Genomic DNA, 108,649 nt, shown 5'->3' on the forward strand with positions numbered 1-108,649 from the left:
TTGTACCATAATAATCCCCCTCTTTTACGTTATTGTTTTTTTAACAAACCTGCTTGTTTAATTTGAATGTTTGACAATTGTTGATATACCTTAGAATCTATACGTGCTTTTTAATAGTTCAACCAACTATTAACGACTTCTTCAAAATTGTGATCTTTCCAAGCTATAATGGCGTTCATTTCTCCAACTTTTAAAACTTTTTCTTGAAATAGCAGATCGCCCAAAAAGTATGCTAATCGAGGAAAACCAAAAGTTTTGCCGCCATTAATGGAAAACCACTCACGGAAAATTTCCTGCGGGGTACTTATTGCAAGATCTTTTGAAAACTCAAGTTGAATTTCCTTTTTGTTCGATGATGCAAATTCCAACCATTCTTCGCCATTATCATCGTAAGAAAAATATACGGAAGAGGGCAATCCAGGCGATGTTTTCCTTGAAAAATGTGTAGCTGCCCCTTCTTGAAATAGCCAGGTAAGAGGACTATTCCACTCCACATTCGACCAATCATTTCCGGCTTTATCTGAAATAATATTATGGGTAACGTGTCCTAATTCGTGTGCAATAATGACTTTTAAATGACTACTTTCTGGCGATAATTTTTCTAACGCAAAAGTTACATTAGGTATTATTTGTTTGTGAGAATAGGCATTAGAACCAAAACCACCGACAATTAAGTTTACATCAATAGGAAATTTCACTTGAAATATACCCAAGTAATTTTGCTCTACTTCTTTTATAATGGTGACAATTTCATTGTGGATTAACTGGATGGAAGTCAAGACTTGAGGATACCTTTTTATTGACTGAATATGTCTTTCTTCGGTGTCTTTGCAATGATATAAAAAGTACTCTTTGAAAATCTCTGGATACTTCATATAGTAGCTCCGCAAGAAATCTATAGAAGGTTGATAGTTATCCAAAAAAAACGGTACAGTATCAATTATTTTCAAAAAAACCCTCCATTCTTTAATGGTATTACCATAGCTATTAATAGCAAGGCTATTTAAGTTGTTTTTTACCATTAACTTGTATTTTTTCGTTATGTAGTCCATTAAAAAATCTCTATCCTCTGGAAATGATAATTCTAAAGTCTTTATTTCATCAACGTTTTTCCAGGCAATATCATAAATAAGATTGTCTGGGTCTTGAAAATTTCTTTTTCCACCAACTGTCTTTACTAAAAAATAATGAACTTCAAATGAAATATTAAGGTGTTCATAAATTCCTTTTTTAACCTTAATTTCTTCAACTATTTCGGCAATATAACCTGTTTCTTCCTCAATTTCTCTAATACAACATTCTTGAAATGTTTCGTTGTGTTCCTTTCCTCCAGATGGAATAGACCACGTTTTTTTCTCTTCGGGTTTTCCTTGCAAAACCATTAACAATTGACCATTTTCATTAATACATACGCCTGAAGAACCAAACCATTTTTGCACTTTATAATACCTCTTTATTTAATAAAAACTGTTTAACTAATAATATTCTACCTCTTCAACGAAGTTCCTTCTGCAACTAAACTGTGTCGTTTATTTAATAAGAATTTCAACAAAAAAGGCGTTAATCTCCTTTGATCAACGCACCCGATAATGAAATATTTATTATTGTCCTTCGATTTTATGCCACTTAAAATCTTCGCTCTTAAATACATTTGTATCTTTTGGGTATCCGTAATAATAAAGTTTTTTACCGTCTTTATTAAATGCGGTTGGATAAAGAAAGTCTATTTGTTCACTGAATGGAAATAAGAAAGAAATGCGTTCTCCTTTGCTTATTGCTTTTCTTTCTACATTAGGCTCAACACCAGCCTCTATATATGCTACTTCTTCATCGTAGGATATTACACTCAATAAAGTGGCTGCATCATTTTCAGTGGTAACGCTAATAGCTCCAACTGTTTGAATTTCATCTGAAATATACGGTATGTTGGTTGATACACTACTGCGGAAAAACACATCTGACTTTTCAGAATGTACTGTTTGGTACATCTCTTCTTTATCGCTCTTAAATAAAAATATAACGGATGTACCTGTATCATATTTTTCCATCAACTCTGCATCTTTTGAAAGAAAAGAATTACTCTTGGCAGAACTTAACGCCGTAAACCTATACCCACTTATAATAAATATCAATACAATTACAATTAACAATGATATGAAAAATATCCATTTCTTCATCTATAATCCCCCTGAAAATTCCATCTCCCTTTATTCAACTAAACTGCATCGTTAGTTTAAGAACAATCTTTCACATACTCTCAATTTATTTTAACACAAATTTCCATTATACCTTTAATAATGTTGATAAATATAGGGGAGTCTTTATATATTCTTAAAGAACTAACAACAGAATTATCATCTGTTTTAACACATCTTTATCAAGTGTACAAAAATTATTGTACGGTTGCGATTTCATATGCTAAAAGTGGTGTTAATTATTATGTTAAAAAGATGTAAATAATCAACAATCGTTGATGTATCAATAAAAAAAGAGGTGCGAATTAGTGTGCTAATTCCACCTCCAAATGCCTTGTTATTTCTGTTTTTCTCCCTCTCAACCGAACGGCTTATATTTTAATTGGCGAGGGTTAATTTTAATTTATAAATAAAGGCTCTTTTCGTAAACTTTGTTGCTTTCTCAATCAAAAGTATTACGAGTTTTAAATCTTATTTTTATAAGTGCCAGAAAAAATAGCCCCGAAGCCTGCTGATATGCGGGTAAGGAGCTTTATTTGGAAAGCAACAATCAATGCGAAAAAAGCCTAAGTAAAAAAGCCAGTTAAGTGTTAACTCAACTGACCATTTTTTGACCACATGCTCTTAAAATAGTGCACAAAACAGTGCACAGACTTATTTTATTTAATTGAACTAGATTCACTTAGATTGTTCACTACAGTGCACAAACCCTTATTAATCAAGACTTAATTGATTTTTATTTAACTTAATTAACCCAGTTTAACTAATGGATTTCCTCTGGCAGCGTTGAGGTCAGGGGTTCGAGCCCCCTATTCTCCACTTAAAAAAGCTGCAAAACCAATTGGTTTTGCAGCTTTTTTATTTATTAATTGCCATTTTGGATAATAACTAACGCTTCAAAAGCCCTTAACTTCCTCAGTTCTACTTCTTTATAATCCCCTATTTTCCGTTTCACTTAATCAGGCAATATGCATGTTTCTTCATAAAGTAAGGAAAAATATTCGTTGAATCCTTTAGCCTTTTTATACGGTCTCAACCCTTCCTTACCAGATAACAAAGTTAATAGTAATAAGGAATTGAGGTGACATGTACATGCCCATGTTAGATATGAAAAATGCCAGCCTGTATTATACTGTAAAAGGAAGCGGGACTCCGATCGTATGTATTCACCCGCCTGTATTGACTTCAGTAAACTTCAAATATCAATTGGAAGAACTCTCGAAAAGATTTAAGATCATTACTTTTGATATTAGAGGACACGGAAAAAGCCCATACTCGGAAGAACCAATTACCTATCCATTGATTATTAAGGATATCATTCGGCTTTTGGACCACCTTAAAATTAATAAGGCGTTTTTATGCGGATATTCCACGGGCGGTTCTATCGTTTTAGAATTCATGCTGACGTTTCCTGAGAGAGCTTTGGGAGGAATTTCGATTGGAGCAATGCCGGATGTAAATGACGATTACTTGAGAAAGAAGATTTCTTTAGGGATCAAGCTTTCAAGCAAAGGGGCTATAAACTTATTAGCCTGGTCCATCTCCTGGAGTAATTCAAATAATATAAAGCTGTTTAAAAATATGTTTTTAGAAGCCAAAAAAGGGGATTATCGCAACATTGAGCAATATTACCGCTATAGTCTAAAATACAATTGTGTCGATCAGCTACAAGAGATTAACCTGCCCATCATGCTGGTTTATGGCAAGAAGGATAAGCCCTTTCACTCCTATGCAAGGCAATTGCATGAAAAATTGCCCCAAAACGAACTGCATTTTATCGAGAATGTTGACCATCGTATCCCGACTAAGGCTGGCAAAGAACTTAACCAGCTAATTTTTCAATTTATAAACCAAAATCTATAGCTACCTGTCATCATTCTCTCATTGTCAGCCCATGAAGCCCTGCCTTTGATGAACAGTAGGCCGCATACCCAGGGTTGGCAGCCACTCCCTCAACCAAATCGGTATTGGCGATACTACCTCGCGTCTTGCGGAGTTAAGGGAGTGCCTCTCGGACCAGCAGGAATGGGGCAATTAGGTTCAAATTGAGGTTGCGTTGCCAATCCTCAAGGCTCGTTTCCTCAATACTGGCTTCATGCATCATGCCCGCGTTGTTGTTCAGCAAGTCGAGCAGCTCAGTCCGGGCGATGACCTGCACCGATCCGCTTAAATGAACCTACATTTCCTGCAGCTCATTTACGGTGAGAAATTTATATCCTTCCTGAGACAGGATTTTCAAAACTCCTTCTATTGTCTTCAGCTCTTCTCCAGTTTTATCATACATTGGGTGCAGTAAAACAATCGAACCGGGTTCAACATGATCTTTTACGTATTGTATTTTCTCAGCAGATGAATTATAGAAGGAATCGGGTTCCAAATTCCAGGTGACTGTGTCGATATTTTGCTGATTTAGGTAATAAGGCAGTCCGAATAATTTTTTTCCATTAGGAGGGCGAAAATCAATTTCACCTTCAAATCCTGTTTGCTTTATCAATTCATTCGTTCGATCAATTTCTTTTTCAATGAAAGAAGGAGACTTAAGCACCATACGCTGATGAGAATAGGTATGATTCCCGATCTGATGGCCAGCCTCAGCGATTTTTCGGGCTTGCTCGGGATTCTTTTTAATCTCGTTTCCAATCAGGAAAAACGTTGCTTTGGCGTTGTACTTTTCTAAAATCGGTAAAATTCTCTCAACATTTTGGGTGGGGCCATCATCAAAGGTTATAGCGACCACCTTTTCCGCTGTATCCACATTTGATGTTAGTCCGCCAAAAAATTGAAATGTCCTTGAGTTCATTAGTTTATAAGAACCGAACAGAAGCATGATGACCACTACAATTCCAATTCCAAATCCAAAAACGATGAATTTTTTTCGCATAAATTGTACCTCTTTATTTAGTTTCTAATTCAAAGCTTCTCCTTAAACAGTCCGATCCGCTTTATTTCTTCTAGATGAATCTCAGACAAGCCCTCGAGGATTTCCATTCCTTTATCCGTTACATCTACAAACACGCTTCGCCCGTCTTCAGGGTTTTTCCTGCGCGAGACCAATCCTGACTTTTCGCAGCGGTCAATCAGGCCGACGCATGAATGATGGGTGATTTGCATTCGTTCTGCCAGCTCGCTAGGTGTAGCATAATCCCTTTTCGGGTATCCTTTTATGGCTAGCATCAATTGGTGCTGCTGGGCTGTGATGCCCATATTTTCTGCTGCTGTTTCACTGAACTTCTGGAACTTCCTCAATTGGTACCGAAACTCAGCAAGGTACTCATATACGTCTTTACTAAGCAAAAATTCCACCTTACTTTCTTATTGATAAATATATCTTAACACGATATAATTAAAATACAAAATATCGTAATACGATATTTTTATCTAAATAAAAGGGGTGCTTTTTATGGGTTTTTTTCATTATCTTTCTCCAAACTCTATTTCTGGAGTCATTATTTTTCTAGTTGGCAGTTTATTGACCATATATTTGAACATCAAAGTTTATAAACTTTAATCCGGGATTAAATCTATATATAAGAACCGGTCCTTCTGAGTGAAATAATCCTTTGTCACTTTTTCCTCGCCTAAACTATAGTTGATGGGGAATGAAAAATTAGGACCATCGAACACAAATGAATGGAATTCTCCATTTTCTCCGCAAATATCATGGTCCTTCGGATATTCGCTAATCAACTTCCTATCATATATTTTGCCTGCATAGGATGGGGCTAGCGCGTCTAGATCAACACATGTAAGGACCGTTTTGAATCTTAGATCGACAAACTCCCGGCTTATGTCCTCTACTGGGATACCCCACAGTGGAAAAACAGGGATTAATCCTGCTTCTGTAAATAATTTTTCCCGATACTCCCTAACATCCTGAAGGTGTATATCGCCAAAAGCGATATGGGTCACTCCGCCTTCTGTCATTCCAGCGATAGCTTTTCCCATTATTTCTTGATACTTTTCATTCGGACAGTCCTGTGGAAGCCAGACCTCTCTTAACGGAACTCCCAATGACTCAGATTGGAGTTTCAACAGCTCATAGCGGACTCCATGAATCGATACGCGATCGAATCCTTCTGTCATCGTCACGAGCAATGAATCAACCTCAAAGTCAGGATTGTTTTGTATTTTGTACAATGCTAGCGTAGAGTCCTTACCGCCACTGAATGAGATTGCTATTTTCATTTTGATCCTCCTATACCCCGGTTCACAAAAAAAATCCCTTCAACTTATTATACCTGATCACGCACCTTACTGTGACATAATGGCAACAGGGACACAATGGCCTAATTCCTATTCATATAATGAAGGATCCACTAACGCCGTATACGCTAAGTAAATCACCATACAGATGGCCATTGTGATGAATCCCCATCCGAGGATCATCTGGTCAACTACTAAGTAATTATTACATAGCTGATCGTTTGCTTGAAGATATAGCCAGCCCATACCCAGAAACGCCACTGTGAAAAATGCAATGATATAATTTCTCCGATTCTTGCTGAGTTTCTTCCAGGAATCTCTTAGAGGCACTCCTGCGAGGAATGGCAAACTGATAAACTTGAATATTTCCACACTATTGGCAGTCAGTGCTTCATCCATTGTGCGCGGAAGCATCCAGTAACCCATTATGATGATAAAAAGCAGAATCCCCGGGATGCCCTCTTGATTATATTTTAAAAAGAAATGAGGAAAGCGCTGCTGGAAAAACTGTCCCATGAAAAAGCCGGCGATCACCAGCATCGGCATCTGCATATGCATATGAATGATCATGACGGATTCCATTAAGTCTGCAACAGGAGGAAGCATTAAACCGATTAAAAGGACAAGCCCAAACAGAAATTGATTCATCGTCAGTTCCCCCTGTCTGCTTCTAGAGTCTGTATCAGCCTATCTGCTGCCTCATTCACCTTTGTAAAATCCATTACATCCAATAGTGCGCCTTGCTGATTCACTAAATAGAACGCTGAATTATGAGCGAAATTCCCATTTCCATCTGGAATCACAATGACGCCAAACTTTTTCAGCAAGGTATCCAACTGATGCTGGTCAGGTATCCTGGCCATTCTCCATGTCTCCCCATCACTTCCGAATAAATCCTTATACTTGTTCAAAGTAGCAGGATCATCATTCCCCGGGTCAAAGCTTATGCTTAAAAAGACAATGTCCTTACCCATATATTCACTGGGAAGCTGATTGTACACCTGCGACATATTTTCTTCTAACTTAATGCATATCGTAGTGCAGCCTGTATAAATAAAAGTGATAAATACATACTTACCTTCAAATTCAGATATTGAATAGGTCCGGCCTTCACTATCCTCAAAAGTTACTTCAGGAAACTGGGGCTTTTCCTCAACCAGCTTTGTCACTCTTGCTGTTTCTGCCGTATACGCTGTGAATCCGTCTGTTCCTGTGAAAAATAAAAGGAGTCCAAACACCAATACAACTATACAAGAAACCGTCGTATGCCGATTTTTGATCAAGTTGATCACATCCCATTTTTTCAGTAGTGATTCTTCTATAATTCCTGATTTCGCATAGCGTGCTGATTTGAAAGAGATAGCCCTGAATTCAGGAGCTATCTCTTTGTTTACTTTATCACCAAGTTTTAAATGGCGGAGATCCCGGAGGTGCATTCATGATCATGTCTGCGATTGGCAAGACGTAAGCCATTGAAACGACCAACAGCATGAGTACAACCCAGATTCCCCAGCGCTCTGTCCAGTATGGAGTTTTCGCCGCTCCTGCTTCCTCTTCGGCAATTGGGAACTCTGTTACTCCCTTTGGTGCGAAGAACATGAGGTTGAACACCGCATAAACCTGAAGGATGACAGCAATCAGCAATAAGCTTGCTCCAATGCCTACAGCTGCCATATACGGATTCCATCCAAGCGTTTCCGCAAAATCCCCATAGGTTGTAAATGAAGTTCTTCTTGGAGAACCAAAGAGACCTGCAGCATGCATGGAGATCGACATGATCACCATACCTATGGTCCATATGACGGTTTGAATCACTCCCAATCTATTCATGGCAGGAGTCAACACCCGTTTTGATAGATATGGAACGAGCCAGTAACTGATGCCGAAGAAGGTCATGATGACAGACATACCAAGTGTTAAGTGGAAATGGCCAACCACCCACATCGTATTGTGTACAACCTGGTCCAATTGGTTCGTGCTTTGGGCTATTCCGCCAGCTCCAGCCGGAATGAATGCGACCATGGCGATAAATGGAGAAAGGAATCGGACATCTCCCCAAGGCATCTTTTTATACCAGCCAACTAAACCTTTTCCGCCTTTCGCTCTTGCTGTACGTTCAAATACCCTGAACATCGCGTATGCAGTCATCAAAGAAGGAAAACCGATTGCAAGGCTCATGAATACGTGCATATATTTAATGGATTCTGAAATACCCGGGTCAATGATCTGATGGTGGAATCCACCGGTAATGTTCATGATTACTAATGGGATGACAACCATACGTGTTAAAAGGTCATTCCAACGATTTCCCCCGATTATTTTTGGTACGATTACATACCATGCTGAAACTGCTGTCAGGTACCAAATGTTGACGGCCGTATGGCCAAATGCCCAGAAAAGTGTACGCGCCAGCAAGACGTTGATGCCGTCGGTCCAACCTAGTGTCCATGGAATGATCATGAAAAGGACTTCTACTGCTACAAAAGCTGTTGCGCCCACTAACAGGACAAAGACACCAGTTGCAAAGAAAGCGAGGATCGGGAGGTGTTGTCCCTTGTGATTTCTTCTCCAGTTTGCAACCTGAGTAAACGCTCCCAATGAAAGCATCCAGATGCCTAATACAATGAATACCAACCCAAAATAAAACATTGGTGAAGCAGCCATTGGCGGATAGAAGGTATACATGACGGAAGCTTCATTCTTTAAAACAGGTATGACGACCAAAACAAATCCGAAAATCTTCATCCAAAAACCGATCCATGCCATTTTCCTGACCTTAGGAAGCAATCCCCCCAGAGTGTGAGATAGTCCGGCATAAAAATACCCAATCGTAAAAAATGCGGATAATACAACGACTAACAGAATTCCATGGGCAGTAAGTACCTGGTAATAGTTCAGCCATGGCGGCAATTGCAGCACACCGGCTCGATTTAAGCCTTGTAGCAAGCCCAGAAGACCGCCAAGTAGCAATGCGATGAATGCGATAGATAAGTATGATTTCGAGATTCTTGCATCTTCTTGGCTGATGCCTAATATTTGATTGGTTTTTTGTTTAAATGAAGTTGATTTTAATGCAGACTCCACATTCTTTCCCCCCTTTTATTTTACGATGATTTTTGTGCTCATGGCCTGGTGCCCGGCACCGCAATATTCATTGCATAACACCAAATATTCCCCTGGTTCATTAAACTTCTGTGATATTTTTTGGATATGCCCCGGCATAACCATTGCGTTCAAATTCGTGTTTGCCACCTGGAAACCATGGACAACGTCCTTCGACGTTAAAGTGAAGTGGACAGTTGATCCAGCAGGAACTTCAATTTCCATCGGTGTAAAACTAAATACCTGAAGCGTCATGACGACTTCATACTCATTTTCACCAATTTGTTTGATTCCCGGCTCATCAAATGGAGCTGTTTCATCGACCTTTTGCGGATCAATCGTTTCTTTATGGCTTGGGGGCCCCATTCCCAATGCCACTGCCTGATACCCAGTAAAAATCATGAAACCCATGATCATTCCAAAACTTAAAAACAGCCAGATTTTTTCATCTAAATGCATTTCTTCTCTCCCCCTTCTAAACTCTTGCCATATAAAGTCCAAATAGAATAAAGTACGTCCCAAGAATCACTGCTCCCACTACTCCAACCGATATCCAGGTCCCTACCTTTGTTTTGTTGATAACCTCCACGATTTCACTCTGAACTTCTGCCTGCGCTTTTCTGTCTGTTGCTTTCAACCAAATCCCCTCCTTTGATTTCTTACTTTCATCTTAGTTGCGAATGATTATCAATGTAGTGAGTCAAATCACATATAAAACCCCTGGGAGTACTAGAAATTCAACTTTTTTTGTAGTGGTTAAAAACTTAGGCAAACAAAAACCCTCGCCGTTAGCGGCGAGGGTTTTCATCCTTTTCAGTACTATTGCACATATTTAGTATTAATCAATTAATCCTGCTTTCTTCAGATACTCCCGTGCGGTCTCTTCAGCGGATTTCCCTTCGACATTCACCTGGTAATTCATTTTCCGCATTTCGTCATCGCTGATTTTACCGGCTAACTTGTTGAGGGCTTCGACGATTTCAGGGTATTCCTCTGCTGTCTCAGCTCTCATAAGTGGCGCTCCCTGATATGGAGGGAATAAGTTTTTATCATCTTCCAGCACAACGAGTTTATATCTCTGGAGCTCACTGTCGGTTGAATAGGCATCGACAAGGTTAATTTCTTTGTTTTTGATTGCTCGATACCTGAGTTTTGGCTCCATCGTGATCAAGCTTGGCAGCTTTAAGCCATAAAGCTTTTTGATGCCTTTGTAGCCATCTTCCCGGTCTGAGAACTCAAGTGTGAAACCTGCTTTTAGCGAGGACTCTATTGATTTCAGGTCCGAGATGGTTTTTAGATCATTATCTTCAGCGAACTTTTTAGGAACAGCTAAAGCATAGGTATTGTTATAGTCCATTGGCTGAAGCATGGCCATATCGAATTCTTTTCTCATTCCTTCTTTTGCCTGCTTGTACACTTCTTCCCTGTCTGTACTGCTGGCTGTTTCTTTTAAAAATTCCGAAATAGCCGTGCCGGTGAATTCGGGATAGATGTCAATATTGCCGTTTTCCAATGCTGTAAAAACAAATGAAGTTTTCCCCAATCCAGGTCTTAGCCGGACGGAATGATCAGTTTCCTCTTCAATCAGTAGCTTGTACATATTGATCAAGATTTCTGGCTCCGATCCCAGCTTCCCGGCAATGACAATCTCGTCGTCATCTTTCCCGCCAAGGAAAGGAATGGCCATCATGACAAGCACAGCCAAAGAAATAGCCCCGATTGTAATGAGCGATTTTTTAAAAGAAACCGTTTCGAACCTTCTAAGCACAAAGTCGAACAAAATCGCAAGCAAGGCCGCTGGAATCGCCCCAAGGACAATTAATGCCGTATTATTTCTGTCGATGCCTAGAAGAATCAGGTCGCCTAGCCCTCCTGCTCCAATCAGTGCGGCAATTGTCGCTGTTCCGACGATCAAGACCATCGCCGTCCGGATACCAGCCATGATGACCGGCATCGCCAAAGGAAGTTCAACCTTCATCAAACGGCGCTTGCTGTTCATTCCCATGGCACGGGCAGCTTCAATTAAAGATGGATCCACCTCATTGATTCCTGTATATGTATTCCTTAAGATCGGCAGGAGTGCATATGCTACTAAGGCAATGATTGCAGGGACTTTCCCAATTCCGAATAGTGGAATCAACAGGCCGAGCAATGCAAGTGAAGGAATTGTTTGAAGAACAGCTGTAATCCCAATAATCCCTTCTGATATCGTTTTCCTTCTTGTCAGGAAAATGCCAAGCGGAATGGCGATTAACACTGCGAAGAATAGCGCAATAAAAGAAATCTGAATATGTTCGAGCAAGGCACTTAAAAGCGCATCTTTTCTATCTATAAAAGTGGAAGTCCAACTGTTCATTTCATCCCCTCCATCTGCCTGGATAAAATGCGGATGATTCCCTGTCGGTCAATGGTACCGATTTTTTCATCCATATCTTGCACCGCCAGCTGCTCATGTTCACCAAGCAACGACAGTATTTCATTTAAAGGGACACGTGAAGGAACGATAGGAAGATTGTCCATTTCTTCAGGATTTGTTGCTTTGACTCCTTCCCTGACATCGACCATCCTTTCCTCGGCCTGGTCCACTCCGACAAACTCACGGACAAAGTCATTCACAGGCTGCTGGAGCAGCTCTTCCGGAGTACCTGTCTGGACGATTCCCCCATTTCTCATCAAGCAGATCCTGTCTCCAAGCTTCAATGCTTCGCTCATATCATGAGTGACAAAAACGATGGTTTTTCTTATGTTTTTTTGCAGTTCAATGAGATCATCTTGGAGCTTTTCCCTGCTAAGGGGATCCAAGGCACTGAATGGCTCGTCCATTAAAATGATCGGCGGGTTGGCAGCAAGTGCACGGGCCACGCCAATTCTTTGCTGCTGACCACCGGATAGCTCACTAGGCAGTCTTTTGCGGTACGTTTTTGGTTCAAGTCCGACCATCTGCAGCAATTCATCAATGCGTTGATCGATTTCTTTTTGCTCCCACTTCTTCATTTCCGGAACAACCGCAATGTTTTCTTCGATCGTCATATGCGGAAACAAGGCAATTTGCTGAAGGACATATCCAATATCCCAGCGCAGCTCGTGAATATCATAGTCACTGATCATCATATCCTTGATTTTAATGTAGCCTTCCGTAAGAGGAATCAATCGATTGATCATTTTTAATGTTGTTGTTTTGCCAGAACCGCTTGGACCGATCAGGACAAGCAATTCCCCTTCTTTAATATGTAAGTTAAAATTATTGACTGCGTAAGTTCCATCATCGTATTTCTTCGATACATTTTCAAAGCTGATCACTTTTTCACCCCTAAATCTCATATTTTCTTATTAATATTGTTAGCACTTTGAGGATTTCTTATTTTTCAGTTACGGGCAGTGCCTCATTTACATACTACCAAAGCAGACTATAATGGTAAAAAGCTAACTCTTATAAGCCCAAGTTCCCTTTACCCTAATGACAAGAAAATCATTCCAATATAAAACAAAGCTGTAAAACCATTTGGCTTTACAGCTTTGTTTGGAGATCTTATTTTAAGATGTCCTCGATCATGTTCAGTTCTGTTTCACTAAAATCAAGACGGTTCAATGCAGCGACATTTTCTTCAATCTGACTGACCTTGCTTGCACCGATAAGCGCTGAGGTGATTTTCTGTTCCCTGAGCACCCAGGCTAATGCCATCTGGGCAAGTGACTGGCCTCGTTCTTGAGCTATTTCGTTTAATTGCCTTACCTTAGTAAGAACTTCTTCAGAAACATCACCCTCATTAAGGAAGCTGTTCGGCTTTAACGCTCTTGAATCTTCCGGAATCCCATTTAAGTATCTATTGGTCAACAACCCTTGAGCCAATGGAACAAATGCGATTGATCCGACACCTTCTTCTTGAAGCAAATCAGTCAGCCCGTCTTCTACCCAGCGGTTAAACATTGAATAAGCAGGCTGGTGGATTAACAAAGGAGTTCCTAGTTCTTTTAAAATCGTGATGGCCTGTTTCGTTTCCTCTACACCATAATTGGACAGACCTGCAAGCAACCCTTTTAACCATCGAATTTTGCTTATGGTACCAATTTTTTAGTTTTTGGGTGATAGAGCAAAATATTGATACCATCATATTGGTATCGTTTTCACGGAAGACAAGAAGATTGTTGCTGTAAGCAGTATCCGGATTCAATCCAGACTGACCACAAACCTAAAGAATGGATTTTCAAGCTTAAAAAGGATAATCTAATCGTAGAGTTTTTTAAATCGATGCTATTGGAAAGGAATAAATTATGATTGCGAAAACAGAAGAAGATTTTAACGGATTAAAAGAAATCGGCAGGATTGTCGGCTTGATTCGCGAAGAATTAGTTGGGAAGACTGCACCTGGAATTACCACGAAAGAGCTCGATGAAATGGCAGGCAGGTTGTTTGAAGAGCATGGCGCTATTTCCGCTCCGAAGGGTGAATACAATTTCCCAGGATATACATGCATCAGTGTGAATGAAGAAGTCGCACACGGGATTCCGGGCAGCCGGGTGATCAAAGAGGGCGATATCGTTAATATCGATGTTTCCGGCTCAAAAAATGGATATTTCGCTGATACTGGCATCTCATTCGTCGTTGGCGAAGGTGATCCGATTTTAACCAAGATTTGCGAAACGGCTGTAGAGGCTTTTGAAGCAGGCTTGAAAAAAGCGAAACCAGGCTCGAAGAAAAGCGGACTTGGCAAAGCAGTTATAGCGACTGCGCGAAAGAACGGACTGACAGTGATCAAAAACCTTACTGGCCACGGGATTGGGCGTACTATCCATGAAGCCCCCGATCACGTTTACAACTATCATGAGCCATGGGATGACGAACTGTTAAAAGAAGGAATGGTCATCGCTTTCGAACCATTCATCTCAACACGCGAAGAAGAAGTCTTCCAAAATGAAAACGACGAATGGACCTATGTAACAGAAAACAGCTTTGTCGCTCAATGCGAGCATACCATCATCCTAACGAAAAATGGACCGATTGTGATTACCCGATAGAGCTCTTTTCCCGATGGAACCCCTTGCTGCTGCAGGGGTTCTATTTTTTTTGGCCGATTCCTTTTATTTAATACTATATTCCTATTTTTCGTATTACTAAAAAAAATACAACAAAAATGATTGACACTTTTTCTTTGACACAGTAAAGTAATAAACAAGATTCACAACTCAATATTCGTTACTTCTTATCAAGAGAGGTTGAGGGACTGGCCCTATGACACCTCGGCAGCGGACTCCTTTGGAGGACTGTGCCAAATCCAGCAAGCATGAGCTTGACAGATAAGAAGAGGCTGACTTTTCATTTGATGTCCTCTTCTTTCTGAAGGGGACTTTTTATTTCCCAAAAATACCCACCCAAAAAATTTCATAAGGATACTTTCTTATCAAGAGAGGCGGAGGGACTGGCCCTTTGATGCCTCGGCAGCGGACTCACAATGAGTACTGTGCCAAATCCAGCAAGCATGAGCTTGGGAGATAAGAAGAGATATTGACCAGCATTCGTTGCGGCATGCCTCTTCCTGTTTCCGGGAAGAGGTTTTTTTATATCCACAAAGGAGGAAGACAGATGATCACATTTGAGCAAGTGGAAAAAGTCTATGAAAGCCGCGGAAATAAGGTAGCGGCATTGAATGGAATTGATTTAGAAATCAAAGAAGGAGAGATATTCGGAGTCATTGGTTTTAGCGGTGCGGGAAAAAGCTCGCTGATCCGCTGTGTGAATTTGTTGGAACGGCCGACATCTGGAAGGGTGATTGTGGATGGCTGCGACATGACTTCCCTGTCTGTAAAAGAAGTGAGAGAGGTTAAAAAGAATATTGGGATGGTATTCCAGCATTTCAATCTTTTAAACTCCAAGACAGTATTTGAAAATGTCGCGATGCCCCTCATTCTCGGTAAGCTTCCGAAGGCGAAAATAAAAGAACGGGTTTATCAGTTGCTCGACTTTGTCGGACTGGTTGATAAAGCAGACAATTATCCAGACCAGCTCTCGGGCGGCCAGAAGCAGCGAATCGGAATTGCCCGGGCTCTGGCAACCCAGCCGAAAATCCTGCTTTGCGATGAAGCGACATCTGCCCTGGACCCGCAGACAACCAGCTCGATCCTACAGCTTTTGAAAAAAATCAATAAGGAGTACAACATAACGATTTTAATCATTACCCATGAAATGTCCGTCATCAGGGAAATTTGTGACAGAGTTGCTGTCATCGAGGATGGAAGAATCATCGAGGAAGATACTGTCTTCAGTGTTTTTTCAGCTCCTAAAACAGAAACGGCAAGAAATTTCGTCAGCACCATCATGAATGACAGCATTCCTGATTCCGTGTACAAGATTATTGAAGAAAATTCAGGACTGCATAAGGTATTCCGGATCAACTTTGTAGGCCAGTCAGCCGGTCAGCCGCTTCTGTCCCAGCTTTCAAAGAAATTCGATATCAACGTCAATGTTCTTTTCGGCAATATCACAGAACTTCAAGGAATCCCATTCGGAAACCTGATTGTCGAGTTACAGGGCCGTGATAAAGAAATTCTGAGAGCCCTTAATTTTATCGATCAGCAAAAAGTAAGCATAAAGGAAGTGACAGCACATGCTAGTTAATTCAGAGCAAATTATTCAGGCCTTAATCGAAACACTGCAAATGGTTGCGTTCTCCCTCCTGTTTTCGGCAGTCCTCGGAGTGCCGCTGGGAATCGCGCTTGTGGTCACCAGGAAAGGCCATTTACTTGAAAACGCCCCTGTCTTCAATGTACTAAATAGTCTAATCAACGTCTTTCGCTCAGTGCCATTCATTATCCTGCTGGTCGCAATCATCCCGCTGACCCGGCTGATTGTTGGTACGTCAATTGGTACAGCAGCGGCTGTAGTTCCACTAGTCTTCTATGCCGGTCCGTATATTGCTAGATTGGTAGAGAACTCCCTCCTGGAAGTGGACCCCGGAGTGATTGAGGCAGCTGAATCAATGGGTGCCACACCATGGCAGATTGTTTTCAAATTTATTCTTCCCGAAGCGATGAGCTCGCTGATCCTTGCTTTTACGATTGCGACGGTTGGATTGATCGGTGCATCAGCAATGGCCGGCGCAATCGGCGGCGGCGGCCTGGGCGACTTGGCAATTACATATGGTTATCAGCGCTTTGATACCCAGACAATGTTCATCACAGTTGGCATCTTGATTGTAATGGTTCAGGGACTTCAATCCCTTGGAAATATATCAGCTAAAAAAATCAGAAGAAGATAACCAGGAGGAAAATAAAATGAAAAAACTACTATTACTATTGATTGTACTTAGTCTGGCTTTAATCAGCACCGCATGCTCAAGCTCTTCATCATCAGCTAAAAGCGGCGAAACCGTCAAAGTGAAACTTGGCGTCAGCGGAACCGATCACCGAGTCTGGGATTTTGTTGCCAAAAAAGCAGAAAAAGAAGGAATTGAAGTCGAAATCGTCACTTTTTCTGATTATGTTCAGCCGAACCTGGCACTTGCAGAGGGTGAACTGGATGCAAACTCATTCCAGACGGTTTCCTATTTCGACGCTTTTATCAAGGAACATAATCTTGACCTTGTACCAATCGCTACCACACAGATTGCACCAATGGGTCTCTATTCAGATAAATACAAAGACGTGAAAGACATCCCTGAGGGTGGAAAGATTGCTCTTGCAAACGAAGCTACGAATATGGGAAGAGGACTTCTTTTACTCCAGGAAGCAGGTTTGATCAAGCTTGAGGACGGCTTCGATGGGATTGGTTCACTAGATAAAATCGTTGAGAATCCGAAGAATATTGAACTTGTGACGCTTGTTGCCGGCCAGACTCCAAGAGTGATGCCGGATGTAGCAGCATCCATCATCAACAACGGAATCGCAGTCGATGCAGGACTTACACCAAAGAAGGATGCGATTTTCCTTGAGAGTGCAACTGCCACTCCATACATCAACATCATCGCTGTCCGCGAAGAAGATAAAAGTAATAAAACTTTGAAAAGATTAGCTGAACTTTACCAGCAGGATGACACAAAGGAGTTCATCGAGAAGGAATATAAAGGTAATACGCTTCCTACTTTTGTGCCGCTTAGTGAGATTGGCTGGTAATAAGACATCTGTCCAATCCTATGACCATAGTTTCGAGAACTTCCCTTTTACGGTCACATTTCCAATCGTTTTGCGACCGAATACTCTTAACATCGAGCGATTTACGATGACTATGTGGCCCTTTCAGTCCTTAAGAGGTTGCATAAGTTAGATCAGAAACTTCCATTTAAATAGAACTCAAGGAGGATGCAGGATGACCACACCAGTTAAAGCACTTCAGGAATTAAAGGATATTATTACAGAATACGTCGAGCTTAATAAGGAACTTTACTTATCAGCCAGCCATGAAATCCATGAAAGACCGGAAATCGGCAATGAAGAATATTTCGCATCTGCGCGGCTCATCAAGGTTTTAGAGGATGAAGGTTTTGAAGTTGAAAGAGCGGTAGCGGGACATGAAACATCCTTTGTTGCACGTAAAAAGTCTGAAAAAGCTGGACCATCGATCGCCTTTCTGGCAGAATATGATGCCCTTCCAGGGTTAGGCCATGCTTGCGGCCATAACATCATTGGCACGACAAGTGTTGCCGCTGCTATTGCACTTAGCAAGGTGCTTGAGGAAACTGGCGGTGAAGCTGTCGTTTTTGGAACGCCTGCCGAGGAGGGCGGCCCAAACGGAAGCGCTAAAGGAAGCTTTGTAAAGCATGGCCTTGTTGAAGGAATCGATGCAGCCTTAATGCTGCACCCTTCTGGACAAACAAGATTGACAACGTCTTCCCTTGCTGTTGATCCACTCGACTTTGAATTTATCGGCAAGCCAGCTCATGCGGCCGCATCGCCTCATGAAGGTATTAATGCATTGGATGCGGTGATCCAGCTTTTCAATGGAATTAATGCCCTAAGACAGCAGCTTACCGTTGATGTGAGAATTCATGGAATCATTACCCATGGTGGTGATGCACCGAACATCATTCCTGAATACGCAAAAGCAAGGTTCTTCATCCGGGCTGCAACACGGAGCGGATTAAATGAAGTGACCCGCCGTGTCAAAGCAGTCGCAGAGGGTGCAGCCAAGGCTACAGGTGCAAAGCTGAATGTTATCGCCTTCCAAAATGAAGTTGATAATCTTCTATTGAATGATCGATATAATGAAGTATTTAAAACTGTAATCGAAGAACTGGGGGAAACAGTTGCAACCGATGAAAGGGGCGGAATTGGCTCAACTGATGCCGGCAATATTAGCCAGGTGGTGCCAACCATTCACCCTTATATCAAAATTGGACCTGATAAACTCGTTGCCCATACTGTTCCATTCCGGGAAGCAGCCGCTTCTCAACAGGGGGATGAGGCCTTGCTTAAAGGAGCAAAAGCACTTGCTTTGACAGCTTTGCAATTGATCACAGACCGTGAATTACTAACAGATATCAAGGCTGAGTTTGAGCTAAGAAATGCTGCGGAAAATAAGTAATATTCATTGACTTCAAATGAGCCCCTTGCAAATAGCAAGGGTTCTTTTTTATGATTGAATTCAGCTATCCTGGTTGAGAGCCGGATGGCCATCTTAATATATTCAACTTAAATAAAAGAACAGAAGCAAGCCTACTTCTGTTCTTCTGATCTTGCCACACTGATTAAGAAGTCGATTGCTTCCATTTCTTCTCTGGTCAGATACTGTCCAATCTCTGGATTCTTCAAAATGGCTTCCGCTTGTTCAATGGTCATTAGATTATCTCCTGAACTAAAATTCAACCCTCTATACTATCGGTTGAGAATAGGTGTTTTTAATAGACACTTACAACAAATACCTGTTCGATTGACTCAAACACCGAGTGCCTTTCCTATATTCAAAAAATACTAAAAATTTAATTGACTTGTGGATAGTTAGTATATATAGTAGTGTGTATTATTCTTCTTTTGGGTTGCATGAAAAGAAAGACTGGATGATTTTGTGATGGATTGAACAAGTCTCAACTGTCTTCCCATGAGTTTAATAATTTTTAGAAATATCTCCTGATCCAACTAAAAAAATGCTTGAATCAGAAATCACAACATCAAGAAAAGGAGACAAGTGAATTATGCAGCAAAAAATTTCTTTTTCAACCTATGCTCTGATTGGGACCATGCTATTCGGAATGTACTTCGGAGCGGGGAATCTGATTTTTCCAATTCAACTAGGACAACTGGCAGGCACGAACTTCTGGCCAGCATTAATTGGCTTCCTGGTAACAGCTATTGGTCTCCCTTTTTTAGGCATACTGGCTATAGGCCTTTCGGGAAGTACTGGGCTGCGTGATTTAGCCAGCAGGGTGCACCCTCTTTTCGGCATCGGCTTTGCCACAGTTCTTTACTTGACAATTGGACCCTTTTTCGCGATTCCAAGAACAGCCACTGTTCCGTTCGTTGTTGGTTTTGAACCCTACATTGCTCAAGGACAAACTGGTTTATGGCTGGGGATTTTCAGTTTTGTTTTCTTCGCCATCGTTTACTTTTTCTCATTGCATCCTGCGAAGGTCATGGATTATATCGGAAAATATCTGACACCTGCTTTTCTCGTATTTTTATTTATATTAATAGGCATTTCCGTCATCAAGCCAATGGGCAGCTTTGGGCAACCGAACGGTGCCTATACCAATTTGGCTTTTATTACAGGCTTCAAAGAGGGCTATAATACAATGGATGCCCTTGCATCCCTGGCATTCGGGATTGTTGTCATCAATGCCATTAAAGGGCAAGGAATTACCTCCACGAAGGATATTGCCAAAGCAACATGGAAATCCGGTATCTTCGCAATGGCATTGATGATGCTTCTATATGGACTCATAACATATATGGGCGCCTCGAGCGTATTGGCTATTGGAACATTCGAAAATGGCGGACAAATTTTCACAGCAGTTGCCCAACACTATTTTGGGCCATTCGGGACCATCCTGCTTGCGATCATCATTGTACTGGCATGTTTAAAAACAAGCATTGGGTTAATTACGGCATGCAGCGAGTTTTTTCATGATCTATTGCCAAAGGTTTCTTACCAAAGATTTGTGCTGCTTCTTTGCATCGTTTCTTTCACAATCGCGAACTTTGGTTTGAACAATATCATCCAATTTGCTGTACCGGTTTTGATGTTCCTTTATCCATTAGCAATTATCCTTATCTTATTAACTCTGATGTCCCCGCTTTTCGGGAATAAGCAAAGCGTATATGCCGCTTCAATTGCGATGACATTCTTTGTGAGTTTTTTTGATGGGTATAACGCATTGGTGTCTAATCTGCCAAATATAAATATTTCATTATTTAACTCTGTAACGTCACTATATACAGACCTTCTTCCATTGTACGGTATTGGTCTTGGATGGATCATTCCCGCATTACTCGGTGCTGCAGTGGGTTATTTTTTACCTAAAGCTCCATTACAGATGAAAAAACATCAAAAAGAACTGTAGATTTCTCTGCAGTTCTTTTTGGTTTTCTAATGTATCGTCTTCATAAATTTATCAATGGATGTCCCAAACATTTAATGGGAAATCATTTATTTTGTTTTCTTTGAGCTTTTAATGCTACCTTTTCAAACCCATTTCCTCTTTCCTCTGCAAATTCAATATCCGCTTTTGGAAGAGCTTTATCATGCTTAGGTTTTTTCTTAGCCATTTGCTTCACCACCTTTTTCAACTCTAGTTAAAAAGCTTGTATGGATATACCCTTTTGACATCCACATTTTTAGTTTGTGTTTCTTTTCCGGGGCTATGCTTTTAGTTCCGGGTAACCAAGTACTCAATTAATTGAACTGTTTTATCGTAAATCCTACCTATCAGCCAATAAAAATGCTGCCGATCCATGGAACCGGCAGCATTTTTTATAGAATTCAGCAAAAATCACTTTGAATGGCTATTATATTCTTCCTTTATTTCTTTCACTGTTTGATTGAATTGTTCGCCCCAATGATCATTGACTGTTTGGAAAATGACATTTCCTTTTTCATCCAGCAGTCCATATCCCCTGTAGGCTACATCTCCATTTTTCATGTCAAAGTGCTCTATCATTTTCAGATCAGGATCAGAAATGAAAGATAAACTTTTGCCGTATTTCCCCGCCAAAGCATCGTATAATTCTCGTTGTTGTTCAGGCGTATCTTTACTGATAATATACATATTTACATCCAGATCTTTTAATTGATCAAGATTTTCATGCAACTGAACCAGCTGCTGTTGGCAAAGTGTTCAGGTGTACGTGGTAATGAAAAAGAAGAGTGTTGGTTTTTCCTGCGGGAAAGTAATTTCCTTCTGGTCCTGATTCAACAATGTCATGCTTCCTTCTAATTTTGTTTGTCCGCATCCTGCCAGGACCAGGACCGACAAGAGCATAAATAATATGATTTTTGCTTTCATGGGTATCTCCCTATTCGATTATCTGGTTTTTAAAAATACTATTATTAGTTCATCCATAGGTTTTCAAAACTGCTGTCTTACTGAATCATCCGCAAAAATTGTTTTGTGCGGTCAGCTGTTGGATTGGTGAAAATGCTGTCAGGAGCTCCCCGTTCAACGATCACACCGCCGTCCATAAAGATCACTTCATCTGCCGCTTCCTGGGCAAATCGCATTTCATGAGTGACAACGACCATTGTCATGCCTTCGTTTGCCAGATCCTTCATTACTTTTAACACTTCGCCAACAAGCTCAGGGTCCAGGGCAGATGTCGGCTCGTCAAACAGCATGACTTCCGGCTCCATCGCCAGTGCCCTGGCAATTCCCACACGCTGCTGCTGGCCGCCTGACAGTTGAAATGGATAATAATCCATTTTGTCAGAAAGTCCTACCTTTTCGAGAAAGAATGCTGCTTTCTGGCGAGCCTTATCCTTCGTTTCTTTTTTTACGGTCAAAGGACCTTCCATAACATTCTCCAATGCCGTCATATGCGGGAATAGATTATAACCTTGGAAAACCATACCGGTAAGACGACGGAACGAAGAGATAGATTTTGGTGAAACCTTTGTAGAAAAGTCAATCTTCTGCCCGCCAATAGAAATTCTACCTTCTGTTGGTGTTTCAAGGACATTCAGGCAGCGCAGAAAGGTAGTCTTGCCGGATCCTGATGGACCGATAATGACCACGACTTTCCCTTTATCAATTTCAAGATCAAGACCTTTTAACACTTCCAGCTGGTCAAAAGATTTTTTTAAACCTTTAATAGAGATCATACAAATCCTCCTTACACACTCAATCTAGCGAGAAACATATCGGTCCAGTCGATTTTCAATTCTTCCCTGAACAATGGAAAGGATAAAGCAGATAACCCAATAAATAAGCGCTGCTTCCGTATAGAGAAGAAGAAACTCATAATTTGTAGTCGCGATTTCCTGTGCTCGCCGAAACATTTCGGTCAACAGAATCATCGATGCAAGAGAGGTATCTTTAACCAAACTAATGAAAGTATTGGACAGGGGTGGAATGGATACCCTTGCAGCCTGAGGGATAATAATTCTCCTCAATACCTGCCTGTTGCTCATTCCGATCGAATATCCCGCCTCCCATTGACCTTTAGGTATTGAAAGAATGGCTGCCCTTATGATTTCAGACGCATAGGCACCAACATTCAGGCTAAATCCGATGATTGCAGACGGCCATGGATCCAGTGTAATTCCAATGGTAGGCAAACCATAGAACAAGATGAATAACTGAACCAATAAAGGTGTCCCTCTGATTGCGGATACATAAATCCTGGCAATCATCTGCAGAATTTTCACATCTGAGATCCTGGCTAGTGCAGTTAAGACGGCTAGTCCTAATCCACAAATAAAGGAAATCAGTGTTAAAGGGATTGTATAAAAAATAGCCCCCTGTAATAGGGGGACAACTGAATTTTGGGCAATTTCCATCAGTCTTGCCAACCTTTCAGGGTCAGCCAGTATATTATTCAAGTACATTTTCACCAAACCATTTCGAGGAGATTTTGTCATAGGTACCATCTGCTACCATATCCGCAAGTGCACCATTCACCGCTTCGACTAGAGTGTCACTGCCTTGTCTGAACATCAAACCGCTTTTGGAAGCATCTTCGCTCTCTGCAACTATTCTTACCTTTGCTTCTGGCTTAGCCTTTTTAAAGTCAAGGAAGGAAAGACTTTCATTGATCGTTGCATCAACTCGTTTCGATAAAATGAGTTCAATGGACTGATTAAAGCCATCAACACCAACAATTTCTGCTCCGTTTTCCCTTGCAATGTCAGCATAGTTGCTAGTCATGGACTGGGCAGCCTTTTTCCCTTTCAAATCTTCAAAACCTTTTAATTCAGTATTGTCTTCATGAGCAATCAATACTGCAGTAGAGGTGATATACGGTTTGGAGAATAAATACTTCTCCTCCCTTTCCGGTTTAATTCCCACCTGGTTTGCAACCATATCGAAACGCTTTGCATCAAGACCAGCAAACATGGCATCCCATTGAGTTTCTTTGAACTCCGCTTGAACCCCAAGTCTCTTAGCAACTTCTTTTGCAATTTCAACATCAAAGCCTGTTAGATTCCCGTCCTTGTCATGGAAAGTAAATGGAGGATAGGTACCTTCAGTTCCCACTAGGAGTTTCCCTTCTTTTTCTACCTTAGCAAGAACTGAGTTTTCTTCCTCAGTTGCATCGTTTCCTTGCAGCACTTCATCATCTTGCTCCTGTCCACCGCATCCAGATAGTAATAGAACTGCGGAAAGGATTAGAACAAATAAAAAGGAAAGTCTTTTCATTTTAATTCCTCCTATTCTAGTTGGTTTAATAAGATTTAATCATCATAATTCATTTTTCCTGGACAGTCAAAAAGTTTATCTCGTATTCCCTCAAGAAAAACATCCAGTCCTTATTAGTTACTTTCTCCAGTATGTAAAATAGCATTCCTGGATTAACAGAGATCAGTGTGATTTATTTGATCCAATCAGATGGAGAAAAACCAGATACAAATAATGATATGGATGCTATTTGAATTTTGCTCTCTTTAGTTCCAAAGTTAAGACGTTTACCCTGGTAATGAAGGGGTAATTTCTAGAATAATCATTCTAACCAAGCCAGAGATGCTTGGAAGAAAGGAGACTTGTTGTGAAAAAGAAGCTTTTTTATGGAATTCCACTGGCGCTTGCCATTTTTTTTAGCGGGTGTTCTGCGGAGACGGACCAGGAAAATGAACCACCGGTTGAAGATACTGAAAATGATGTGGAAGATGAGGATTTTAAACTGGATGATGATAAGTCAGACAGTGATGGGGAGTAACCCCTATGTGGCCGAAAAAAATGCTGTTCCTTCAAATCGGAAGGAACAGCATTTTCTTTTCTACTCTTTGTAAGTAATTGCCTGCTTTCCGAACTGCTCCCATCCAGCTACGAAGTCTTTTTTTGAGAGCTTCTCGTTTTTACCTTCCAGCGGATCATTAACATACACATGATCCTCGTCAAATCCAGTGAGCAATACCGAATGCCATTTGTATGTGATCCTTTCTTTGCCTTTTTTGGTGTTCCAAGTTTCCCAGTGCTTTTCAGGCACGACCGCAAAAGTACTTGGTACCAGTACCCATACTGGACGGCCATCTTGAATATGCTTCTCTACTTCTTTAAATCCTTCTCCCGTCAGGTCCAATATTTTTCCCGGAAGGTATTTCTCACCCAATTCTGCAACGGGACCATGATAGACTCCTAGCCCTGGCTCGTCCATTGTCTTCATATTACCTACAAACCCCTCACTCGGATGCCCCTTCTGCCCGTCTTTTTCAAATGGAACACGGTCAATTTCCTTCGATAGCTCCATCTTGCCAACATCCTTGCCCGCATGCTGTAAGAGCATAGCAAGTGATGTAACCTCGCAGCCTCGCTCTAATTCAGGCAATTGGGATATATGTGGAGCGTCAAGTGTCACTTTTGACTCACTGTCTTGCTTTGTATTTTTTTCATTGGAATTCTCCATCTCCGTGTATTGATTCCCATCAGAGGCATGGTCCTTGTCTGGAGGAGGACTATCTGCACCTGTACAGCCAGCGAGCATGATGACTAATGGTAAAATTGCTTTTCTCAACCTTTTTCTCTCCTTTTCAAAGTGAAATTTTAATAAAAAAACCTTAGAACCGAGACGGTTCTAAGGCCTTCCATCTTGCATTATTCTTCAACCGATTCTTCGATTGTTTCCTGTTCATCTTCAGTTAATTCTTCATCATTCTCAGTTGTGCCCTCTTCGGGTTCATCAGGGAATTCCTGGGTTCCATCTGGAGCCGGAGGAGCTTGTTCATCCTTTTCCATCACCGGATCCTCTTCAGGCGGCGGCTCTTCTTGTGCTCCGCAGCCGGCAAGCAATAGGCCAGTCCCAAACGTGACTGAAAGCAGTAAGTTTTTTGTCTTCATGTCGGCACTCCTTCCTATTCTTGTAATACCTTACTTATAGCCCTTCTGAGTGCAGATAAACATTTCTGCGAGAATACAGAAGACTGAGGCCCTGCAATAAAAAGCTGCAAACCAGGTGGCTTGCAGCTTTCCATGTTTATAAAGGTTTTCCTGCATCACTATTTGCATTAACCTTTTTTCGCCCTGTTACCAGCGGAACTAAAATAGTCAGCAAGCTCACAATGATCAGCGTCAGTGCGATTGGCTTATCCATGAAGATGCCCAGGCTTCCGTTTGATATTGTCAGCGTTTGCCTGAAGGCTTGTTCCATCATTCCACCAAGGATAAAGGCCAGAATAAATGGTGCCGCCGGAAACGAGAACATCCTCATCAGGAATCCAATGATTCCAAATGCGACTAGCATATACAGATCAAAGGTATTGAAGCTGATGGCATATACTCCAATCAAGCTGAAGATGATCACAAGTGAAATCAATAGCGGCCGTGGTATCCTGAGTACCCTCGCGATGTAAGGAATCAATGGAAGGTTAAGGATCAATAGAAAAATGTTCCCGACATACATACTCGCAATGATCCCCCAAAATACTTCTGGACGGTCTTGAATCAACAATGGACCTGGCTGTACACCGAGTACTAAAAATGCTCCCAGCAGGACAGCTGTTGTTCCCGAACCTGGGATGCCCAGGCTGAGCAGCGGAACGAATGCTCCTCCTGTAGCAGCATTATTCGCTGTTTCAGGCGCTGCCAAGCCTTTTATAGAACCTTTCCCAAATTCTTCTGGTTTTTTGGCCAGCTTCTTTTCGGTGATATAAGCAATGAACGAAGCGATTGTTGCTCCAGCCCCTGGCAAGACACCGATAAGGAAGCCCAGGAAAGACTGCCTCGCCATCGGCCCGCTCATTTCCTTTACATCTTCCTTCGACAAACGAAGGCTGCCAATCTCTTTATTGTCACTCGTTGAACTGTCTTTTCGATTCAAGACGAGTGTACTGACTTCTGCAAGAGCAAATAATCCAAGCGCGATGACCAGGAAGTCAATACCCTCAAGTAGATTAGGATTCCCGAAAGTGAACCTGCTTGTCCCTGTCTGACTGTCAATCCCGATTGTCACGACCATGAAACCAAGCGTCGCTGAGATGAATGCCTTGATGGTTGACCCATCAGACAAACTTGAAATGGCAGTCAGGCCCAGGAACATGAGGGCAAAGTATTCTGCTGGACCGAACGATACTGCCACAGCTGATAAAATTGGCGTGAATAACATGAGCAGAATGACACTGACTGTTCCCCCTGTAAAAGAGGCAATTGCCGCAATGGCCAGCGCCTTTCCTGCTTTCCCTTGCTGGGCCATCGGATATCCATCAAACGCTGTTGCGACTGTCCCGGCAACACCCGGTGCGTTTAGAAGTATGGAGGAACTTGAACCTCCAAAAATTGCACCATAATAAACACCGGCCATCATGACCAATGCTACCGTCGGATCCATCGTGTAAGTGATCGGGATCATGATCGCGATCGCACTGATTGGACCCAATCCTGGCATCATTCCGATGAATGTACCTACAAAAACACCGATAAATACAAACAGGATTCCCTCCAAGCTAAAAGCTACTTGAAATCCTGACATTAAACCTTGAAATGCATCCATGATCGACCCTCCTTTTACAACGGGATAATTCCTGCTGGCAGATTAATTTTTAAAAGATAGTTGAATAGTCCATATATAACTAGAGAAAATGCAACCGATACAATTGCATTGGCTACATGCTTTTTATATCCGAGGAATATTGAACATCCAAAAATAAATAAGGCAGTCATGAGTAAAAACCCGACGATTTCTAATAGAAAAATATAAATTAAGATGAAAACAAGAACGGACAATAATAATAAAACATTCTCTTTGGTAATGGTTCGCTTAAGCTTTTCCGCTTCAGTCTCTTCTTTTTTATCAAAATATAAAAGAACGGCGAAAAACAGCAATAGCAATCCTAAACCCTTAGGCACGACATCCGCATCGATGATGGCGTTGGGGTATTTCGGCAGATTATAGCTTAATACCAAATAGAAACCTGCTAGAATTGCCAGGATGACGGCGATTTTTTGATTGATCCTGCTTAGCATTGGTGGTCACCTCTTTTAATAGAATGAAAGATAGAACAGGCATGACTGCTCTATCTTTCGAATTGGCTCTTTCGCACTTCAGTCAGAAATCTCTTGAAAAAGAGCCCTGAATTAAGTTCCTTGCCGAGAGTTAGCGAGCCAACCCTAACTCTTCAAGAAGCTTTTGCATGTCTTCTGCTTCTTTTTTCAAGAACTCGCTGTACTCTTCGCTATCCATGTAAAGTTCGCCCCAGCCATACTTTTTGCGGATTTCATCCCATGCTGGAGAGTCGCTTAACTCCTTGAATTTCTCTTCATAATACTTAACGGCAGCAGGATCCATTCCAGATGGTCCGAAGAAGCCTCTCCAGTTTACAAACGTTTCATCAATTCCCTGTTCCTTTGCAGTTTGGAAGTCTGATAGGACTTCTCCTTCCAATCTTTCCTCAGAAGTGATGCCAAGGACCTTGATTTTGCCTGCTCTTACTTGTTCGATTGTTTCAGCAACACCAGTTGTATAAACATCAACACTTCCATTTAATACAGCTGTTAAACCGCCTGCATCAGGGTCAGAAATATACTTGATTTTTGTTACATCAACGCCCGCGGCCTTAGCAATTTTCACGAACTGCATATGGTCCATGCTGCCTGGTGATGACGTTCCAATAACGCTGACGCTTGCTGGATCCTTCTTCATGTCTTCGAAAAGATCGTTCAGGTCATTCCATTTTGCATCCGCTTTAACAACGAAAGCACCATAGTCTGCGATTACGTTCGCTAGCGGAGTGAAGTCTTCATACCCGTATTCCGACTGCCCGTTTAAAGGCACCAAAATTAATGGCGGTGAAGCTACGAACATATTGTGCTCGCTATCTTTCTTACCAGCAATATAAGCCCAGCCAATCGCTCCCCCTCCACCTGCTTTGTTCACTACCGGCAGGCGCTGATCAATGATTTTCTCCTGTTCGAAAACTTGTGAAGCCATACGAGCAGTTGTATCCCAACCACCGCCAGGTCCAGCTGGGGCTGTAATTTCAATCGGCTGAGTCGGTTTCCATTCCCCATTTTCCCCTGTAGCACTGCCCTCGCCAGATGACTGGTTCGAACATCCTGCTGCCAGCAGCATTGTGAACGCTGCAGCCGTCGCTAAAAACTTTTTCATTATGTTTCCCCCTTATAAATCTTCTTCCATCCTTATCCGCTATATTAATTCAGAATAATTAAAATGTAACCGTTTACAATTTTACTTCCATAAAAAACTTTGTGGCTGTTTTGTTCATTTTGTTCACGGGAGCGGAATCGATTACATAAAAAAACATCTCCCGTAAAAGGAGATGTCTTAAACCATATAGTATTTCCGCTCTGGTCTTCCAACGATTCCGTATTCTAATTCAGCTCTAGCTTTCCCTATGGAAATTAAATATTCCAAATACCTTCTGGCTGTCGTTCTTGAAGCGCCTAACTGCTCACCTAAAAGCTCAGCATTTATGCCGCTTGAAAGCATGCTCAAGGTTTCTTCGACTTTTCCAAGAGTTAAAGGGTCGATTCCTTTTGGCAGAAGGTCGGTTACCGGTTCAGCTTGCCCGCCAGTGATCACCTTGTCGATGATTTCCTGATTGAATTCCTCATTGGATTCCATCAATCGCCTGCGCCTGACCACCTTTTCCATAGCTTCCCTGAATCGTTCGAAAGTGGCTGGCTTGACGATATAATCTACTACTCCATTGCGGATTGAGGGCTCCACCACTTTCCGTTCTGTAGAAGCAGTAATCAAGATAATATCCAAATTCTCGAATCGTTTTCTTAAGGCTGGCAGTATGGATACACCGTTTTTGTCGGGAAGATAATTATCCAGCAACAACACATCTACTTCTTTAGTTTCCAGCAGTTCTATCGCTTCCCTGGCATTCAATGCTTTACCTGCGACCGTGACTCCCTCGATTTTTTCTAAAAACTGTTCATGGATTGACGCAACCCTGAAATCATCTTCTGCAATAGCTGCCTTGATCATTCCACCACCCCTTTTCCCTGTTAGATGTCCAATCTTCGATAAGTCTAATTTGCAGTAATGAATCTCTTTTTCGGCAGGTAAACGGTCAATACCGATCCCTTGGCAGGCTTGGACTCTATCTCAATGTTCCCATCCAATTTGACTAGCGCCTGCTTAACGATTGCCAGGCCGTATCCACGATTTTCTTCCCCTTTTGTAGAAAAACCCGTCTCAAATATCTTATCTGTCTCATTGAGTGAAATCCCTGATCCATTGTCGTATACTTCAATGATCAAATCCTCACCCAGGTCAATCGCAAAAAATGTCACTTCACCATCTTTATTTCCTTCCACAGCATCAAAGGCATTGTCAATGAGATTTCCGATGATCGATATAACATCTGTGTAGGGAATATGTGCGGGCAGCGGACCCATACTGCTATTCTCATCTATAAGGAAATGAATTTTTTTCTCTGAAGCTTTCCCTAGTTTACCTAATAAAAGTGCCTGTATTTTCGTATCGAATATTTGGTCAAAAATGATTTTATTTTGACTTTCATGAACTTCTGATTCTGCCTGAATCATTTTTATAGCCTCATCATGCTTACCCAATTGAAGCAAACCTGATATCACATAAAGCTTGTTGGAAAATTCATGTGTTTGTGCCCGTAAATCCTCTGAATACCTTTGTACTTCGCTCAAAGTTTCGAGCATTTTATTGATCTCAGTTTTATCTCGGAATGTAGATACCACACCGATCACTACACCATTTTCAATGATTGGAGTTCGATTGATGATCATATCTCTATTCCTTAACCTGATTTCGTGATCACGATCGGGCTCTCCTGATTTCAGTACACGATACACACCGGTATTGGGGATGATACTTTCAATCTTTTGATTCACAATGTCTTCTTGAATATCCAATAGTTCTTTAGCAGACTGATTAATCATTGTTATGTATCCATTTTTATCAACTGAGATAATGCCTTCTTTTATGGAATAAAGGATGGCATTTCGCTCAAGATACAGGGACGTCATCTCATGCGGCTCCAGGCCTAAGGTTGTCCTCCGAATATTCTTAGCCAAAAGATAGCTTGCAAGTATACCGATCATGACGACGATCAGGGAAATGAAACCTATTTCTTTTCCTCTCTGAAAAGCATCCTCCCTTAAGTCAGCAATCATATAGCCTACTGATACGATGCCGACAATCTCACCTTGCTGATTCCGAATCGGGCCTTTTCCCCTGATTGACTGTCCTAGTGAACCTTTCGCCTTAGAGATATAAAATTCACCTTTTAATGCCGGGCTGTTATCGCCTCCTATCATTGTCAATCCAAGTTTCTTCTCATCTGGATGAGCATATCTCAGTCCATCTTTATTCCCGATAACGATGAATTGGGCCCCAGTTTCCCGTCTAATTTGATTCATGAGTGGCTGAAGAGTCTTCGAGGGATCCTCCTCCTCAAAAGCTCTAATTACGGTAGGCATTGATGATACCGTTCTTGCTAATTGAAGAGCCTGGTTTCCCCTTTGCTTTTCAACCTGCTTGTATTCAATCACCAGTGATATCGCCAGGAAAATGAAGATGATAAACACTGTATTAATAATGTTTGAGCCGATGATTTTTGTTTGCAGGGACATTTGATGCTTTTTCTGTTTCATGACTCCCCCGATGAAATTTATTATAAATCTATTAATATTCTAATAATTTTCGCTATTCTTGTCACCCTAATCTATCAAGTTTGCAGACCATGGCACTTATTTTACATTGATGATGGATAAGAATTAATGCTGTAAAAAGGGCGATAGCCCAAGTGTATAATCCTAGCTGGCGTTAGTTTGTATGTACATGGCCAGGGAATACTGTTAAAGAGCTACATTGGAAAACCTCGATTGACCATTTTGCCTTTGAAAGAGCTCTATCGGACAATTCCATCGGCCTTTTCACAATTTCTGTCCGTTAGAAGGCTCTATCGGACATTTCCATCAACCTTTTCACAATTTTTGTCCGTTAGAAGAGCTCTATCGGACATTTCCATCGCCTTTCCGCAGTTTTTATCCGTTAGAAGAGCTCTATCGGACATTTCCATCGGCCTTTTCGCAATTTCTGTCCGTTAGAATGGCTCTATTGGACATTTCCATCAATCTTTTCACAATTTTTGTCCGTTAGAATGGCTCTATCGGACATTTCCGTTAATCTTTTCACAGTTTTTGTCCGTTAGAAGAGCTCAAGCGTTCTTTAATAGTTAGTGGCCATTAGTATCCACTTTTTCACAAATTGTTTTTATAGTGGAGAAAGCAACCATATAGCGGGGTGTTAATATGAAATTGAGCGTACTTGACCAATCTGTTATCAGCAAGGGGGATACTGCTGGCCAAGCGTTACGAAATACGGTGAAGTTGGCACAAATCACGGAAGACCTTGGATATACCAGGTTCTGGGTGGCTGAACATCATAATACCAATGGCATTGCTGGTTCTTCACCAGAAGTACTGATTTCCCACATTGCGTCAATGACGAAAAAAATCCGGGTGGGATCCGGAGGTGTGCTTCTCCCGCAATACAGTCCATATAAGGTCGCGGAAAATTTCAAGATGCTGGAGACCTTGTTCCCAAATCGGATTGACGCTGGACTCGGACGGTCTCCTGGCGGGTCAGCGACAACAAGGCTTGCCTTGACTGATGGGCTGAGGAAGAGCTTAAACGAATTTCCGAGACAGGTTAAAGACTTTCAGGGATTTTTAAGAAATGAATTATCCAGAGACCATCCATATCATCAGGTCAAAGCCTATCCTGAGGGATTAGGTTCTACTGAATTATGGTTATTAGGCATTACTCATCGTGGTGCAAGACTTGCTGCAGAACTAGGAACAGCTTTTACATACGGTCATTTCATTACGCCTGTTAATGGCAAAAGGTCACTAGAACAATATTATCGGGAGTTTCAGCCTTCAGCATTACTTCATAAGCCTAAAGCAAATGTCTGTGTTTTCGTCGTTTGCGCAGAAACAGAGGAAAAGGCTGAAGAATTAGCCTTGAGCCAGGATTTATGGCTTTTGCGGGTTGAAAAAGGAATGGACACCAGAATTCCCTCGCTGGAAGAGGCAAAAAATGCTCCGCTTACTCCTAGCGACCGCTCCAAGATCTTGGAAAATCGAAAGCGGATGATCATTGGCACTCCAGCAAAAGTGAAGGACGAACTTTTGAGGCTTGGTGAGGTGTACAGAACTGATGAATTCATGATAATCAATAATCTGTATAGCTTTGAAGAAAAGGTGAATACCTATGCTTTGTTGGCTGACTCTCTGCTTTAATTGGCTTCCTGAAAGGGGGAGAACCCCCTTTCCATTATTCCTTTAAATCTTTTTTAGTCATCCCGCTTCGAATATTCACATCTTTGGAGATGTTATGCTCTTTATTGTTAGGGTATTTGTTTTTCCGTTCGCGGTTGTCATTGCGATTTGTCATGGCGATCCCTCTTTCCTATTTTTTTCGGCTCTTTCCAGAATTGATGTCCTGGTCATTTCCTAATTCACCGTTTGTCCGGCCTTTTTCTTTGGCGATTTTTCCGCCGAGCCTTACATTTGGCTGGCTGATTTCTTTTTCATTCATGTTTGTCACCCCCAGTTTTAAGATGCTCAAATTTCAGATAAAAATTTATTTTCATTGCGCCTTATCTCTGTTATGCAATATAATGATTTTAAATAAACTGTTATATAACAATATTTTATAAAGGAGAGGGAGAAAGCAATGACGAAAACGGATGCGATTGCACGGAGGATATTAGGATGGAAGCTGAACAGATGGGACCGCTGGTTCGATTATGAAAAAGGTGTTTTCATTAATGACTCTGAATTCCAGCCGGAACAGAACCTGGTTGACGCTATGCTGATTGTCGAGCGATTGGAGAAACTGGGCTATAGCTTTTCATCCAATGGTGTTTCCGAGGCTGCTTTTAACCAATTCAAAGGAACTGGGAAAAATCTGCCTGAAGCCATCACGAATGCTGCCTATGCCATCATTGAAAATGACTCAGTCGTCTCAAGTTCATCTTTGTGGCGCAAGCTTTCGTAATCCACAGAAAAAGAGCTGTCATCATGACAGCTCTTTGAATTTATTCAACCTTTTCGTCCTTCCCTGCCAGCCAGAATGACGCGGCAATCGATGCAATAATGACAATGAAAGGAGCATAAAACATTGTGAATTCAGCCATTTTCCAGCCTCCTATGCATGGTCGTTCCTTTTTCCCTGGACATAATCTTTATTGAATAAAAATAACCTCAACAGCAGGTACAGAGATGGAAGCAGCAGTCCGAGCCCTGCAATGAATGCGATGATGAGCGCAATGGCCATTGCTTCATTTGTAAAGCTGTCGTATATGCTGAGAAACGGATACAACAGATACGGATAATGCGAAATGCCATAGGCAAAAAAAGCAATAAAAAATTGCCCGGTCAATAGTCCGAATGCCACACCATATGCCTTCCGTTTTCCAATCAGGTACACGGTTCCCAAAAACAAGATGAAGGAAATGGCAAACAGCCACCATAGATCAACCAGTCTGCTGTAATGCTCAGGGTTATGTCCTCTAAGTTCCACGATGATGCCAGTTGCCGTCACGATTGCCGGCACTGACCATATCAAAGCATATTTCCTCAGCAGTTCTGTTGCCGGTTCGTCCTGTGCCTTGTTCGCATACCAGGTCAAAAAGACGGCGGATATATATAGAACGGCGGCCAGACTCAAGACAACGATGCTCCAAGTCAAAGGACTGGTGAAGAGTTCCCAGTAGTCCAATTCTATTCCCGATGCAGTCTCCTTTACAAAGCCTCCCTCCGAAATCGTCAGTACGATCGATAGTGAGGCAGGGATGAACAAGCCAGTAAGTCCATATAAGTACGTGTACCTCTTGTTCTTCAATCCACCGTAAGTGGTGAACGCATAATAAGCTCCGCGGATCGCCAGCAAAACAACGCCAATGCTGGCTGGAACAAGAAGGATGGTTCCATAGTAATAAGCCGTTTTAGGAAAGAAGCCGACAATTCCCACGAAGAAAAATACAAGGAATACATTCGTGACTTCCCAGACAGGAGATAAATATCGCTGAATGATTCCTGTCAGGATATGCTGCTTTCCTCTGAACAAGCTATACGCATTGAAAAAACCTGCCCCGAAATCGATGGAAGCGACGATGACATATCCAAAAAGAAATATCCAAAGAACCGATATGCCGATTATTTCAAGTGTCATCGAAACTCACCTTCCTTCTCCAGTTCCCTGTCTTCCAGTTCCTGTTCAACAGTGTTTTTCCGGAACATCCTTGTTAAGACAACTGTGCTGCCGATGGCAAGGATTAAGTATAAACCTGCAAACAGCAGCAGCATCAAATCGACTTGTCCGCTAGTCGTTGCCGCATCCTCAACCTTCATGATTCCGCGAAGGATCCAGGGCTGCCTTCCGACTTCAGCAAACCACCAGCCAAGCTCAATCGCCACGATCGACAACGGTCCGCCAAAGACGATCAGCCAGCGATACCATCTGGTCCGGATAAAACTCCATTTCATCCACACACCCACGACATAAGCAAGCGACAGGGCCATCATCCACATCCCGATCGTCACCATTCCATCAAATAAATAATGGATATACAGTGGAGGGATTTCATCTTCAGGGAATTCATTAAGGCCAATGACCTCAGCATTTGGATTGCTGTGTGCCAAAATACTTAGCGCATAAGGAATTTTAAGCGCATATTTTACTTCGCCGTCATCAAGAACACCATATAGCATCAACGGCGCTCCTTCATGAGTCTCGAAGTGCCACTCCGCTGCTGCCAGCTTTTCCGGCTGGTATTCTGCGAGGTATTTACCTGAGAAATCCCCAATGACCGCAGCAGCAATCGAAAAGATCAAGCCGATTTTCATTGTTAGGAATAACGCTTTTTTATGGTAGATATGATTGGATCCTTTTAAAAGCCTGAATGCGCCAATCGAAGCGAGTACAAAAGCCGAAGTCATATAAGCAGTCGCCAGCACATGGGCAACCTTTGTCGGCATCGCAGGATTGAACATCGCCAGAATCGGATTGATATTGACCAGCTGTCCATTCACCAGGTCAAAGCCTTGCGGTGCATTCATGAATGCATTCACAATTGTGATGAACACCGCTGAAAATGAGGCCCCGACCGCAACAGGGATCAATAGCAGCAAGTGTTTCTTCTGATTTTCAAACCGGTCCCAAGTATAAAGATAAATCCCAAGGAATATCGCTTCAAAGAAAAATGCGAAAGTCTCCATGAACAGTGGAAGAGCAATGACATTGCCTGCCAATTCCATAAAATTAGGCCACAACAATGACAGCTGCAAGCCAATTGCCGTTCCTGTCACAACTCCGACCGCTACAGTGATGACAAAACCGCGCGTCCACCTTCTAGCAAGCAGGATATAATGTTCATCCTGTTTCTTGATTCCAAGCCACTGAGCGATCATGATCATGAGCGGTATTCCCACTCCTATAGTGGCATAAATAATATGGAAGGATAATGTAAGCTCCGTCAAGACACGGCTGAAAAAAACTGATTCTTCATTCCCCATTTTTTTAATACCCCTTTTCTATCCAGCAAAAATTCTTCCGATAAAAGACAGACCCATTATGGCAGCCACTATAAAAGCAAGCCACATAAGCATTTTTTCTTGTTTTTTATACATAAAGTCACCTCGAAAAAGTTTGTTCACTAAATCACATTGCTTCGTAAGCCTCTGCCTTAATCTTTTATACAATAAAAATGTGAGAGAAATATGATATGTATTCCAATTAGGTGTCTTTCATTCCATTCCCATTATCGGGCCTGTTAAAACGGTAAAACAGTATATTGTCAGTACCCCCTTTTCGGTATCTCCAGCCTTTCTATGTATCTTTGGAAAAACCAGATCACTGCTGCGACCCACAGACCGCTGGCAAGAAAGCCGCCGATGATATCACTAGGGTAATGTACACCTAAATAAATCCTGCTTATTCCAATCGCAAAAATCATCAAACTGCTGAAAAGGATGACGACGATTCTCCCCGGTCGAGTGGGGACATGGCGCCAGAGCAGGAAAGCAAGGATACTGTAAAAAGAAAAAGCATTCATTGCATGGCCGCTCGGAAAACTGTATCCGCCTATTTCAATCAGCCGGTGAAAATCTGGTCTGGCACGCAGAAAATACAATTTCAGCAATCTGTTCAGAATCGGTGTTATATACACAACAGCCAGGAATATGAGGATTTCGCCTCTGAGCCTTAAAACAAAAAAAAGGAATAAGAAAATCGGAATGGTCAAGATGATGATCAATCTTGTCGAACCTATATAGGTAAAGAACTTCATCGCTGCAGTCAGCACCCCTGCTTCAAGTCCCTGCACCATATCAATGACAGTCTTGTCGAAATTAACCAAATGATCAGCCTGTACAAGATAAGACATCATAATAAAACATAATAATGAACCAAAAAAGGCGATCAAGAGCAGATTAAGCCTCACAAATTTCCCCTCCGCTTACGTTTCAAATCACCCTTACTATTCCCTGTTCTTCCATTTTAAAAAACACTTTCAAGATTACCTTATTAGCAAGTTAGTAACATTCATAAACCAAAAAGAAGGAATGAATTCAATCATTCCCTCTCAAGAAAAGTGCGAGCATCTTAGTCAGCCTCGACAAGCGCTGGAGCTGGACAACTCTCGATATAAAGTCATATTTTCTTATCTTTTATAATAACCTCCGGCCTGCCGACAGGATAATATTCAATTGGACACCCTATCTTAAGGACGACTTGCTCCAAACAGTTCCTGCCATCAAAGATGATTCGCTGCTTCATGACATCCAATAGGACAGCAACATCAAGCTGTTTGAACTCATCCCATTCTGTCACTATAAACAAAGCATCAGCACCTGTCGCAGCTTCAACTGCAGAGTCAACGTAAGTGATGATGTCACCGATGACCTTCCTTGCATTGCCTGTTGCAACCGGATCATATGCTGTAACCTTTGCACCAGCAGCAGTGATGGCGCGGGCGATCCTGATCGACGGCGCTTCCCTCATATCATCCGTATTCGGTTTGAAGGAGAGGCCGAGCATGGCGATTTTCTTTCCTTTTAATGTACCGAATCGTTTCAAAGCCTTATCAACAAGCAACTTTTGCTGATGGTCATTGATGGCGATTGTCTCTTCTAATAATGAAAAAGGAACTCCTAGCTCCTTGGATGTATGCAGGAGTGCTTTAACATCTTTAGGAAAACAGGACCCGCCATATCCTATTCCGGCGTTTAAAAAGGCTGATCCAATTCGCTTGTCAAAGCCCATTCCCTTCGCTACAGCCTCGACGTCAGCTCCGGCGGCTTCGCAAAGATTAGCGATTGCATTAATAAAACTGATTTTTGTCGCTAAAAATGCATTGGAGGCGTATTTAATCATTTCTGCGCTTCTTACATCCGTCAACAAAAACGGAACGTTCAGCGGCCGATACATCTCCTGGATTTTTTCAGAGGCATCAACATTCTCCGAGCCAATGATAATCCTGTCTGCTTTCAAGGTATCCTCAATGGCTGTTCCCTGCCGGAGGAATTCTGGGTTAGAGACCATCTTGATCTCAACTTTATTTTTCAGCTGACACAATAAGAGTTGTTTCACATATTCATTCGTGCCAACTGGCACAGTGCTTTTAACCACGACTACACAATCCCGGACAATATGTTCAGCAAGATCCTTTGCTGCATGCTCAAGATAGCTCAAGTCCGCCTGCCCATCGTCACTCTGGGGTGTCCCGACAGCAATGATGATGATGTCAGCTTTCCTTAATCCCTGCGAATGATTAGCAGTGAAAGTCAGTCTTCCTTCAGAGACATTTCTCATGAGAAGTTCATCAAGCCCTGGTTCATAAATCGGGGACCTGCCTTGCTTGAGGACATTGATTTTCCTTTCATCCACATCTATGCAAACTACGTCATGCCCAATTTCGGCGAGGCAAACTCCGGTCGACAATCCTACATAACCAGTTCCAAGTACAGCGACCTTCATGTCACTCACACTCGCTCTTCAGGTCCGTCATCATCAGAACCTCTCTCAAATACTCGATGACATCGTCCCGGGTATCTTCCCTTTGCAGTGCGAAATCAATTGTTGCCTTGATGAAACCGATTTTATCCCCGATATCATATCGCTTTCCCTCGAAGTTGTATGCCAATACAGCCTGCCGTCTATTAAGCTCATTAAGCGCATCCGTCAGCTGAATTTCTCCGCCGTGGCCTGAGGGAAGCTGTGCCAAGACGTCAAAAATTTCAGGCCTCAAGACATAGCGTCCCATAATCGCGTAATTGGAAGGAGCCTCCTCCTTTTTCGGCTTTTCTATCAATGAATCGATATAGAATAGGTTCGGTTCCAGGTTCGCTCCCTTTGGCTTTACGATTCCATACTTGCCGACATCGCTATCATCTACGCTCTGTACGGCAATGACGGAGCTATTGCAGTATTCAAATACATTGATAATTTGCTTTAAGCAAGGAATTTCTGACTTTACAATGTCATCGCCAAGCAAAACAGCAAAAGGCTCATTGCCGATAAAACTTTTTGCGCAGAGAATCGCATGCCCAAGGCCGAGCGCCTCCTTTTGCCGGACATAATAGATGTTAGCCAGGTTTGATATATTTTGGACCTCCTCTAAGATCTCAAGCTTATTTCTTCTTAATAACGCGTCTTCCAGTTCATAGGATTTATCAAAATGATCCTCTATCGATCTCTTTCCCCTGCCGATGATGATAATGATTTCCTCAATCCCCGAGGCGACCGCTTCCTCTACAATATATTGGATTGTCGGCTTATCAACGATCGGCAGCATTTCCTTTGGCTGTGCTTTTGTTGCCGGTAAAAATCGTGTCCCCAGCCCTGCTGCCGGGATAATAGCTTTGCGGATTTTCATATGCTGCCTCCCTTTTGAATTCCATAGTCTTGTATATTCAAAAGGCCAAGCTCCCGGCACGTTAAAGGCCCACTATTTCGAAAAAAGACATTAACCTGCGAAGTAATAGCTACTGTCTATTCTTAAAGAGGCCTGTAAACCTTTCATGAACCTTGTAAAAGCAAAATGTGTGTGTAATTAGAGACGGTTGCGGAGGAAGTGAGGGTATTTTTCCCCTTACCAGATGATGGACAAAAGCTGCTGCGTTTCCTTCTTTTCTGTCCGTCATGCCTATGGTGATGGGTATAGACAGTTCACTCTGGTTCATTGTCTTCCATCAACAAAATGGCTGGCGCTTTTTTTCTTTGTCCTGTAAAGGTAAAATAGACTTGAAAGGAAGTGGTCAGATGGCAAACTCGGTTGCAGGCACTAGCCAGTCACATTTAACTCAATATATTCCTCCAAAGGGTATGTACGAAGAATTCGAGGATGATGCTCATTATCTCGAGAAGGTCAAAGAATGGGGTTTGAGCACGAAGAAAGAGTTTTGGTATAAAGACAGATACCAGCATTGTCTGGTTACGATAAAAGGGTATGAAATCTTTGGTGAAACAGCTGAATTCAATACACTTGTGATTGAATTTCCGGATGGCAATTTAACTTGTATCCACCCGGCGTATCTCAAGGAGATGCAATCTTCCAGCTTCGGTAAGGAAATCATTGCTCAAGCTTCCGGGGATGAAAGTGCAGTTGTAGAGGTAACGAAAGAGAAGCCTAAAGCAACAGCTCCTGCGACAACGGAAGTTAAAGCTAAAACTCCTGCAAAAAAGGAAAAAGTCAAAAAAGAAAAGGCTCCTAAATTAGTGCTGCCAGAGGAAAAGGTCCATTTTTCAGCGACGGTGAAGCAGTTTGCGCTTAGCTGGAACCATTTCAATGAGGATAATGACGAAGTAGTCGTTTTCGAGAATGTCAGGATCGAGCAGGAAGAACCTATCGAGGTTGGATTGGCATGGGGCTCACACAGCAAAACGCTGAAAAAGCATGAACTCGAGCCTGGGCATCAGCTTGAATTCGACGGCAAAATCGTCAAAAAGAGCCTTCCAAAAGGCAAGGACGTTGAAGATGAAACTTTGCTTCTTGATGTCTCAGTTGCTTACAAAATCAATAACCCTTCGAAAATTACTAAAAAGTAATAAGGACTGGCCACAAGTAAGCCAGTCTTTTTTTATTAGGCTAAACCTCTTCAATATAATGCAGCAAAAAGACGAAGAAGAAACTCATATTGGTTATGGCCATAAGCGTACTTTTTTAAGCAAACGCCTGGAAATTCATAATAAGTTTGCATTTCTTTTAAAAAACCGTCATGCTTAAGGAGTAAGAAACAACAATGTAATAGAGCGAGCAGGTGAAAAAATGATTCAAGTTAAAACTTCTGAAATTAGCGATGGGGAATTCAATAGAGGAGTATTCGCAACTCGTGATATTGCAAAAGGCGAATTGATTCATGAGGCTCCCGTGCTATCCTATCCGAACGATCAGCATGTTCATATCGAGAAAACGGCGCTGGCGGATTATGCCTTTGAATATGGCATTAATCATTCTGCTATCCTTCTGGGATATGGTATGTTATTCAATCACTCATACGAGCCTAATGCAACGTATGAAATCAATTTCGACAATCACACATTTGATTTCTATGCCTATCGTGATATCAAGGCTGGGGAAGAAATTTTCATTAATTATAATGGGGAAGAAGATAATAACGATCCATTATGGTTCAACAAAGAAGAGGAATAACAACAAAGCGGCTTCCAATTCAGGAAGCCGCTTTTCATTTTCCTATGTCTCCAGACAATCCAGTTCAACTAAAACTGTCGTCCCTTGCCCTTCTTCACTGATGATCCTCATCGTACCGTTATGCTCCTGGATGATTTTATTGCTGACAGTCAAGCCAAGTCCGATGCCTTTATCTTTTGTCGTGTAAAAAGGCGTTCCGAGATATCTAAGGCGATCTGATTCGATGCCTGTTCCCTCATCGGTGATACTCGCAACCACTTTCCCCTTTCCATTCAGCTGAAGGTCAATAATGATTCTTCCTCCCTCAGGCATGGATTCAATGGCATTTTTCAGGAAGTTTAAAAATACCTGTTTTAGCTGGTGTGAATTGCAAGAAAGCATGACCAGCTTTTCGGGATAATTGGTGATGATCTGGACATTATGCAGCAAGGCCTGCGGATGGATGATATTAATCGTACTCTCCAGAATTGACTTCAGGTCTTCTTGTACAAACTTAACAGCCTGGGGCTTTGCCAGTGACATAAACTCATTGACAATTGTGTCGATCCTGTCGAGTTCATTCATGATGATGGCCAGATAATCTGCTTGCTTCTCTTTATCAAGGCATGTTTGCAATAGTTTTGAAAAGCCCTTTAATGAAGTCAAAGGGTTGCGGATTTCATGTGCCACCCCTGCTGCAAGCTGTCCGGTGACCGAAAGCCTGTCCAGGTTCCTGATGGTGGCGTCCTGTTTGACCCGGTCGGTAATATTCCGGCCAACACTGACAAAGGACTCTATCTCTTTTTTCTCATTGTAAATCGGCGAAAAATTATATTCCGTGTAAACCGTATTCTGGTCACAGGTCATGAATTTCTTCCGTAAAATCTGCGGCTCGCCTGTTTCAATAATTTCCTCCAGCTTTTTATCAAGGATAGACTCTTCCGCTTGCGACAAAAATTCACTTAGACTTTTACCGACAATCTGCTCTGGCTTCAGATTGATTACTTTTTCATGTGAAGGTGATGCATACACGATCACTTTATTCTTATCAATCACCTTGATCAGGTCAGTCGTATTCTCGGTGATCAGTTCATACAATTCCCTTGTCCTATTTAGTTCGCGCTCCATGTTCACTATCTGGGTGATGTCACGATAAATCGCAATGATCGCAATTATTTTCCCGCTTTTATTCCGGAAAGGAGAGTAAGAGACCGCAATATCCAGCAGGGACCCGTCTTTATGGAAACGCTGCGTTATCATGTTGGTAAAGGCTTTTCCATTCTGCACTTCTGCAATGATCCCTGGAACAAAATCAGGATTTGAAAACTCATAGAAAGTTCTCCCAATCAAATCTTCTTCTGTATAGCCGAAAATTTCCGTGTACTTATGGTTGATTCTTAAAAATCGATTCTCCATATCGACAATAGCAAATCCATCAGCTGTGCAATCCAAAAATAAACTTAGCAGTTCATTAGGATTATAGATTGTTTCATCATCTGTACCGAATATTGGGAAACTATTACGCATAGAGATCTCTCCAAACTGTTTTATCCTTATACGCCTATTTTACAGAAGGTTTAGATTTTTCAAAAGAAGTATTTCTCTATCTTTCTATTAAAAAGTAAAAAAACCGCTATCTTTTTTTGAAAGATAGCGGCGGAAATTATTCAGAAAGATGGCTGATGACTTTTTCCACTGCTGCCTCTGCCTGATCGATACACCCAGGGATGCCGACTCCTTCAAAAGAACCGCCGGAAAGGTAGACACCCGGGAGCTCATGGCCCAGCTGTTTTTTCACCTGTGCAATCCTTTCAAGGTGGCCGACCGTATATTGCGGCATCGATTTTCTCCATCTTGTGATTACATGGAAAATTGGCTTTGCCGTGATGTTCATCGTCTTATTCAAATCTCTTAATACGAGTTCGACGATTTCATCATCTGACAAATCCACCGCTTCCTGATCATCCGGCTTCCCGACATAGCAACGGAGCAGCGCCATATCTTCCGGTGAGGTACCTGGCCACTTCTTGTGCGTCCAAGTACAGGCTGTGATCCTGAAATCGCTGTTCCTTGAAACGAGGAAACCAGTTCCGTCGATATCTTTCTCAATTGCCGATTTTGGGAATGCCATCGCCACATTTGCCACAGAATTGGATGGCATATTTTTGAAGTCATCCATAAATGCGTATTCGGAAAGCATCTGCTGTGCATGGAAATGATCGGTCGTGATGACAACACTGTCTGCAGCTTCTACACCTCCCGTTTCAAGCTGGACCTGGTAGGTACTGCCTGTCTTTACTACCTTTTTTACAGCCGTCTTCTTTATGACCGTTCCCTCTTCCAGGCGGCTTTCAACCCGGTGGATCAACTCCTCAAGACCTGTTGACAATGAGATGAACATCCCCTTTTTAGAACCAGTTTGTTTGACTGTTTTTGGCGGCTTTGGCATTGATTTATTCAGTCCTATGACGAGACTGCGATGCTGTTGTTCGATATCGTAAAAATTCGGGAACAAGGCCATCAGGCTCAGTTCATCAATATCGCCCGCATATATTCCTGACAATAACGGATCAATCAGATTGTCAACCACCTCATCACCCAGCCGATGACGGAAAAAGGCCCCAAGTGACTGATCTGGTTTCGGTGCTCCTTTTGGTAAAATAAAATCCCCCGCCGCCCGCAATTTCCCCAGCGGCGAAAATAAACCCGATAACGCAAATGGGGTTACCTTTGTGGGAATGCCCATGAAAGATCCTTCAGGCATCGTGTGAAGCTTGCCTCTAGCGTAAATATAGGATTTGCCGGCTGTGTTGGAAATGATTTTATCCTTGAGTCCCACTTCTTCTATCAATCTCGTAGCACTCTTCTTTCTCGCTATGATCGAGTCTGGTCCTCTTTCAATAACAAATCCGTCCCGCTTCTCAGTACTGATGACACCACCGAGACGGTCACTCGCCTCAATCAATTTCACTTTAATCGGCAGTCGCTTTTCCCTGGCTTCCTTTTGCAGGTAAAAGGCTGTCGCCAGCCCCGTAATTCCGCCGCCAACAACAATAACCTTCTTTTCGTCCATTCCGCTCACCTATTCTTTAGTAATGTAATGTGTTTTGATTATCCTATATATGATTTAAGTAGGTATGTGAAGTTTTTAACATATCTAAGTATAGCACCCCTACCGAATACGAAGACGGCTGTTTTCTTACTAAAATGTGAACGAGGAGTTTGAGAAAGTATCGGATGATAGCCAGTTCGGTGAATAATATTGGAGGTTGTGCGGAGTCGGATGCGTATTACAGGTAAATCATGTGGAAGTCACGGAATGAAATGGTTTTTCTTCACTGGATCAAGATTATCATTTCAGTCTATCAATGAAATGTACCCTTATGGAGTGCGTGAACGCTGTATAAGGGTACGTTTTGTTCTTAATCGTACCCTTTTCGTTGCCTGTTTCCTTACATAGGGGTACGTTTACCTCTTAAATATACCCTTATCGTTGCCTGTTGCCTCTCATAAGGGTACGTTTACCTCTTTAAGGTACCCTTTTCGTTGCCTTGTGCCGCACATAAGGGTACGTTTACCTCCTAAATGTACCCTTTTCGTTGCCTGTTGCCTCTCAAAAGGGTATGTTTACCTCTTAAATGTACCCTTATCGTTGCTTGTTGCCTCTCATAAGGGTATGTTTACCTCCTAAATGTATCCTTATCGTTGCCTGGTGCCTTACATAAGGGTACATTTACCCCAAGTATCATATATTCATATCTTTTTTACGATAAAAGACAAAGGTAACGATTGTGAGCCCGGCTAGCAGCAAGAATGACAACCCAAGATACAGTGGATCGAATCCGCCTTCATCCAAAACCAGCTTCGCGTCATAATACTTGAATGGAGTCAGGAATTTTAAACCTTCCAGCTTTTCACTCAGGTCGACTGCGACTGAGAGAATGAAAAGGAGGAGCAGGATTCCTGTGGCCAGGGATGTTGCTTTTTTCGCGTTCTTCAAAACAGCGGCAATTGCCGTTCCGATGACAAGGAAGATCAATTGAAGGATGAACATCCCAACCATCAGCAGGATGATGTCCCCTATTATGTCCTCCCCTCCTGCATATTTCTGGACCATGCCGACGGAGGAAGCGAAGGTGACAAGGTTAAAAATAATAATATTCACCAGGGCAGCCAATAGTTTAGATGTAATTATCTTCGTTCTCGAAAGCGGTTTGACCAGCAGGAACTCCACCGTTTTGTCTCTCTCTTCCTTGGCGAGGATGTTCGATCCGAGCATTGCTGCATGGATGGCTCCCATCACGGCAAGGTACAAAAACAAGACTCCGAAATAACCGATTGCTGTCGACAAATCCAGCGATCCTGTTCCCATGATGGCTTGAAGTGATTTAGGCATATCGGCCATCAGTGCGTTCATCGATTGCCCGGTTCCCTCGAGGCTCGAGTATTTTGCCATCCCCGACGCGACCATGAAGACCACCCCAATGCACCAGATGATCAGCGATTTTCTGTTTGCTTTCATTTCTCTTTTAAAAAGATTCACGATTTTCCCTCCTCCCTATACGGAATGGACATCCTTTTTTGCGTACAAATAGTAGCTGGCAATCAACGCTGCCACGATAACCAGCGCCCCAGTCACAAGAAAAGAAGCTTCATAGCTAGCATGTTCCGTGATATATGTCGAGTCAAAATAATTGAAGGGCGTCAAATAACGCAATGCTTCATCTTCCGTTGTCGAACTGATCATCCCAAGCATGAAAAATCCGAACACAGTACCAAGCGAAACCGCAATCACCGATTTAATCCTTGGAAAAATCACGGAGATCACGATTCCTAGCGCCATGAATATAAGCTGAAGGAAGAACAGGGAAGCCGCAATCAGGAATAAGGATTCTTTGTTAAAATCGTCCCCAGCCACGATGGTGGCCATCACAAATGTAGCTGTGATAAAAACGAAATTGGTCAACACAATGGAAACCAGCGCAGCCATCAGCTTCGAAGTAACAACCTGCGCTCTCGTCACCGGCTTTGTCAGCAGGAAGTCGGCTGTCTTCTCTCGTGTTTCCTTGGATAAAATCGAGGTGCCCAGGTTCATCGCCTGGATTGCGCCCGCAAGCTTCAGGTACAGAAAAGCGTATGAAAAAAAGCCAATCAATGTCGCAATGCTATCCACTGATAGACCAATCGCTTTCCGCAACTCTACTGGGAAACCTTCCAGCAGCTTTTTGAACTCTTCGGCATCCTTTGAAAAAGAAGGATACATAGATAAAAACAACACCACCAGCGCCACCAATGACAGAGTCCATATCATCGTTGACTTCCGGTACGCCTTAAGCTCATGAAGGAACATATTCATGACCTATTCCTCCTTTTCATAATAATGCATGAAGATTTCTTCCAGATCCGGCTCCTCCACCCAGAGGTTCGTTACGTCAATTTCAGCGATTTTTTTCATGATCAAGTTGAGATTCCCTCTGAACAAAAAGCTGATCGTGTTGCCATCCTGCTCTATTTGGTTCACGCCTTCGATATCAAAAAGGCTCTTATCGATGATTGAATGAGATTCGATTTTGAATTTCTTGTACGTGTTTTCTTTTAGCGTGCTGATTTTCTCGACCGTGACAATCCGGCCGTCCTTGATGATGGCCACCCTGTCACACAGCCTTTGCACCTCGCTGAGGATATGGGAAGAAAACAGAATGGTCGCGCCTTTCTTATTTTCTTTTTCCAGAAGATCAAAAAACTTCTGCTGCATAAGCGGATCCAGGCCGCTTGTCGGCTCATCGAGGATGATCAGCTTTGGTTCATGCAGCAGTCCCTGGACGATCCCCACCTTCTTCTTGTTCCCAAGTGAAAGGTCATCGATTTTCTTGGTCAAGTCCAGTTCCATGATGTCTGCAAGCTCTTTGATCCGTTTGGTGCAATCCTTTTTGTAAAAGCTTGCTGAATACTTAAGCAGGTCCATGACCTTCATATTGTCATAGTAAAAAACTTCCGACGGCAGATAGCCGATATCCTTTTTAATTTCCGGCGCAGCGGTGATGATGTCTTTACCGAAAATCGTCGCACTGCCGCTTGTCGGATAGATCAGCGACAACAGCGTCCTGATCGTCGTCGATTTCCCCGCACCATTCGGCCCTATGAAGCCGAAAATTTCTCCCTCTTCTACATTGAAGCTGACATTCTCAATTCCCCTGGCCTTGCCGTACATTTTCGTCAGATTTTTAATCTCAATCACGTTCATGCCAGACCCTCCCAGATTCTTTTCTATTTATCTTTTCATTCGATTCCACTTAGCCAAGCTAATAAATATCGATGTACATTAGACACTCTTGTAAAAAGCCTTCTTCATCATATCGATATACACTTCCGCTTCCTTGAAGGCTTCATCGAAGTCGTGATGCCCTTTGTTCAGTTTTTTGGCTTTTTCCAGCTCCTGGTTACTGAATCCCTGGAGTGTCCACATGATGATGTTGATCGCTCTTTGGATGTCAACTCCGTCCCTGAACATCGTCATGTTGATATTCTCGAACAACCGGCTGTAGCTAGCCTGGATGAGTTCAGTTTTTGTGTTATTCAATATTTCCTTTACTTCTTCCGCGGAATCCATTGATGCTGCCACAATAAAGTCGAATACTTCCGGATGTTTCACCATCAGTTTGTTTTTCAGGATCATCAGTGTTTTCATCCGTTCGAAAATGTCCCGTTCGCTCAGGTCCAATTCATTAAAGAACTCTTGTACCATCACATCGGCAAAGTGGTTATAAAGGTATAGATAGAGTTCTTTCTTGTTTTTAAAATAATGGAAAAGCAGTCCTTTTGAAATTCCTGCTGACTTAACGATTTCATTCGTGGAGGCATTTTCATAGCCTTTTTGGGCAAACTCCTTGAGAGCAGCGTTCAGGATTCGTTCTTGTTTTTCAGGATTGATACTTGAAAATTTTGACGTCATCATGCCCTCCTTAAAGGTTATTGACCAGGTTGGTCAACACCATTATATTCCTTATTGACCAACCTGGTCAATAACAATCATGGCAAAATTTTCGACAAAAAAAAGAAAAGCGCAAGCGCCTTGGTCAGCCCCGACAAGCGTTAGAGGAAGCTATTTCATGGATGAAAACTGGCTAGGCGCTGGAGCTAGACACTAATCTAAGTGGAAATATTTATACTTTCCAATAAAAAAAGAGGCTGCCCTAAGGAAACCTCTTTCGTGTACTTTTATATAATTTTCCGGATCACGGCTCTGACAGGACTTCCGTCAGCCTGTTCCAGCGGCAGCGGCAGGGCGGCAAGCTCGTATTCTCCCGGCTCGATTTTATTCAGTACCAGTCCTTCAAGAATATGAATGCCACGGCTGTTCAATTCATGATGCGCGGGCAGTTCCTTGCTGTCCAGAGGATCGACCGATGGCAAATCCAATCCGAGCAGCTGAACTCCCTTTTCGGCTAGATAAGCTGCCAATGCCGGTTCGATGTGCGGAATGTGTTCTGGAAAAGCTGTTTTATCCGTCCATGAGTCGGTACGGATCAGCAGGCGCTTGACTCCCTGCAACTCAATGCCTTCCAGCTCCTTAACTCCAATACTCGCTGGCTCTGGGACATGAATGACCAGCGAAGGACCTATGTAAAGATTGAAGTCAAGGTCAATGACCTTTTGGCCATCGCTCTCGAAATGAAAAGGGGCATCAATATGTGTTCCCGTATGAGTGCTCATTGTCACCTGCCCAACATTCACCGAACCGCTCTCTTCCATGCCCCAGCTCACTTTATATTCAAACGGCGTGTCGCCAGGCCATACAGGAATTTTATCATTTAAAACCTGTGAAATATCCATCCAGTTTCCCATACAGTTTCCTTCTTTCTTGTTATAGATCCGTTCTCTCACACCATAGCTCCAAGAATTTCCTGCTTCTCAGGTTACAACTTCGTCTTAAGCTCTCGAGCTCACAGAATTCCCACTACTTTTCTGGTTACAAATTTGCCTCAAGCTCCAAGTTTACAGGATTCCCCACTTTTCTGGCTACAACTTCACCTTAAGCTCCGAGCTCACAGAATTCCCCTTCTCTCATATTATAGCTTGGTCCTCAAACTCCATAGTTCAGGGAAGAATCGGTGATCGACGACCTTTTTCAAATAGGATACTCCTGCAGAACCGCCTGTGCCCATCTTATGCCCGATGATTCGTTCAACGGTGCTCATATGGTTGAAGCGCCAGAGCTGCTGCTTGCTGCCGATATCAACAAGTTTTTCCGCAAGTTCATAAAGGTCCCAATACTTGTCGACATTGCGATAGACAGCCAGCCACGCTTCCTCGACGCTGGCATTTGGTTCGTACGGCTCCGACCAGTCACGGTTAAGCGCGGCATCATCAACCGGAAGCCCGCGCATCGACAGTGCTTGAATGGCAGCATCATAAATCGAGCGTTCATGCAATGCCCCATCCATCGTTTTAAAAAGCTCAGCATCGTGCTTGTACACGGATAGCACATGTGCCTGTTTTTGCCCTAAGGCGAATTCAATCAGGCGATTTTGATAAGACTGGAATCCGGAGGAATGGCCGAGCTTGTCACGGAACTCCATATACTCTGCGGGAGTAAGCGTCGACAGCACGCTCCATGACTGAATCAGCTGCTCCTGAATCCTCGACACCCTCGACAGCATCTTGAAAGACGGTTCCAGATCATTTTTACGGATGCAGTCAATTGCCGCATTCACTTCATGTAAAATCAGTTTCATCCACAGCTCGCTTGCCTGATGAATGATGATGAACAGCATTTCATCGTGATGGTCAGAGAGCCGCTGCTGACTGGACAGGATTTTATCCAATTGCAGATAGCTTCCATAAGACAGTTCTTTTGAAAAATCGGTATGGATTTCGTGTTCCGTTTTCTGTTCTTCTCTCATTGCCATGCTCCCCCTTATGCTACAACTCCGCGTTCATTGCTGAACTTCTCATATGATTTATTGACCATGATTTCTTTCAAAACCTGTACCGCATTCCACACATCTGTGTAGGAAGTGTAAAGTGCCACAGGTGCTAAGCGGACAATGTTTGGAGCTCGGAAATCGGGAATGATTCCTTTTTCCTTCAAAGCCTTGCAGATTCTCGCTGCTTCTTTATGCTCCAGGCTCACATGGCCCCCGCGCCTGAAATCCTCTGTTGGACTGCCAATTTTAAAGCCGGCATCGCCAAGATCATGCTGAATCAAATCCATTAGATATTGATTGATTCTCAATGATTTTTCGCGGATATTCTGGATGCCAGCCTCGGCGAACATTTCCAGTGACCCGAGCAATGGTGCCAGGCTCAGTACATGTGGCGTCCCAATCTGGTAGGCGCCTGCATTCTCAGCAGGTGTCAGGATATGCTCCATATCAAACTGTTTGTCTTTTCGCGAACCGAACCAGCCGGCAAGACCCGGCTTGGAACCGAAATGCTTCGAATTGACATAAAGTCCTGCGACCGCTCCCGGTCCGCCATTCAGATGCTTGTAATTGCACCAGTAAGCAAAGTCCACTCCCCAGTCAGAGAAAGAATGCGGAATTGCGCCTATTGAATGGCAGCCATCGAACCCGATCAGGATCCCACGTTCGTGGGCCGCTCTTGTCAACCGCTCCATATCAAGGATTTGCCCGCTGCGGTACAACACGGTCGGCAGTACGACAAGCGCCACTTCATCTGTCATCGCCTCGATGATATCATCCTCATCCAAGTATCTTCCATCCCTGCTTTTTACCCTGATCAGATGCGAGTCAGGGTCATAGCCATGAATCCTCAGCTGGCTCTGCAAAGCGTAAATATCAGAAGGGAAGTTCAATTCATCTGCGAGGATTTTTGTCCTCTTTCCCTCCGGCTTGTAAAAAGTAGCTACTAGCTGATGCAGATTGACCGTTGTGGATCCGCTTACAATTACTTCTTCTGGTGAAGCACCAACGAGCGGAGCAGTCAATTCTCCTAGTTTTTCAGATAAATAGAACCAAGGATGATTGCCGTCCATCCAGCCATCAATCCCGAGCTCACGCCAGTCAGCCAATGATTCTAGTAAAGTTTGCTCAGCCCGCTTTGAAAGAAGACCAAGCGAGTTCCCATCAAGATAAATAGACTCCGGCTTCAGGTAAAACTCCTCCCGAAAACACGAGAGTACATCACCGCTATCAAGCTGTGCAGCAAATTCCGCACCAGGTTCAAACGAATAAGACTTCATCATCATCTCTCCCATCCCATTTGCAACTAGAGAAATCGTAACAAGAACAGAAGCAAGCGTCAACAAATGGTCTGATAATTCTATGAAAAGCGGAAGCGCCTTGGGCAGGCCCGACAAGCGCTGGAGGACCGACCAGTGAAGTCGTTCTTTGACTTCATTGGGCGGACCGAACACGAAAAGTATAGCCGACTGTCCAGAAACGCAGAAACTGGAGACTCCGACAAAGAAGCGCTTTTTGCTTCTGCCGGCGGAGTTGAAGTTTCGGAGTTTCTAGGAGGCAACACTGGACAATTCGAAAAGCGGAGGCGACTGCCCAACTCCGACAAGCGTTGGAGGGCCTGACAGTGAAGTCGCTCTTTGACTTCAATGGCAGGACCGAAACGTCTCGAGGAGTTAGGAGCCGCAGCTAGACATGCGACTCGAGGGACTAGGCGCTGCAGCTGGACATTTCTCAAAGTAAAAAATCCCATGGTTATATCTAAGAAAAACAGCCCCATGTTCTGAGGCTGTTTACAGATTTTAAGCAAATCGATAATAGATCAACACAAATGCTGATAACACAAAGATGAAGTTCAAGAAGATGAATACGAATTGATCCACCTTTGTCTTATGCAATTTGATTGGCGGATTGTAGAAGGATACGCCTTCGATGATGAAAATGATTAGCACGATATGAATCATGAAATGGCCGATGACTTCGGTGAAGCCGAATAGCATGGTCGTCAGGATAAAGATGGTGGTGACTACAAAACCGAGCACCCTGTTCAGGATTCCCACAACAAGCAAATAGCCGACAACAAATTCTACAAAAGCGGCCATTACAATGAAGGCTGCTGGTTCGAATCCGAAAGTAGGCACTTGGTGGTTCGCGACGATATCAAGCGACATTGTTGGGTACACCCATTTTTCAACAGCGACCCAGCAAAGGGAGAGCCCTGTGCCTAAATACAAAAACGGGAAACCTACTTTTTCCAGCTTTGTTTTGCCAACAAGCAGCACCCCAATGATCGCTACATAAAATCCGTAATCCAGCATATAGAAGACGCCATGATTAACAGTGACCATGATGAATAAAATGAGTAAGAGTGATGCTCCGAACTTTGTTGCGAAATGATGAGGCACTAGTAGCAGGCCGATTGCCACCCATGCTAAAACCGTCATTAACGTGCTTTCAATATGGAATTCAGGTGCGAACAGAGTGCCATTGGTGACCTGGATGATCAATGCCGCCGCTGTCCCGTATTTTAATAAATATCTTGAATATTTCCTGAAACCTGAAAGGAAATCATCCCACTTTTTGATTAAAGGCCATTGGGCCATTTTAGGAATGACCAAAGTCAAAGAAGCAAGAACGACTGCTGCCAGTAAGGCCAGTCCCATGAATAATGGGGACAAAATATTTTCAATGGTTTCTTTCTTTGGTGCCACCTCAGTGAACCATTTTACGTGAGCATTTGTATAAAAAGGTGTTAGAATGAATCCTAACCCGATGATGATTTGTAACAGTTTTTTCATGAGTAAAACCTCCTGTGGCAATGTAAACACTATCGATATAGTAATAATACAATCTGATCTCAAGATATGATCAGCAGAGTTATGAACTTTTTGTGAAATAATTCACAATTACTCGCATCATGCAGTTTGCTAATTAGGTTTTACATTTCCCGTCGACGCTATGCTTTTTATTATCTTTTAATGGGTATATTGGGGATATGGAATAAAAGGATGGTGACCACCAGCTTTGAGACAACTATTTTCACTTTTGATTATTGGAGCTTTGGCTTATTTTTCATGGCCATACCTTACAGAAAATAAAGACTTTCAAAATATAAAAAACGAAATAGTGAATGTAAAAGAGAATCCAGAACTTGCGTCTGCGCTGGAGAAGTTCAATAACGGCATCAATCAGCTCCTATGGCAGGTCAATGAGAAAAAAGAAGAATTGACACAGAATGAAAACCTTTTGCCAGAGGTAGCAAAACCTGAACTGGAAACACCTTCTGAAAAGACATTCACAATCCATAATGTTGCCATTGGCGCTCAGAAGGGTGAAGTGGAAAAACAGCTTGGCGCCGCGAAACGTGTGTCCGTGAATGAATACGGAACAGAGTGGCATGCCTATCATGAGAATTTCCAGAACTTTATCATGATTTCCTATGGTAAAGATGGTTCAGTGAATGCGATGTATTCAAACCAGGATTTGATTGCCGCCAAAAACGGTATTAAATATGGGGTACCAAAAGAAACTGTCCGTCAGACACTTGGCGAACCACTTGGCGAGATCAGAAAAGGGCTTGTCTATTACCAGTTCCAGAAAGACCAGGACTATGACGTATATAATTTAGACGACAGCTATGTGACAGTTTTTTATGATAAACACAGAAATAATACTGTTACGGCAATCCAGATTGTCAGCGTAAAATTGGAGCAGAGCAAGGCAGGTTTTTATACCGAAGCTAGTGAGGCTTTGAAAGAAGGATTTGAATATCAGCTATTTGATTTGACTAATGCATCGAGGGTAGTTCATGGGTTAGGCATCCTTACCTGGGATGATCAGGTGAGGGTAACTGCCCGCAAACACAGTGCCGATATGGCTGAAAACTCCTATTTTAGCCACACCAATCCTGAAGGTCAGTCGCCTTTTGACAGGATGGCTGAAGACGATATTGCGTTCTCCGTTGCCGGGGAAAATCTCGCTTATGGTCAATTCAGCAGCATTTTTGCGCATGAAGGTTTGATGAACTCACTCGGCCATCGCGAAAATATCCTGAAAGCAGACTTCAAACTGCTAGGCGTCGGTGTAGCATTCGGCCCGAAGCATGAACCATATTTTACGGAGAATTTTTATTCAAAACGGAAGTTCTAAACCGAGTCCATTGGCTCGGTTTCTTTTTTGTTGCTGGAAAAAACCGCGGTGAATTTCCAATTCGCTATATTAAATGAAAAGTCGCTATATAAAATTAAAACTCGCTATATTAATTAAAAAGTCGCTATATAAAATTAAAACTCGCTATATTAATTAAAAAGTCGCTATATAAAAAATAAACGCACTATAAAAAATGGAGTTGGATATAAAAATAGCAAATTTCCCGGTAAAAAAACTATGGTTTCGCTATAATTTCGTGACGATGCTTTAAATACGGCATGATCAAGACTGTTTTTCTTAGCAAAGTTTTATTATCGAATCATTTTACTGGCGAAGTTCACAACTTTATTGGCGATTTTCTATTTTTATTGGCGAAAATCAAATTTTATTGGCGATTTCCACTTACTTATTGGCGAAAATCGAATTTTATTGGCGAACTGGAAATTCTGAGCGTTTTTTTCCAGTTGTCGCCACCCAGAATATAATGAAAAACCGTTCAATCGTCTATTGAACTGCACTTCCAACTATTAGATAGTGTCTAATAATGGGTGCACTTCAATCTAAACGATCAAGCGGCTTCTCAAACTATATTTACTTCACGCGTGGGAATCCGAAGCCTGATGCATAGTCATCGCCTGATGCTGCACCTGATCCGCCAAGGATATCGTTCGCTTTCGCGCGGTTTTGGAGTTCTGCACGAAGTTGTGTGTGACTCATGTTTGGATTTGCAGCCCAGATTTTCGCGGCAAGCCCTGATACGTGCGGAGTTGCCATTGATGTACCGCTGATGGTGTTATAAGAACCATCATACCAGGTGGATTCGATCGCTCTTCCAGGGGCGGATACTTCCACATCGAGCTCACCAATCGCATAATCACCGTCAGTCAGCGGGTTTCCGCGAGATGAGAAGTCTGCAACACGGTATGTACCGTTTTCCTGCACATCTTCTAAAGCGGCTACAGCTACTGCATTCGGAAGGGCACCCGGGTAACCAATTGTATTGGCATTCGGTCCGCTGTTACCTGCCGCGGCAACAATGAGGACACCTTTTCCATATGCATAATTGACAGCATCAGCAATCATTGTGCTCTTGCTGCTGGATCCGAGTGACATGGAAATGACCACTTTTGAACCTGTACGTACTGCTTCGTCTGCAGCATGCCTGATTGCTCCGGCGATATCATCCGAATAACCTGATCCTCTGTCATTCAGTACTTTATATGCCCAAAGGTCTGCATCCGGAGCCACTCCGTAAATGCCCAACCCTGTTCCGCCATGAGCAAGGACTGTTCCTGCAACATGAGTTCCATGGCCATTTTTATCCGAACATGAATTATTGACTAGAGGTGATTTCCTTTGTGTGAAATCCTTACACTGTTCATCGCTTCCTGCTAAATCAGCATGGTTCACATTGACGCCGGTATCGAGGACAGCTACCTTGACGCCAGCTCCGCCAGAAGTTGCTTGAAGATTGCTATCATTATAGATTGCTTCCATTCCCCATGGCGTTTGATCGGTTGGCGCTGCCTGGGCACCTGCACCCGGCTTCGCATTCACCTGCACCTGGGATACTGTTTCCACTTGGAGATTCTTATTTTTCAATAGTGCCTGGTATTGCTTCGCATTGACTTCTGTTGTAAAACCTTTCGCCCCGAAATCCCATCTCTTGCCGAACTGATCTTTTGCCTTAGCCTTTTCAGCTGCAGGACCCTGAACCAAAACCCGGTATGTATCCTGTGCCTCTGGTGCCTGGCCAAATGCCCCAGCCGTGAACATCGATAAGCCCATTGTCATGCTTAGTAGTGCTGCTCCTAACGCTTTCCTTTTTTTCATCCAACCACTCCTCTGCATTTTTATGGTGTTGCCGGTTTTACAGACTCTATTATATTTAAAATTTTCTGATAATGACAATAAGCTAATCTGTTCATTTTTAAGCCTTTTGAATCAGGTAAAATTGCACGTTTACATAAAAGTCACATGTATTTTTGACTATTTTTGAATTTTCCCAATATCGAAAGCACTAAAAAGAGTGACCGTTTTATTACAGGCCACTCTTCCGCGTTGGAAAATAATAGTATATTAAGCACTTGTTTTTAGATAAATAGAAGCAAACTAATCGCCATGACAGCCATACCGGCAACTAAACCATAAATAGCAAGATGGGATTCGTCATATTTTTTTGCGGCCGGCAATAATTCATCGAGTGAGATGAATACCATGATTCCGGCGACGGCTGCGAAAATGACGCCAAACATGATATCGTTCAGGAATGGCATTAAGAATAGGTATGCTGCAAGTGCGCCAATCGGTTCCGAAAGGCCTGACAGAAATGATAGTTTAAAAGCTTTCTTTCGATCGCCAGTCGCGAAATAAACTGGTACAGAAACAGCGATTCCTTCAGGAATATTGTGAATGGCGATCGCAATGGCTATGGCCACACCCAATGCAGGGTCCTGGATAGCAGAGGTGAAGGTAGCGATTCCTTCCGGGAAATTGTGAATCCCAATTGCCAGCGCCGTGAATGTGCCCATTTTCAAGAGGGCCGCATCATGAGAAGCATTCGAGGGTGTATTCATATCCTCGACTTTTTTCAGTTCATGTGGATTTCCCTGCTTTGGTATGAACTTATCAATTAACGCAATCAACACGATTCCAGCGAAGAATCCACCAACAGTTGCCCAGTTCCCTAACTGCAGCCCCATCGCAGAAACGAGGGAATCCTTCGCTTTGACGAAGATTTCGATCATTGACACATAGATCATCACACCAGCTGAAAATCCTAGCGCGATTGAAAGAAACTTTGTATTGGTCCGGGATGTGAAGAAGGCAAGAATACTGCCGATTCCTGTGGCAAGACCTGCGAATAAAGTCAAACCGAAAGCAAATAAAATCTCCTCTGTCATTTTTATTCTCCTTTGAATATGAATATTTGACCTGACCCGTAGTTGTTTTAGGAATGAAAAGAATAATTCTTAGTTTATGCAATAGCTTGAAAAAGTTTCATTTTTAGGTATAAGCCTCAATTGATGGACTTGCTCTAAAATGTTTCCTTTGGTCAACTTTTTGGGTGCAGTATTCCATTTGTAAAAATAATATATGCGTGTATATCAAAAAGTTTCCTTTGGTCAACATTTTATCGCAAAGGAAACTTGGCCTGCAACTAAATTGTTTAAGAATTTTTATAATTAAGCTTCTCATCAGCTGACCTATGATCTTCTAACCATGTCACTCGCAGGAATACTTGACGCAAAAACCCCTGCAAACCTTGCAGGGGCGTGAATTAACTATAGGTAACTCTTTATTTCATATTCTGCTTTTTTCTCCTCCATCCAGTTTGTATATTCTGCCTGGACTTTCTGGTCAAATAGCAATTCTTTGATTTCTTCCTTATGCTCCTCAAATTCTGCAGCCTTCTCAGCTTTTTTATCGACGAGCTTGATGATATGGTAGCCAAATTCTGTTTTCACCGGTTCACTGATCGCTCCGGCTTCTAACGCGAATGCTGTCTTTTCAAATTCCTCTGCCATTTCTCCCTTACCAAAGTAGCCGAGGTCCCCGCCATTAGCGGCATTGCTTGAGTCCGTCGAGTATTCTTTTGCCAATTCAGCAAAGTCCTTTCCGTTATCAAGCTCTTCCTTGACCTTCTTGGCGGTCGCCTCATCTTCCACTAAAATATGGCTCGCCTTCACCTGTTCTTTTTGGTCAAAAGACTCTTTATTTTCCTCGAAGTACGTCTTCATTTCCTCTTCGGTCACGTCAATCGAAGAACCGATCATTTTTTCCGCGAGCAGATAAATTTCGATGTCCTCCCTGATTTTGTCCATCGACACCTGGTTTTGCTCAAGTGCAGCAGCAAAGGCTTCTTCACCGCCGTAAGATTCCTGCAGTTTCGTAAGCTCTTCATCTATCTCATTTCCGGTTACCTTCACCTTTTCCTTCGTCGCTTCCATTTCAATCACTTTATTCGTGATCAGTGAATCAAGAATATCTGCGCCATACATCTCTGTTAATTTTGTGTTCAGTTCATCCTTTGTGATCTTTTCACCATTGATGCTTGCTGCCGTTTCTGTTTTCGTAAAAGCTGTCGCAAATACCAGCAGAAGCCCTAAAAAAATCACCGAAAATATCATTAAGAGTTTATTATTTTTCATAAAAGCAATCATCATTTCCCTCCATTATTCATTGCTTGAAGCAGACAAATCTACCTTCAAGGTTTGCTGCTTGCCGTCACGGTATATTTTCAGGTCAGCACTGTCTCCAGCTTGAAGCTCTGTATACATATATCTTCTCAGATCACTTGCCTGTTCCACTTTTTCATCATTAATGCCCACGATGATATCCTGCTCCTGAAGGCCAGCTTTAGCTGCCGCAGAATTTTGGTCTACATAAGTGACCATCGTACCGGAATCCACACTGTCAGGAAGGTTTTCTAGATACATATCAGGAATTTGAGCTAGATCCGCAAGACTTACACCTAGGTATGGACGTTCCACTTTCCCTTTTTCGATCAACTGGTTGACGATTGGCAAGGCTTCATTACTTGGAATCGCAAAGCCGAGACCTTCGACGCCATTTTGCGAGATTTTCAGGCTATTGATGCCAATCACTTTTCCATCCGTATTGATCAATGCTCCGCCACTATTTCCAGGATTGATTGCCGCATCCGTCTGGATGACGTTCATTTCCCATTCTCCGGCAGAAGTCGGTACTGAAATGGAGCGGTCTACCGCACTGACAATTCCCTGTGTCACCGTTCTCGATAAATCAAGGCCAAGCGGGTTTCCAATCGCAAGCACTTGGTCACCAGCCCTCAAGACAGATGAATCGCCAAACTCGATGATCTTCCCTGCTTTTGCTGCATCAATTTTAACAACCGCTAAATCAGTCAATGCGTCGGCACCGACAACCTCTGCTGCCACCTTTTCGCCATTGTATAAGCTGACTTCCACCTTTGATGCTCCCTCAATGACATGGTTGTTGGTTACAATGAAGGCGCTATTTCCTTCCTTCTTAAAAATGACCCCAGACCCAGATCCGCTTTCTACGCTGCCCTGACTTTGGGAAAAAGGATTGTTCTGGGATTGGATATTGGTGATGCCAACAATCGATTTTGAAGAAGTTTCAATAATGTCCGCTATCGACCCAGAACTCTTTGTGGAAGTCGGAGTCGTTACAATGTTTGTGTTGCTTTCCGCGGCTGACTCCGTTTTAGGCTGAAGCTGATTTCCTTGCTCCGCTTCTGTAAAATTCACCGCCGCCAGTGTAATCGCCGAACCGACCACCCCTGCCATGACAGTAGATAGGATACTTTTGAATCTATATGATTTTTTAACGGGCTCCTGCTCTTGATAACGGGAACTCTGCTCAAATTCATTCATTGATTTTTTCCTCCTCGCTTCTAACTTGTCTTCATCTTAACCAGAAATTATGAACAAATTATTAACAAACTGAGGCGAGGATTTTAAAAGATTGGGAAGTTTTTGTGTTATTTTCGCGGAAGTGCCGTAATTTTTCAGATAAAAAAACTGCAGGCGACTTTGCCTGCAGCTTCAAAAGTTATTACATTTCAATACTCTTCATCAAATTCGCCATTTCAATCGCCGACATTGCAGCGTCCCAGCCTTTGTTGCCGGCTTTAGTGCCGGCGCGTTCGATCGCCTGCTCGATTGTATCTGTAGTAAGTACTCCGAAGATGACCGGAACCCCTGAATTCATGGAAGCGGCTGATACACCTTTTGCTGTTTCGTTTGAAACGTAATCGAAATGTGGAGTGGATCCGCGGATGACTGTACCCAATGTGATGACCGCGTCATACTTATTGCTTTTCGCCATTTTTTGCGCGACCAATGGAATCTCGAATGCTCCCGGTACCCAGGCAACATCAACATTGCCATCCTCAACACCATGTCTTTTCAACGCGTCCTGTGCCCCGCCCAGAAGTTTACTTGTGATGAATTCATTGAAACGCCCAACTACGATTCCGACCTTCAGGCCTGTTCCGACTAAATTACCTTCAAATGTTCTGTTCATGTTTTATTCCTCCAATGAGATGGTTTAAGTTTGTTTATTTAGAATAATAAATTCATTAACTTTCATAAAAGGGGACATCTTATGGCTTAATGCACCATTCCACTTAAAAATTTAGTAAGTGCCCTAATTTGCTGTGTTTTGTTTTTAAATAATTTTCGTTTTCTTCCCTTGTTGGCATCTGGATTGGCACCCGGTCGACTACTTCCAGGTCATACCCCTTAAGCCCTTTGATTTTCCTTGGATTGTTGGTCAGCAACTTGATTTGCTTGATGCCAAGGTCTTTTAAAATTTGAGCGCCAATTCCGTATTCACGGAGGTCGGCTCCGAAGCCTAGCTTTTCATTGGCCTCAACGGTGTCGTAACCTTCTTCCTGTAGCTTATACGCGCGAAGCTTGTTCATCAGTCCGATGCCTCTGCCTTCCTGGCGCATGTACAGAAGGACACCTCGACCTTCTTTATTAATCTGGCTCAATGCTGCATGGAGCTGCGGGCCGCAATCACAGCGGAAGGAACCGAATACATCACCAGTCAAACATTCGGAGTGGACTCTGACAAGAACCGGCTCATCTGGATCGATTTCTCCTTTTACAAGTGCAATATGTTCTTTATCATCTACTACGTTTGAATAACCAACGGCCTTGAAAATACCGAATTCGGTAGGAAGATTGATTTCAATCTCTCTTTTAACCAATTGGTCTTTTCGATTTCGGTATTGGATAAGATCTTTTATCGTAATCATTTTCAAATCGAACTGGTCGGCAATCTTGCGGAGTTCAGGTACTCGAGCCATCGTGCCATCCTCATTCATGATTTCGCAGATGACCCCGGCAGGCTTGGCACCGCTTAGCTTTGCCAGATCGACTGCGGCCTCTGTATGGCCGGCTCTCCTTAATACTCCGCCCTTCTTGGCAACAAGCGGAAAAATATGTCCAGGTCTTTTAAAATCAGCAGCCTTTGATTCTGGATCCAGCATACTTAACACAGTTGCCGAGCGTTCAAATGCGGAAATCCCGGTAGTTGAATATTTATGGTCAATGCTCACGGTAAAAGCTGTGCCATGAGGATCCGTATTCCGGGAAACCATCGGCATTAAGTCCAGCTTCTGAGCTAATTCCTCTTCTATCGGTACACAAATCAATCCCCTGCCATGCGTCGCCATGAAATTGATGACATCAGGTGTCGCCTTTTCTGCCAAAGCGATGAAATCTCCTTCATTCTCACGGTCTTCATCGTCACAAACAATGACTACATTTCCCTGCATGAGTTCATATATAGCCTCTTCAATTGGATCAAACATTTACATCACCCTCACATAAACCCGTTATCTTCTAAGAACTGGGCTGTAATATTGTTGCCTCGTTTTGGTTCTGACGGATACTGGTTGCTCAAAAAGTGCCCCACATACTTGCCAATCATGTCACATTCGATGTTGACGATATCTCCTGTATCCTTGAATCCTAGTACCGTATCTTTTAATGTGAGCGGTATAAGCGATAGAGTCAAACTGTCTTCTGATACTCCGAAAACAGTCAGGCTCGTCCCGTCTACTGCGACAGAGCCTTTCATGATGACATATTTCAGCAATTCAGGGTCCACTTGAATTTCATAGTAAACCGCGTTCTCTATTTGCTTTTTCCCTTTGATGGTGCCAACTCCATCCACATGGCCGGCGACAAAGTGTCCGCCGAACCGGCCGCCCGCTGCCATCGCTCTTTCCAGGTTCACCTTTGAACCCCTTTTAACACTTTTTAAACTGGATGCTTTGACCGTTTCCGGCATGACATCGACGGTAAACCTGTTTTCGGTAAAGGAGGTGACAGTCAGGCAGACTCCGTTTACGGCTATACTGTCTCCAAGGTGGACATCTGTCAGCACTTTTTTCGCTTCAATTGTCAGGACAAAAGACTCGCCGCTATGCTGAATATTGGCGACGGTCCCGATTTCTTCTATAATCCCCGTAAACATATATTCCTCCTTCTACTCCGGCTCAGCGATAATCCGTATATCCTGGCCAATTTGTTTTACTTCTATGATTCTTAAAGGAATTGTATCCTCAAGCCTGGCAATACCTTCGCCTCCGTATGCAGCTGGAGCATTTTTCCCGCCCAGCAGTTTTGGAGCGATATAAGTGACTACTTGCTGGAAGGCCTTCTCTTTTAAAAAACTGCCATGAACCTCGGCCCCGCCTTCTACATAGACAGAAGTGATGCTCCTCTCTCCCAGTTTCTTCAACATATCCACTATTCCAAATTTCGTCGTTTCCAGCTTGATGATTTCAATGCCCCGTTCTGAAAATTGCCTTACTCTTTCAGGCTCGACGTCTGCCCCAGTCACAATGATGGTATCAGCAGCCTGGTCATTGACAATTCTAGATTCCAAAGGTGTTCTGAGGGTGCTATCCAAAATCACGCGGATGGGGTTTTTCCCTCCGGAATCAAGTCTTGTCGTCAGGCTGGGATTATCTTTAATGACGGTGTTGACACCCACCAGAATGGCATCATGTGCGTGGCGGAAATGATGGACATCCTTTCTTGCTTCTTCCCCGGTGATCCATTTACTCTCCCCTTTCACCGTGGCGATTTTACCGTCCAGGCTGGTGGCGGATTTCAATGTTACATAGGGTAGGCCAGTGCTTATGTAATGAAAAAACACTTTATTCAACGCTTTTGCTTCTTCCTCCATTAGGCCAACTTCAACCTCAATGCCAGCGTCCCGCATCTTCTTGATTCCTGCTCCACCGACAAGAGGATTCGGATCAAACGAAGCGACAAACACTTTCTTGATGCCCGACTCAATGACCAGGTTCGAGCATGGCGGTGTCTTTCCAAAATGACTGCACGGCTCGAGGGTAACGTATAAAGTGGCACCATCAGCCTTTCCGTCTGCCATTTTTATCGCATGAACCTCAGCGTGCGGCTCTCCCGCCTTCAAATGGGCACCCATCCCAATGATCTGTCCGTCTTTTACAAGAACGGCGCCAACTCGCGGGTTCGGGGAAGTTTGGCCCTCTGTCGCCCTCGCAAGATTGACGGCTAATGCCATATAGTCCTGATCGTTCACCTAGCTTCCTCCTTCCTTTTTAAAAATAATTCACGAAAATAAAAGGACCCCGAAACAAAATTGCTTCGGGGTCCTAAAAAAGGTTATGCCAAAATAGAGGGTTAAAAAAGGGCATACTGGTCCCATTCTCTTAATCCTCGTTTTTTTCCTTCTCCCATCCAGACTTTAACTGTCGGCCCTGGAGTTTCACCAGATCCACCGTTTAACAAATGTTAACCGGGTCACGGACTAAGAAGCATCGCTTCATCACCGCCGGTTGGGAATTTCACCCGACCCCGAAGGAATATATAAGTTAGTGTCATTATACAGAACATTATGTTTAATGAAAAACAAAACAGCTTTTTATTTTTTCATCAGCTTCTCAATCGTAGTCAATAGTTCATCCACTACTTCATTGTCGCCTTCCTGGATTCGTTCAACAATGCAGGATTTCATATGGCCTTCGAGGAGGAGTTTCGCCACGCTGTTCAAAGCTGCCTGCGTCGCGGAAATTTGCGTGATCACATCATCGCAGTATGTATCTCTCTCTATCAGGCCTTTGATGCCGCGAATTTGTCCTTCTATCCGATTCAATCTCGTCACGAGATTCTTTTTCGTTTTTTCAGAGTGATGGCTCTTTCTTTCTGACGAGCAACAGCTGTCGCCACATTCAGATCCGTTCACTTCGGGCTCTAATACGTCCATCTAAAAACCCCCTTTTATCTTATAAACTTATTTTATCATACCCCCTGATAGTACCTAACATAAAACCTATTTATTCTCGAAAAAACAAAAATACACCCCGCGGGCCAGGGTGTAGGAAGTGACATTTTAAATATTTTCTCTCCTTGATTGTGAAATCAATAGGAGCTCTCTCGAAATCCCTGCCGCAAACAGGCTTCCTGCAAGAAGCGCCAATGTTCCGTACAGAGGGTCGTTTACCTTCGAAAAAATCAGTTGGGCATAGAAGTAAAATCCTGCTCCGATGGCTAGAATGAGTAAGGTATTCCAAAAATATCGGTACATTTTTTTCCCTCCTGAACCTTATATTATTTAAAACATTATCATAGACTCTATTAATTGGTAATTGGGAAATTTCCTGTCGAATACAGTTGATAAATGAAAGGAATGAACAAGAAATTGAAACAAAAAACTACAATAATTACACTGTTCCCGCTTGTTCTCATCTTAGCCATCATTCCATTTTTTCATACAGAGGAACCACCTGCCAAAGCTGTCGAGCCTGCTGGGGAGCTCTCAGCAGAAATAAGGGAACTGTTAGAAGATGAGCCCATTCTTGATGGAGCGTTGGCGGGGATCAGCATCCGGTCTGCAAATGATGGAAAGCTCTTGTATGAGCATAATGCAGACACTCGAATGCAGCCTGCTTCCGTGCTGAAAATGTTCACGGCTGCTGCGGCGCTTTCCGTTTTAGGAGAAGATTATCGGTTTACAACAGAGGTTTTGTCCGATGGAACTCTTGATGGCGGAACGCTTGAGGGAAACCTTTATCTAAAAGGTATGGGTGACCCGACCATGCTCCCTGCCGACTTTGATGCAATGGCAAAAGAACTCAAGGATAGGGGAATCAAGGAGGTTACTGGTGATATAGTAGCTGATGACAGCTGGTTTGATGATATCCGTTATTCAGAAGATCTGACCTGGAATGACGAGCATCAATATTATGGCGCACAGGTTTCCGCCCTTACCGCTTCGCCCAACCAGGATTTTGATGCAGGAACTGTCATTGTCAATATTTTACCAGGCAAAAAAGGAAAAGAAGCGGTGATTTCGCTTGAACCCGAGACGGATTATGTCACAATCATAAATGAATCAGTGACAGTGAATCCGGAAGGAAAACAGGATATCCATATTGAACGTGAACATGGCACGAACATAATCAGGATAACAGGATCCATTCCTGCTGATTCAAACAAGTTGCGGGAATGGATCGCTGTCTGGGAGCCTTCCTTGTATGCAGGAAGTATTTTTAAAAAGTCACTAGAAGAACAAGGGATAAAAGTAGTTGGGAAAATTAGAACGGGGTATGCCACCGAAACCATGGCAAGGATGATTTCTCATAAATCGATGCCGCTTACGGAACTGCTGTTACCCTTTATGAAACTAAGCAATAACGGCCATGCGGAAGTGCTGGTTAAGGAAATGGGCAAGGTCGTTCATGGTGAAGGCAGCTGGGAAAAAGGGATTGAAGTTATGGACGCTGTCCTTAGCGATATGGGCATTGACACCAGCCGGCTTGTATTGCGGGACGGATCTGGAATCTCTCACGCAAACCTTATACCAGCGAATGAAGTTAGTAAACTGCTATATCTAGTACAAAAAGAGGAATGGTTTCCAGCATTCCATCGTGCCCTTCCAGTAGCCGGATCGAAAGACAGGATGGTGGGCGGAACGATGCGAAACAGGCTGAAAGAAGAGCAACTGAAAGATCGTGTGGCCGCTAAAACAGGCACACTGACAGGCGTAAGCACCCTGGCAGGCTACGTAAAAACAAGCAACGAGGAAACGCTTATTTTTTCCATTATGCTGAATAACCTGCTGGACGACCGAGAAAGCAGGAAGGTAGAGGATGATATTGTTAGGATACTTGCAAGATAACAATTAGAAAAATTACGGTAAGCTCACTGTTTGCATATGGAACGGAACCCAATTAGGTGCCGTACCCTTATGTTGCCGGTTTGGACTTCATGAGGATACGATTGGGCTTGTATCGTTCCCTTATGTTGCCGGTTTGGACTTCATAAGGGTACGATTGGGCTTGTATCGTTCCCTTATGTTGCCGGTTTGGACTTCATAAGGGTACGATTGGGCTTGTATCGTTCCCTTATGTTGCCGGTTTGGACTTCATAAGGGTACGATTAGGCTTGTATCGTTCCCTTATGTAACAGGATTGGACTTCATAAGGGTACGATTGGACTTGTACCGTACCCTTATGTTGCCGGTTTGGACTTCATAAGGGTACTATTGGTTGTATCGGGTCCTATTAGCGATACTCCTTTATTCACCTTTAGTTATATAGTGAGTGGCACGGCCAGAGCCGATCAATGTAAAGTTTTCTAGAAGAGTGTTTCTAATGGGCTTTTTCGTTTTGATAGAACTGCACCATTCATGGACCTTATTGACTGTTAACGCTTCTCCCGGAAAAAGCAACTGGAGCTCTCTAACACTTCTCAATACGGCTAATTGGATGTTTTCCCGTTTCCCGCAACTAGTGCATATTAATGTTTTTCTGGTAACGATAGTGTTCACAGTATGACAATGGGAACATGCTATCCCCTTCTTCAAACTTTCGTAACTATATTCAGGGAGCCTTTTATACGGTGAATCCACGGTGTGCAGGGAAAGCAGCCGCTCTGCTAGGTTATTGTGGGTATTCTTTATTGGGGCAGTTTGTTTTTGCAAGTTTTTCTGTAGTCTTGGAATCTGGTTCGGAAAGACAATTGGTAAATTACGTGGGGCTTGATAGAGGTAAAAGTTTGGGTTCACGAAGACTAAAGTTGATTCGATATTCATATTGAAGCCAAGGTCCCGTACCAACCTTCGAAGCAGAGATTCTGCTCTTTCCATCTGTTGCAGAGGATTCTTGATTTCTGTTCCACTATTGGTATACCACCGGTCACCTTCAATAAAATAATCACCTTCGAAATACTTCACTTCGAACAAATGAATGATTTTGGAGATGAATAGGGAATCGATTTGAAATTTCGTATTACCATATTCAAGGAGCAGGTCATTAATAACTAGGAAACCATTTGCAACCTCCTCCATCCAGCGATCAAAGATCACTTCTCCTTCAAATCCTTTTTCAAGGTATACATAGTTACTGTATTCTTTCGTAGACAGGTTCATTCGAGCATTCAGCATTCGCAGAATTTGCAGTTCCAGAGATTCAACACGCGATTTTACTATCAAAAAACATTCCTCCATTCAATATGTATTGCAATTAAATAGTATGTTTTTTTCGAATACTTAACAAGCTTTTTATTTACCCTTGTTGGTATATCAGAATACAAAACATCCCCAATTGAGAAAAAGCCGTGCAGATTGAGAATCCGCACGGCTTTTCAGGTTCATTTTCAAATGATAAACTATCAATTTTTGATGATACTTTGCTAATCTATGATGATCGATAGTGAAAGTTACTTCGCAAATCTATGGTTTCCTATTGTCACAGTAACTTCCCTTGAGAATACCCACTTGCTCACTGCAGTCTTAGGATTAAAGAAGAATAATGAACCTTTTCCCTGGCCTCTGAAAGCGAGGGCTTCTTTAACGGCCTTCTTGGACTCTGCATCTGCGGGCTTATTAATTGCGCCATTTTTTACAGGAGTGAAAGCATAGTAGCCGTTTGACTTCTGATAAACTACTCCCTTTACTGTGTTTGGGAATTCCGAACTTGCTACTCTATTCAAGACAACAGTTGCTACTGCTACTTTCCCTGCATATGGCTCACCTTTTGCTTCAGCGTGGACCAGTCTTGCAAGCAAGTCCTGATCTGCCGCAGACACGGCTGCAGCCGGGATGGTCAACTTTTGTCCTGGATATAGTAGATTGCTAGTTCTATTATTCACTTTCTTCAATTCTGTCAATGACACACCATATTTGCTGGCGATCCCCCACATTGTATCTCCTGTTTTCACCTGGTAAGTTGCCGCTTCCGCAGCTGCGCCCATTGAAAATAACGATAGGGATACCATTGCTGTTAGCGCTGCCAATGTTTTTTTCATTTTTCTCATTTTCCATACCTCCCAGTAATGCTGTCTCTTTTTCTACTAATAAGGCTAGCAGTTGTAACATAGTTATTCATGGCCCAATAAGTACCATTATGGAGAAAAGCCAATAATCCGGTGAAACCGCTTGATTTCTTTTAAACGTGGAAATTTATTCCGAGTTCGCCACTCTTCCTTCAATAACCAAACATGTAAGTAAACGGTTCAAATTTTACATCGTGTTACAAGTTTGTAACCAAGGCTTTTTTTGGATTCATTAGTAGTTTGGTAACTTATACTGATTCCTTAATTAAAATTATTATAATTAAGTATTGATTTTCAAATAAAAAGTGTTATCATTTAGCTATAAACAAATTTTAAAACAAAGGCGGGATCATGATGAGCAATAATCAAAATAAGCAACTTACTACAAGCTGGGGAGCGCCGGTTGGGGACAACCAGAACTCGATGACTGCAGGACACAGAGGTCCTACTTTACTGCAAGATGTACACTTGCTGGAGAAATTGGCGCACTTTAATCGTGAGCGTGTGCCTGAGCGTGTTGTGCATGCAAAAGGTGCGGGAGCACACGGCTATTTTGAAGTGACAAATGACCTGACTCAATATACAAAGGCTGCATTCCTATCCGAGGTTGGCAAGAAGACGCCCATGTTCATCCGATTCTCAACGGTTGCCGGTGAACTTGGTTCAGCCGACACTGTTCGTGACCCACGCGGCTTCGCAGTGAAGTTTTATACAGAGGAAGGAAACTATGATATCGTCGGGAACAATACTCCGGTATTCTTTATCCGCGACGCAATCAAGTTCCCTGATTTCATCCATACACAAAAAAGGAACCCTCAGACTCATCTAAAGGATCCAAATGCTGTTTGGGATTTCTGGTCCCTTTCACCAGAATCATTGCACCAGGTATCGATTCTGATGTCTGATCGCGGTATCCCTGCTACCTTACGCCATATGCACGGTTTCGGCAGCCATACATTCAAATGGATAAATGCGGAAGGTGATGGCGTATGGATCAAGTACCACTTCAAGACAGAGCAAGGCGTGAAAAACCTTTCACCGGATGTGGCCGCCAAGATTGCAGGAGAAAATCCTGACTACCACACAGAAGATTTATTCAATGCAATTGAAGCCGGAGACTTCCCTGCATGGAAGCTGTATGTCCAGATCATGCCGTTGGAAGATGCAAATACGTATCGTTTTGATCCATTCGATGTCACGAAGATCTGGTCACAAAAAGACTATCCATTGATCGAGGTTGGCCGGATGCTACTAAACCGCAACCCTGAAAATTACTTCGCTGAAGTTGAGCAGGCAACGTTCTCTCCTGGAACGCTGGTACCTGGTATCGATGTATCACCAGACAAAATGCTTCAGGGAAGACTGTTTGCTTATGCTGATGCCCACCGTTACCGTGTAGGCGCGAATCATCAGCATCTTCCGATCAACAGAGCTAAATCTGAAGTGAACTCCTACCAGCGTGACGGCCAGATGCGCTTTGACGGCAATGGCGGTAAAGCAGTAAATTACGAGCCTAATAGTTTCGGAGGACCGACTGAAGTGAATGAGCACAAGCAAGCTTCCTTCCCTGTCAGCGGAGTAGCTGAAAATGTCGGATATGACCATAACGACCATTACACTCAGGCTGGTGACCTTTACCGCCTGATGAGCGAGGAAGAACGCGAACGCCTTGTCGCTAATATTGTCGCTGCGATGAAGCCAGTCGAAAGAGACGATATCAAACTTCGCCAGATCGGCCACTTCTACAAAGCAGATCCTGAATACGGAACACGTATTGCCCAAGGATTGGGCCTGCACGTTCCACAGGAAGTATAACATTACGAGAAACGGATGGCCCGATATGGAGCATCCGTTTTTTCTTATATAAGTTGATGATCGTTAGAAGGGATTCTATAGGACAAAATCAGGACGATTCCCTGTAAAATTGGCCGTTAGAAGGGCTCTATCGGACAAACTCAGGACGATCACCTAAAGAAGTGTCCGTTAGACCGCCTCTATTAGACATTTTCAAGATGATTTTTTTCGAAAAGTGTCCATTAGGCTTGCTCTATTAATTAACCCATAAGAAGAATGCCTTTTGACGGGCATTCTTTTTACTGGAAAAATTTAATCTTCACCAATAAATGATACCGGCGAATCGTTTACTATATAGAAGGAGGTGCAAGATGAGCCAAACAAATTTGCATCAGCATAACAAACCAGTGGATAGTAATCTGGCATTCAAGCAGGTTTACGATTTACATAAAAAAAATGTCTTCGCCATGGCGTTATCTATATTAAGAGATTCGTCCCTTGCAGAAGATGTATTACAAGAAACCTTCATTAAACTTTATCAGCATCAGAAACATCAAGATCTCCCTAATGTAAAGGCTTGGCTGCTTAGTGTTTCGAGGAATATGGCTCTGGATCTCTACCGCAAGAAGAAGCGTGAGATCACGGGGTTTGATGAACTATACTTCGAGCATGGGCACCATAAAAGTACAGATCCTCTCGACAGAATGATTTTGACGAAATACCTTGAATTGCTAGACAGCGAGGAAAGACAGATTGTTGTGTTAAAAGACATTTCAGGTATGAAGCACAGGGAAATTGCCAAAATCCTTGAAATGCCGCTGGGGACAGTATTATGGAAATACCAAATGGCCTTGAAAAAACTCAGGAAAAACATTCAATAGGAGGCATTCTAATGGATCAAGAGAAAATGCTTAAGCACTTGGATCGAGGCATTGAAAAGCAAGTGCCGGATGTATGGGATGAACTGAATAGCAAACTGCATAATATAGAGGCACAAAAAGTAGTCGTCATGCCCCTCAGCAAGACTCCTTCTAAAAAAGGAGTTGCTTATACAAGGTTAGCCATCGTTGCTGCGGTCTGTATAATGGCGGCTTCCGCTCTAACTTTCACTCCTGCACTTGCCGCAATTCAAGAGATGTATGATAAGTTATTTTCCAGTGAACATATAGATGATAAAGGAGTCAGGATGGCCGTCCATTCAGGACAGGGGCAGGTACTTGACCAGAGCTTTTATGACGAAAAAAATGATATAACTGTCCACTTCCAAAGTGTGATGACTGATGACAAGGAGACCAAGCTACTCTTCACTTTCCAAAGTGAAAAAACAGATTTGGAGCATTACTATGTTGATATTTTTGAAGGAAAAAGCACTATCAGCCTGACCGCTAATGGCCAAAAGGTAATATTGGATAATGTCGGCTGGGGCAGCAGGTATTATGATCAAAAAGAAAATAAGGTTGTCGAAGCTTTGTCATTTGAGTCTATTAAGAACTTCGAGGGCCAGGATATCCGGTTAGAAATCGAAAACTTAACCATCTATACTGATACAAAAGTAGATAGTATAGCAACAATTTGGCCGCTTGAATTCACTCTTGACAAAACTGCCGTTTCCAACCGCGAAACTGTTGTTCTAAATAAGGAATTCACTTATGAAAATGAAGTCTATGTGATTAAGCAAGTAGAGTTTTCAGAGCTTGAGACAAGAATTGTCTTTTCTACGCCACCACCTGACACACAACCCGGACTAGGTAAGGATGGTCTCCAAGCCAGAGTAATGAGCAAATTAGAACATAAATATCTCAACGCAAGAAAATTTGATAAAGAATTCGGCTATCGTGTGGATTATAAAAAGTCCGGTGTTTTCTTGAGCTCTGCTGGTGAAAAAGCCGACCCAATCTTCAGCAAAGGCGAAGTCGAAGGCGAAAAAAACGAATATATCATGACCTTCGCGCCAGTCAAGGATCGTGAAAATTGTGTCCTTGAAGTGGGGGAAAACCTTACCATTACATTGAAATAGCATAAAGGCAGGCCGGTGTGAAAACCCGGCCTGCCTTCGTTTGTGCTTATTAGAATGTGTGCGCCAAATCCTTAGCACGCGCGATTCCGTTTTCTTTGATTTCCTGTGCTTTTTCTGGGTTCGCATTGTGGCCTTCTAGGTATAGGCACTCCATTGATGGTACACCGAAGAAGTTCATGATTGTTTCGATGTAGCGATTTCCCATTTCCATGTTCGCTGCAGGTCCTTCTGAGTAGTAACCGCCGCGTGCCTGGATATGAAGGGCTTTTTTGTCTGTCATCAAGCCGACAGGTCCTTCTTGTGTATATCTGAATGTTTTGCCTGCTACGGCAACTGCGTCCAGATATGCCTTCATGACTGGCGGGAATGAGAAGTTCCATAGCGGTGTCACAAAAACAAATTTGTCTGCTGCTGTGAATTGGTCAACCAGTTCAGCAAGACGGCCTACTTTAGATTGTTCGTCTGCTGATAGCTCAGAGAACTCAGTTCCTTTTTGCAGCTTGCCCCAGCCGCCTAATACGTCGGCGTCAATGTAAGGAATGTTTTCCTTAAACAAATCCAGATGAACGATTTCGTCATTCTGGTTCTGCTCTTTGTACGTATCGATAAACGCTTTTCCTGCTGCAAGACTGAAAGATTGCTCTTCCGTCAGCGGGTGTGCTGTGATGTATAAAACTTTAGCCATGATGTTATTCCACCTTTTCTTTCTTGTTTGTAAAAGCATTCATACAAAAATATATCTCGGAGTAAAAAATGCTTACTTCGAGATATTAAGCCGTTTTTCATCAAAGGTCAAAAGAAATGCTTATCTTAATGTTTTCAGTGCACCGCTCCATGCCTCGACCTCATCCAGCATCGCATTGACATTCTCAAGGTGCAGGGCTTGTGGCTTGAACTCTGTACCGTTCTCAAAGTCTGCAAATAAGGATAATGTTGGATGTGTGCGGACGTCGGCAATCTTCAATTCTCCGCAGATTCCTCTTAAATGCTCAGCAGCCCTGGCTCCGCCTGTTGATCCATAACTCACGATCCCAGCACCTTTGTCATTCCATGCTTCGCGTGCAAAATCAAGCGCATTTTTCAAGGCTCCTGTAATACTGTGATTGTACTCCTGGACAATGAATACGAAACCATCAAGGCTTGCAAGCTTTTCATTCCAGGCAGCAATCCCTGGCTCGGAACCATCAGTCGTACCCAGGAATGGCAATTCAAAATCAGCAATATCCACGATTTCATAATTTACATTTCCTCGTTTGTCAGCGATCCCTTTCACCCATTCACCAACCTGAGGGCTAACACGTCCCTGTCTTGTGCTGCCCAAAATAATTCCTATGTTCAATTTTTCAGTTGCCATCTTTGTTTCCTCCTTCTTCCTTCCAAAAAGTTTGTTTAATAAACTCATGATTTTCACCTTCACCTTTTCTTTTTACTTAGCAGTTTCCAGCCTAATGCGGTTCCCAGAAGGATCCTCCGTAATGAAAATGCCTTTTTCTTCTTCAACAGCTGCCCCGATTTCTTTCAGGCGGGCTACTGTGTTTTTCAAGTTCGCTTCGTCGGGCAATACCATGGTATAAGATTCAAGACCCACACTATTAGCAGCCGGTTTAGGAGCCCCCACGCCGTTCCATGTATTCAGTCCGATGTGGTGATGGTATTTTCCTGAAGAAATGAAGAGAGCCTGTGGGCCGTATCGGCTGACCACTTCAAAACCAAGTCCCTTTTTGTAAAACTCTTCTGTTTTCGCTAGTTCTGCGACGTGTAAATGGATATGTCCCATCACAGTTCCTTCAGGAAGAAAATGCCAGGCTTCATCCGTGCCCTCTGCAAGAAGGTTTTTTGCATCCAGAGCCTCAGTGGCCATCACTACTTGCCCACTATTCCAATCCCATTTCGATGCTGGTCTGTCTGTATAGATTTCGATTCCATTTCCATCCGGATCTGCTAAATACAAAGCTTCACTTACAAGATGGTCCGATGCTCCCTGCAATGGATAACCTGTCTGCAAAAGATACTTCAGGATATTTGCCAGGTCAGTCCGTTCAGGCAGCAAAAGGGCGTAATGGTATAATCCTGTAGTTCTTCCTTTCTTTGGGATTACATCAGATGGCTGCTCAATGCTTAATAGCACCGTTTTACCATCAGCCGTTAACTTAGCGGATTTGTCCGTTTTTTCATATACCTTAAAGCCGATTACTTCTTGGTAAAAGGCTAGGGAACGCTCCAAACTTTGGACCTTTAAATTCACTTGGCTTACGAAAGTAACGGGTGGTTGATGAAAACTCATATATTCTTCCTCCTTTAAGCATTCTTTGATTGAAAAATAACATTATCCAGGGCAAAAAGCGATTTGTTTGTAATGGCCAGAAAGACGGACATTGCCAGAAGGGCCAGATCAAGTTCAAAGCCCGCCATTTGACCATTTCCCAAAAACCCTCCGGCAAGCTTCACCTTTACTACTGCTACTGCCAAAATAATCGCGAATAAAATGGAAACAACCCTTGTTCCTACACCCAGTAGCATCGCCAATCCACCAACAAGTTCTATCAAGGCAACAATGTATGCCGTGAATCCAGGGAAACCAAGGCTTTCAAAAAAGCCGACAGTATTTTCAATTCCGCCCTGGAACTTTGCAGCTCCATGGATCAAGAAGGTTGCTCCTAGTACTAACCTTAAAATAGTTGCTGCTGCTTCATGCTTTTTTATCATATTCATTACACTCCTTGAAAACTTAACTGCAGTAAGTTGGTTACTTTATGTAAGTAACTATATAACTGTAATTTAATTTCGTCAAGTAAGTTTTATATAAAAAGTAATTTATTTTTCAGTTGTAAAGTTTATAATAGTAGTAAGGAGTGATTGATATGGATAAGTCGATTTGTCCCAGATTTGAAAAAGCCATGACAATCCTAAGCCAGCGTTGGACTGGAATGATCATATATCAGCTGCTGTCTGGACCTCAGCGTTTTTGTACGATTGAATCCTCTATAGGAGTTAGTGGAAGAGTGCTTTCAGAGCGATTAAAAGATTTGGAAAGCGAAGGGATTGTAAGACGTGAAGTCCATCCTGAAACGCCGGTTCGAATTGAATATTCTTTGACGGAAAAAGGCAAGGCACTGGAACCTCTTATGAAGGAAATTGAAAAGTGGTCACAAAGCTGGCTCGAGGCATAAATAATAGATTCATTTAAACCAGCTAATAGGAGTCAAGAACTTCTTATTAAAATATTTGTTCTACCGTGTTATACTTTTGAGGGCACGCCAAACAACCCTCCAAATACAGTTTGGAAGGTTTTGCATTAGCTGTTTTTTCTTGTTGATTAAGCCATATCTAGGAACTGCTCATTCTTTTTTAGGATTGCATAAATCCAGTGTAAAAGCTTGTTTACACAGGCTATCATTGCTACTCTTGAAGGCTTTCCTTCATTTCGTTTCCGATCATAATACTCTTTTAACCTCTTGTTCCTGGAGCTTCTTATACCGCATAAAACAGCCATATACAAAGCGTGCCGTAATCGGCTTGAACCTCGTTTAGTAATATGATTTATAGTAGCTGTGAACTTACCTGATGAATGGACACTTGGATCTATTCCCGCGTAAGCCACAAGTTTTTTAGGGTGATTAAACCTGTCAATTTCTCCGATTTCGGAAATGATCGTTGCCGCGATTTTTCCCCCTATTCCGGGAATTGATTGGATTATCTTACATTCTTCAATTTCTTCTGCCAAGACATCTATCTCCGCCTCTATACTGGATAGGTGTTCTTGGTACTGAAGAAGCATAGAGATATACATATCCAGACTGAACAACTGACTTTGATACACACCTTGTTGGAAAGGATTACGCTCAGCCGAAGCTATTAATTTAGCTGCCCTCTCCCTGGCCCAACCCTCAGACCGTTTTATACGCATTCCTACAATTCGCTCCAGTATCTTTGCTTCACCAGTCCTCAGAACATCTTCAGATGTAGGAAACTCCTTTAAAATCTGAAGAGAGACTTTTGAAAATAGATCTCCAAAGACTCCCCTATATTCCGGAAATACCTGGTCAAGAATTGTGTAGAATTGAAGTTTTGCCTGAATGTAAAGGTTCGTAACTGCTTCGTATTGCCTTGATAGTGTTCTTAGATTTAGTAGCCTTAGTCCTCGTTTCTTATAAGGCTCAAATTCTTCCTTATAATACAAAACACAAAGTTGATATGCATCAACGGCATCCGTCTTTACCTTTCTAAGACTGGTTTTCTTGGCCTGATGAGAAATGATGGGGTTTACCAAGATATATAGATATTGGCTCTCCTCCAGACATTGAATAATTGGTGTATGGTAATGCCCTGTAGATTCAAGAATTACTGCTGGTCTAACGCCAGTCTTTCTTTCTATCTCTTTCAAAAAAGAAATGAAAGTGTCTAACTCCTCTTTGATATGTTTTATCCTGAAGCTCTTTCCAAATGGCTTGTCTTTATCTAGAAATGCCTGAGCTTCACTTTCCCCTTTGGCCACATCCAGGCCAACTACTGGATTCAATGATTATCTCTCCCTTAGATTTACTCGCCAGTAACCCCTATACCTTCCTGTAGTTCCATAGCTTCGCTTGTTATACGAGATCATAGTCCCAACCAGCCTCAAACATCATTCTACAAGTAGGGGGCGAACAGTTTATGTTACGAGATCTGACTCCCACGCACCCGTACGTTCTACCCTGGCTACTGAAATGATAGGTCCTATAAAAAAAAGAGCCAACCAGTAAAAACTGGTTAACCCTATAATACGAAAGCACCCGTTAATGGGTGCTTTTTGCATTTTTTCAAGTCAGTAAATCTGAAAAGAACGCAAAAAAGACGTATGCATTTTTACATACGTCTTTTTTTGCTCTGTTATCTTCCCAGGAAAGAGTTCAGCATCCACACATGCTTCTCCAAGCCAGAGTGAATGGACAACAGCAGGTCGCTTGTTGTTTCATCATTAACTTCCTCCGCCAATTCCATTCCCTTTTTCAGTTCTTGAATCATCTTGGAATAGTCTTCGACTATGCTTGCGACCATGTCTGTTGAGGTTTCGCTTCCCGTTGCTTCTTTTACAGAAGCGAGCTCTAATGCACCGGACATGGTGGCAACTGGTTTGTCGCCCATGGCCAGCAATCTTTCTGCAAGTTCATCGATATGTAAGGCAGCTTCGTTGTACAGCTCTTCAAATTTAGCATGCAGGGTGAAAAATTCCGGCCCTGTCACATACCAGTGGTAGTTGTGGAGCTTGATGTAGAGTACAGTCCAGTTAGCGATTTGCTTGTTTACTGCCTGTGTCAATTCGTTTTTCATCATGAATCCCTCCTATTCGTTGATACGGATTCATTATAGTCCAAGTTTATCCAGCAATGGGTTCATTGGCGGGATTGTTCACAGTAATGTCAACTTTGTAGACAAGTCATGTGCATTTTGCCGGGTCAAAAACCAAAATTCTCCATAAACTATACATAATAAAGCAATTATTTCTCCAAACTATGCATAGAACTGGAGGTGATTGGGAGTGGGATTATTTAATGCGCTCAACCAATGGAGAAATGCAAGATATGAAAATCATCTGTCGAATATGAAGGACCAGAATAAATGCCCTGACTGCCATGGAAGAGGCTATTATGCTTTTTCAGCTAATGAGTTTGTATATTATGCGGCACCGTACGAATGTCCTGGCTGCAGCGGCAGTGGATTATATACAGATTGGAGCAACAGTACAACGTAAAATGGCCGCTGCTTGTGCAGAGGCCATTTTTTTATCATTTAATAGAGAAGGTATTTTTCCCTCACCTGCTTGAACTCCTTCAATTCATCCTGCCACATTGCCTGGATTTCTTCCACGGATGTTCCCGCTTCAATCTCTTCCCTGATCCAGCCGTTTCCTGTCAGAAGATCGAAGAAGGAAATTCCCCTGCTGTCTTCAGCGCGGAATTGGAAGTCTTCAGGGTACATATCATGAATTGTTTTTACAATATGAAGCCCTGTTACAATCGGTTCAAACGAATCATAGTCGGTAATATGAATCTGGACTCCATGGGACAGTTTGCCAGCATGCTTTGAGAATGTCGGAGTGAACGACGCCGCCCTGAACTTTACTCCTGGGAGATTCAAAGAGTTCAATTTTGCGGACAAGTCATCTGAATTGATGAACGGTGCCCCAATCAGCTCAAATGGTTTTGTCGTGCCTCTGCCTTCCGATACATTCGTTCCTTCAATTAACGCGGCTCCAGGATATACGAATGCTGTATCCAGTGTAGGCATGTTTGGTGAAGGCATGACAAACTCCAAAGGCGTTTCATCATAATTCATGGTGCGGTTCCAGCGGTCCATCTCTACGACAGTCAGGTCTGCTCCAATATTGAATTCTTCATTGAATAGCATGGCCAGCTCCCCAACAGTCATGCCGTGGCGCAGCGGGATTTCATAGTTTCCTACAAAGGATTTGTATTCCGATTCAAGAACAGGTCCTTCAACCTTAACACCGTCAAGCGGGTTCGGACGGTCAAGCACGATGAATGGAATATCGTTTTCCTTTGCCGCTTCCATCGCATAGGCCATTGTGTAGATGTACGTATAGAATCTTGTTCCTACATCCTGGATATCAAATAGCAGGACGTCCACATTTTCGAGCATATCTGGTGTAGGTTTTTTCGTTTTCCCGTAAAGGCTGTATACAGGAAGCTGAGTTTTTTCATCGATGTAGTACTCGACATATGCTCCAGCCTGGGCGCTTCCGCGAACTCCATGCTCAGGGCCGTAGAGTGCCGTCAGCTCGACATCAGGATCATTGAAAAGCAGGTCGACGACACTGTTCAGATTTTGATTTACTCCAGTAGGATTCGTGATCAGTCCGACTCGCTTTCCTTCGATCAAGTACCTGTGGTCTTCTAGCAGTGCTTCTGCACCAACCTTGAATTTCTTCAGATCCTGGCTCTTGCCCTGCCCGCTATCATGGTTTGCCAATGCAATGGTCAAGGAAGATAGAATCAAAACGGTCGTCAATACTGCCGCCAGCCATTTTTTCAATATGATCACTCCTGTTTTACTAGATTTTAAGACTATTAATTTTCAGTTCGAACATATACATTTCAAAATCTAAGGCGGGCGCCCTTCAACAGCCCGCCTTATCATTTCTAGTAAGGTAATCCATGCCCGAATTCGTAAAGAACACCGCCACTGTAATCAGGGATGGTGATTGGCAGCTTTCCAGTTGGCGCGAATTCTCCAAAGATCACCCCGGCTGCTGCTTCAAAGCTTGCTGGGCGGAAACCGTATTGGGTCAGATAGGCGTCAATTTCCGGGTAGGCCATGATATCGTATGGATTTCGGATACCGACACCGACAACCGGAGCATCTGCCAATTCAATGATCTGGCTGACCATAGCCATTTGCGCGCTCGTTGGCGTCCGGCCAGATACATTGTAAGTATAGGTGCCGACGACCACTGTGCTGGCGTTTCTAATCTGTTCCAGCTGTGCCTCTGTCAGCTTATATGTTGAAGAGGAAATGACGATTGTATTTTCATGATGCTTTTTAATCGCATCACCCAGGCTGCTGATAAAAGTGTTGCCCACAACGACGATTTTTTCATCGCTATTCAGGTTCAAAGGTAAATCTGCACTATTTTTAACCAAAGTGATTGATTTCTCAGCTGCTTCTTTTTCGATTTGCTTATGCTCAGCAGAGCCAACTACCTTCACTGCCTTCGCAATCTTTTCATCGATTGAAACAGGAGTTTCTTCCTTTATCACGCCTCTTTTAACCTTTAAAGTTAAAATACGTCTGACTGATTCCTCAACGCGTTCTTCGGAAATTTCGCCAGCCTTTACTGCATCATGCAGGCCTGATGCTACTTCTTCAAGTCCAACCGGCATCAAGACGATATCCGTGCCTGCTTTTACGGCGCGGATGGCGGCATCTACTGCACCAAAATGGTCAGCGATGGCTTTCATGTTCATCGCGTCAGTTGTGATGACTCCTTCATAGCCCATTTCTTCACGCATCAGTTCTGTCAGGACCTTGTAGGAAAGAGTTGCCGGGATGGCGATTTCTTCCCCTGTTTTCTTAGAAATGGCTTTCGTTCCGTCAATTTTCGGGAACGTTACATGCGCTGTCATGATCGCATCAATGCCTGCTTCCATTCCTTTTTGGAACGGATACAGTTCGACTTCCATCAAGCGCTCTTTATCGTGTGGAACTTCCGGAAGTCCAAGATGGGAATCGACGGCCGTGTCCCCGTGTCCCGGGAAGTGTTTGGCTGTCGCCGCGACACCTGCGGCCTGTAGTCCTTTTGTATAGGCAACACCCATGTCAGCAACTAGCTGCGGATCTTCGCCAAATGAACGCACGCCGATTACCGGATTGTCCGGATTGTTGTTAACATCCATAACCGGCGCAAAGTTCATGTTGATCCCCAAGGAAGCCAGTTCCTCGCCGATTGCATTCCCTACGTTATAAGCGATTTCTGGTGAACGTGTTGCACCCAATGCCATATTCCCCGGCATATCCGTCCCAGATTGGAGCCTTGTGACAATTCCGCCTTCCTGGTCGATCGTCCAGCAGCAGGCCGAATTTTTCAGCAGCCTCCTGATAATCGGAAGCTAGTCGTGCTGTCTGTTCAGTTGTCACCACATTCTCGCGGAAAAGGATGACTCCGCCTAGATGGTATTTTTTCACGAGCTGCTGGATTTCCGGCAGCATTTCGGTTACATTTTCACCCTTCCAGGTCCTGAAATCCGGCATCAGCATCTGTCCTGTTTTTTCCTCCAGGGTCATTTTGCTGATTGCATTGCCAATCAAATCATAGCGCTTGCCTTCCTGCTTGATGACCAGCGCTTCGGATTGAGGCTTTCCTTTTTCCCCTTCTTCTTTAAAGGATGGTTTCACTTTATAATCGAGTGCAATCCGGTCCTTGAAGGTACCGTCAGTCACTGTAATGAACGTCCGTCCATTCTGTCCTGTGAACTCCACATTTCCATCCTGGTCTACTGTTGCGACATTTTTATTCGCCGAAGACCACTTAAGGTTTTCAGATGCCAGCATGAAATGTCCTTCTGAATACACATGAAGTGCCTTTAATTGAATGTTTCCATCTTTGAGATTTGCATCCGCTTCAGGCATGTTTTCATATATCACCAGATCTTCCACTGTGTTCTTTTCCTCGGCATTCGCCTTCTTCAAAGAAACCCCGGGCAGGATCTGTGAAAAAGACAGCACAAACACTAATGAAAAGAGCATTAGCTTGCTAAGTTTCCTCATCGTATCTCCTCCATTTTGTATATTTTATCCAATTCATGAAAAATTACTAAAATCAGTACTTCCTTTGCTTCCAGCCCTCTCCAGAAAACTCAGGCTCCACCTTTTCCCCATCGGAGGTTACTAGACTGATATTGTCGGCATACCAGCCGCGTCCATTCGTATAGCTATCCGTTTGATAGCGGAAACGGATGTGTTTTGTCCCTGCTGGTAGTTCAACCTGCTCTGACTTCCAATCCACACTGCTTCCTGTAAAAATAGCAGCTTGCTCCCAGCTTTCACCGTCTTCAGAAATTTCCAGATACCCATAATCCGCATCCGCTTCAATACGATACCAGGTGTCAAATGATAGTGTCGCAGGCTTGTCCAGTTTCACTTCTGTTGTCATCTTACGTTGCAACTTATCTCCATAACCCGAAAACCACGCTGACCCATCTGGAATATTTACCGGTATGGAATCAGCAACCTGCCTTGCCAGCTGTCTCCGTGCGACATTGGTGGAAACCGTGCTGCGGCTCGGATGGACTCTGTTGGTGAGCAGGATCGCAATTGTGCCATTATTCCTGTTCACGACAATTGAAGTCCCGGTATAACCCGTATGTCCAAGTGAAGTTCCCTCGGATAACGCATCCATGAACCATCCCTGGGCAAGCTCCCACCCTAAACCATGGTCGTCACCAGGGAACTGCGGAATCTGGTTTTCAACGATCAAGTTGACAGTTTCTTGCTTTAAAATAACTTCGCTGCCATATCGGCCATCATTCAAATACATATGGGCAAGCTTTGCCAGGTCCTCCGCTGTTGAGAACACGCCAGCATGTCCTGCCACACCGTCCAGTGACCAGGCGTTTTCATCATGCACTTCTCCCCAGACCAATCCGCGATTAATAGCTGGCTGGTATTCTGTGGCGGCGATCCGTTTTTTCAGTGAAGCCGGCGGGTTATACATTGTATCCGTCATTCCGAGCGGCTCCGTAATATATTGTTTAACAAAATCATCCTGTCTCTGTCCTGAGAGCCTTTCGACCAGCAAACCAAGCGTGATCATGTTGAGGTCGCTGTATGTATAGGTACTTCCCGGCTCATTGTTCAGTGGATACTCTAATACGAAATCCATCCTGTCCTCACGGCTGCTGCCTTTTGTATAAAGTGGCACCCATGCAGTGAAACCAGATGTGTGGGTTAGGAGCTGTCTGATTGTGACATCTTCCTTTCCATTGGCAGCGAATTCAGGAATATGCTTAGAAACTTTGTCATCGAGTTCAAATTTCCCCTGGTCGTACAAAATCATCGCTGCAGTTGTCGTGAAAATTTTACTGATAGAGGCAAGGTCAAAAATTGTATCTTCCTCCATCATGATTGGTTCACTAGATTCAGTGAATTGGTCATCTTCATATCTGTAGGCATATCCGTAGGCTTCCTGCTTCACGATATGTCCGCGGCGGGCAACGAATGCGACTGCACCTGGCATCACGCCATCAGCAATCATACTTTCCATATGCCCATCAATTTCGTCCAGAGGCTGTTGTACCATGCCAGCTCCCCGAACCGACCCTTTATGAAGGATAGGTGATAATGGACCAGGCTTGTCCCATGAAAAAACCGGATGCACCTTATCAAATCCTGCTTTGCCCTCCCTTTGTTCAATTGTTGCCCCTGGCACTTGATTGCCTTCCGCAAATGTCACAGGAACCATTGCCCCTGTACCAAGAACTGCGGCCAATGCAATAGATAGCGATTTGTTCCTCATGTTTCCTCCTTTTCTGAGCTTTTGCTCCATTTAATCTCGTAAACTTTGAAAAGGCTTTCATGCTGTAATCTTAGACTATCTAAATAACAGTATAGATGTCTATACCACTATAGACCCAACAGCTTCGTATAATAGAAAAATCCCGGGACTGCTCTCCCGGGATTTTAGAATCATTTTTGTAAAAATATTCAAATAATTAAACAGAAATTTTCCCAACTTGATTATTTCCTCATGTTGTCCTTTTGTTTAATCCAATACCTGATTCCCTTGCCTGCAAGAGGTTCATCCTTAAATCGCGGAATCACATGTAAATGGGCATGAAAAATCGATTGTCCTCCTGCTTTCCCCGTATTCCATCCTACACTGTATCCGTCAGGTCCATACTTCTCGTCAAGAATCCTTTTTGCACCCAGCAGCAACTCCCGCGAATCATTCCACTCCTGCTCAGATAACTCAAAGACATCCTGCTTATGAAGCTTCGGGATGATCAGCCCGCTCCCCTGCAGGACCTGCTGTTCCGACTCCTTCTGGATAAAATAACATGTTTCATTCTCAAGTGTGATTTGCTGCTCTCCGTCAGCAAGCACATTGCAATATGGGCAGTTCTCCTGGTACATATTTTAGTGCCTCCGCTCCATGATATTCTTGACAGCTTTGCTCTCTACTGCTTGAAACCTGTCAAAATAATTGCATTTTCTTGACAGCTTTGCGCCCTACAGCCTAAAACTTGTCTTAATAAATGCTCTTTCTTGACAGCTTTGCGCTCTACAGCCTGAAACCTGTCTTAATTATTGCTCTTTCTTGACAGCTTTGCGCTCTACAGCCTGAAACCTGTCTTAATTAATGCGTTTTCTTGACAGCTTTGCGCTCTACAACCTGAAACCTGTCTTAATAAATGCTCTTTCTTGACAGCTTTGCGCTCTACAACCTGAAACCTGTCTTAATTAATGCTCTTTCTTGACAGCTTTGCGCCCTACAGCCTAAAACTTGTCTTAATAAATGCTCTTTCTTGACAGCTTTGCGCTCTACAGCCTGAAACCTGTCTTAATTATTGCTCTTTCTTGACAGCTTTGCGCTCTACAGCCTGAAACCTGTCTTAATTAATGCGCTTTCTTGACAGCTTTGCGCTCTACAACCTGAAACCTGTCTTAATAATTGCTCTTTCTTGACAGCTTTGCGCCCTACAGCCTGAAACCTATCTTAATTAATGCGCTTTCTTGACAGCTTTGCGTTCTACAGGCTGAAACTTGTCTTAATTAATACGCTTTCTTGACAGCTTTGCGCCTAGCTATAGTAAAAAACCTAGTTGCTGATTCTTTCCCAACCCACCTATATCAGCAACTTTTTTCCTATAACCCATCATGGTCCAACTTCAATTTAAGAAGTGAGTCTTTATTTTCCATCCTTTTTCTTGCCTAAATTATTTAGCCAGGTCTCATAAAACTGGTATACAAATCCAGCAGCGACAAAACCAATCAACAGCATGATGACTGAAAGTGTCTTTCTGATCCACGTGATGTCAATGAAAAGGAACAGTGCTCCAGCTATCGCAAAGGAAATGAATATGAAGAGCCACCTTCTGAGAATCAATGAATCTTTATCCTTACTCATTCCTCACACCTGCCTTCCTTATATTACTAATACGTAATAAGTGATAACAGGTTTCAAAAAACAGGGCCCAAAATAGGACCCTGCCATTCTATTACTAAACTAATTTTCTCATCGCGTGTATTTGACCAAGATGATAGGCTTCATGGAATAATGCCATGTTCGCAAGCTCTCCAAAAGTCTCCAACCCAAGGAACGGCTTCTTAAGCTTCTCATCCAGCATAGAAGCCGGCACTTCTTTGATCCTTCCCAGCTGCACTTTCAATTGGTCACGCAAAACATCCACAGATGGAACATCCCCAGTCCACTCGGATGGACGGGTACCGTTTCCGAAGCACTCTATGTAGTTGGCAGGCAGATGACTAGATTTTTTCGGATATCCCATCATGAATTGTTCTGTAACTGTCAGCACATGCCCGATGTGCCAGTGGATGTTATTATTGAAGCCTTTTGGCTGAACACCTGCCTGTTCCGCAGTGATGCCCTCAATGCTTTTCAAAAAAGAACCTCTTGTTAATTCAAATTGCTTGAATAAAAGCTCGCTCATCATGAACTTCCCCTTTCCAGCTTGTACTTCTTTATATTTTTATTCTATATATTCCCAACTTATGCGGCAAGGGAAATAGAGAACCGCTAATATACCCTTATAGGTATTAAATCCCATTAAAGGAAATCCATTGACAAAATTTGTTCAAAACATTATGGCTGATATGTGTCTTCACACATTATTCACAGATTTCCATAAATTGCTTTGATATCTTAAGAGTGTAATCATTATATATTTTGAAAGGAAGCGATTTAGATGTTCGCTAAATGGTTAAGAGAAAACAATATTGCTGCTGGCCTGTTGACTGTGATTAGGGTATGGCTTGGTTACAACTGGATGACTGCTGGATGGGGCAAATTGACTGGTGAGGGATTTGACGCTACAGGATATCTGAAAAACGCTGTTGCGAACCCGGTAAAGGGTCCAGACGGAAACATGGTTTATGGATGGTATGTTAACTTCTTAGAAAGCTTTGCCATCCCGAATGTCGATCTTTTCAACTTCATCGTTCCGCTGGGAGAATTCCTGATTGGACTTGGACTTATCCTTGGATGCTTGACAACTGCTGCCATGTTCTTCGGACTAGTGATGAACTTCAGTTTCTTCCTTGCCGGAACAGTTTCTCATAACCCAACAGACATCTTCTTTGGCTTCATCATCCTGTTCTCTGGCTTCAACGCTGCCAAATACGGCTTGGACCGCTGGGTGGTTCCTTTCATCCGCAAGACTGTTTTCAAACAAACACCAGAAGCTGCACATAAATCTGCTTAACAATATAGGAAATGCCCTCCGCCAATAGGCTGAGGGCATTTTTTTACTGGGAACTTTCTTCTATTGTTTTAAGCAGGATTTTTTTTCTGAAACCGCCGCTGCGATTCTTCTTTAACTGCCGCATGAACTCCACTTCAGATTCTGTGATCCCTCGATGCTCAGCAATTGCATACACCACTTCAAGCAAATCGACGATTTCACTTAGAAGTCTGTCCGTTCCAGTATTCCGGAACTTCTCCACTTCCTCATTGAATTTCTCCATGAGCTTCTCACTATATTGACTGCCATCTAAGATCTCAAATTCAACCTTCTTTCCCTTCCCTTTCATCAATTCAGGAAAAAGATCTCTAACAAGTTTGTTGTATTCTTTTTTCTCCATGTCTACTCCCCTTTTGCTGTCCTATTGTTAAACATATCCTTAAAACTGCGGGTTCAAACACCTTTTTAAAATAGGCTCTGTTAAATCCGGCTGTTGATTTTCGTTCCAGGCGCTTCGCTTTCCGCGGGCAGTCGGGGAGCCTCCTCGGCGCTTTAAGCGCCTGCGGGGTCTCCCCATGACTTCTCATCCCGCAGGACATTGATTGAGCTTCCTCGAACATGCCCACGCACGATGGAAATGCGTTAGCATTTTCGGAGGAGTCTTCGCGCCTTCCACTATAATCAACAGGGCATTAAAACAACAATTAGCGTTAACAGAGCCTTAAAATATAGAATTGTGCATCTGGGTAACAATGGAAATTAAAAAAGCCTGTGGTCTGCACCACAGGCTTTCATATTTTAATAGTTTCAAACTACGTAATCTTCAGTTAATTTACTGCAAGCATTCGATAGATTTTGCAAACATTCCATCCTTAACTTCTCGTCGCAGATAAAATCGTTCCGAAGCTCTTCTTCTAGCTTCCTTTGAATTTGCTGGATTTCTTCCCGGAATTTCTCGCGTTTTTCGATTTCAGTTAAGTGAAATTCAATTTCCTGTTCAAAATACTCTACCGTCCCAAATAAAACAGTCAATGATTCCTCCACCTTCCACTCTTTTTTTGAATACCTTTACCAAAAACCAAACCTGCCAAAAGAATTATTTTATTAGTCCTGTCAAGTATCTTAAGTATTATTTATCCTCTATCGCGTGATGCAAACGTGAAATCGACACCTTTTTGCATTATTATGCCATTAGCAACAGTCAAAATAAAAAAATCCTCCAAAAGGACGGCGGATTTCATACGTCAAATAGTCTTTCATAACCATTTGCCTACAAATTGGTTTTATCATCCGTTCTTTTTTGGCAACCCGACGATCATAGCTAAATGGCCTTAGACTCGTGGCTTTGCGTCCTTACCTTTCGATAAGTTTGCCTTTTTCAGTTCTACTTAAAATATAAAACTTTAGAACCATCATTTCAACAAGTTTCGCCATTTTTTTACAAGGATGAGTCTATTTTCCTATTAAATATTCATTTTGTGTGCAGAATTCGATTGTTTTCACACTGTAATCTCTCCGCAATCTCTATGTAAAATTCTATTGCTAGAATGAAGGGAAGAAGCTTTATTACAGGCGAATGGCAGGAGGATCCTTATGGAACAGCATGTTAAGAAGTCGCTAGATGAATGGAAAGCAGAAATTGAAGAGATTCTTAAAGAAATTGATGCGGAGTATGAAGAAGTAAAGAATGAACTAAAAGTGTATACATATAAATTCAACATCACCAAGCAGGTTGTCCAGTCAACAGTGAACCCCGACCTGAACAGAAAAATCCGCGAATTATACCATCAGCCATTTGAAGAGAAATTCAATGACTTGAAAGAATATATCAAGGAACTGGAAGAAAAAAAGCGTGTCTTCCAAATGTTCACCGATAAAATCGACAAAGTGACGGAGAAAGAAGATACTCCGCCTTTTGCAGTCGCGCAATCGGAATAATTAGAGAAGCCTGGCTGATTGATCGAACTCAGCCAGGCTTTTGTTATGCTCACTTCTTCCACCATGAATCAAACATGGATGCCGGCGTATGCCGTTTATGCTCTGAAGCAAGATATCTGCCCTCAATCTTGGCAGCTGCTGCTTCGTCGATCTGCTTTCCTTCAAGATAGTCATCAATTGCTTCATAACTCACTCCAAGCTCGGTTTCATCTGATTGGAGCGGCTTATTGTCAAGAAGATCGGCAGTAGGTTCCTTCAGGTACAGTCTTGGTTCTGCGTTCAATGCCTTCAGCAGTTCCCTGCCCTGGCGCTTGTTGAGACCCGATAACGGCAGCAAATCAGCACCGCCATCTCCGTATTTTGTAAAGAATCCAGTCACAGCTTCGGCAGCATGGTCTGTCCCGATCACTAGCAAGCCATCCTGTCCCGCAATGGCATACTGGGTAATCATCCTCATCCTTGCCTTCGCGTTCCCCTTGTTAAAGTCCGTCATTCGATCACCAATCGCTTCCTCGAACTGTGTATTGAAGGTATCAACTGCAGGCTGGATATTGAAGGTGATGGTTTGATCAGGCTTAATGAAGTCCAGTGCTTTCTGTGCATCTTCCTCGTCTTTCTGTACAGCATATGGAAGTCTGACAGCCACGAATTTGGCGTCCTTGCCCTCTGATCGCAATTCCTCTGCAGCCAGCTGCGCCAGCCTTCCAGCCAAAGTGGAGTCCTGGCCGCCACTGATTCCTAAGACGTATCCTTTTGCCCTTGAAGCAAGCAAATATTCTTTTAAAAATTGTTTTCTTTTCTTGATTTCCTCTTGGGGATCAATATTGGGACGAACATCCAATGCTTCTATAATCTGTTTTTGCAAGCTCATAATAAACCTCCTAAACACTATTACTAATCACCATGCTCTTCGCTCATTCAATTTGGTAAAGGTTTTTGCGAGAACACTATTATCAAAAAGCATATCCCTAAAAAAGTTCAAAGTCCAGATTTTGGTCAGGGAATCTAACATACCAATTTACAAGTTGGAATCCACATGTACTATTTTACCCATTCATTCTCTGTACGTAACATTTTGTTCGCCAGTATTTTTTTGCTAGACTATAACTTAGACTAAAAATGCTAATCAAATTGGAGGCATTCATTATGGTAACCCATGATACATTCAAAGGCTATTTTGGTACATATACAAAAGGGGACAGCGAGGGCATCTACTCTTTTACCCTTGATAGAGTGAGTGGCAAGATTCTGGACGTAGAACCAGCAGCAACCCTGGAAAACCCTACTTACCTGACAGTCAGTGACGACAATCGCTTTCTTTATGCTGTCGCAAAGGAAGGCGGCACTGGAGGTGTGGCAGCCTTCCATATCGTGGAATCCGGAAAGCTATCTTACATCAATTCGCAGCTTGCGCCAGGAGCTTCACCCTGCCATGTTAGCGTCAACAAGGATAACAGCCTGCTTTTATCTGCTAATTACCATAAAGGATCTGCTGATTCCTATCTGTTGAACTCAGAAACTGGCAGTATTGAAGAAGCCTTATCCAGTGCGGTCCATGAGGGCTCAGGACCCGATGAGCGCCAGGAAAAAGCGCACACCCATTATGCGGGCTTCACCCCGGACGGGAACTATGCGGCAGTAGTCGAACTGGGCATCGACCAGTTGATTACCTATAGCCTGGACAATGGCCAGCTGATTGAGAAGAGTGTACTGCATATTGCACCAGGAAGCGGGCCAAGACATCTTGTTTTCCATCCTAATCACAAGATCGCCTATTTGATGACAGAATTCAGCTCTGAGGTTCTCGTTTTAAAGTACAATTCAAAAGACGGCAGCTTCGAACAGCTACAGGCAATTTCCACCCTGCCTGCAGGTTTTAGCGATAACAACCAGGGAAGCGCCATCCATATTTCCTCTGATGGGAAATACGTCTACGCAGCCAATCGCGGCCATGACAGTATTGCGGTTTTCAAGGTGGATCCAGAAAGCTTCCAGCTTGAGTTTGTCGAGCATACGTCAACAGAAGGAAATTGGCCAAGGGATTTTTTGCTCGACCCGAGCGAGAAATTCCTGATTGCGACGAACCAGAATTCCAGCAACGTCGTACTCTATGCCCGTGACGCAGAAACAGGCAAATTGACTTTGCTGCAGTCTGATGTGAAGGTTCCAGATCCGGTCTGTGTAAAATTTTTGAATTACTAAAAAGCTTTTCATTTACGGATTGTCCTTCAAAAGGAGCCACTAATGCAAAAACAGGGCAGGTGCCATTAAGTGCACCTGCCCTTCTCTTTATCTGTCGCTCGGGAACCTGACACCCATTTGCGACCTTGCTTCATCAAGAATCTTCATGGTGATCCTCGAGTTCTCAAGCGAGTTGTTATTAGATTCCAGTTTCCCTTGCTGAATCAGCGTAATGAATTCCTCTGCTTCATAGAACATATTATCATCCAGTTGTTCTCTCGATATATCTTCAGATTTCCCATTGCGATAGAGAATGTCCACTTTTTCCGGCGTGCTGATTTTATCTATCCTGATATTCCCGTTCTCACCATGTATTTCGGAAGGAAGAGACGAATCAGTGATTTTGGAAAACATGATGACAGCATCCATTTCATCATATTTCAAGATCAGGCTGCCTTCCCCATCCACTCCCGATTCTAGTACGTAACCGGTTGCCTGGATCGACTTTGGCTCTCCAAACAGGACAACGAGCGGATAGATGCAATAGATGCCGATATCCATAAGCGAACCTGCCGAAAACTCTGGGTTGAAGGCGTTCAGCACGGTACCTTCTTTATATTTGTCATATCGGGACGAGTACTGGCAATAGCTTGCGAAATACCTTCTGATCGTGCCGATTTTATCCAGATTCTCCTGGACAGCCTTGAAGTTCGGCATCAAGGTTGATTTTAGCGCCTCCATCAAAACAACCTTGTGATCCTTTGCAATCTTGATCATCTCATCCAGTTCACGGCCGTTAGACGCAATCGCTTTTTCACAAAGAACATGCTTGCCATTTTCCATGAATGTAATCGCCTGGCTAGCATGCATGGAATTGGGACTGGCGAGATAGACAGCATCAATAGCATCGCTCTTCGCCATCTCTTCCAGGTCTGTAAAAATGGTATCAACACCAAATTTTTCAGCGAAATTCGCAGCACGGTCCTCTGTACGTGAGTAAACAGCACCAAGCTGAAAATCCTGATGGTGGCTTGCACCTTTAATAAAAGCTTCTGTAATCCAATTTGTTCCTACCACTCCGAAACGCACCATGTTGTTTCACCCTTTCAACTAGAAAAGCCGGGGACTATGCCCGCAGCTCCTTTTTCATCTTAACGAAAAGGAAAGTCAATCACAAACTTTGTCCCTTTTCTACTGGAATTTCGATTATGAATTTTGTGCCTTTTCCCTGTTCGCTTTTCACAGAAATTTTCCCGTCATGCATCTGTACGAGCTGTTTGACAATGGATAAACCGAGACCGAATTCTCCAAACGGATTGCTCGTTCTCGAGATATCTGCTTTGTAAAAGCGATGCCAGATTTTTTCGATTTCAGCCGGTTCAATGCCAATACCTGTATCCTCGATTTCAATCACCGTCGTTGGCCCAACCATCCTGCAGCGAAGCCAGATTGTCCCGTTTTCAGTGAACTGGATACTGTTTTTCGTAATATTGATTAAAATCTGGAGAAGACGATCATAATCGGCATGGACCATGGCTTTTTCATCTGCCTCAATTTCGATTCTGTTATGGCGTTCTTCTGCCTGAAACCCAAGCTGATCCTGGATAATTTCGAATACCTCGATTAGTTCAATGTCTTCTTTTACAAGCTGCACCTGGTTTGAGCGGATTTTATCATAATCAAGGTTCTCATTCACCAGTCGAATCAGCCGCTTCGTTTCCTGGCTGACCAGCTTGATGCCCCGCTCTTTTTCCTCCTCAGGAATCATATCGTTCCTGAGGCCCTCGATGATTCCGCTGATCGTCGTAAGCGGCGTCCTCAATTCATGGGAGACATCTGACATAAACTGGCGGCGCCGGTTTTCCAGGCTTTCGATTTCGGATTTCGATTCATTCAGCCTGCTCACCATACTGTTAAAATCGTTCGCCAATTCACCGATTTCATCAAAATCCGACTTGGGCACTTTAACAGTATAGTCCCCTGCTGATACGGCGGATGTGGCTTCCTGAAGCTTTTTGATTCTGTTGACATGGATTCGCGCCAGAACCCAGCTTAGGAGGAACGAAACTCCCAGCGCAATCAGCATGGTATAAATCAAATACTTATTGATTTCCGTAATCATTTCCCGTGTCCCGCTGATTGGGGATGTCAGGAGAATGCCGCCAATGAAGTTTCCGCGATCCACATATGGCAAAACCACCAGGGTCACAGCACGGTCATACCGTTCGAGGTCGTAATTCTTCACAATCGGCTTTCCGTTCGTAAGCTGGCTCCACTCGTTTTCCGATAGTTCAATCGCCGGCCCTCTCCATCTAATTGGATTCAGCAGCTGGATATTCTCATCAAATACGCTAAATTGGATGTCCCGGCCGAAAAGCACCCGGGCATATTGATTGATCACCTGGTCAGGACGTTCACCGCCCCGGTCAAGATCGCGGAGGATATTTTCACCGTAAGAAATAAGCTCCTCCGTCTTATTTTTATAAACAAGCGTTTCCACATACTGTGTGAATACCAGGCTCAGGATCAGAAAGGCGACGATGATGATGCTGATATGGCTGATGAATTGCTGGTATATATATTTAACCTTCATGCCCCATCCGAACTTTCATCGAATTTATAGCCGACTCCCCAAACCGTATGGAAGAATGGCTGTTCAACCGTGCCAATTTTCTTTCTCAGGCGCTTGATATGGACATCAACCGTTCGTTCATCCCCGTAAAATTGGTATCCCCAGACACGCTCCAGCAGCTGCTCTCTCGTGAATACCTGACGCGGGTGCTGGGCGAAAAATAGAAGCAGGTCGAATTCCTTTGGTGTCAGATTGGTGACTGGTTTTCCATCCAGGTTCACTTCACGTGTTTCTTTGTTAATTTTCAGTGCGCTCGTCCCAACCTCGCTGTGCTCATCGGGCTTCAGTTTTTGATACCGCCGGGCCACAGCCTTGATCCTCGCCATCAAAGCCAGCGGGCTGAAAGGCTTCGTTACATAATCATCCGCCCCCATTTCCAGCCCAAGAACCTGATCCGATTCACTATCCTTGGCTGTCAGCATGATGATCGGCACATCACTGCCCTCCTGCCTGATCTTCCTGCACAGCATGACACCATCCATGCCAGGAAGCATCCAATCAACAATCAGCAAATCCCAATCTTCTTCCTTATAAGCCTCATAGCCTTGGAGGCCATCATTCACAAACCTGCCTTCAATGCCCTCTTTTAAAAAGAACATCTCAATCATCTCGCAGACACTTTCATTATCCTCAATCACTAATATTTTCACAGTAATCCCCTCTATTCCGACTCTGTTATATATAAAGTATAGCGCAACGGAGACAGAATCAACTGTTTCACCTGCTGTTACAGATTATTTAACATGTTGGTCATAGTTTGTTCATGAATAAAAGGGATCCGTTGAGCTTTGTTAATTAGATTCTATCAAACATGGGCTGCAATACGCTCTATTGGTTGCATCATTCTCCTAATTCCTTACAAATTAAGACCCCAATACGCTCTATTGGTTACATCATCCTCCTAATTTATTACAAACCACGGCTTCAATACGCTCTATTGGTTGCACCATTCTCCTAATTCCTTACAAACCAAGACTTCAATACGGACTATTGGTTACATCATTATCCTAATTTCTTACAAATTAAGACCCCAATACGCTCTATTGGTTACACTATTCTCCTATTTTCTTACAATCCCTTGCTCCAATACGCACTATTGGTTACACCATTCTCCTATTTTCTTACAAATCTTTGCTCCAATACGTTCTATTGGTTACATGATTCTCCTAATTCCTTACAATCCAAGGCTTCAATACGTTCTATTGGTTACATGATTCTCCTAATTTATTACAAAACGAAGCTCTAATATGCTCTATTGGTTACACCATTCTCCTATTTTCTTACAAATCAAGACTCCAACTTTCTCGATCGGTGACCTCCTTTTCTCAGATTCTTGAATTTCTGGGCACTAATATGCTCTATCCCCATAATTAAAGCCAGCTCAAAAATTGAGCTGGCTCTGGCATTAATCCTTTTTAACTGGGAGTCCTTCTTTTTCCCATGCGGAGTAGCCGCCCTCTAGGTTGAGTACATCCTTGAAGCCGTTTTTCAATAGCAGGCTTGTTCCGATTGCGGAGCGTGCGCCTGACTGGCAATGGGCGATGATTTTCTTGTCTTTTGGCACTTCGTCAAGCTTGTCGGTCAGGTTTCCGAGCATCATATGATGGGCACCGGGGATGTGGCCGCTATCCCATTCACTCTGATTGCGGACGTCGATGACAAAGTAGTTTTCGTCTTCCATCATTTCTTTTGCTTCACTTGCGGTGACATTCTTATACTCTTCAAGGCTGCCGTCGAGCTCTTTCGGATCGACATACCCTGTGACCTGATCAAGTCCGACTGACTGCAGTGATTTTTTCACGTCAGGCAGTTTTTCCGGATCTGCGATCAATACGATGTCCTGGTCATAGCTTAATAGCCAGCCTGCCCAGTTCGTGAAGGATGTGTTGTAAGGGATGTTGATCGTGCCATCAGCATGTCCACTGGCGAACTCATTTGCCGGACGGGTGTCGACAATCACCTCATCCCCTGCTTCAGACAATGATACTTTTGGAGCTTCCTCACGCCTGAGCAATTCAGGGCCTACTTTGTTAAGCTTTTTCATCTGGGCGAAGTATTTCGGAGGCTCCGGCTGTCCAGCTAGGAGCTCCTCAACGAATTTATCCTCTTCTTTGATCTGGAATGCCCAGTTGAATTTTTTCTCATAGCCTAAAGTGGACATAGGCACAGCGCCAAGTGATTTTCCGCAGGCACTTCCTGCTCCGTGTGCTGGCCATACTTGCAGGAAGTCAGACAGCTTTTCCACTTTCCGGAGCGATTCGAACATCTGATGTGCTCCTGCTTCGGAAGTGTCCTTGATGCCTGCCGCCTTTTCCAGGAGATCCGGACGGCCGACATCGCCTACGAACAGGAAGTCTCCCGTGAAAATGCCCATCGGTTCATTGGCGCCGCCACCCTTATCCGTCAGCAAGAATGAAATGCTTTCCGGTGTATGCCCCGGCGTGTGGAGCACTTCGAAATAAACATTCCCGATATTGAACGTCGACCCTTCTGTCAACAATTCATGCTCATACTGGTCGACATATTGATACTTCCAATCTTTATCCCCTTCATCGGATACATACAGCTTGACGCCATAGTGATGGGCAAGCTCCCTTGCTCCTGAGAGATAATCTGCATGAATATGGGTTTCAGTTGCGGCTGAAATATTGAATCCTTCTTTTTTTGCGATATCCAGATAAGGCTGAATATTCCTTGCCGGGTCAATGACAATCGCCTCTCCCGTTCTCTGGCAGCCAATCAAGTACGACATATGCGCAAGCTGATCATCAAAAAATGACTTGAAATACATATGAACTCCTCCTACTTTTTTTAATAGGTTTATGAAGACTACACTCTCATATACCCCATACCATATTTTTTAAAAGCAAAAAAATATTCCAGGGTCACCCGCTGCCTTGATTCCAATATATACCTATACCTGTATTTTACTCTGTTGAAAATTCTTCTTCAAATAAAAAGAACCTGTTCCAAATTGGAACAGGTCTACGTTCTTGCCGGCCTTTTCATCATAAAAATGTAAAGAAGAATCGAAATAGAAACGGATATGGCAGAAGCGATGTAGATGCTTCCATAGCCAAGCCAGTGGCCGATTTGGCCAAAAGTCATCGCTCCGACCCCAACGCCCAAATCGAAAAAGGAGAAGAAAGTTGCATTCGCCATTCCTTTGCGGTTCATCGGAGCATCCTGCACAGCCCATGCCTGCAATGCCGGCTGTACAGAACCGAACCCGAACCCGTACAAACCGGCGGCGATGAACATCACCAGGCTGTTCGGCAGCCAGGCTAAAAGAATCATGGCGATCATGATTAAAACTGTCCCGGGAAGGAAGACGGCACCATGTCCTTTTTTATCATAGAGTTTGCCCGCAAATGATCGGGACAGCATCAGGGCGATCGCAAAAATAAAGAAATACCACTCTATACCTTCTATTCCCTTCTGTGCTGAATAGAGCGGCAGGAATGAGGCGATACCCCCAAAGGTGGTTGTGATGAACAACAATAGCAGGGACGGCTGCAAGGCGGATTTTTCATATACGTCCCATCTGCGTTTCTCTGTAGTTTCTTCTGTTTTCTCCGCTTTTTTATAGGTGATCCTTGATGCAAGCAGGAATGCAGCAAGGCCCAGGAAGGCACTGATCAAAAATAACTGCTTGAATGTAATCGCAGCAGCAAGCGCAAGGCCCAGCGTCGGTCCCATCGCGAGCGCCACGTTCCCGGAAAGCCCGAAATACCCCATACCTTCTCCTCTGCGCCGCGGCGGGATTAAATCGGTTGCAATCGTACCAGATGCTGTCGTGGAAAAACCCCATCCAACCCCCTGAATAATCCTCATTAAAAATAAAAAGGCAATGCCTGTTGCAAATCCAAATGAACCGACAGAAACCACGAAAACGGCCAAGCCTGTCAGGTAAATGAACCCTCTTCCTTTCGTTTCAAGCATCCGGCCTGCAAAAGGGCGTACAAGCAATGCCGAAAATGTAAAAATCCCAACCACAAATCCAATTAATTGGTCGTTTCCGCCTAAATGCTCCACAAACAGCGGAATGGTAGGCAATGTCATTTGAAAACCCAGGAAGATGAAGAAATTCGCCAGGAAGATAAACACAAAGTCCTTGCTCCAAATTTTTTCAGTGCCCGGTTGTTGAGCTGCTCCTGTTGTGTGATCCATCTGCTTTCATCCTTTCTATTTTCACTACTTTTTCAGGCACTATCTCCAGATAATCCTGTAAAAAAGAACCATGTTCAATATTCCGTCAATTTGTTGTTGCGATTATGTGAACATCTTCACATTCAACTCATTTTTATTTCGAATTCTGATATATTGTAAGTGTAATCAATAATTACTTATTTTTGAAGGGAAGCGATTTATATGTTCGCTAAATGGTTAAGAGAAAACAACATTGCTGCTGGCCTGTTGACTGTGATTAGGGTATGGCTCGGATATAACTGGATGACTGCCGGTTGGGGAAAATTGACTGGTGAAGGATTTGACGCTTCTGGATATTTGAAAAACGCTATTGCGAACCCGGTAAAGGGACCAGACGGCCACGCGGTTTATGGCTGGTATGTGAACTTCCTTGAAAGCTTCGCGCTCCCGAACGTCGACCTATTCAACTTCATCGTACCGCTTGGTGAATTCCTGGTCGGACTTGGTTTGCTCCTGGGAACTCTGACAACTGCTGCTATGTTCTTTGGTCTAGTGATGAACTTCAGTTTCTTCCTTGCCGGAACAGTATCTCACAACCCGACTGACATCTTCTTCGGATTCATCATCCTGTTCGCTGGCTATAACGCTGGCAAATACGGCTTGGACCGCTGGGTGGTTCCTTTCATCCGCAAGACTGTATTCAAAAGAGAAGCTGAAACTGCCCATAAAGCAGTTTAACTGAAATCTAATACCGAGAGCCAGGCAAATGCCTGGCTCTTGTTCTATTACCCCCTATTCCCGCCCCCCTCTTCATGCATTCCCAAATCCCTATCTTCTAAGGATATCTGCGATTTTTCTTTCCGCTTGCGCTTTTTACCTCCGCGATCTCCTCCCCCATGAGTTTCACGGTTAATACCTCTGCAAAGTGTTCAAAATCCTGACAATATGTTTTTTCCATTTTGTGAACAAAGACTCCCAGCTCGCATTTTAAAATAGCAGATTAATATATTGTAGTGTAATCAAATAATACTTCATTCTCGAAGGGAAGCGATTAATATGTTTGCTGATTGGTTAAGGGGTAACAAGTATGCTGCTGGCCTGCTGACTGTTTTAAGATTATGGCTGGGTTACAACTGGATGGTTGCCGGATGGCATAAAATGACCGGGGAAGGATTTGACGCAACTGGATATCTGAAAAACGCTGTAGCGAATCCTGTTAAAGGTCCTGATGGCAATATGGTTTATGGCTGGTATGTCTCGTTTTTGGAAAACTTCGCTCTGCCAAACATTGAGCTTTTCAACTTTATCGTGCCGGTCGGTGAATTCCTCGTCGGTCTGGGTTTGATCCTTGGCTGCCTGACAACTGCTGCAATGTTCTTCGGCTTAGTCATGAACTTCAGCTTCTTTCTCGCAGGAACCGTCTCCCATAACCCAACTGATATCTTCTTCGGATTCATCATCGTCTTCGCTGGCTTTAACGCAGGAAAATATGGATTGGACTACTGGGTGATTCCATTTATCCGAAAAACCATTTCCAAACAGAAAGCTAGCATAAAATGAATGTAAGCCTCCTGAGCTTTTGCAGGAGGCTTTCAAAATTTGTCGATGGGAAACGATTTTGATTAAACTGGACTTTCAATTAATGAAGAGGAACAATAAATAAAAGGCCTGGTCACTGACGAGGCCTTTTCATCTGTTTATATTGTCTCAAGATCGGATACCGTTCTTTCATTCAATTCGTCACCCGTATTCACGGTTGATTTCGGTTCAAAAAAGATAACATGCGCTTCTTCTTCAGCAACAGGGAGATGCTCCACTCCTTTAGGAACAATCATGAATTCTCCTTCGTTCAGGTGAACATCTTGATTCCTGAACTTAAGCAGCAGCTTCCCTTTCATGACAAGGAACATCTCATCCTCATGTTCATGCTTATGCCAAACGAACTCACCCTTCAGCTTGGCGAACTTTACATGCATATCATTTATTTCCCCGGCGATTTTCGGACTCCAATGATCATTAAAAAGTGAAAACTTTTCATTTATATTTACTTTTTCCATTTTGCCAACTCCCCCTATTGTCGGTAAGGAAACTCTGTATGAATCTCCCAGTACTTGGTGATCGCATTTCCCGTTGTTAAAATAAAACCAATCTGCACTTTTTCCGTTTCATTTTCAAAGGTTAAGATTCCGTGCGGTAAGTAATCATATGTAAATCCATTATCATACTTAAAAGTTCTTGGGCTTTCATTAATGGCTGAGATGATTTTGGCAATCTCGCCAGGGTCATTTATTACCTGGATGGTTTTGCCTTCCATCCCGCTGATTGTCAATTTGTCATATTCACCCGATAGGATTTTTTGTTGATTAATCCAATATGCTGTTAAAAGGACGACACTCACTAGAATCAAAAATACTGTTATAAGCCTTCTTCTTTTAGCCATGCCTCCCCCTCCCATTTTCATTTTACCATTTGAGAAGGTAAAAAAGACCAATCACGAATGGATTGGCCTTATATTCCTTTTTTACATCACCAAGAGCTTAAAGATCGTCAAACCGATTCCAATCAGGAAGCCGCAGACGGCGCCATTTACCCTGATCCATTGCAGATCTTTCCCTACATTGTTTTCCATCATATCAATCAGTGTTTCGGTATCCAGCTTATCGAGATTTTCCCTGACAAGCTTTCCAATCTTGGAATGATTTCTTTCAATCAGACCGGCGATCTTTGCATGGAGCCAGCTTTCGATTGCTGTTACCTTTTTATCGTCCGCTTTGATTTCTTCAATGAATTTTTTCACCACTGGAGTAACCGTATCATCCACAAAGCTGTCTTTTTCGATGAAAGCAATTCCACGATCCTTCGCCTTAGCCAGTACATCTTTTATTTGTCGAGTTAAATCCATCTCTTCGACCATCTTGTTTTTCCACGTCTGGATTTCTGCCATTAGAGCTTCACGCTCATTGAGATTCCCCAGTTCTTTGCGGATCTTATCCAGGATCATATGGCGGTAGCGATTTTCATCCTGCTGCAGGTTTTTCATTCTTTTTAAAATGAATGATTGCAAAATATTGCCGACCTTTTCCTCAGTGATCATATTGCTGAACGATTGAATCGCGAACTTTAATAGTCCGTCGGCTTCGGTCGTATCAATTGCCTGTTTTCCCAACTTGCCAAGAACCATTTTCGCTTCAGGCTGCGACGCCCATTTTTCCGTCTCTTGCAGGACATAGTCAAATGCGGCTGAATCATATTCTTTTGCAAGTATATGGCTTGATGCTTTTTGTAAAAACTCGGAAGAATCCGCTGAAAGCAGGAAACCTTTGATCTCCTGTTCAATTGCCGGCGCAAATCGTTCAACATCTATTTTCTTTACGACATTAAGACTGAATGCCTGAATGCTGTTTTTCACAGATTCTGAATGAAGCTCTTTTTCGACCGTTTCGAAAATTTTATCAAGAATATGAATCTGCTTGAACTTTTCCATGATGCTCTCTTTCGTGAGCCAGTCATTTTCAAGCATGTTGATTAAAGCGCGTGTTACTTTATCACGATTTTTCGGCAGAAGTGCGGTGTGGGGAATCGGGATTCCCATCGGGTGCCTGAAGAGGGCCGTTACGGCAAACCAGTCAGCAAGACCGCCGACAAGACCGGCTTCAAACCCGCCCATCAGCAATTTTCCAATCAATGAATCCTGAAACGGAATCATCGCGAGGAACCCCACACCCATAATCGCCAGCGAAATAGCCGCTAGATGTCTAGATCTCTTATCACGTTTTTCCATATATCTCCCTCTGTTACTATTAGATTGATGTGTAAAAAGCTGACAGCATCTTTTGAATGCTTGTTTCCCTTTTGTCATGTAATAAAAAACAAAAGAGCTTCCTAAAATAGAGTCTCTTCAATATTTTAACCAATTTATAGGGGAGAAAGCTATTAAAAAGGAAAAGTCCCGGGAGCCGTTGCTCTCGGGACTTCATCTTATATCTCTCCTATCTCATCCACTCCGGCTTACCGAAGCCTTTGAATTTTTCATCGATGATTTCTTCAAACTCCGGTGATTCTACGACTTCTTTGATGTCCTTTGCAAATTGGGCATCCTGGTCTTTTGTATTGATGACGACTCGATTACGGTATTGGTCTGGCATGTTTTCAAGCTGAAGTGCGTCAAGCAGGTCCATTTTTGCTGCCAGGGCGAAATTGCCTGGTACAGCTGAAAGATCGACGCTTTCGACTGCCCTTGGAAGCTGTGCTGCTTCAATTGGCTTGAACTGCAGGTTCTTTACATTGTCTTTTACATCTTTTTCAGAAACTGTCAGTGGGTCTGCATTTGGGTCTAGTTTGATTAATCCCGCATCTTCAAGAATCAAGAAGGCGCGAGCTGCATTTGTTGGGTCATTTGGAATCGCAATGGCAGCACCCTCTGCGATTTCATCCAGTGAATTGAATTTCTTGGAATAGATGCCCATTGGCGCAGTTGGCACGACGATTACTTCTGATAGCTCAAGCTTATGTTCTTTCGCAAAGTTCTCCATATAGACCTTGTGCTGAAACAGGTTAGCGTCCAGATCGCCTTTTGACAAAGCCAGGTTTGGCTGGATGTAATCGCTGAATTCCACTACTTTCACTTCATAGCCTTTTTTCTCAAGAAGCGGCTTGATACCCTTTGTGACCATATCGCTGTATGGGCCTGATGTCGCACCGAATGTCACTTGTTTTGCGTCTGCCTTCGCATCTCCGCCGGATGCTGAGTCGCTGCCGCATGCAGCAAGCAGCCCAATTGATAATAACAATAGTAATGAGAACAATAATTTTTTCATTGTAAAAGAACCCCCTAGTTTTTATCTTTTGTCTACTACTCTTGCCACTCTGTCTCCGCCAAACTGGATCAGCTGGACGAGGCAGATCAGGATGATGACTGTTGTGATCATGATCGTATTGTCGTAACGGTAATAGCCGAAGCGAATCGCCAGGTCACCTACACCGCCTCCGCCGACAATTCCAGCCATTGCCGAATAGGCGACAAGGCTGATGATCGTGATGGTCACACCCTGGACGATGCCAGGCTTTGCTTCGGGAATCAGGACATCTTTGATGATCATCCATGGAGTCGCGCCTGTCGCAACCGCAGCTTCAATGACTCCTTTATCGATTTCCCGGAAGCTTTGTTCTACGATTCTTGCAAAAAATGGAATCGCGGCGACCGATAACGAAACAGATGCCGCTGTCGGACCGATTGTCGTGCCAGCGATCAAATTCGCAAGCGGCAGCAAGGCGATCAATAAGATGATGAACGGAACCGAACGAATCATATTGACGATGAAGCCGGCAATATTTTTAAAAAGCTGGTTTTCCAGGAACAGACCTTTGTCGGTGACAAAAAGCAGCACTCCTGTTGGCAATCCAACAACAATGGCGACAAAGATGGAGATGCCGACCATATAAATCGTTTCAAAAAATGCTTTATTCAATTCCGGCAACAGTTCAATCAGGCTATCAAGCAGCATCATCCATCACCTCCAAGTTTTTCGTCCTTGCCGCTATGTAGGCAATCGCCCGGTCAATCTCCAGCTGGTCTCCCGAAACCTCCATAATGAAAATTCCCAATGGAATATCCTGAATATACTCGATCTTCCCATGCAGGATATTGCCGCGAACCTTGTACGTCTGGAACACATCAGATATGACTCCCTGCTCGGCAATCTCACCCTGGAAATAGATTTTGATGAGCTTTCCTTGACGTTCCTCCAGCAATCTTTCCGGCAAATCGAATTGAAGGATGGAGTTGACGAAGTCTTTTGTGAGCGATTGTTTCGGATTCGCGAAGACTTCATACACATCTCCTTCTTCAATGATTTTCCCATCTTGCATGACAGCCATCCTGTCGCAGATCGTCTTGACGACTTCCATCTCATGGGTGATGAGGACGATCGTGATTCCTAGTTCACTATTAATCTTTTTAAGTAAGGAGAGAATCGATTTTGTTGTGCTTGGATCAAGAGCCGAAGTAGCTTCATCACATAAGAGCACCGAAGGATTATTCGCAAGCGCCCTGGCGATGCCCACCCGCTGCTTCTGCCCACCTGACAATTGTGCCGGATAGACATCTTTCTTATCCGAAAGTCCGACCATATCAAGAAGCTCTGTCACTCTATCATTGATTTTCGCCTTTGGCAGCCCGGCCGCTTTTAACGCGAACGCGATGTTTTCACTCACCGTCTTAGCGCTGACAAGATGGAAATGCTGAAAGATCATCCCGATTTTCAGGCGCGCTTTTCTCAGATCACTTTTGCTTAAAGAAGTAAGCTCTACACCGTCAATATGTATCTCTCCAGATGTCGGTTTTTCAAGGAGGTTCAGGCAGCGGATCAAAGAGCTCTTCCCAGCCCCGCTGTATCCGACAATTCCATAGATCTCTCCCTTTTCCACTTTTAATGAAACATGGTCAACACCAGTTACCGAACCTTTCTTCGTTTCATAAACCTTGACCAGGTTTTTCACTTCAATCATCATATGCACCCCCGATTTTTTAAAAATAAAAATGCCTCTTTCATTCATAGAAAGAGGCATCGTAAAAATCTATACGACTTATCTTTCAGAATGAAAACATTCTGTAGGAAGTGGCACCTTTCCATAAAGGAGGTTGCCGGACGTCATTGGGCCTAATCCCTCAGTCTCTCTTGATAAGCTTCTTATTAAATTAATTTCGATAATTGAAATATTAAGACTATCTGATTTATTTGTCAATAAAGTTTTTTTCGTATTTTTTCATGATATCGCTTACACCGTTGACAGAGTAGGAAAATTTTTTTAAAAAAAAGTAAAACCCTTGTCTACGATAAAACAAGGGCTCCGTATACTAGGGCACCTGCGATAACATAGGCAGGATGGACTTTAAATTTTTCCATCAGCAAAAAACTGATTCCGCCAATCATGATCGTCTGTGTCAGACCGACTCCTTCATAGGATGAAAAAAAGAAATCATAGGTCATGACCCCTAATAGCACGGCAATGACAGGGCGGACAACGATCGTCAGCCTTTTGACACGAGGGGAATCTTTATACTTCATCAACAATCCGAGCAAGCTGATCATTAAGATGAGGGATGGGGCCACTGTGGCGAATACCCCAACGATTGCCCCAAGGATTCCTCCCTCTGCATAGCCAATATATCCTGCCATCTTGGTTGCAATCGGGCCTGGCAGGGCATTGCCCATCGCTAGCACTTCACTGAATTCGCTGACTGTCATCCATTCATAACGATCGACAACTTCATTTTCGATGAGCGGAATGGAGGCAGGACCGCCGCCATATCCCAGTATCCCCGGAATGAAAAACGCTAAAAATATATGGAAATATATCACGGCTGCTCCCCTCCCGATTGTTTACTTTCTGCTGGAGCAGGGTCTTTTTTCAGCAAGGCACCAAGCAGCAACACAAAAATCAGTATGGCCGGATGCAGATTCAGGAATTGAAGAAGCAGCAGACTGCCAATAAGAGCTATGGCCGTCCAGCCCCAACCAAGCTTTGATTTACCTGACTTCTTGATGAAGTCCCATGTCAGGACAGCCAGCATCACGGCAACAACTGGCACTACAGCCTCAGCCATTCCTCTCACCCATGGCTCATCCTTATATGAGTTCAGGCCGGTCAGGAGGAGGATCATCAGGATAATCGCCGGAATCATTGTGGCAGCCAGGGCATTGATCATCCCCACGAATCCCCCTACACGATAGCCAATGTAGCCAGCCATTTTTGTGGCGATCGGCCCCGGAAGCGCATTTCCTAAAGCAAGGATATCGCCGAATTCATCAGAATCCATCCATTTATATTTCTCTACCACTTCCTTATGTACAAGCGGAATCGAAGATGGGCCACCGCCATATCCCAGGATTCCGACGCGAAAAAACGCTAAGAATAAATCCTTCTGTTTCAAAACTTCACCTTCTCTTCTGTAATTGGTGCCAAAAGCAGTCTCTTACTATAAATCTTATTTCTTTTATTTTATTATAGACTCATATAATCGATACTGCATGTCAAATTCACGTGATTTCATCATGTGCGCCCTATTTAGTCGTAATTTTATCCCTATAAAAGATTCATATTATCCTCACCAACCAAGATATTAGCAAATATTTAATTATTCCGACCACTGTTTAAATTATTTCGTCCACATTCACGATTATTTCGACCACTTTTTGAATTATTTCAACCAAATCCACGAGTTTTTCGACCACTTTTTAAATTATTTCGACCACATCCACGAGTTTTTCGACCAAGTAGGCATTCTGCAGTTCCGGTTGTATTATAAAAAAGTACCACAGCGCTAGGCGCTGTGGTACTCAACTAATTATCTATCAAACTTAAAAACCGAAACGGATTCATTCAATTCATTTGTCAGCTTCCTGAGGTCTGTCACCTTTTTCGAAAGGTTGCCGAAAGCGGATAATTGTTCCGTTGTGGATGCGGAGATTTCTTCGCTTCCAGCCGCTGTTTCTTCTACGACCGCACTGATGGATTCAACATTATGCAGTACCCTGGCTCCCAATTCCTTCGAAGCTTCCATACCTTTGACAAGGTGGGTTACTTTCTCTGAGATGCCGCTGACCTTCAATTCGATATTTTCAAAAGCAGACATTGTCAGGTTCATTGATTCCATCTGTTCTTCTGCGATTGCCCCGCCTTTGTTTACGGCCTCTCCGATTTCATCGAGTCCCGTCTTTAGAAGGTTGACCATATCAAAGATTTGCGTTGTGGCTCTGTTCGATTCTTCAGCCAGCTTCCTGACCTCAGAGGCTACGACCGCAAACCCTTTTCCTGCATCTCCTGCCCTTGCTGCTTCAATCGCCGCATTCAATGCCAGCAGGTTGGTCTGATCTGCGATGGCCGAAACAGTCTGGGCCATATCCTGGATTTTTGCCGCATAGCCCGCAAATTGATCTGTCGCTGCCTGAATTGATGATGATGCCTCTTTGTTTTCAGTGATTAAGACCTTTTGTCCCTCGATCGCTTTTCTGCCTTCGCTGATTGCTTCAACCGCTTCCTTGCTATACGAGGAGGATTCCTGAGTGTGATCAAGGTTCAGCATGATTTCCTTATCCATATCATCAATCAGCTCGACCGATTGCTGTAAATCCTCCGATACTGTTTGGGCTCCTGCAGAAAGCTCATCCGTTGATACAGCTACTTGGTTGGAGATTTCAGTCAGCGCGATATTCTCCTGCTCGATTTCTCCTGCGAATTCTTCCACTTCCTTGCTCGTCATGTTCACTTTTTGCAACAGGGAAGTCAGTTGGGCTGCCATCAAGTCAAAAGACTCATTCAAGGTTCCAAGCTCATCTTTGTGTTTGTATGGAACTTTTTCAATCATCAAGTTACCTTTGGCAATTTCCTGGGCATTGAAGGCAATCTTCTTCAACGGCCTGGTGATTGAGCTCGTAAGCCTGATTCCAATACCACCGGCAACGACCACTAGAAGGATGCTTCCGATGATGGCCGCCAAGATGATGAATTGAATTTGGTTCTTTAAATCCTCCTGCAGAAAATCATAGTATTCATTGACCTGGATATTCAATAGATGCAAGTCGTTCAGGATACCTTCACTGCGCAGTGACTGGCGCTTAACTTCAGCACTTACCTTCTCCTCAAGGGCTTTTTTAGCTTCAGACTCCAGGGCGGTAAACTTCCCAAGTGCCTTATCCAGCACGACCTTGCTGTTCTCCTGTTGAATCACTTCCTTTGCCTTCGCAAAAGTCTGCGAGGTCTTCTCCATTTTCACCAAAGCATCCTGCTTATTGGCTTCTGTTGGATTGAAGGAAAAATTGCTTAGCGATTGCTTCGTGGCTGATGTTTCAGCCTGAAGATTCTGGACTGTCAGCAATACCTGGACATAGTCTTGATTAGATGCCTGGACCATCAGCATTCTGTAAATGATGAAAGAAATCATCACGATCGATAAGCCAATGGCGAGCAATAAGTTCAATAGTAATTTCTTTTTGATTGTCATCTTGGTTCCCCCAGTTGCAGCTGTTAATCTAGCTGGATTGAAACTTCATTTGTTGATAATTGCGCTTCCAGGTCTTTTAATTTCTTGTCCTGTTCTGGTGTCAGCTTGATTACACGAATCGGCGCTAGCCCGATTCCTTTCTCATTTATGCCCAGCTCGATTTGCCTGGATTCGAGCTTCTTTTCTGACTGGAATTCCTTTACTACTTCGTATAAAGCGATATCCACATTTTTCAGCATGGAGGTAATGATTGCTTTTTCGGCAAAAAAGTATTGGTCGCTATCCACACCAATCGCGAATTTTTTCCTCGCCTGCGCTTCCTTCAACACACCCACTCCGGTAAAACCAGCCGCAGCATAGAGGACATCCGCACCCTCATCCATCATTCCGGAAGCAATCTTCCCTCCAAGCTCTGCATTGCCAAAGTCATTTGCGTACGCAACCTTAACCTCGGCTTCTGGATTCACAGATTTTACTCCCTGCTCAAATCCCACTTTAAACTTGTGGATAAGTGGGACATCAGCTCCGCCAACAAATCCTACGATCTTTGATTTTGATACCATTCCTGCTACGGCACCAGCCAGGAAACTTCCCTGCTCTTCCTTAAAAGTAATCGATGTGATATTGTCCAACTCTGATACCGAGTCCACAAGCACAAATTGTTGTTCAGGATATTTTTTCGCAACCTTCTCGAGGTCTTCAAGAACCATGAATCCCAATCCGATGACAAGGTCATTCCCTTCTTCCACTAACTCCGTGAATCCTTTTTCGTAGCTCCCTGCTTCCTTCAGCTCCCGATAATCAAAAAGGATATCGAGTTCGTCTCGTGCCTTTGTCAGACCGGCAAAAGCAGCATCACTGAAGGATTGGTCCCCAAGTCCGACGTCAGACAACATAATGCCAACCTTGACCCTTTCCTTCGCTTTCAGCTCTGTGCTTGCGCATCCGCTGAGGCTGCCAACGAGGATAAATGAAATGAAAAGGATATTTATAATTTGTTTCATCTTGATGTAATGCTCCCTTATTAAAGATTTATATGTAATTCATCGACCATATTTATTATTTTTTAATGGATTTAAAGAAAGTCTATCTTTTGGTAATTTTCTAAAAAGAAGACTCTGTCGATTATCGTGGAAGTTTGAGAATTCATAAGCGGAGTATTTCCGGCTATTGTATATAAAGAATGCTTTTTAAGCCGAAATAGGCGGAGATATTCCGGTTAATTGCTAAAGATAAGACAAAATTAGACGATTTGGATTAAATAACCGGAATAGCGACCCTTATTTTTATGAAAGCAGGGGTTATTTCAATTTTAAGCGGAATTTATCCGTTTATTTTTCAAACACTGTAACCCAGCTAAAAAGAAAAAAGCAGGCTGTCTTAACAGCCC

The 108,649-nt window shown here is 43.1% G+C and carries 107 protein-coding genes, 5 pseudogenes and 5 riboswitches; of the genes and pseudogenes, 25 read left to right on the forward strand and 87 right to left on the reverse strand.

What is annotated here, in order from left to right:
* Positions 1-1,022: 1,022 nt before the first annotated feature.
* Positions 1,023-1,439 (reverse strand): annotated as a pseudogene (locus AB5I83_RS20535) (NUDIX hydrolase); the annotation flags it as partial.
* 162 nt (positions 1,440-1,601) lie between these two features.
* Entirely contained in the window at positions 1,602-2,177 is a 576-nt protein-coding gene (locus tag AB5I83_RS20540) for a hypothetical protein (RefSeq protein WP_448978138.1), read from the reverse strand.
* Positions 2,178-3,287: 1,110 nt separating this feature from the next.
* On the opposite strand from AB5I83_RS20540, the gene AB5I83_RS20545 reads away from it, so the two are divergent.
* Positions 3,288-4,058: an alpha/beta fold hydrolase gene (locus AB5I83_RS20545; protein ID WP_448978140.1), complete on the forward strand. Its 771-nt coding sequence runs from the start codon at positions 3,288-3,290 to the stop codon at positions 4,056-4,058.
* Between the two features lie 10 nt (positions 4,059-4,068).
* Here AB5I83_RS20545 and AB5I83_RS20550 read toward each other — a convergent pair.
* From AB5I83_RS20550 to AB5I83_RS20605, 12 genes and pseudogenes are all read right to left on the reverse strand, one after another.
* Positions 4,069-4,353 (reverse strand): annotated as a pseudogene (locus AB5I83_RS20550) (SDR family NAD(P)-dependent oxidoreductase).
* An 18-nt stretch (positions 4,354-4,371) separates the two neighbouring features.
* Positions 4,372-5,076 (reverse strand): polysaccharide deacetylase family protein, encoded by a 705-nt coding sequence (locus tag AB5I83_RS20555; RefSeq protein WP_448978142.1) that lies wholly within the window; start codon positions 5,074-5,076, stop codon positions 4,372-4,374.
* Between the two features lie 29 nt (positions 5,077-5,105).
* A complete protein-coding gene (locus tag AB5I83_RS20560) occupies positions 5,106-5,498 on the reverse strand; it encodes a MarR family winged helix-turn-helix transcriptional regulator (RefSeq protein WP_448978144.1) in 393 nt (130 codons plus the stop codon).
* Positions 5,499-5,699: 201 nt separating this feature from the next.
* On the reverse strand, positions 5,700-6,380 hold the full coding sequence (locus AB5I83_RS20565; RefSeq protein ID WP_448978146.1) for a Dph6-related ATP pyrophosphatase: 681 nt from the start codon (positions 6,378-6,380) through the stop codon (positions 5,700-5,702).
* A 108-nt stretch (positions 6,381-6,488) separates the two neighbouring features.
* Positions 6,489-7,046, reverse strand: a complete 558-nt coding sequence (locus AB5I83_RS20570) for a hypothetical protein (protein ID WP_448978148.1) — start codon at positions 7,044-7,046, stop codon at positions 6,489-6,491.
* Positions 7,047-7,048: 2 nt separating this feature from the next.
* Entirely contained in the window at positions 7,049-7,681 is a 633-nt protein-coding gene (locus tag AB5I83_RS20575) for an SCO family protein (protein WP_448978149.1), read from the reverse strand.
* 115 nt (positions 7,682-7,796) lie between these two features.
* The gene (locus AB5I83_RS20580) at positions 7,797-9,482 is read right to left on the reverse strand and encodes a cbb3-type cytochrome c oxidase subunit I (protein WP_448978150.1); all 1,686 of its coding nucleotides are present in this window, start codon (positions 9,480-9,482) and stop codon (positions 7,797-7,799) included.
* Between the two features lie 15 nt (positions 9,483-9,497).
* Positions 9,498-9,959, reverse strand: coding sequence for a cytochrome c oxidase subunit II (locus tag AB5I83_RS20585; protein ID WP_448978152.1), 462 nt, complete (start codon positions 9,957-9,959; stop codon positions 9,498-9,500).
* A gap of 16 nt (positions 9,960-9,975) precedes the next feature.
* A complete protein-coding gene (locus AB5I83_RS20590) occupies positions 9,976-10,137 on the reverse strand; it encodes a hypothetical protein (RefSeq protein ID WP_448978154.1) in 162 nt (53 codons plus the stop codon).
* A 201-nt stretch (positions 10,138-10,338) separates the two neighbouring features.
* Complete coding sequence (gene opuFB / locus AB5I83_RS20595; RefSeq protein WP_448978156.1) at positions 10,339-11,856, reverse strand: osmoprotectant update ABC transporter permease/substrate-binding subunit OpuFB; 1,518 nt, start codon at positions 11,854-11,856, stop codon at positions 10,339-10,341.
* Positions 11,853-12,800, reverse strand: a complete 948-nt coding sequence (locus AB5I83_RS20600) for an ABC transporter ATP-binding protein (protein ID WP_448978158.1) — start codon at positions 12,798-12,800, stop codon at positions 11,853-11,855. Before AB5I83_RS20600 ends, opuFB begins: the two co-directional genes overlap by 4 nt.
* A 229-nt stretch (positions 12,801-13,029) precedes the next feature.
* A pseudogene (locus AB5I83_RS20605) lies at positions 13,030-13,551 on the reverse strand (aldo/keto reductase); the annotation flags it as partial.
* 221 nt (positions 13,552-13,772) lie between these two features.
* On the opposite strand from AB5I83_RS20605, the gene map reads away from it, so the two are divergent.
* The 5 genes from map (at position 13,773) to AB5I83_RS20630 (ending at position 19,014) form a co-directional block, all read left to right on the forward strand.
* On the forward strand, positions 13,773-14,516 hold the full coding sequence (map, locus tag AB5I83_RS20610) for a type I methionyl aminopeptidase (RefSeq protein WP_448978160.1): 744 nt from the start codon (positions 13,773-13,775) through the stop codon (positions 14,514-14,516).
* A gap of 182 nt (positions 14,517-14,698) precedes the next feature.
* Positions 14,699-14,802, forward strand: a riboswitch (SAM riboswitch).
* 91 nt (positions 14,803-14,893) lie between these two features.
* Positions 14,894-14,997, forward strand: a riboswitch (SAM riboswitch).
* 84 nt (positions 14,998-15,081) lie between these two features.
* A complete protein-coding gene (locus AB5I83_RS20615) occupies positions 15,082-16,113 on the forward strand; it encodes a methionine ABC transporter ATP-binding protein (protein WP_448978161.1) in 1,032 nt (343 codons plus the stop codon).
* On the forward strand, positions 16,103-16,753 hold the full coding sequence (locus AB5I83_RS20620) for a methionine ABC transporter permease (protein WP_167834385.1): 651 nt from the start codon (positions 16,103-16,105) through the stop codon (positions 16,751-16,753). The genes AB5I83_RS20615 and AB5I83_RS20620 overlap by 11 nt, the downstream gene beginning before the upstream one ends.
* A 16-nt stretch (positions 16,754-16,769) precedes the next feature.
* Positions 16,770-17,606: a MetQ/NlpA family ABC transporter substrate-binding protein gene (locus AB5I83_RS20625; RefSeq protein WP_448978164.1), complete on the forward strand. Its 837-nt coding sequence runs from the start codon at positions 16,770-16,772 to the stop codon at positions 17,604-17,606.
* 193 nt (positions 17,607-17,799) lie between these two features.
* A complete protein-coding gene (locus AB5I83_RS20630) occupies positions 17,800-19,014 on the forward strand; it encodes a M20 family metallopeptidase (protein WP_448978166.1) in 1,215 nt (404 codons plus the stop codon).
* Between the two features lie 131 nt (positions 19,015-19,145).
* Here AB5I83_RS20630 and AB5I83_RS20635 read toward each other — a convergent pair whose 3' ends face one another.
* Positions 19,146-19,268, reverse strand: coding sequence for a hypothetical protein (locus AB5I83_RS20635; protein WP_448978168.1), 123 nt, complete (start codon positions 19,266-19,268; stop codon positions 19,146-19,148).
* A 353-nt stretch (positions 19,269-19,621) separates the two neighbouring features.
* Here AB5I83_RS20635 and brnQ point away from each other — a divergent pair, with 353 nt between their 5' ends.
* A complete protein-coding gene (gene brnQ, locus AB5I83_RS20640) occupies positions 19,622-20,986 on the forward strand; it encodes a branched-chain amino acid transport system II carrier protein (RefSeq protein ID WP_448978170.1) in 1,365 nt (454 codons plus the stop codon).
* 82 nt (positions 20,987-21,068) lie between these two features.
* On the opposite strand, the gene AB5I83_RS20645 is transcribed toward brnQ, so the two are convergent.
* From AB5I83_RS20645 to AB5I83_RS20670, 6 genes and pseudogenes are all read right to left on the reverse strand, one after another.
* The gene (locus tag AB5I83_RS20645; RefSeq protein WP_264163773.1) at positions 21,069-21,191 is read right to left on the reverse strand and encodes a hypothetical protein; all 123 of its coding nucleotides are present in this window, start codon (positions 21,189-21,191) and stop codon (positions 21,069-21,071) included.
* Between the two features lie 224 nt (positions 21,192-21,415).
* Positions 21,416-21,745: pseudogene (locus AB5I83_RS20650) on the reverse strand (redoxin domain-containing protein); the annotation flags it as partial.
* Between the two features lie 15 nt (positions 21,746-21,760).
* Positions 21,761-21,928 carry a hypothetical protein gene (locus AB5I83_RS20655; RefSeq protein WP_448978172.1) on the reverse strand — a complete coding sequence of 56 codons (168 nt, stop codon included), beginning with the start codon at positions 21,926-21,928 and terminating at the stop codon, positions 21,761-21,763.
* Between the two features lie 77 nt (positions 21,929-22,005).
* Positions 22,006-22,740, reverse strand: coding sequence for an amino acid ABC transporter ATP-binding protein (locus tag AB5I83_RS20660; RefSeq protein ID WP_448978174.1), 735 nt, complete (start codon positions 22,738-22,740; stop codon positions 22,006-22,008).
* Between the two features lie 24 nt (positions 22,741-22,764).
* Positions 22,765-23,466: an amino acid ABC transporter permease gene (locus AB5I83_RS20665; RefSeq protein WP_226647522.1), complete on the reverse strand. Its 702-nt coding sequence runs from the start codon at positions 23,464-23,466 to the stop codon at positions 22,765-22,767.
* Positions 23,453-24,277, reverse strand: coding sequence for an amino acid ABC transporter substrate-binding protein (locus AB5I83_RS20670; protein ID WP_167834392.1), 825 nt, complete (start codon positions 24,275-24,277; stop codon positions 23,453-23,455). Before AB5I83_RS20670 ends, AB5I83_RS20665 begins: the two co-directional genes overlap by 14 nt.
* A gap of 346 nt (positions 24,278-24,623) precedes the next feature.
* Here AB5I83_RS20670 and AB5I83_RS20675 point away from each other — a divergent pair, with 346 nt between their 5' ends.
* Positions 24,624-24,794, forward strand: coding sequence for a hypothetical protein (locus AB5I83_RS20675; protein WP_167834393.1), 171 nt, complete (start codon positions 24,624-24,626; stop codon positions 24,792-24,794).
* 60 nt (positions 24,795-24,854) lie between these two features.
* On the opposite strand, the gene AB5I83_RS20680 is transcribed toward AB5I83_RS20675, so the two are convergent.
* From AB5I83_RS20680 to AB5I83_RS20710, 7 genes are all read right to left on the reverse strand, one after another.
* Positions 24,855-25,589 (reverse strand): C39 family peptidase, encoded by a 735-nt coding sequence (locus AB5I83_RS20680; RefSeq protein ID WP_448978176.1) that lies wholly within the window; start codon positions 25,587-25,589, stop codon positions 24,855-24,857.
* Positions 25,590-25,669: 80 nt separating this feature from the next.
* A complete protein-coding gene (locus tag AB5I83_RS20685; RefSeq protein WP_448978178.1) occupies positions 25,670-25,912 on the reverse strand; it encodes a hypothetical protein in 243 nt (80 codons plus the stop codon).
* 136 nt (positions 25,913-26,048) lie between these two features.
* Positions 26,049-27,560, reverse strand: coding sequence for a tripartite tricarboxylate transporter permease (locus AB5I83_RS20690; protein WP_448978180.1), 1,512 nt, complete (start codon positions 27,558-27,560; stop codon positions 26,049-26,051).
* A 14-nt stretch (positions 27,561-27,574) separates the two neighbouring features.
* Complete coding sequence (locus AB5I83_RS20695; RefSeq protein WP_448978182.1) at positions 27,575-28,033, reverse strand: tripartite tricarboxylate transporter TctB family protein; 459 nt, start codon at positions 28,031-28,033, stop codon at positions 27,575-27,577.
* A gap of 130 nt (positions 28,034-28,163) precedes the next feature.
* On the reverse strand, positions 28,164-29,174 hold the full coding sequence (locus tag AB5I83_RS20700) for a tripartite tricarboxylate transporter substrate binding protein (protein ID WP_448978184.1): 1,011 nt from the start codon (positions 29,172-29,174) through the stop codon (positions 28,164-28,166).
* Positions 29,175-29,351: 177 nt separating this feature from the next.
* Complete coding sequence (locus tag AB5I83_RS20705; protein ID WP_448978186.1) at positions 29,352-30,023, reverse strand: response regulator; 672 nt, start codon at positions 30,021-30,023, stop codon at positions 29,352-29,354.
* A gap of 44 nt (positions 30,024-30,067) precedes the next feature.
* A complete protein-coding gene (locus AB5I83_RS20710; RefSeq protein ID WP_448978188.1) occupies positions 30,068-31,669 on the reverse strand; it encodes an ATP-binding protein in 1,602 nt (533 codons plus the stop codon).
* A gap of 660 nt (positions 31,670-32,329) precedes the next feature.
* Here AB5I83_RS20710 and AB5I83_RS20715 point away from each other — a divergent pair.
* Positions 32,330-33,322, forward strand: coding sequence for an LLM class flavin-dependent oxidoreductase (locus tag AB5I83_RS20715; protein WP_448978190.1), 993 nt, complete (start codon positions 32,330-32,332; stop codon positions 33,320-33,322).
* A gap of 169 nt (positions 33,323-33,491) precedes the next feature.
* Here AB5I83_RS20715 and AB5I83_RS20720 read toward each other — a convergent pair whose 3' ends face one another.
* The gene (locus tag AB5I83_RS20720; protein WP_264163776.1) at positions 33,492-33,620 is read right to left on the reverse strand and encodes a hypothetical protein; all 129 of its coding nucleotides are present in this window, start codon (positions 33,618-33,620) and stop codon (positions 33,492-33,494) included.
* 138 nt (positions 33,621-33,758) lie between these two features.
* On the opposite strand from AB5I83_RS20720, the gene AB5I83_RS20725 reads away from it, so the two are divergent.
* On the forward strand, positions 33,759-34,082 hold the full coding sequence (locus AB5I83_RS20725) for a BC1872 family protein (protein WP_448978192.1): 324 nt from the start codon (positions 33,759-33,761) through the stop codon (positions 34,080-34,082).
* 40 nt (positions 34,083-34,122) lie between these two features.
* Here the strand turns inward: AB5I83_RS20725 and cydS are convergent, their stop codons facing one another.
* The 6 genes from cydS to galU all read right to left on the reverse strand — a co-directional run bounded on the left by cydS (position 34,123) and on the right by galU (position 39,960).
* Positions 34,123-34,221 carry a cytochrome bd oxidase small subunit CydS gene (gene cydS, locus AB5I83_RS20730; RefSeq protein WP_396654820.1) on the reverse strand — a complete coding sequence of 33 codons (99 nt, stop codon included), beginning with the start codon at positions 34,219-34,221 and terminating at the stop codon, positions 34,123-34,125.
* An 11-nt stretch (positions 34,222-34,232) separates the two neighbouring features.
* Entirely contained in the window at positions 34,233-35,258 is a 1,026-nt protein-coding gene (locus AB5I83_RS20735; protein WP_448978194.1) for a cytochrome d ubiquinol oxidase subunit II, read from the reverse strand.
* The gene (locus AB5I83_RS20740; protein WP_448978196.1) at positions 35,255-36,601 is read right to left on the reverse strand and encodes a cytochrome ubiquinol oxidase subunit I; all 1,347 of its coding nucleotides are present in this window, start codon (positions 36,599-36,601) and stop codon (positions 35,255-35,257) included. The genes AB5I83_RS20735 and AB5I83_RS20740 overlap by 4 nt, the downstream gene beginning before the upstream one ends.
* A 281-nt stretch (positions 36,602-36,882) precedes the next feature.
* Entirely contained in the window at positions 36,883-37,527 is a 645-nt protein-coding gene (locus AB5I83_RS20745) for a phosphatase PAP2 family protein (RefSeq protein WP_448978198.1), read from the reverse strand.
* A 209-nt stretch (positions 37,528-37,736) separates the two neighbouring features.
* Positions 37,737-39,062, reverse strand: coding sequence for a UDP-glucose dehydrogenase family protein (locus AB5I83_RS20750; protein ID WP_448978307.1), 1,326 nt, complete (start codon positions 39,060-39,062; stop codon positions 37,737-37,739).
* Between the two features lies 1 nt (position 39,063).
* Positions 39,064-39,960: a UTP--glucose-1-phosphate uridylyltransferase GalU gene (galU, locus tag AB5I83_RS20755; protein WP_448978200.1), complete on the reverse strand. Its 897-nt coding sequence runs from the start codon at positions 39,958-39,960 to the stop codon at positions 39,064-39,066.
* 386 nt (positions 39,961-40,346) lie between these two features.
* Here galU and AB5I83_RS20760 point away from each other — a divergent pair, with 386 nt between their 5' ends.
* Together AB5I83_RS20760 and AB5I83_RS20765 are read left to right on the forward strand one after the other, a co-directional pair.
* A complete protein-coding gene (locus AB5I83_RS20760) occupies positions 40,347-41,132 on the forward strand; it encodes a hypothetical protein (protein ID WP_448978202.1) in 786 nt (261 codons plus the stop codon).
* 220 nt (positions 41,133-41,352) lie between these two features.
* Positions 41,353-41,736, forward strand: coding sequence for an SET domain-containing protein (locus AB5I83_RS20765; RefSeq protein ID WP_448978204.1), 384 nt, complete (start codon positions 41,353-41,355; stop codon positions 41,734-41,736).
* A 42-nt stretch (positions 41,737-41,778) separates the two neighbouring features.
* Here the strand turns inward: AB5I83_RS20765 and AB5I83_RS20770 are convergent, their stop codons facing one another.
* From AB5I83_RS20770 to kynU, 9 genes are all read right to left on the reverse strand, one after another.
* On the reverse strand, positions 41,779-43,242 hold the full coding sequence (locus AB5I83_RS20770; RefSeq protein ID WP_448978206.1) for a PAS domain-containing sensor histidine kinase: 1,464 nt from the start codon (positions 43,240-43,242) through the stop codon (positions 41,779-41,781).
* Between the two features lie 136 nt (positions 43,243-43,378).
* Positions 43,379-44,788 (reverse strand): protoporphyrinogen oxidase, encoded by a 1,410-nt coding sequence (gene hemY, locus AB5I83_RS20775; protein WP_448978208.1) that lies wholly within the window; start codon positions 44,786-44,788, stop codon positions 43,379-43,381.
* Between the two features lie 672 nt (positions 44,789-45,460).
* The gene (locus AB5I83_RS20780) at positions 45,461-46,258 is read right to left on the reverse strand and encodes an ABC transporter permease subunit (protein WP_448978210.1); all 798 of its coding nucleotides are present in this window, start codon (positions 46,256-46,258) and stop codon (positions 45,461-45,463) included.
* 15 nt (positions 46,259-46,273) lie between these two features.
* Positions 46,274-47,071 carry an ABC transporter permease subunit gene (locus AB5I83_RS20785; protein WP_448978212.1) on the reverse strand — a complete coding sequence of 266 codons (798 nt, stop codon included), beginning with the start codon at positions 47,069-47,071 and terminating at the stop codon, positions 46,274-46,276.
* A 3-nt stretch (positions 47,072-47,074) separates the two neighbouring features.
* Positions 47,075-47,959 carry an ATP-binding cassette domain-containing protein gene (locus tag AB5I83_RS20790; protein WP_448978214.1) on the reverse strand — a complete coding sequence of 295 codons (885 nt, stop codon included), beginning with the start codon at positions 47,957-47,959 and terminating at the stop codon, positions 47,075-47,077.
* A 78-nt stretch (positions 47,960-48,037) separates the two neighbouring features.
* Positions 48,038-48,670: a TetR/AcrR family transcriptional regulator gene (locus AB5I83_RS20795; protein ID WP_448978216.1), complete on the reverse strand. Its 633-nt coding sequence runs from the start codon at positions 48,668-48,670 to the stop codon at positions 48,038-48,040.
* Positions 48,671-48,933: 263 nt separating this feature from the next.
* Positions 48,934-49,560, reverse strand: a complete 627-nt coding sequence (gene kynB / locus AB5I83_RS20800) for an arylformamidase (RefSeq protein WP_448978218.1) — start codon at positions 49,558-49,560, stop codon at positions 48,934-48,936.
* Between the two features lie 224 nt (positions 49,561-49,784).
* Positions 49,785-50,618 (reverse strand): tryptophan 2,3-dioxygenase, encoded by an 834-nt coding sequence (gene kynA, locus AB5I83_RS20805; protein ID WP_448978220.1) that lies wholly within the window; start codon positions 50,616-50,618, stop codon positions 49,785-49,787.
* 14 nt (positions 50,619-50,632) lie between these two features.
* A complete protein-coding gene (kynU, locus tag AB5I83_RS20810; RefSeq protein WP_448978309.1) occupies positions 50,633-51,919 on the reverse strand; it encodes a kynureninase in 1,287 nt (428 codons plus the stop codon).
* 135 nt (positions 51,920-52,054) lie between these two features.
* Between kynU and AB5I83_RS20815 the strand changes: the two genes are divergently transcribed.
* Positions 52,055-52,261: a hypothetical protein gene (locus AB5I83_RS20815; protein ID WP_448978222.1), complete on the forward strand. Its 207-nt coding sequence runs from the start codon at positions 52,055-52,057 to the stop codon at positions 52,259-52,261.
* Positions 52,262-52,438: 177 nt separating this feature from the next.
* Here the strand turns inward: AB5I83_RS20815 and AB5I83_RS20820 are convergent, their stop codons facing one another.
* The gene (locus AB5I83_RS20820; protein WP_448978224.1) at positions 52,439-53,434 is read right to left on the reverse strand and encodes a hypothetical protein; all 996 of its coding nucleotides are present in this window, start codon (positions 53,432-53,434) and stop codon (positions 52,439-52,441) included.
* A 226-nt stretch (positions 53,435-53,660) separates the two neighbouring features.
* Between AB5I83_RS20820 and AB5I83_RS20825 the strand changes: the two genes are divergently transcribed.
* The gene (locus AB5I83_RS20825) at positions 53,661-54,785 is read left to right on the forward strand and encodes a CAP domain-containing protein (protein WP_448978226.1); all 1,125 of its coding nucleotides are present in this window, start codon (positions 53,661-53,663) and stop codon (positions 54,783-54,785) included.
* Positions 54,786-55,376: 591 nt separating this feature from the next.
* Here AB5I83_RS20825 and AB5I83_RS20830 read toward each other — a convergent pair.
* From AB5I83_RS20830 to AB5I83_RS20875, 10 genes are all read right to left on the reverse strand, one after another.
* Complete coding sequence (locus tag AB5I83_RS20830) at positions 55,377-56,618, reverse strand: S8 family peptidase (protein ID WP_448978227.1); 1,242 nt, start codon at positions 56,616-56,618, stop codon at positions 55,377-55,379.
* 260 nt (positions 56,619-56,878) lie between these two features.
* The gene (gene zupT, locus AB5I83_RS20835; RefSeq protein ID WP_448978229.1) at positions 56,879-57,688 is read right to left on the reverse strand and encodes a zinc transporter ZupT; all 810 of its coding nucleotides are present in this window, start codon (positions 57,686-57,688) and stop codon (positions 56,879-56,881) included.
* 381 nt (positions 57,689-58,069) lie between these two features.
* A complete protein-coding gene (locus AB5I83_RS20840; RefSeq protein ID WP_448978231.1) occupies positions 58,070-58,951 on the reverse strand; it encodes a peptidylprolyl isomerase in 882 nt (293 codons plus the stop codon).
* 9 nt (positions 58,952-58,960) lie between these two features.
* Complete coding sequence (locus tag AB5I83_RS20845) at positions 58,961-60,163, reverse strand: S1C family serine protease (RefSeq protein WP_448978232.1); 1,203 nt, start codon at positions 60,161-60,163, stop codon at positions 58,961-58,963.
* Positions 60,164-60,344: 181 nt separating this feature from the next.
* Positions 60,345-60,815, reverse strand: a complete 471-nt coding sequence (gene ribH / locus AB5I83_RS20850) for a 6,7-dimethyl-8-ribityllumazine synthase (RefSeq protein WP_448978234.1) — start codon at positions 60,813-60,815, stop codon at positions 60,345-60,347.
* A gap of 103 nt (positions 60,816-60,918) precedes the next feature.
* Complete coding sequence (locus tag AB5I83_RS20855; protein ID WP_448978236.1) at positions 60,919-62,112, reverse strand: bifunctional 3,4-dihydroxy-2-butanone-4-phosphate synthase/GTP cyclohydrolase II; 1,194 nt, start codon at positions 62,110-62,112, stop codon at positions 60,919-60,921.
* An 11-nt stretch (positions 62,113-62,123) separates the two neighbouring features.
* Complete coding sequence (gene ribE, locus AB5I83_RS20860) at positions 62,124-62,780, reverse strand: riboflavin synthase (protein WP_448978238.1); 657 nt, start codon at positions 62,778-62,780, stop codon at positions 62,124-62,126.
* A gap of 12 nt (positions 62,781-62,792) precedes the next feature.
* Positions 62,793-63,875 carry a bifunctional diaminohydroxyphosphoribosylaminopyrimidine deaminase/5-amino-6-(5-phosphoribosylamino)uracil reductase RibD gene (gene ribD, locus AB5I83_RS20865; protein WP_448978240.1) on the reverse strand — a complete coding sequence of 361 codons (1,083 nt, stop codon included), beginning with the start codon at positions 63,873-63,875 and terminating at the stop codon, positions 62,793-62,795.
* Between the two features lie 142 nt (positions 63,876-64,017).
* Positions 64,018-64,162: riboswitch (FMN riboswitch) on the reverse strand.
* A 55-nt stretch (positions 64,163-64,217) separates the two neighbouring features.
* A complete protein-coding gene (locus tag AB5I83_RS20870) occupies positions 64,218-64,559 on the reverse strand; it encodes a metal-sensitive transcriptional regulator (protein WP_448978242.1) in 342 nt (113 codons plus the stop codon).
* Positions 64,560-64,685: 126 nt separating this feature from the next.
* Entirely contained in the window at positions 64,686-64,880 is a 195-nt protein-coding gene (locus AB5I83_RS20875) for a hypothetical protein (protein WP_226643678.1), read from the reverse strand.
* 102 nt (positions 64,881-64,982) lie between these two features.
* Between AB5I83_RS20875 and dacB the strand changes: the two genes are divergently transcribed.
* Complete coding sequence (gene dacB / locus AB5I83_RS20880; protein ID WP_448978244.1) at positions 64,983-66,473, forward strand: D-alanyl-D-alanine carboxypeptidase/D-alanyl-D-alanine endopeptidase; 1,491 nt, start codon at positions 64,983-64,985, stop codon at positions 66,471-66,473.
* A 399-nt stretch (positions 66,474-66,872) separates the two neighbouring features.
* Here dacB and AB5I83_RS20885 read toward each other — a convergent pair whose 3' ends face one another.
* Together AB5I83_RS20885 and AB5I83_RS20890 are read right to left on the reverse strand one after the other, a co-directional pair.
* On the reverse strand, positions 66,873-67,787 hold the full coding sequence (locus tag AB5I83_RS20885) for a nuclease-related domain-containing protein (RefSeq protein WP_448978246.1): 915 nt from the start codon (positions 67,785-67,787) through the stop codon (positions 66,873-66,875).
* A 227-nt stretch (positions 67,788-68,014) separates the two neighbouring features.
* Positions 68,015-68,602, reverse strand: coding sequence for a cell wall hydrolase (locus tag AB5I83_RS20890; RefSeq protein ID WP_448978311.1), 588 nt, complete (start codon positions 68,600-68,602; stop codon positions 68,015-68,017).
* 381 nt (positions 68,603-68,983) lie between these two features.
* Between AB5I83_RS20890 and katA the strand changes: the two genes are divergently transcribed.
* The 3 genes from katA (at position 68,984) to AB5I83_RS20905 (ending at position 72,440) form a co-directional block, all read left to right on the forward strand.
* On the forward strand, positions 68,984-70,444 hold the full coding sequence (gene katA / locus AB5I83_RS20895) for a catalase KatA (protein WP_448978313.1): 1,461 nt from the start codon (positions 68,984-68,986) through the stop codon (positions 70,442-70,444).
* A gap of 350 nt (positions 70,445-70,794) precedes the next feature.
* Positions 70,795-71,304, forward strand: a complete 510-nt coding sequence (locus tag AB5I83_RS20900) for an RNA polymerase sigma factor (protein WP_448978248.1) — start codon at positions 70,795-70,797, stop codon at positions 71,302-71,304.
* 11 nt (positions 71,305-71,315) lie between these two features.
* A complete protein-coding gene (locus AB5I83_RS20905) occupies positions 71,316-72,440 on the forward strand; it encodes a DUF4179 domain-containing protein (RefSeq protein ID WP_448978250.1) in 1,125 nt (374 codons plus the stop codon).
* Between the two features lie 49 nt (positions 72,441-72,489).
* On the opposite strand, the gene AB5I83_RS20910 is transcribed toward AB5I83_RS20905, so the two are convergent.
* The 4 genes from AB5I83_RS20910 to AB5I83_RS20925 form a co-directional block, all read right to left on the reverse strand.
* The gene (locus AB5I83_RS20910) at positions 72,490-73,125 is read right to left on the reverse strand and encodes an FMN-dependent NADH-azoreductase (protein WP_448978252.1); all 636 of its coding nucleotides are present in this window, start codon (positions 73,123-73,125) and stop codon (positions 72,490-72,492) included.
* Positions 73,126-73,245: 120 nt separating this feature from the next.
* Complete coding sequence (locus AB5I83_RS20915; protein WP_448978254.1) at positions 73,246-73,842, reverse strand: NADPH-dependent FMN reductase; 597 nt, start codon at positions 73,840-73,842, stop codon at positions 73,246-73,248.
* A 24-nt stretch (positions 73,843-73,866) separates the two neighbouring features.
* The gene (locus tag AB5I83_RS20920; protein WP_448978256.1) at positions 73,867-74,724 is read right to left on the reverse strand and encodes a VOC family protein; all 858 of its coding nucleotides are present in this window, start codon (positions 74,722-74,724) and stop codon (positions 73,867-73,869) included.
* Between the two features lie 14 nt (positions 74,725-74,738).
* Positions 74,739-75,146, reverse strand: coding sequence for a DoxX family protein (locus AB5I83_RS20925; protein ID WP_448978258.1), 408 nt, complete (start codon positions 75,144-75,146; stop codon positions 74,739-74,741).
* 155 nt (positions 75,147-75,301) lie between these two features.
* Here AB5I83_RS20925 and AB5I83_RS20930 point away from each other — a divergent pair, with 155 nt between their 5' ends.
* A complete protein-coding gene (locus AB5I83_RS20930) occupies positions 75,302-75,610 on the forward strand; it encodes a winged helix-turn-helix transcriptional regulator (protein WP_448978260.1) in 309 nt (102 codons plus the stop codon).
* Between the two features lie 146 nt (positions 75,611-75,756).
* Here AB5I83_RS20930 and AB5I83_RS20935 read toward each other — a convergent pair whose 3' ends face one another.
* Both AB5I83_RS20935 and AB5I83_RS20940 read right to left on the reverse strand, forming a co-directional pair.
* On the reverse strand, positions 75,757-76,959 hold the full coding sequence (locus AB5I83_RS20935; protein WP_448978262.1) for an IS110 family transposase: 1,203 nt from the start codon (positions 76,957-76,959) through the stop codon (positions 75,757-75,759).
* 350 nt (positions 76,960-77,309) lie between these two features.
* Positions 77,310-77,750 carry a Dps family protein gene (locus AB5I83_RS20940; protein WP_448978315.1) on the reverse strand — a complete coding sequence of 147 codons (441 nt, stop codon included), beginning with the start codon at positions 77,748-77,750 and terminating at the stop codon, positions 77,310-77,312.
* Between the two features lie 208 nt (positions 77,751-77,958).
* On the opposite strand from AB5I83_RS20940, the gene AB5I83_RS20945 reads away from it, so the two are divergent.
* Complete coding sequence (locus AB5I83_RS20945) at positions 77,959-78,171, forward strand: hypothetical protein (protein ID WP_023626738.1); 213 nt, start codon at positions 77,959-77,961, stop codon at positions 78,169-78,171.
* Positions 78,172-78,209: 38 nt separating this feature from the next.
* On the opposite strand, the gene AB5I83_RS20950 is transcribed toward AB5I83_RS20945, so the two are convergent.
* The 6 genes and pseudogenes from AB5I83_RS20950 to AB5I83_RS20975 all read right to left on the reverse strand — a co-directional run bounded on the left by AB5I83_RS20950 (position 78,210) and on the right by AB5I83_RS20975 (position 85,606).
* Positions 78,210-79,472: an exo-beta-N-acetylmuramidase NamZ family protein gene (locus AB5I83_RS20950; protein WP_448978264.1), complete on the reverse strand. Its 1,263-nt coding sequence runs from the start codon at positions 79,470-79,472 to the stop codon at positions 78,210-78,212.
* A 107-nt stretch (positions 79,473-79,579) separates the two neighbouring features.
* Positions 79,580-81,704, reverse strand: a pseudogene (locus AB5I83_RS20955) (glycoside hydrolase family 3 N-terminal domain-containing protein).
* A 52-nt stretch (positions 81,705-81,756) separates the two neighbouring features.
* Positions 81,757-83,451, reverse strand: coding sequence for a serine hydrolase (locus AB5I83_RS20960; protein WP_448978266.1), 1,695 nt, complete (start codon positions 83,449-83,451; stop codon positions 81,757-81,759).
* A 221-nt stretch (positions 83,452-83,672) separates the two neighbouring features.
* Positions 83,673-84,068 (reverse strand): HIT family protein, encoded by a 396-nt coding sequence (locus AB5I83_RS20965; protein ID WP_448978268.1) that lies wholly within the window; start codon positions 84,066-84,068, stop codon positions 83,673-83,675.
* Positions 84,069-84,843: 775 nt separating this feature from the next.
* Positions 84,844-85,062 (reverse strand): hypothetical protein, encoded by a 219-nt coding sequence (locus AB5I83_RS20970; RefSeq protein WP_448978270.1) that lies wholly within the window; start codon positions 85,060-85,062, stop codon positions 84,844-84,846.
* A 94-nt stretch (positions 85,063-85,156) separates the two neighbouring features.
* Positions 85,157-85,606 carry a DinB family protein gene (locus AB5I83_RS20975; protein WP_448978317.1) on the reverse strand — a complete coding sequence of 150 codons (450 nt, stop codon included), beginning with the start codon at positions 85,604-85,606 and terminating at the stop codon, positions 85,157-85,159.
* 255 nt (positions 85,607-85,861) lie between these two features.
* Between AB5I83_RS20975 and AB5I83_RS20980 the strand changes: the two genes are divergently transcribed.
* Positions 85,862-86,377, forward strand: a complete 516-nt coding sequence (locus tag AB5I83_RS20980) for a DoxX family membrane protein (RefSeq protein ID WP_448978272.1) — start codon at positions 85,862-85,864, stop codon at positions 86,375-86,377.
* A gap of 43 nt (positions 86,378-86,420) precedes the next feature.
* Here AB5I83_RS20980 and AB5I83_RS20985 read toward each other — a convergent pair whose 3' ends face one another.
* Both AB5I83_RS20985 and AB5I83_RS20990 read right to left on the reverse strand, forming a co-directional pair.
* Positions 86,421-86,756, reverse strand: coding sequence for a nucleoside triphosphate pyrophosphohydrolase (locus AB5I83_RS20985; RefSeq protein WP_226643659.1), 336 nt, complete (start codon positions 86,754-86,756; stop codon positions 86,421-86,423).
* Positions 86,757-87,163: 407 nt separating this feature from the next.
* Complete coding sequence (locus AB5I83_RS20990; RefSeq protein WP_448978274.1) at positions 87,164-87,388, reverse strand: hypothetical protein; 225 nt, start codon at positions 87,386-87,388, stop codon at positions 87,164-87,166.
* A 267-nt stretch (positions 87,389-87,655) separates the two neighbouring features.
* Positions 87,656-87,740, reverse strand: a riboswitch (cyclic di-GMP riboswitch).
* A 209-nt stretch (positions 87,741-87,949) separates the two neighbouring features.
* On the opposite strand from AB5I83_RS20990, the gene AB5I83_RS20995 reads away from it, so the two are divergent.
* Positions 87,950-88,294: a hypothetical protein gene (locus tag AB5I83_RS20995; protein ID WP_448978276.1), complete on the forward strand. Its 345-nt coding sequence runs from the start codon at positions 87,950-87,952 to the stop codon at positions 88,292-88,294.
* A gap of 49 nt (positions 88,295-88,343) precedes the next feature.
* On the opposite strand, the gene nadE is transcribed toward AB5I83_RS20995, so the two are convergent.
* Positions 88,344-89,165 carry an ammonia-dependent NAD(+) synthetase gene (gene nadE / locus AB5I83_RS21000; RefSeq protein WP_448978278.1) on the reverse strand — a complete coding sequence of 274 codons (822 nt, stop codon included), beginning with the start codon at positions 89,163-89,165 and terminating at the stop codon, positions 88,344-88,346.
* Between the two features lie 275 nt (positions 89,166-89,440).
* Between nadE and AB5I83_RS21005 the strand changes: the two genes are divergently transcribed.
* Complete coding sequence (locus tag AB5I83_RS21005) at positions 89,441-90,496, forward strand: lactonase family protein (RefSeq protein ID WP_448978280.1); 1,056 nt, start codon at positions 89,441-89,443, stop codon at positions 90,494-90,496.
* Between the two features lie 87 nt (positions 90,497-90,583).
* Here AB5I83_RS21005 and AB5I83_RS21010 read toward each other — a convergent pair whose 3' ends face one another.
* From AB5I83_RS21010 to AB5I83_RS21030, 5 genes are all read right to left on the reverse strand, one after another.
* Positions 90,584-91,567 carry a Gfo/Idh/MocA family protein gene (locus AB5I83_RS21010; protein ID WP_448978282.1) on the reverse strand — a complete coding sequence of 328 codons (984 nt, stop codon included), beginning with the start codon at positions 91,565-91,567 and terminating at the stop codon, positions 90,584-90,586.
* A gap of 79 nt (positions 91,568-91,646) precedes the next feature.
* Positions 91,647-93,068 (reverse strand): sensor histidine kinase, encoded by a 1,422-nt coding sequence (locus AB5I83_RS21015; protein WP_448978284.1) that lies wholly within the window; start codon positions 93,066-93,068, stop codon positions 91,647-91,649.
* On the reverse strand, positions 93,065-93,757 hold the full coding sequence (locus tag AB5I83_RS21020) for a winged helix-turn-helix domain-containing protein (RefSeq protein WP_448978286.1): 693 nt from the start codon (positions 93,755-93,757) through the stop codon (positions 93,065-93,067). The genes AB5I83_RS21015 and AB5I83_RS21020 overlap by 4 nt, the downstream gene beginning before the upstream one ends.
* Positions 93,758-94,512: 755 nt before the next feature.
* Positions 94,513-95,898, reverse strand: a complete 1,386-nt coding sequence (locus AB5I83_RS21025; RefSeq protein ID WP_448978288.1) for a rhodanese-like domain-containing protein — start codon at positions 95,896-95,898, stop codon at positions 94,513-94,515.
* A 194-nt stretch (positions 95,899-96,092) separates the two neighbouring features.
* On the reverse strand, positions 96,093-97,277 hold the full coding sequence (locus tag AB5I83_RS21030; RefSeq protein ID WP_448978289.1) for an MFS transporter: 1,185 nt from the start codon (positions 97,275-97,277) through the stop codon (positions 96,093-96,095).
* A 201-nt stretch (positions 97,278-97,478) separates the two neighbouring features.
* Between AB5I83_RS21030 and AB5I83_RS21035 the strand changes: the two genes are divergently transcribed.
* On the forward strand, positions 97,479-97,994 hold the full coding sequence (locus AB5I83_RS21035) for a DoxX family membrane protein (RefSeq protein WP_448978291.1): 516 nt from the start codon (positions 97,479-97,481) through the stop codon (positions 97,992-97,994).
* Positions 97,995-98,312: 318 nt separating this feature from the next.
* Positions 98,313-98,816, forward strand: a complete 504-nt coding sequence (locus AB5I83_RS21040) for a DoxX family protein (protein WP_448978293.1) — start codon at positions 98,313-98,315, stop codon at positions 98,814-98,816.
* Between the two features lie 137 nt (positions 98,817-98,953).
* Here AB5I83_RS21040 and AB5I83_RS21045 read toward each other — a convergent pair whose 3' ends face one another.
* The 10 genes from AB5I83_RS21045 to AB5I83_RS21090 all read right to left on the reverse strand — a co-directional run bounded on the left by AB5I83_RS21045 (position 98,954) and on the right by AB5I83_RS21090 (position 108,263).
* Positions 98,954-99,313 (reverse strand): cupin domain-containing protein, encoded by a 360-nt coding sequence (locus tag AB5I83_RS21045; protein WP_448978295.1) that lies wholly within the window; start codon positions 99,311-99,313, stop codon positions 98,954-98,956.
* Positions 99,314-99,327: 14 nt separating this feature from the next.
* A complete protein-coding gene (locus AB5I83_RS21050) occupies positions 99,328-99,696 on the reverse strand; it encodes a hypothetical protein (protein ID WP_448978297.1) in 369 nt (122 codons plus the stop codon).
* Between the two features lie 81 nt (positions 99,697-99,777).
* On the reverse strand, positions 99,778-101,037 hold the full coding sequence (locus AB5I83_RS21055; RefSeq protein ID WP_448978299.1) for a DUF445 domain-containing protein: 1,260 nt from the start codon (positions 101,035-101,037) through the stop codon (positions 99,778-99,780).
* Positions 101,038-101,245: 208 nt separating this feature from the next.
* On the reverse strand, positions 101,246-102,073 hold the full coding sequence (locus AB5I83_RS21060; protein ID WP_448978300.1) for a MetQ/NlpA family ABC transporter substrate-binding protein: 828 nt from the start codon (positions 102,071-102,073) through the stop codon (positions 101,246-101,248).
* Positions 102,074-102,094: 21 nt separating this feature from the next.
* A complete protein-coding gene (locus AB5I83_RS21065; RefSeq protein ID WP_448978318.1) occupies positions 102,095-102,760 on the reverse strand; it encodes a methionine ABC transporter permease in 666 nt (221 codons plus the stop codon).
* Positions 102,750-103,763: a methionine ABC transporter ATP-binding protein gene (locus tag AB5I83_RS21070; protein ID WP_448978320.1), complete on the reverse strand. Its 1,014-nt coding sequence runs from the start codon at positions 103,761-103,763 to the stop codon at positions 102,750-102,752. The genes AB5I83_RS21065 and AB5I83_RS21070 overlap by 11 nt, the downstream gene beginning before the upstream one ends.
* A gap of 75 nt (positions 103,764-103,838) precedes the next feature.
* A riboswitch (SAM riboswitch) is annotated at positions 103,839-103,943 on the reverse strand.
* Positions 103,944-104,086: 143 nt separating this feature from the next.
* Positions 104,087-104,617: a chromate transporter gene (locus AB5I83_RS21075; RefSeq protein WP_226085706.1), complete on the reverse strand. Its 531-nt coding sequence runs from the start codon at positions 104,615-104,617 to the stop codon at positions 104,087-104,089.
* Positions 104,614-105,189 (reverse strand): chromate transporter, encoded by a 576-nt coding sequence (locus AB5I83_RS21080; RefSeq protein ID WP_448978302.1) that lies wholly within the window; start codon positions 105,187-105,189, stop codon positions 104,614-104,616. Before AB5I83_RS21080 ends, AB5I83_RS21075 begins: the two co-directional genes overlap by 4 nt.
* A 414-nt stretch (positions 105,190-105,603) precedes the next feature.
* A complete protein-coding gene (locus tag AB5I83_RS21085) occupies positions 105,604-107,259 on the reverse strand; it encodes a methyl-accepting chemotaxis protein (protein WP_448978303.1) in 1,656 nt (551 codons plus the stop codon).
* Between the two features lie 23 nt (positions 107,260-107,282).
* Positions 107,283-108,263, reverse strand: coding sequence for a BMP family lipoprotein (locus tag AB5I83_RS21090; RefSeq protein WP_448978305.1), 981 nt, complete (start codon positions 108,261-108,263; stop codon positions 107,283-107,285).
* Positions 108,264-108,649: the final 386 nt, after the last annotated feature.

It is taken from the genome of Mesobacillus sp. LC4 (genome assembly GCF_053543455.1).

Bases quoted from the DNA above. Each gene is read 5' to 3' on its own strand.
- AB5I83_RS20960 (WP_448978266.1), bottom strand. From the start codon at position 83,451: ATGAGGAACAAATCGCTATCTATTGCATTGGCCGCAGTTCTTGGTACA.
- AB5I83_RS20690 (WP_448978180.1), bottom strand. From the start codon at position 27,560: ATGGATGCATTTCAAGGTTTAATGTCAGGATTTCAAGTAGCTTTTAGC.
- AB5I83_RS20890 (WP_448978311.1), bottom strand. From the start codon at position 68,602: ATGAAAAAAACATTGGCAGCGCTAACAGCAATGGTATCCCTATCGTTA.
- AB5I83_RS20985 (WP_226643659.1), bottom strand. From the start codon at position 86,756: ATGGAGAAAAAAGAATACAACAAACTTGTTAGAGATCTTTTTCCTGAA.
- AB5I83_RS20645 (WP_264163773.1), bottom strand. From the start codon at position 21,191: ATGGCTAAGAAAAAACCTAAGCATGATAAAGCTCTTCCAAAAGCGGAT.
- AB5I83_RS20655 (WP_448978172.1), bottom strand. From the start codon at position 21,928: ATGAAAGCAAAAATCATATTATTTATGCTCTTGTCGGTCCTGGTCCTG.
- AB5I83_RS20545 (WP_448978140.1), top strand. From the start codon at position 3,288: ATGCCCATGTTAGATATGAAAAATGCCAGCCTGTATTATACTGTAAAA.
- AB5I83_RS20555 (WP_448978142.1), bottom strand. From the start codon at position 5,076: ATGCGAAAAAAATTCATCGTTTTTGGATTTGGAATTGGAATTGTAGTG.
- AB5I83_RS20900 (WP_448978248.1), top strand. From the start codon at position 70,795: ATGAGCCAAACAAATTTGCATCAGCATAACAAACCAGTGGATAGTAAT.
- zupT (WP_448978229.1), bottom strand. From the start codon at position 57,688: ATGACAGAGGAGATTTTATTTGCTTTCGGTTTGACTTTATTCGCAGGT.
- nadE (WP_448978278.1), bottom strand. From the start codon at position 89,165: ATGAGCTTGCAAAAACAGATTATAGAAGCATTGGATGTTCGTCCCAAT.
- AB5I83_RS20615 (WP_448978161.1), top strand. From the start codon at position 15,082: ATGATCACATTTGAGCAAGTGGAAAAAGTCTATGAAAGCCGCGGAAAT.
- kynA (WP_448978220.1), bottom strand. From the start codon at position 50,618: ATGAGAGAAGAACAGAAAACGGAACACGAAATCCATACCGATTTTTCA.
- AB5I83_RS20785 (WP_448978212.1), bottom strand. From the start codon at position 47,071: ATGAATATGTTCCTTCATGAGCTTAAGGCGTACCGGAAGTCAACGATG.
- AB5I83_RS20855 (WP_448978236.1), bottom strand. From the start codon at position 62,112: ATGTTTGATCCAATTGAAGAGGCTATATATGAACTCATGCAGGGAAAT.
- AB5I83_RS20670 (WP_167834392.1), bottom strand. From the start codon at position 24,277: ATGAAAAGACTTTCCTTTTTATTTGTTCTAATCCTTTCCGCAGTTCTA.
- AB5I83_RS21030 (WP_448978289.1), bottom strand. From the start codon at position 97,277: ATGGATCACACAACAGGAGCAGCTCAACAACCGGGCACTGAAAAAATT.
- AB5I83_RS20940 (WP_448978315.1), bottom strand. From the start codon at position 77,750: ATGAAAAACGAATTGACACAGGCAGTAAACAAGCAAATCGCTAACTGG.
- AB5I83_RS20735 (WP_448978194.1), bottom strand. From the start codon at position 35,258: ATGACACTTGAAATAATCGGCATATCGGTTCTTTGGATATTTCTTTTT.
- AB5I83_RS20695 (WP_448978182.1), bottom strand. From the start codon at position 28,033: ATGCTAAGCAGGATCAATCAAAAAATCGCCGTCATCCTGGCAATTCTA.
- AB5I83_RS20840 (WP_448978231.1), bottom strand. From the start codon at position 58,951: ATGATGATTGCTTTTATGAAAAATAATAAACTCTTAATGATATTTTCG.
- AB5I83_RS20620 (WP_167834385.1), top strand. From the start codon at position 16,103: ATGCTAGTTAATTCAGAGCAAATTATTCAGGCCTTAATCGAAACACTG.
- AB5I83_RS20925 (WP_448978258.1), bottom strand. From the start codon at position 75,146: ATGATAAAAAAGCATGAAGCAGCAGCAACTATTTTAAGGTTAGTACTA.
- katA (WP_448978313.1), top strand. From the start codon at position 68,984: ATGAGCAATAATCAAAATAAGCAACTTACTACAAGCTGGGGAGCGCCG.
- AB5I83_RS20635 (WP_448978168.1), bottom strand. From the start codon at position 19,268: ATGACCATTGAACAAGCGGAAGCCATTTTGAAGAATCCAGAGATTGGA.
- hemY (WP_448978208.1), bottom strand. From the start codon at position 44,788: ATGGACGAAAAGAAGGTTATTGTTGTTGGCGGCGGAATTACGGGGCTG.
- AB5I83_RS21050 (WP_448978297.1), bottom strand. From the start codon at position 99,696: ATGGCTAAAAGAAGAAGGCTTATAACAGTATTTTTGATTCTAGTGAGT.
- AB5I83_RS20910 (WP_448978252.1), bottom strand. From the start codon at position 73,125: ATGGCTAAAGTTTTATACATCACAGCACACCCGCTGACGGAAGAGCAA.
- AB5I83_RS21015 (WP_448978284.1), bottom strand. From the start codon at position 93,068: ATGAAGGTTAAATATATATACCAGCAATTCATCAGCCATATCAGCATC.
- cydS (WP_396654820.1), bottom strand. From the start codon at position 34,221: ATGGCTGAATTCACAATGTTTTATGCTCCTTTCATTGTCATTATTGCA.
- AB5I83_RS20665 (WP_226647522.1), bottom strand. From the start codon at position 23,466: ATGTACTTGAATAATATACTGGCTGACCCTGAAAGGTTGGCAAGACTG.
- AB5I83_RS21040 (WP_448978293.1), top strand. From the start codon at position 98,313: ATGTTTGCTGATTGGTTAAGGGGTAACAAGTATGCTGCTGGCCTGCTG.
- AB5I83_RS20975 (WP_448978317.1), bottom strand. From the start codon at position 85,606: ATGAGCGAGCTTTTATTCAAGCAATTTGAATTAACAAGAGGTTCTTTT.
- AB5I83_RS20795 (WP_448978216.1), bottom strand. From the start codon at position 48,670: ATGATGACGTCAAAATTTTCAAGTATCAATCCTGAAAAACAAGAACGA.
- AB5I83_RS20750 (WP_448978307.1), bottom strand. From the start codon at position 39,062: ATGAAGGTCGCTGTACTTGGAACTGGTTATGTAGGATTGTCGACCGGA.
- AB5I83_RS20540 (WP_448978138.1), bottom strand. From the start codon at position 2,177: ATGAAGAAATGGATATTTTTCATATCATTGTTAATTGTAATTGTATTG.
- AB5I83_RS21060 (WP_448978300.1), bottom strand. From the start codon at position 102,073: ATGAAAAAATTATTGTTCTCATTACTATTGTTATTATCAATTGGGCTG.
- AB5I83_RS20685 (WP_448978178.1), bottom strand. From the start codon at position 25,912: ATGAAGACAAAAAACTTACTGCTTTCAGTCACGTTTGGGACTGGCCTA.
- AB5I83_RS20700 (WP_448978184.1), bottom strand. From the start codon at position 29,174: ATGAAAAAGTTTTTAGCGACGGCTGCAGCGTTCACAATGCTGCTGGCA.
- AB5I83_RS20930 (WP_448978260.1), top strand. From the start codon at position 75,302: ATGGATAAGTCGATTTGTCCCAGATTTGAAAAAGCCATGACAATCCTA.
- opuFB (WP_448978156.1), bottom strand. From the start codon at position 11,856: ATGAACAGTTGGACTTCCACTTTTATAGATAGAAAAGATGCGCTTTTA.
- kynB (WP_448978218.1), bottom strand. From the start codon at position 49,560: ATGGGAAACTGGATGGATATTTCACAGGTTTTAAATGATAAAATTCCT.
- AB5I83_RS21085 (WP_448978303.1), bottom strand. From the start codon at position 107,259: ATGACAATCAAAAAGAAATTACTATTGAACTTATTGCTCGCCATTGGC.
- brnQ (WP_448978170.1), top strand. From the start codon at position 19,622: ATGCAGCAAAAAATTTCTTTTTCAACCTATGCTCTGATTGGGACCATG.
- AB5I83_RS21045 (WP_448978295.1), bottom strand. From the start codon at position 99,313: ATGGAAAAAGTAAATATAAATGAAAAGTTTTCACTTTTTAATGATCAT.
- ribE (WP_448978238.1), bottom strand. From the start codon at position 62,780: ATGTTTACGGGGATTATAGAAGAAATCGGGACCGTCGCCAATATTCAG.
- AB5I83_RS20570 (WP_448978148.1), bottom strand. From the start codon at position 7,046: ATGAATCAATTTCTGTTTGGGCTTGTCCTTTTAATCGGTTTAATGCTT.
- AB5I83_RS21070 (WP_448978320.1), bottom strand. From the start codon at position 103,763: ATGATTGAAGTGAAAAACCTGGTCAAGGTTTATGAAACGAAGAAAGGT.
- AB5I83_RS20660 (WP_448978174.1), bottom strand. From the start codon at position 22,740: ATGATCTCTATTAAAGGTTTAAAAAAATCTTTTGACCAGCTGGAAGTG.
- galU (WP_448978200.1), bottom strand. From the start codon at position 39,960: ATGAAAATCCGCAAAGCTATTATCCCGGCAGCAGGGCTGGGGACACGA.
- AB5I83_RS21010 (WP_448978282.1), bottom strand. From the start codon at position 91,567: ATGGTGCGTTTCGGAGTGGTAGGAACAAATTGGATTACAGAAGCTTTT.
- AB5I83_RS21035 (WP_448978291.1), top strand. From the start codon at position 97,479: ATGTTCGCTAAATGGTTAAGAGAAAACAACATTGCTGCTGGCCTGTTG.
- ribH (WP_448978234.1), bottom strand. From the start codon at position 60,815: ATGAACAGAACATTTGAAGGTAATTTAGTCGGAACAGGCCTGAAGGTC.
- AB5I83_RS20845 (WP_448978232.1), bottom strand. From the start codon at position 60,163: ATGAATGAATTTGAGCAGAGTTCCCGTTATCAAGAGCAGGAGCCCGTT.
- AB5I83_RS20725 (WP_448978192.1), top strand. From the start codon at position 33,759: ATGACGAAAACGGATGCGATTGCACGGAGGATATTAGGATGGAAGCTG.
- AB5I83_RS21005 (WP_448978280.1), top strand. From the start codon at position 89,441: ATGGTAACCCATGATACATTCAAAGGCTATTTTGGTACATATACAAAA.
- AB5I83_RS21025 (WP_448978288.1), bottom strand. From the start codon at position 95,898: ATGTATTTCAAGTCATTTTTTGATGATCAGCTTGCGCATATGTCGTAC.
- AB5I83_RS20565 (WP_448978146.1), bottom strand. From the start codon at position 6,380: ATGAAAATAGCAATCTCATTCAGTGGCGGTAAGGACTCTACGCTAGCA.
- AB5I83_RS20915 (WP_448978254.1), bottom strand. From the start codon at position 73,842: ATGAGTTTATTAAACAAACTTTTTGGAAGGAAGAAGGAGGAAACAAAG.
- AB5I83_RS20710 (WP_448978188.1), bottom strand. From the start codon at position 31,669: ATGAAACAGAAAAAGCATCAAATGTCCCTGCAAACAAAAATCATCGGC.
- kynU (WP_448978309.1), bottom strand. From the start codon at position 51,919: ATGAAGTCTTATTCGTTTGAACCTGGTGCGGAATTTGCTGCACAGCTT.
- AB5I83_RS20740 (WP_448978196.1), bottom strand. From the start codon at position 36,601: ATGGGGAATGAAGAATCAGTTTTTTTCAGCCGTGTCTTGACGGAGCTT.
- AB5I83_RS20705 (WP_448978186.1), bottom strand. From the start codon at position 30,023: ATGATCAAGGCAGCTATTGCAGAAGATGATTTCAGGGTTGCGTCAATC.
- AB5I83_RS20625 (WP_448978164.1), top strand. From the start codon at position 16,770: ATGAAAAAACTACTATTACTATTGATTGTACTTAGTCTGGCTTTAATC.
- AB5I83_RS20585 (WP_448978152.1), bottom strand. From the start codon at position 9,959: ATGCATTTAGATGAAAAAATCTGGCTGTTTTTAAGTTTTGGAATGATC.
- AB5I83_RS20790 (WP_448978214.1), bottom strand. From the start codon at position 47,959: ATGAACGTGATTGAGATTAAAAATCTGACGAAAATGTACGGCAAGGCC.
- AB5I83_RS20965 (WP_448978268.1), bottom strand. From the start codon at position 84,068: ATGTACCAGGAGAACTGCCCATATTGCAATGTGCTTGCTGACGGAGAG.
- AB5I83_RS20830 (WP_448978227.1), bottom strand. From the start codon at position 56,618: ATGAAAAAAAGGAAAGCGTTAGGAGCAGCACTACTAAGCATGACAATG.
- AB5I83_RS21090 (WP_448978305.1), bottom strand. From the start codon at position 108,263: ATGAAACAAATTATAAATATCCTTTTCATTTCATTTATCCTCGTTGGC.
- AB5I83_RS20980 (WP_448978272.1), top strand. From the start codon at position 85,862: ATGTTCGCTAAATGGTTAAGAGAAAACAATATTGCTGCTGGCCTGTTG.
- AB5I83_RS20820 (WP_448978224.1), bottom strand. From the start codon at position 53,434: ATGAAAAAACTGTTACAAATCATCATCGGGTTAGGATTCATTCTAACA.
- AB5I83_RS21065 (WP_448978318.1), bottom strand. From the start codon at position 102,760: ATGCTGCTTGATAGCCTGATTGAACTGTTGCCGGAATTGAATAAAGCA.
- AB5I83_RS20905 (WP_448978250.1), top strand. From the start codon at position 71,316: ATGGATCAAGAGAAAATGCTTAAGCACTTGGATCGAGGCATTGAAAAG.
- AB5I83_RS20760 (WP_448978202.1), top strand. From the start codon at position 40,347: ATGGCAAACTCGGTTGCAGGCACTAGCCAGTCACATTTAACTCAATAT.
- AB5I83_RS20870 (WP_448978242.1), bottom strand. From the start codon at position 64,559: ATGGACGTATTAGAGCCCGAAGTGAACGGATCTGAATGTGGCGACAGC.
- dacB (WP_448978244.1), top strand. From the start codon at position 64,983: ATGAACAAGAAATTGAAACAAAAAACTACAATAATTACACTGTTCCCG.
- AB5I83_RS20630 (WP_448978166.1), top strand. From the start codon at position 17,800: ATGACCACACCAGTTAAAGCACTTCAGGAATTAAAGGATATTATTACA.
- AB5I83_RS20995 (WP_448978276.1), top strand. From the start codon at position 87,950: ATGGAACAGCATGTTAAGAAGTCGCTAGATGAATGGAAAGCAGAAATT.
- AB5I83_RS21055 (WP_448978299.1), bottom strand. From the start codon at position 101,037: ATGGAAAAACGTGATAAGAGATCTAGACATCTAGCGGCTATTTCGCTG.
- AB5I83_RS20920 (WP_448978256.1), bottom strand. From the start codon at position 74,724: ATGAGTTTTCATCAACCACCCGTTACTTTCGTAAGCCAAGTGAATTTA.
- map (WP_448978160.1), top strand. From the start codon at position 13,773: ATGATTGCGAAAACAGAAGAAGATTTTAACGGATTAAAAGAAATCGGC.
- AB5I83_RS20970 (WP_448978270.1), bottom strand. From the start codon at position 85,062: ATGAGTAAGGATAAAGATTCATTGATTCTCAGAAGGTGGCTCTTCATA.
- AB5I83_RS20720 (WP_264163776.1), bottom strand. From the start codon at position 33,620: ATGAATGAAAAAGAAATCAGCCAGCCAAATGTAAGGCTCGGCGGAAAA.
- AB5I83_RS20715 (WP_448978190.1), top strand. From the start codon at position 32,330: ATGAAATTGAGCGTACTTGACCAATCTGTTATCAGCAAGGGGGATACT.
- AB5I83_RS20765 (WP_448978204.1), top strand. From the start codon at position 41,353: ATGATTCAAGTTAAAACTTCTGAAATTAGCGATGGGGAATTCAATAGA.
- AB5I83_RS20875 (WP_226643678.1), bottom strand. From the start codon at position 64,880: ATGTACCGATATTTTTGGAATACCTTACTCATTCTAGCCATCGGAGCA.
- AB5I83_RS20770 (WP_448978206.1), bottom strand. From the start codon at position 43,242: ATGCGTAATAGTTTCCCAATATTCGGTACAGATGATGAAACAATCTAT.